The organism is Cohnella yongneupensis (genome assembly GCF_042655785.1).
GTDB classification, from domain to species: Bacteria; Bacillota; Bacilli; order Paenibacillales; family Paenibacillaceae; genus Cohnella; species Cohnella yongneupensis.
The window spans coordinates 1-115,343 of record NZ_JBHSNC010000038.1; the positions used below are offsets into that span (position 1 = coordinate 1).

112 protein-coding genes and 1 riboswitch (1 of these 113 running past the window's edge) are annotated in these 115,343 nt (G+C 53.2%); of the genes, 92 read left to right on the top strand and 20 right to left on the bottom strand.

Annotated elements, in window-relative coordinates; genetic code table 11:
* Positions 1-1,106: 1,106 nt before the first annotated feature.
* The 9 genes from ACFPQ4_RS12130 to ACFPQ4_RS12170 all read left to right on the top strand — a co-directional run bounded on the left by ACFPQ4_RS12130 (position 1,107) and on the right by ACFPQ4_RS12170 (position 10,999).
* On the top strand, positions 1,107-3,176 hold the full coding sequence (locus ACFPQ4_RS12130) for a bifunctional aldolase/short-chain dehydrogenase (RefSeq protein WP_378112114.1): 2,070 nt from the start codon (positions 1,107-1,109) through the stop codon (positions 3,174-3,176).
* A gap of 18 nt (positions 3,177-3,194) precedes the next feature.
* Positions 3,195-3,566, top strand: coding sequence for a sensory rhodopsin transducer (locus ACFPQ4_RS12135; protein WP_378112115.1), 372 nt, complete (start codon positions 3,195-3,197; stop codon positions 3,564-3,566).
* 23 nt (positions 3,567-3,589) lie between these two features.
* Entirely contained in the window at positions 3,590-4,858 is a 1,269-nt protein-coding gene (gene rhaA / locus ACFPQ4_RS12140) for an L-rhamnose isomerase (RefSeq protein ID WP_378112116.1), read from the top strand.
* 24 nt (positions 4,859-4,882) lie between these two features.
* A complete protein-coding gene (locus ACFPQ4_RS12145; RefSeq protein WP_378112117.1) occupies positions 4,883-6,358 on the top strand; it encodes a rhamnulokinase in 1,476 nt (491 codons plus the stop codon).
* Positions 6,359-6,400: 42 nt separating this feature from the next.
* Complete coding sequence (locus ACFPQ4_RS12150; protein ID WP_378112118.1) at positions 6,401-7,168, top strand: DeoR/GlpR family DNA-binding transcription regulator; 768 nt, start codon at positions 6,401-6,403, stop codon at positions 7,166-7,168.
* A 99-nt stretch (positions 7,169-7,267) separates the two neighbouring features.
* The gene (locus ACFPQ4_RS12155; protein ID WP_378112120.1) at positions 7,268-7,996 is read left to right on the top strand and encodes a (Fe-S)-binding protein; all 729 of its coding nucleotides are present in this window, start codon (positions 7,268-7,270) and stop codon (positions 7,994-7,996) included.
* Entirely contained in the window at positions 7,993-9,525 is a 1,533-nt protein-coding gene (locus ACFPQ4_RS12160) for a LutB/LldF family L-lactate oxidation iron-sulfur protein (protein ID WP_378112121.1), read from the top strand. Before ACFPQ4_RS12155 ends, ACFPQ4_RS12160 begins: the two co-directional genes overlap by 4 nt.
* Positions 9,518-10,258: a LutC/YkgG family protein gene (locus tag ACFPQ4_RS12165; RefSeq protein ID WP_378112123.1), complete on the top strand. Its 741-nt coding sequence runs from the start codon at positions 9,518-9,520 to the stop codon at positions 10,256-10,258. Before ACFPQ4_RS12160 ends, ACFPQ4_RS12165 begins: the two co-directional genes overlap by 8 nt.
* Positions 10,259-10,291: 33 nt before the next feature.
* Complete coding sequence (locus tag ACFPQ4_RS12170) at positions 10,292-10,999, top strand: FadR/GntR family transcriptional regulator (RefSeq protein ID WP_378112125.1); 708 nt, start codon at positions 10,292-10,294, stop codon at positions 10,997-10,999.
* Between the two features lie 16 nt (positions 11,000-11,015).
* On the opposite strand, the gene ACFPQ4_RS12175 is transcribed toward ACFPQ4_RS12170, so the two are convergent.
* Positions 11,016-11,201: a hypothetical protein gene (locus tag ACFPQ4_RS12175; protein WP_378112126.1), complete on the bottom strand. Its 186-nt coding sequence runs from the start codon at positions 11,199-11,201 to the stop codon at positions 11,016-11,018.
* A gap of 117 nt (positions 11,202-11,318) precedes the next feature.
* On the opposite strand from ACFPQ4_RS12175, the gene ACFPQ4_RS12180 reads away from it, so the two are divergent.
* From ACFPQ4_RS12180 to ACFPQ4_RS12225, 10 genes are all read left to right on the top strand, one after another.
* Positions 11,319-13,130 (top strand): ABC transporter substrate-binding protein, encoded by a 1,812-nt coding sequence (locus ACFPQ4_RS12180; RefSeq protein ID WP_378112127.1) that lies wholly within the window; start codon positions 11,319-11,321, stop codon positions 13,128-13,130.
* Positions 13,131-13,171: 41 nt separating this feature from the next.
* Entirely contained in the window at positions 13,172-15,394 is a 2,223-nt protein-coding gene (locus ACFPQ4_RS12185) for a preprotein translocase subunit SecA (RefSeq protein WP_378112128.1), read from the top strand.
* 34 nt (positions 15,395-15,428) lie between these two features.
* Complete coding sequence (locus tag ACFPQ4_RS12190; RefSeq protein WP_378112129.1) at positions 15,429-16,745, top strand: deoxyguanosinetriphosphate triphosphohydrolase family protein; 1,317 nt, start codon at positions 15,429-15,431, stop codon at positions 16,743-16,745.
* 71 nt (positions 16,746-16,816) lie between these two features.
* Entirely contained in the window at positions 16,817-17,182 is a 366-nt protein-coding gene (locus ACFPQ4_RS12195; protein WP_378112130.1) for a MerR family transcriptional regulator, read from the top strand.
* An 8-nt stretch (positions 17,183-17,190) separates the two neighbouring features.
* Positions 17,191-17,502 (top strand): thioredoxin family protein, encoded by a 312-nt coding sequence (locus ACFPQ4_RS12200; protein ID WP_378112131.1) that lies wholly within the window; start codon positions 17,191-17,193, stop codon positions 17,500-17,502.
* Positions 17,503-17,604: 102 nt separating this feature from the next.
* The gene (locus ACFPQ4_RS12205) at positions 17,605-17,952 is read left to right on the top strand and encodes a metal-sensitive transcriptional regulator (protein ID WP_378112132.1); all 348 of its coding nucleotides are present in this window, start codon (positions 17,605-17,607) and stop codon (positions 17,950-17,952) included.
* A gap of 17 nt (positions 17,953-17,969) precedes the next feature.
* On the top strand, positions 17,970-18,170 hold the full coding sequence (locus ACFPQ4_RS12210) for a copper ion binding protein (RefSeq protein ID WP_378112133.1): 201 nt from the start codon (positions 17,970-17,972) through the stop codon (positions 18,168-18,170).
* 72 nt (positions 18,171-18,242) lie between these two features.
* The gene (locus tag ACFPQ4_RS12215; RefSeq protein ID WP_378112244.1) at positions 18,243-20,486 is read left to right on the top strand and encodes a heavy metal translocating P-type ATPase; all 2,244 of its coding nucleotides are present in this window, start codon (positions 18,243-18,245) and stop codon (positions 20,484-20,486) included.
* Positions 20,487-20,582: 96 nt separating this feature from the next.
* Positions 20,583-21,344 carry an SDR family NAD(P)-dependent oxidoreductase gene (locus tag ACFPQ4_RS12220; RefSeq protein ID WP_378112245.1) on the top strand — a complete coding sequence of 254 codons (762 nt, stop codon included), beginning with the start codon at positions 20,583-20,585 and terminating at the stop codon, positions 21,342-21,344.
* 189 nt (positions 21,345-21,533) lie between these two features.
* Positions 21,534-23,090 (top strand): family 10 glycosylhydrolase, encoded by a 1,557-nt coding sequence (locus tag ACFPQ4_RS12225; RefSeq protein WP_378112134.1) that lies wholly within the window; start codon positions 21,534-21,536, stop codon positions 23,088-23,090.
* On the opposite strand, the gene ACFPQ4_RS12230 is transcribed toward ACFPQ4_RS12225, so the two are convergent.
* Positions 23,083-23,928 carry an alpha/beta hydrolase gene (locus ACFPQ4_RS12230; RefSeq protein ID WP_378112135.1) on the bottom strand — a complete coding sequence of 282 codons (846 nt, stop codon included), beginning with the start codon at positions 23,926-23,928 and terminating at the stop codon, positions 23,083-23,085. The two genes, ACFPQ4_RS12225 and ACFPQ4_RS12230, sit on opposite strands and share 8 nt — an antisense overlap.
* Positions 23,929-24,028: 100 nt before the next feature.
* Here ACFPQ4_RS12230 and msrB point away from each other — a divergent pair, with 100 nt between their 5' ends.
* Positions 24,029-25,003: a peptide-methionine (R)-S-oxide reductase MsrB gene (gene msrB, locus ACFPQ4_RS12235; RefSeq protein WP_378112136.1), complete on the top strand. Its 975-nt coding sequence runs from the start codon at positions 24,029-24,031 to the stop codon at positions 25,001-25,003.
* A gap of 1 nt (position 25,004) precedes the next feature.
* Here the strand turns inward: msrB and ACFPQ4_RS12240 are convergent, their stop codons facing one another.
* Entirely contained in the window at positions 25,005-25,907 is a 903-nt protein-coding gene (locus ACFPQ4_RS12240; protein ID WP_378112137.1) for a DNA-3-methyladenine glycosylase family protein, read from the bottom strand.
* 159 nt (positions 25,908-26,066) lie between these two features.
* Here ACFPQ4_RS12240 and ACFPQ4_RS12245 point away from each other — a divergent pair, with 159 nt between their 5' ends.
* The 6 genes from ACFPQ4_RS12245 to ACFPQ4_RS12270 all read left to right on the top strand — a co-directional run bounded on the left by ACFPQ4_RS12245 (position 26,067) and on the right by ACFPQ4_RS12270 (position 30,451).
* Positions 26,067-26,675 carry a bifunctional transcriptional activator/DNA repair enzyme AdaA gene (locus ACFPQ4_RS12245; RefSeq protein ID WP_378112138.1) on the top strand — a complete coding sequence of 203 codons (609 nt, stop codon included), beginning with the start codon at positions 26,067-26,069 and terminating at the stop codon, positions 26,673-26,675.
* The gene (locus ACFPQ4_RS12250) at positions 26,641-27,174 is read left to right on the top strand and encodes a methylated-DNA--[protein]-cysteine S-methyltransferase (RefSeq protein WP_378112139.1); all 534 of its coding nucleotides are present in this window, start codon (positions 26,641-26,643) and stop codon (positions 27,172-27,174) included. Before ACFPQ4_RS12245 ends, ACFPQ4_RS12250 begins: the two co-directional genes overlap by 35 nt.
* Positions 27,175-27,280: 106 nt before the next feature.
* Complete coding sequence (locus ACFPQ4_RS12255; RefSeq protein ID WP_378112140.1) at positions 27,281-28,213, top strand: manganese-dependent inorganic pyrophosphatase; 933 nt, start codon at positions 27,281-27,283, stop codon at positions 28,211-28,213.
* Positions 28,214-28,361: 148 nt separating this feature from the next.
* Positions 28,362-28,871, top strand: coding sequence for a metallophosphoesterase family protein (locus ACFPQ4_RS12260; protein WP_378112141.1), 510 nt, complete (start codon positions 28,362-28,364; stop codon positions 28,869-28,871).
* 58 nt (positions 28,872-28,929) lie between these two features.
* A complete protein-coding gene (locus tag ACFPQ4_RS12265; protein ID WP_378112142.1) occupies positions 28,930-29,808 on the top strand; it encodes a radical SAM/SPASM domain-containing protein in 879 nt (292 codons plus the stop codon).
* A gap of 67 nt (positions 29,809-29,875) precedes the next feature.
* Positions 29,876-30,451 carry a GNAT family N-acetyltransferase gene (locus ACFPQ4_RS12270; protein ID WP_378112143.1) on the top strand — a complete coding sequence of 192 codons (576 nt, stop codon included), beginning with the start codon at positions 29,876-29,878 and terminating at the stop codon, positions 30,449-30,451.
* On the opposite strand, the gene rsgA is transcribed toward ACFPQ4_RS12270, so the two are convergent.
* The gene (gene rsgA, locus ACFPQ4_RS12275) at positions 30,448-31,608 is read right to left on the bottom strand and encodes a ribosome small subunit-dependent GTPase A (protein ID WP_378112144.1); all 1,161 of its coding nucleotides are present in this window, start codon (positions 31,606-31,608) and stop codon (positions 30,448-30,450) included. The genes ACFPQ4_RS12270 and rsgA overlap by 4 nt on opposite strands.
* 293 nt (positions 31,609-31,901) lie before the next feature.
* Between rsgA and ACFPQ4_RS12280 the strand changes: the two genes are divergently transcribed.
* Both ACFPQ4_RS12280 and ACFPQ4_RS12285 read left to right on the top strand, forming a co-directional pair.
* The gene (locus ACFPQ4_RS12280) at positions 31,902-32,954 is read left to right on the top strand and encodes a M42 family metallopeptidase (RefSeq protein ID WP_378112145.1); all 1,053 of its coding nucleotides are present in this window, start codon (positions 31,902-31,904) and stop codon (positions 32,952-32,954) included.
* Between the two features lie 27 nt (positions 32,955-32,981).
* Complete coding sequence (locus ACFPQ4_RS12285; protein ID WP_378112146.1) at positions 32,982-34,220, top strand: DUF445 domain-containing protein; 1,239 nt, start codon at positions 32,982-32,984, stop codon at positions 34,218-34,220.
* Here ACFPQ4_RS12285 and ACFPQ4_RS12290 read toward each other — a convergent pair.
* A complete protein-coding gene (locus ACFPQ4_RS12290; RefSeq protein ID WP_378112147.1) occupies positions 34,211-36,223 on the bottom strand; it encodes a heavy metal translocating P-type ATPase in 2,013 nt (670 codons plus the stop codon). The two genes, ACFPQ4_RS12285 and ACFPQ4_RS12290, sit on opposite strands and share 10 nt — an antisense overlap.
* A 181-nt stretch (positions 36,224-36,404) precedes the next feature.
* On the opposite strand from ACFPQ4_RS12290, the gene ACFPQ4_RS12295 reads away from it, so the two are divergent.
* Positions 36,405-36,773 carry an ArsR/SmtB family transcription factor gene (locus ACFPQ4_RS12295; protein ID WP_378112148.1) on the top strand — a complete coding sequence of 123 codons (369 nt, stop codon included), beginning with the start codon at positions 36,405-36,407 and terminating at the stop codon, positions 36,771-36,773.
* Positions 36,774-36,831: 58 nt separating this feature from the next.
* On the opposite strand, the gene ACFPQ4_RS12300 is transcribed toward ACFPQ4_RS12295, so the two are convergent.
* Entirely contained in the window at positions 36,832-37,719 is an 888-nt protein-coding gene (locus ACFPQ4_RS12300) for a DMT family transporter (protein ID WP_378112150.1), read from the bottom strand.
* Positions 37,720-37,872: 153 nt separating this feature from the next.
* On the opposite strand from ACFPQ4_RS12300, the gene ACFPQ4_RS12305 reads away from it, so the two are divergent.
* From ACFPQ4_RS12305 to ACFPQ4_RS12405, 21 genes are all read left to right on the top strand, one after another.
* Positions 37,873-38,370, top strand: coding sequence for a DUF5946 family protein (locus ACFPQ4_RS12305; RefSeq protein WP_378112151.1), 498 nt, complete (start codon positions 37,873-37,875; stop codon positions 38,368-38,370).
* A gap of 52 nt (positions 38,371-38,422) precedes the next feature.
* Positions 38,423-40,195, top strand: a complete 1,773-nt coding sequence (locus ACFPQ4_RS12310; protein ID WP_378112152.1) for an ABC transporter ATP-binding protein — start codon at positions 38,423-38,425, stop codon at positions 40,193-40,195.
* A 118-nt stretch (positions 40,196-40,313) separates the two neighbouring features.
* Positions 40,314-41,555 carry an MFS transporter gene (locus ACFPQ4_RS12315; protein WP_378112246.1) on the top strand — a complete coding sequence of 414 codons (1,242 nt, stop codon included), beginning with the start codon at positions 40,314-40,316 and terminating at the stop codon, positions 41,553-41,555.
* Positions 41,556-41,624: 69 nt separating this feature from the next.
* Positions 41,625-46,022, top strand: coding sequence for a DEAD/DEAH box helicase (locus ACFPQ4_RS12320; protein WP_378112153.1), 4,398 nt, complete (start codon positions 41,625-41,627; stop codon positions 46,020-46,022).
* Between the two features lie 41 nt (positions 46,023-46,063).
* Positions 46,064-46,984: a glycerophosphodiester phosphodiesterase gene (locus ACFPQ4_RS12325; RefSeq protein ID WP_378112154.1), complete on the top strand. Its 921-nt coding sequence runs from the start codon at positions 46,064-46,066 to the stop codon at positions 46,982-46,984.
* A gap of 55 nt (positions 46,985-47,039) precedes the next feature.
* A complete protein-coding gene (locus tag ACFPQ4_RS12330; protein ID WP_378112155.1) occupies positions 47,040-47,312 on the top strand; it encodes a DUF3886 domain-containing protein in 273 nt (90 codons plus the stop codon).
* A 78-nt stretch (positions 47,313-47,390) separates the two neighbouring features.
* Complete coding sequence (locus tag ACFPQ4_RS12335) at positions 47,391-47,741, top strand: PH domain-containing protein (RefSeq protein ID WP_378112156.1); 351 nt, start codon at positions 47,391-47,393, stop codon at positions 47,739-47,741.
* Between the two features lie 189 nt (positions 47,742-47,930).
* The gene (locus tag ACFPQ4_RS12340; RefSeq protein ID WP_378112157.1) at positions 47,931-49,013 is read left to right on the top strand and encodes a glucosaminidase domain-containing protein; all 1,083 of its coding nucleotides are present in this window, start codon (positions 47,931-47,933) and stop codon (positions 49,011-49,013) included.
* Between the two features lie 40 nt (positions 49,014-49,053).
* Positions 49,054-49,941 carry a phosphotransferase family protein gene (locus ACFPQ4_RS12345; protein WP_378112158.1) on the top strand — a complete coding sequence of 296 codons (888 nt, stop codon included), beginning with the start codon at positions 49,054-49,056 and terminating at the stop codon, positions 49,939-49,941.
* 264 nt (positions 49,942-50,205) lie between these two features.
* On the top strand, positions 50,206-50,988 hold the full coding sequence (murI, locus tag ACFPQ4_RS12350) for a glutamate racemase (RefSeq protein ID WP_378112159.1): 783 nt from the start codon (positions 50,206-50,208) through the stop codon (positions 50,986-50,988).
* Between the two features lie 12 nt (positions 50,989-51,000).
* On the top strand, positions 51,001-51,195 hold the full coding sequence (locus ACFPQ4_RS12355) for a hypothetical protein (protein WP_378112160.1): 195 nt from the start codon (positions 51,001-51,003) through the stop codon (positions 51,193-51,195).
* A gap of 21 nt (positions 51,196-51,216) precedes the next feature.
* On the top strand, positions 51,217-51,627 hold the full coding sequence (locus ACFPQ4_RS12360; RefSeq protein ID WP_378112161.1) for a DUF2203 domain-containing protein: 411 nt from the start codon (positions 51,217-51,219) through the stop codon (positions 51,625-51,627).
* Between the two features lie 252 nt (positions 51,628-51,879).
* Positions 51,880-52,839, top strand: a complete 960-nt coding sequence (locus tag ACFPQ4_RS12365; RefSeq protein WP_378112162.1) for an EamA family transporter — start codon at positions 51,880-51,882, stop codon at positions 52,837-52,839.
* Positions 52,840-53,153: 314 nt separating this feature from the next.
* Positions 53,154-53,912 carry a sortase B protein-sorting domain-containing protein gene (locus ACFPQ4_RS12370; protein WP_378112163.1) on the top strand — a complete coding sequence of 253 codons (759 nt, stop codon included), beginning with the start codon at positions 53,154-53,156 and terminating at the stop codon, positions 53,910-53,912.
* Between the two features lie 96 nt (positions 53,913-54,008).
* The gene (gene srtB, locus ACFPQ4_RS12375) at positions 54,009-54,857 is read left to right on the top strand and encodes a class B sortase (protein ID WP_378112164.1); all 849 of its coding nucleotides are present in this window, start codon (positions 54,009-54,011) and stop codon (positions 54,855-54,857) included.
* A 119-nt stretch (positions 54,858-54,976) separates the two neighbouring features.
* On the top strand, positions 54,977-55,402 hold the full coding sequence (locus ACFPQ4_RS12380; RefSeq protein ID WP_378112165.1) for a helix-turn-helix domain-containing protein: 426 nt from the start codon (positions 54,977-54,979) through the stop codon (positions 55,400-55,402).
* Between the two features lie 15 nt (positions 55,403-55,417).
* Positions 55,418-56,662, top strand: a complete 1,245-nt coding sequence (locus tag ACFPQ4_RS12385; protein WP_378112166.1) for an MFS transporter — start codon at positions 55,418-55,420, stop codon at positions 56,660-56,662.
* Positions 56,663-56,885: 223 nt separating this feature from the next.
* Positions 56,886-57,929: a multicopper oxidase domain-containing protein gene (locus ACFPQ4_RS12390; RefSeq protein ID WP_378112167.1), complete on the top strand. Its 1,044-nt coding sequence runs from the start codon at positions 56,886-56,888 to the stop codon at positions 57,927-57,929.
* Positions 57,930-57,944: 15 nt separating this feature from the next.
* The gene (locus ACFPQ4_RS12395; protein WP_378112168.1) at positions 57,945-59,135 is read left to right on the top strand and encodes a ZIP family metal transporter; all 1,191 of its coding nucleotides are present in this window, start codon (positions 57,945-57,947) and stop codon (positions 59,133-59,135) included.
* 160 nt (positions 59,136-59,295) lie between these two features.
* Entirely contained in the window at positions 59,296-60,597 is a 1,302-nt protein-coding gene (locus ACFPQ4_RS12400) for an MFS transporter (protein ID WP_378112169.1), read from the top strand.
* Positions 60,598-60,664: 67 nt separating this feature from the next.
* Positions 60,665-61,324 (top strand): hypothetical protein, encoded by a 660-nt coding sequence (locus tag ACFPQ4_RS12405; RefSeq protein WP_378112170.1) that lies wholly within the window; start codon positions 60,665-60,667, stop codon positions 61,322-61,324.
* A gap of 31 nt (positions 61,325-61,355) precedes the next feature.
* Here ACFPQ4_RS12405 and ACFPQ4_RS12410 read toward each other — a convergent pair whose 3' ends face one another.
* A complete protein-coding gene (locus ACFPQ4_RS12410; RefSeq protein WP_378112171.1) occupies positions 61,356-62,942 on the bottom strand; it encodes a glutamate synthase-related protein in 1,587 nt (528 codons plus the stop codon).
* Between the two features lie 187 nt (positions 62,943-63,129).
* Between ACFPQ4_RS12410 and ACFPQ4_RS12415 the strand changes: the two genes are divergently transcribed.
* From ACFPQ4_RS12415 to rnz, 3 genes are all read left to right on the top strand, one after another.
* Positions 63,130-63,474, top strand: coding sequence for a YojF family protein (locus ACFPQ4_RS12415; protein ID WP_378112172.1), 345 nt, complete (start codon positions 63,130-63,132; stop codon positions 63,472-63,474).
* Positions 63,475-63,520: 46 nt separating this feature from the next.
* Entirely contained in the window at positions 63,521-64,177 is a 657-nt protein-coding gene (bshB2, locus tag ACFPQ4_RS12420) for a bacillithiol biosynthesis deacetylase BshB2 (RefSeq protein WP_378112173.1), read from the top strand.
* Between the two features lie 62 nt (positions 64,178-64,239).
* Entirely contained in the window at positions 64,240-65,166 is a 927-nt protein-coding gene (rnz, locus tag ACFPQ4_RS12425; protein WP_378112174.1) for a ribonuclease Z, read from the top strand.
* A 108-nt stretch (positions 65,167-65,274) separates the two neighbouring features.
* Here the strand turns inward: rnz and ACFPQ4_RS12430 are convergent, their stop codons facing one another.
* Positions 65,275-66,957: a ribonuclease J gene (locus ACFPQ4_RS12430; RefSeq protein ID WP_378112176.1), complete on the bottom strand. Its 1,683-nt coding sequence runs from the start codon at positions 66,955-66,957 to the stop codon at positions 65,275-65,277.
* 168 nt (positions 66,958-67,125) lie between these two features.
* On the opposite strand from ACFPQ4_RS12430, the gene ACFPQ4_RS12435 reads away from it, so the two are divergent.
* The 3 genes from ACFPQ4_RS12435 (at position 67,126) to ACFPQ4_RS12445 (ending at position 71,020) form a co-directional block, all read left to right on the top strand.
* A complete protein-coding gene (locus tag ACFPQ4_RS12435; protein ID WP_378112177.1) occupies positions 67,126-67,857 on the top strand; it encodes an MOSC domain-containing protein in 732 nt (243 codons plus the stop codon).
* 45 nt (positions 67,858-67,902) lie between these two features.
* Complete coding sequence (locus ACFPQ4_RS12440; protein WP_378112178.1) at positions 67,903-69,168, top strand: erythromycin esterase family protein; 1,266 nt, start codon at positions 67,903-67,905, stop codon at positions 69,166-69,168.
* Between the two features lie 111 nt (positions 69,169-69,279).
* A riboswitch (Lysine riboswitch) is annotated at positions 69,280-69,469 on the top strand.
* Positions 69,470-69,631: 162 nt separating this feature from the next.
* The gene (locus ACFPQ4_RS12445) at positions 69,632-71,020 is read left to right on the top strand and encodes an amino acid permease (RefSeq protein ID WP_378112247.1); all 1,389 of its coding nucleotides are present in this window, start codon (positions 69,632-69,634) and stop codon (positions 71,018-71,020) included.
* Between the two features lie 55 nt (positions 71,021-71,075).
* Here ACFPQ4_RS12445 and ACFPQ4_RS12450 read toward each other — a convergent pair whose 3' ends face one another.
* The 3 genes from ACFPQ4_RS12450 to ACFPQ4_RS12460 all read right to left on the bottom strand — a co-directional run bounded on the left by ACFPQ4_RS12450 (position 71,076) and on the right by ACFPQ4_RS12460 (position 73,073).
* Positions 71,076-71,501, bottom strand: coding sequence for a LysM peptidoglycan-binding domain-containing protein (locus ACFPQ4_RS12450; RefSeq protein ID WP_377110540.1), 426 nt, complete (start codon positions 71,499-71,501; stop codon positions 71,076-71,078).
* A 43-nt stretch (positions 71,502-71,544) separates the two neighbouring features.
* Positions 71,545-72,189 (bottom strand): DUF2238 domain-containing protein, encoded by a 645-nt coding sequence (locus tag ACFPQ4_RS12455; RefSeq protein ID WP_378112179.1) that lies wholly within the window; start codon positions 72,187-72,189, stop codon positions 71,545-71,547.
* A 104-nt stretch (positions 72,190-72,293) separates the two neighbouring features.
* Positions 72,294-73,073: a DUF6492 family protein gene (locus tag ACFPQ4_RS12460; RefSeq protein WP_378112180.1), complete on the bottom strand. Its 780-nt coding sequence runs from the start codon at positions 73,071-73,073 to the stop codon at positions 72,294-72,296.
* A gap of 167 nt (positions 73,074-73,240) precedes the next feature.
* On the opposite strand from ACFPQ4_RS12460, the gene ACFPQ4_RS12465 reads away from it, so the two are divergent.
* Both ACFPQ4_RS12465 and ACFPQ4_RS12470 read left to right on the top strand, forming a co-directional pair.
* Positions 73,241-73,861: a copper resistance CopC family protein gene (locus tag ACFPQ4_RS12465; RefSeq protein ID WP_378112181.1), complete on the top strand. Its 621-nt coding sequence runs from the start codon at positions 73,241-73,243 to the stop codon at positions 73,859-73,861.
* A gap of 41 nt (positions 73,862-73,902) precedes the next feature.
* Entirely contained in the window at positions 73,903-74,160 is a 258-nt protein-coding gene (locus tag ACFPQ4_RS12470) for a hypothetical protein (protein ID WP_378112182.1), read from the top strand.
* 21 nt (positions 74,161-74,181) lie between these two features.
* On the opposite strand, the gene ACFPQ4_RS12475 is transcribed toward ACFPQ4_RS12470, so the two are convergent.
* Complete coding sequence (locus ACFPQ4_RS12475; RefSeq protein WP_378112183.1) at positions 74,182-74,991, bottom strand: YheC/YheD family protein; 810 nt, start codon at positions 74,989-74,991, stop codon at positions 74,182-74,184.
* Between the two features lie 123 nt (positions 74,992-75,114).
* On the opposite strand from ACFPQ4_RS12475, the gene ACFPQ4_RS12480 reads away from it, so the two are divergent.
* On the top strand, positions 75,115-75,639 hold the full coding sequence (locus ACFPQ4_RS12480; protein ID WP_378112184.1) for a GNAT family N-acetyltransferase: 525 nt from the start codon (positions 75,115-75,117) through the stop codon (positions 75,637-75,639).
* A gap of 74 nt (positions 75,640-75,713) precedes the next feature.
* Positions 75,714-76,052 (top strand): hypothetical protein, encoded by a 339-nt coding sequence (locus ACFPQ4_RS12485; RefSeq protein WP_378112185.1) that lies wholly within the window; start codon positions 75,714-75,716, stop codon positions 76,050-76,052.
* A gap of 263 nt (positions 76,053-76,315) precedes the next feature.
* On the opposite strand, the gene ACFPQ4_RS12490 is transcribed toward ACFPQ4_RS12485, so the two are convergent.
* From ACFPQ4_RS12490 to ACFPQ4_RS12500, 3 genes are read right to left on the bottom strand one after another with little or no spacing between them, the layout of a single operon-like run.
* Positions 76,316-77,761, bottom strand: a complete 1,446-nt coding sequence (locus ACFPQ4_RS12490) for a hypothetical protein (RefSeq protein WP_378112186.1) — start codon at positions 77,759-77,761, stop codon at positions 76,316-76,318.
* Between the two features lie 53 nt (positions 77,762-77,814).
* A complete protein-coding gene (locus tag ACFPQ4_RS12495) occupies positions 77,815-78,393 on the bottom strand; it encodes an undecaprenyl-diphosphatase (RefSeq protein WP_378112187.1) in 579 nt (192 codons plus the stop codon).
* 51 nt (positions 78,394-78,444) lie between these two features.
* Positions 78,445-79,317, bottom strand: coding sequence for an alkaline phosphatase family protein (locus tag ACFPQ4_RS12500; RefSeq protein ID WP_378112188.1), 873 nt, complete (start codon positions 79,315-79,317; stop codon positions 78,445-78,447).
* A 197-nt stretch (positions 79,318-79,514) separates the two neighbouring features.
* On the opposite strand from ACFPQ4_RS12500, the gene ACFPQ4_RS12505 reads away from it, so the two are divergent.
* From ACFPQ4_RS12505 to efeB, 18 genes are all read left to right on the top strand, one after another.
* Positions 79,515-79,970: a divergent PAP2 family protein gene (locus ACFPQ4_RS12505; RefSeq protein ID WP_378112190.1), complete on the top strand. Its 456-nt coding sequence runs from the start codon at positions 79,515-79,517 to the stop codon at positions 79,968-79,970.
* A gap of 22 nt (positions 79,971-79,992) precedes the next feature.
* Positions 79,993-81,162 carry an MGDG synthase family glycosyltransferase gene (locus ACFPQ4_RS12510; protein ID WP_378112191.1) on the top strand — a complete coding sequence of 390 codons (1,170 nt, stop codon included), beginning with the start codon at positions 79,993-79,995 and terminating at the stop codon, positions 81,160-81,162.
* Complete coding sequence (locus ACFPQ4_RS12515) at positions 81,155-82,345, top strand: MFS transporter (RefSeq protein ID WP_378112192.1); 1,191 nt, start codon at positions 81,155-81,157, stop codon at positions 82,343-82,345. The genes ACFPQ4_RS12510 and ACFPQ4_RS12515 overlap by 8 nt, the downstream gene beginning before the upstream one ends.
* Before the next feature lie 18 nt (positions 82,346-82,363).
* Positions 82,364-83,833 (top strand): sensor histidine kinase, encoded by a 1,470-nt coding sequence (locus tag ACFPQ4_RS12520; protein WP_378112193.1) that lies wholly within the window; start codon positions 82,364-82,366, stop codon positions 83,831-83,833.
* On the top strand, positions 83,830-84,537 hold the full coding sequence (locus ACFPQ4_RS12525; protein WP_378112194.1) for a response regulator transcription factor: 708 nt from the start codon (positions 83,830-83,832) through the stop codon (positions 84,535-84,537). The genes ACFPQ4_RS12520 and ACFPQ4_RS12525 overlap by 4 nt, the downstream gene beginning before the upstream one ends.
* Positions 84,538-84,710: 173 nt before the next feature.
* The gene (locus ACFPQ4_RS12530; RefSeq protein WP_378112195.1) at positions 84,711-86,201 is read left to right on the top strand and encodes an FTR1 family iron permease; all 1,491 of its coding nucleotides are present in this window, start codon (positions 84,711-84,713) and stop codon (positions 86,199-86,201) included.
* A gap of 20 nt (positions 86,202-86,221) precedes the next feature.
* Positions 86,222-86,593 (top strand): hypothetical protein, encoded by a 372-nt coding sequence (locus ACFPQ4_RS12535; RefSeq protein ID WP_378112196.1) that lies wholly within the window; start codon positions 86,222-86,224, stop codon positions 86,591-86,593.
* Positions 86,594-86,762: 169 nt separating this feature from the next.
* A complete protein-coding gene (locus tag ACFPQ4_RS12540; RefSeq protein WP_378112248.1) occupies positions 86,763-87,491 on the top strand; it encodes a YheC/YheD family protein in 729 nt (242 codons plus the stop codon).
* A gap of 130 nt (positions 87,492-87,621) precedes the next feature.
* Complete coding sequence (locus tag ACFPQ4_RS12545) at positions 87,622-88,077, top strand: PepSY domain-containing protein (RefSeq protein WP_378112197.1); 456 nt, start codon at positions 87,622-87,624, stop codon at positions 88,075-88,077.
* 118 nt (positions 88,078-88,195) lie between these two features.
* Positions 88,196-88,894, top strand: a complete 699-nt coding sequence (locus ACFPQ4_RS12550) for a response regulator transcription factor (RefSeq protein WP_378112249.1) — start codon at positions 88,196-88,198, stop codon at positions 88,892-88,894.
* Positions 88,891-90,252, top strand: coding sequence for a HAMP domain-containing sensor histidine kinase (locus tag ACFPQ4_RS12555; protein WP_378112198.1), 1,362 nt, complete (start codon positions 88,891-88,893; stop codon positions 90,250-90,252). The genes ACFPQ4_RS12550 and ACFPQ4_RS12555 overlap by 4 nt, the downstream gene beginning before the upstream one ends.
* Positions 90,253-90,277: 25 nt before the next feature.
* Positions 90,278-90,958, top strand: a complete 681-nt coding sequence (locus ACFPQ4_RS12560; RefSeq protein ID WP_378112199.1) for a phosphatase PAP2 family protein — start codon at positions 90,278-90,280, stop codon at positions 90,956-90,958.
* A 101-nt stretch (positions 90,959-91,059) separates the two neighbouring features.
* Positions 91,060-91,680, top strand: coding sequence for a DedA family protein (locus tag ACFPQ4_RS12565; RefSeq protein ID WP_378112200.1), 621 nt, complete (start codon positions 91,060-91,062; stop codon positions 91,678-91,680).
* A 36-nt stretch (positions 91,681-91,716) separates the two neighbouring features.
* Positions 91,717-92,634 carry an ABC transporter ATP-binding protein gene (locus ACFPQ4_RS12570; RefSeq protein WP_378112201.1) on the top strand — a complete coding sequence of 306 codons (918 nt, stop codon included), beginning with the start codon at positions 91,717-91,719 and terminating at the stop codon, positions 92,632-92,634.
* A complete protein-coding gene (locus ACFPQ4_RS12575) occupies positions 92,631-93,845 on the top strand; it encodes an ABC transporter permease subunit (RefSeq protein ID WP_378112202.1) in 1,215 nt (404 codons plus the stop codon). Before ACFPQ4_RS12570 ends, ACFPQ4_RS12575 begins: the two co-directional genes overlap by 4 nt.
* A 236-nt stretch (positions 93,846-94,081) precedes the next feature.
* Positions 94,082-95,572: an FTR1 family iron permease gene (locus ACFPQ4_RS12580; RefSeq protein WP_378112203.1), complete on the top strand. Its 1,491-nt coding sequence runs from the start codon at positions 94,082-94,084 to the stop codon at positions 95,570-95,572.
* Between the two features lie 30 nt (positions 95,573-95,602).
* Positions 95,603-96,775, top strand: coding sequence for an iron uptake system protein EfeO (gene efeO / locus ACFPQ4_RS12585; protein WP_378112205.1), 1,173 nt, complete (start codon positions 95,603-95,605; stop codon positions 96,773-96,775).
* Positions 96,776-96,795: 20 nt separating this feature from the next.
* A complete protein-coding gene (efeB, locus tag ACFPQ4_RS12590) occupies positions 96,796-98,043 on the top strand; it encodes an iron uptake transporter deferrochelatase/peroxidase subunit (RefSeq protein ID WP_378112206.1) in 1,248 nt (415 codons plus the stop codon).
* Positions 98,044-98,128: 85 nt separating this feature from the next.
* Here efeB and arsC read toward each other — a convergent pair whose 3' ends face one another.
* Complete coding sequence (gene arsC, locus ACFPQ4_RS12595; protein WP_378112207.1) at positions 98,129-98,554, bottom strand: arsenate reductase (thioredoxin); 426 nt, start codon at positions 98,552-98,554, stop codon at positions 98,129-98,131.
* Between the two features lie 32 nt (positions 98,555-98,586).
* Positions 98,587-99,879: an arsenic transporter gene (locus tag ACFPQ4_RS12600; RefSeq protein WP_378112208.1), complete on the bottom strand. Its 1,293-nt coding sequence runs from the start codon at positions 99,877-99,879 to the stop codon at positions 98,587-98,589.
* Between the two features lie 102 nt (positions 99,880-99,981).
* Between ACFPQ4_RS12600 and ACFPQ4_RS12605 the strand changes: the two genes are divergently transcribed.
* On the top strand, positions 99,982-100,377 hold the full coding sequence (locus ACFPQ4_RS12605) for a MerR family transcriptional regulator (RefSeq protein WP_378112209.1): 396 nt from the start codon (positions 99,982-99,984) through the stop codon (positions 100,375-100,377).
* 101 nt (positions 100,378-100,478) lie between these two features.
* Here the strand turns inward: ACFPQ4_RS12605 and ACFPQ4_RS12610 are convergent, their stop codons facing one another.
* On the bottom strand, positions 100,479-100,952 hold the full coding sequence (locus tag ACFPQ4_RS12610; RefSeq protein ID WP_378112210.1) for a C40 family peptidase: 474 nt from the start codon (positions 100,950-100,952) through the stop codon (positions 100,479-100,481).
* A gap of 493 nt (positions 100,953-101,445) precedes the next feature.
* Between ACFPQ4_RS12610 and abc-f the strand changes: the two genes are divergently transcribed.
* On the top strand, positions 101,446-102,912 hold the full coding sequence (gene abc-f / locus ACFPQ4_RS12615; protein WP_378112211.1) for a ribosomal protection-like ABC-F family protein: 1,467 nt from the start codon (positions 101,446-101,448) through the stop codon (positions 102,910-102,912).
* Positions 102,913-102,959: 47 nt separating this feature from the next.
* On the opposite strand, the gene ACFPQ4_RS12620 is transcribed toward abc-f, so the two are convergent.
* Entirely contained in the window at positions 102,960-103,259 is a 300-nt protein-coding gene (locus ACFPQ4_RS12620) for a hypothetical protein (protein ID WP_378112212.1), read from the bottom strand.
* 188 nt (positions 103,260-103,447) lie between these two features.
* Between ACFPQ4_RS12620 and ACFPQ4_RS12625 the strand changes: the two genes are divergently transcribed.
* From ACFPQ4_RS12625 to ACFPQ4_RS12660, 8 genes are all read left to right on the top strand, one after another.
* Complete coding sequence (locus ACFPQ4_RS12625) at positions 103,448-104,830, top strand: WG repeat-containing protein (RefSeq protein WP_378112213.1); 1,383 nt, start codon at positions 103,448-103,450, stop codon at positions 104,828-104,830.
* A gap of 175 nt (positions 104,831-105,005) precedes the next feature.
* Positions 105,006-108,119, top strand: a complete 3,114-nt coding sequence (locus ACFPQ4_RS12630; protein ID WP_378112214.1) for an efflux RND transporter permease subunit — start codon at positions 105,006-105,008, stop codon at positions 108,117-108,119.
* A gap of 45 nt (positions 108,120-108,164) precedes the next feature.
* Positions 108,165-109,502, top strand: coding sequence for a bifunctional DedA family/phosphatase PAP2 family protein (locus ACFPQ4_RS12635; protein ID WP_378112215.1), 1,338 nt, complete (start codon positions 108,165-108,167; stop codon positions 109,500-109,502).
* A gap of 42 nt (positions 109,503-109,544) precedes the next feature.
* Entirely contained in the window at positions 109,545-110,087 is a 543-nt protein-coding gene (locus ACFPQ4_RS12640; RefSeq protein ID WP_378112216.1) for an RNA polymerase sigma factor, read from the top strand.
* Positions 110,084-110,599, top strand: a complete 516-nt coding sequence (locus tag ACFPQ4_RS12645; RefSeq protein ID WP_378112217.1) for an anti-sigma factor family protein — start codon at positions 110,084-110,086, stop codon at positions 110,597-110,599. Before ACFPQ4_RS12640 ends, ACFPQ4_RS12645 begins: the two co-directional genes overlap by 4 nt.
* On the top strand, positions 110,596-111,432 hold the full coding sequence (locus tag ACFPQ4_RS12650; protein ID WP_378112218.1) for a DUF8173 domain-containing protein: 837 nt from the start codon (positions 110,596-110,598) through the stop codon (positions 111,430-111,432). Before ACFPQ4_RS12645 ends, ACFPQ4_RS12650 begins: the two co-directional genes overlap by 4 nt.
* 56 nt (positions 111,433-111,488) lie before the next feature.
* A complete protein-coding gene (locus ACFPQ4_RS12655) occupies positions 111,489-111,905 on the top strand; it encodes an Rrf2 family transcriptional regulator (RefSeq protein ID WP_378112219.1) in 417 nt (138 codons plus the stop codon).
* 97 nt (positions 111,906-112,002) lie between these two features.
* A complete protein-coding gene (locus ACFPQ4_RS12660) occupies positions 112,003-112,872 on the top strand; it encodes an SDR family oxidoreductase (RefSeq protein WP_378112220.1) in 870 nt (289 codons plus the stop codon).
* Between the two features lie 100 nt (positions 112,873-112,972).
* On the opposite strand, the gene ACFPQ4_RS12665 is transcribed toward ACFPQ4_RS12660, so the two are convergent.
* Complete coding sequence (locus ACFPQ4_RS12665; protein ID WP_378112221.1) at positions 112,973-113,122, bottom strand: hypothetical protein; 150 nt, start codon at positions 113,120-113,122, stop codon at positions 112,973-112,975.
* A 360-nt stretch (positions 113,123-113,482) separates the two neighbouring features.
* On the opposite strand from ACFPQ4_RS12665, the gene ACFPQ4_RS12670 reads away from it, so the two are divergent.
* The 4 genes from ACFPQ4_RS12670 to ACFPQ4_RS12685 form a co-directional block, all read left to right on the top strand.
* Positions 113,483-113,824, top strand: a complete 342-nt coding sequence (locus ACFPQ4_RS12670; protein ID WP_378112222.1) for a DedA family protein — start codon at positions 113,483-113,485, stop codon at positions 113,822-113,824.
* Positions 113,821-114,105, top strand: coding sequence for a DedA family protein (locus tag ACFPQ4_RS12675; RefSeq protein ID WP_378112223.1), 285 nt, complete (start codon positions 113,821-113,823; stop codon positions 114,103-114,105). Before ACFPQ4_RS12670 ends, ACFPQ4_RS12675 begins: the two co-directional genes overlap by 4 nt.
* Before the next feature lie 79 nt (positions 114,106-114,184).
* Positions 114,185-114,664, top strand: coding sequence for a DinB family protein (locus ACFPQ4_RS12680; protein WP_378112224.1), 480 nt, complete (start codon positions 114,185-114,187; stop codon positions 114,662-114,664).
* A 143-nt stretch (positions 114,665-114,807) separates the two neighbouring features.
* Positions 114,808-115,343, top strand: the 5' portion of a protein-coding gene (locus tag ACFPQ4_RS12685; protein ID WP_378112225.1) for a TVP38/TMEM64 family protein. It continues 91 nt past the right edge of the window; 536 of the gene's 627 nt are visible here — the first part of the coding sequence; its start codon is at positions 114,808-114,810; the stop codon falls past the right edge of the window.

A 115,343-nucleotide genomic window follows, 5' to 3' on the forward strand; every position in this document is an offset into this window, starting at 1 on the left:
TGAGGGAAAACCTCACGTACGGTTTGATGAGGAGGGGCTGATAATCTCAGCCCTTTACTCTAGTGCGCCAATAGTGCCGCCAAGCCGATTACCTCGGAGTAACTCGATATTATCATGCTATTGCGTGCCGCAAAACTAATTTACTCTCAGTAACTCGATAATATCGTGCTATTTCGCATCGCCAAGCCGATTACCTCGCAGTAACTCGATAATATCGTGCTCTTGCATGCTGCCAAGCCAATTTACTCGCAGTAACTAGATATTATCGTGCTATTGCGTGCCGCCAAGCTAATTTACTCTCAGTAACTCGATAATATCGTGCTATTGCATGCTGCCAAGCCGATTTCTGAGCAGTAACTCGATATTATCGTGCTATTGCGTGCTGCCAAGCCAATTTACTCGCAGTAACTCGATATAAACGTGCTATAGTGTTCCGCTAAGCCAATTCCCTCGCAGTAACTCGATATTATCGTGCTATTGTGTTCCGCTAAGCCAATTCCCTCGCAGTAACTCGATATTATCGTGCTATTGTGTTCCGCTAAGCCTATTCCCTCGCACTAACTCGATATTATCGTGCTATAGCGTGCCGCCAAGCAAATTTACTCGCAGTAACTCGATATAAACGTGCTATTGTGTTCCGCTAAGCCAATTTACTCTCAGTAACTCGATATTATCGTGCTATTGCATGCTGCCAAGCCTAATTCTGAGCAGTAACTCGAAATTATCGTGCTATAGCGTGCCGCCAAGCTAATTTACTCTCAGTAACTCGATATTATCGTGCTATTGCGTGCTTCAAAGCCAATTACCTCGCAGTAACTCGACATTATCGTGCTATTGCGTGCTGCCAAGCTAATTTACTCGCAGTAACTCGATATTATCGTGCTATTGTGTGCCGCCAAGCAAATTTACTCGCAGTAACTCGATATTATCGTGCTATTGCGTGCCGCCACTCCGATCGCATCCCGCCGAATGTGGGATTACATTTGCAAATAAACAAAAATATCTTTGTTTATGTCCGAAATACATATATTCAAACATAAACAAATATGGTATTCTACAAACAATCAGATTCCAACAAAAACTAACATTCATTCGGAGGGATTATCGTGGTACAAAGCTTATGGGAACCAGCGAAAGCAGCAGCACAACAATCCGGTCTTGATCAATTGGTCTATCGTTCGAACATTATCGGCGCGGATCGCCGCGTCTGCAACTGGGGCGGCGGCAATACGTCGAGCAAAACGTTCGTGAAGGATTTCCGCGGTCGCGACGTCGAAGTCATGTACGTGAAAGGTAGCGGCTCCGATCTGGCGTCGATGAAAGCAAGCAATTTCACGGGCCTTCGCATGGACGATATTCGTCCGTTGTTCGAGAAACCCGAGATGTCCGACGAGGATATGGTCGCTTATCTCGCGAACTGCATGATCGACGCGAAGCACCCGCGCGCCTCGATCGAGACGTTGCTGCATGCGTTCCTGCCGTTCAAACACGTGGACCATACTCATCCGGACGCGATCATCAGCTTGTGCTGCGCGGATAACGGCAAAGCGCTGGCGCGCGAAATTTTCGGAGATCGGTTCGTATGGGTTCCTTACATTCGCCCAGGCTTCACGCTGTCGAAGATGATCGCGGAAGGCGTGCTGAGCAACCCGAAAGCCGAGCTCGTGCTCATGGAGAAACACGGTCTAGTAACGTGGGGCGAAACGTCCGAACAAGCGTACGCTCAGACGATCAAAATCATCAGCGAAGCCGAAGCTTTTATCGAAGCTCGCGTTAACGAAGCCAAGCTGTTCGGCGGACAGAAGCATGCGGCATTGCCTGCCGACGTTCGCAGAAGCATCGTCTCACAAGTGATGCCGACGCTCCGCGGCGCGGTTAGCGACGCCAAGAAAATGATCCTGTCGTTCGACGACGCGGACGACGTGCTGCAATTCGTAGGCGGTCAAAACTCCGCTAAGTTGTCCCAAGTCGGCGCAGCGTGCCCGGATCATCTCGTCCACACGAAAGTCGTTCCGTTGTTCATCGATTGGACGCCGAACGCGGACGACGTAGAAGGACTTAAAGCGAAGCTGAAAGAAGGCGTCGCAGCGTATAAAGAAAACTATAAAGCCTACTTCGAGCGCAACAAAAACGAAGGCGACGTCATGTTCGAAGCCGCGCCTCGCGTCATCTTGATTCCGGGCGTCGGTATGATCAACACGGGCAAGAGCTGGGCGATGTCCCAAGTTAGCGGCGCCCTGTACCACCGCGCGATCGCAGTAATGCGCGGCGCAACGGCGCTCGGCGAATTCGTCTCGCTTAGCGAGAACGAATCGTACAACGTCGAATACTGGCCGCTCGAGCTTTATAAGCTGTCGTTAGCTCCGGCCGAAGCCGAATTCAGCCGCAAAGTCGCTTTCATTACCGGCGGCGCCGGCGGCATCGGAAGCGAAACGGCACGCCGTCTCGTATCGGATGGCGCGCACGTCGTGCTGGCTGATCTCAACCTCGAAGGCGCTCAAAAAGTCGCCGACGAAATCAACGCCAAATACGGCGAAAACCGCGCGATTGCGGTGAAAATGGACGTAACGAGCGAAGAAGCCGTTCAAGCGGCTTATGCAGAAACGGCCGTTATCTACGGCGGCGTCGACATCATCATCAACAACGCAGGTCTTGCTACTTCTAGCCCGTTCGACGAAACGTCGCTGCGCGAATGGAACCTTAACATGAGCGTGCTCGGCACCGGTTACTTCCTCGTAGCCCGCGAAGCGTTCAAGCTGATGAAGGCGCAAGCGATCGGCGGCAACATGGTGTTCATTGGCTCCAAAAACTCGGTTTACGCCGGCAAGAACGCTTCCGCATACAGCGCGGCGAAAGCGATGGAAGCGCATCTGGCCCGCTGCATCGCGGCCGAAGGCGGCGAATACGGCATTCGCGTCAACACGGTGTTGCCGGACGCGATCCTGCAAGGCTCGGCGATCTGGAACGGAAGCTGGCGCAATGAGCGCGCGGCGGCGTACGGCATCGAGCCGGACCAATTGGAAGAATACTACCGCAAACGCACGACGTTGCTCGTTAATATTTTCCCAAGAGACATCGCGGAAGGTATTGCGTTCTTCGCCTCTTCGAAAGCTGACAAAACGACCGGCTGCATGATGACGATCGACGGCGGCGTACCGGCCGCGTTCACGCGCTAATAGGAGGGGACGGTCGCTATGCACAAACCTCGCGGACATAAGATCTGGTACATTCCGGACGGCTATATTCCGGCGACGAGCGCAGGTTCGCTCACGAGTCACGAATCGATCTGCGTGCTTAATTGCGGGGCGGAGGATGCGCTCTTGCGCATAACGATTTACTTCGAGGACCGCGAACCGCTAGAGGACATCATGGTCGTCGTGCAAGGCAGAAGAACGAAGCACATCCGCACGGCCTCGTTGCATAAGGAAGGCCAGTCGATTCCGGTCAACGTTCCGTACGCGATCGAAGTGCAAAGCGACGTACCCGTTATCATTCAATACAGCCGATTAGACGCGACGCAGGCGGAGAACGCCCTCATGTCCGTCATCGCTTATCCGATTCAGTAGACCGAACACGGGGGGTAAGTACAATGCCATACGAAGAGCAAGTTAAAGCGAATTATGAAGCGGCGAAAGCTCAATATGCGAAGCACGGCATCGATGTTGACCAAGCGCTGGCCAGGCTGGCGCAAGTTAAAATCTCGATGCATTGCTGGCAGGGCGACGACGTACGCGGATTTTTGAACCGGGGACAAGAATTGACCGGCGGCATTTCCGTCACCGGCAACTATCCAGGCGCGGCGCGTACGCCGGATGAGCTGAGAGCGGATTTGGAGAAGGCGTTCTCGCTCATCCCCGGCAGCCATAAAGTAAACCTTCACGCGATCTACGCCGATACGGACGAAGTCGTGGAAATCGATCGGCTCGAGCCGAAGCATTTCGACAGATGGGTGCAATGGGCGAAGGAGCAGGGACTCGGTCTCGACTTCAACCCGACGTGCTTCTCGCACGAGAAGTCCAAAGACGGATTAACGCTCAGCCATCCCGACGCCGAAATCCGCGACTTCTGGATCAAGCATTGCCAAGCGTCCCGCCGTATCGGCGCGTACTTTGGCGAGCAGCTCGGCCAGACGTGCGTGACGAACGTCTGGGTTCCCGACGGTTACAAAGACATTCCAGCGGATCGTCTAGGTCCAAGACAGCGTTTGAAAGCTTCGCTCGACGAAGTTTTTTCGGAACAGCTAAATCCTGCGCATAACCTGGACGCGGTCGAGAGTAAGCTGTTCGGAATCGGCTCGGAAGCATACGTCGTAGGTTCGCACGAGTTCTACATGGGCTACGGCCTCCAGAACGACAAGCTGATCTGCCTCGACGCCGGTCACTTCCATCCGACGGAAGTCATCTCGAACAAATTGTCCGCGCTATCGCTATTCACTAGCGGTATTCTGCTGCATGTCAGCCGCCCGATGCGTTGGGACAGCGACCACGTCGTCATTCTCGACGACGAGCTGCTCGAAATCGGCAAAGAGCTCGTGCGCGGAAATTTGCTGGACATTACGCACATCGGCCTTGATTTCTTCGACGCTAGCATTAACCGCGTAGCGGCATGGGTCATCGGTACTCGCAATACGATTAAGGCGCTGCTGCGCGCGATGCTGGAGCCGGTCGAAGCGCTTAAGCAAGCGGAGATTACGGGCGATTACACGACGCGACTCGCGCTTACCGAAGAATTCAAATCGTATCCTTTCGGCGCGGTATGGGACTATTATTGCGCATCGCAAGGCGTACCTGTCCGCGAGGAATGGCTGACCGAAGTGAAAGCCTACGAGCGGGACGTATTGGCGCTTCGCGGCAACTAACCAACAGGCTGGAGGGGGATGCACGTGTCGGGCATTATCGCATTCGACCTGGGGGCGAGCAGCGGCAGGGCGTTGCTCGGCCGCCTGAACGGCGGCAAGATCGAAGTCGAAGAACTCCATCGCTTCCCCAACGATCCCGTGCAGGTGGGCGACCGCCTGCATTGGGATATTTTGCGACTGTATCACGAAATCAAGCAGGGGCTGCTGAAGGCGAAGCATCTAGGCGTAACGCCGGCTAGCATAGGCATCGATTCATGGGCCGTCGATTTTGGCTTGATCGGCCGCAACGGCGAATTGATCGCCAATCCGTACCATTACCGGGATAGACATACCGAAGGCGCGATGGAGAGTTTGCTGGCGAAAGTGCCCGCGAGCGTTATTTTCGGACGGACCGGCATCCAGTTTTTATCCTTTAATACGATATTTCAGTTGTACGCGATGAAGGAAGCGCATGCGCCGCAGCTCAAAGAAGGAAGCCGGTTGCTCATGATCCCCGATCTGCTCCGCTACTTCTTGACCGGGCATATGCACAACGAATTCACGAACGCAACGACGACGCAGCTATACAATCCGATCGACGGACGGTGGGATCCGGAGCTGCTTAAGCAATTGGATTTACCGGCATCGTGGTTCGGAGACCCGCTGAAGCCCGGCGATCAAGCCGGCGTGTTGCGCGCTTCCGTCTGCGAGGAGCTCGGCATTCCGCCCATTCCCGTGTGCGCGGTAGCGGAGCATGATACGGGCTCGGCGGTCGTGGCCGTACCTGCAACGGATCGCGCGTTCGCGTACTTAAGCTGCGGCACTTGGTCCCTTATGGGCACGGAAGTAGACAAGCCGGTCATTAACGAGACGGCGCAAAAGCTTAATTTTACGAACGAAGGCGGCGCTTACGGCACTTACCGGCTGCTCAAAAACATTATGGGCTTGTGGATTTTGCAAGAGTGCAGACGGGAATGGGAACGGGAAGGCCACTCCTATTCGTTCGCGGAGCTCGTGAAGCTAGCCGAACAAGCGGAAGCTTTCGAGTCGTTCATCGAGCCGGATGACGCGACTTTCCTAGCGCCCGGGAACATGCCTTCGCGGATCGAGAACTATTGCAGAAGCACGGGGCAGCGACCTCCGACTACGCACGGACAAATTGTAAGGTGCATTATGGAAAGTCTCGCGTTAAAATATCGGTATGTGCTAGAAATGACGGAGCGTCTGTCGGGACACAAGTTCGGCGGGCTGCATATGGTTGGCGGAGGTATTCAAAACACGCTGCTATGCCAATGGACGGCGAACGCGATCGGCAAACCGGTATGGGCAGGACCCGCCGAAGGAAGCGCGATCGGCAACCTTGCGGTGCAATGGATCGCGCAGGGCGTTTTCTCGGATATTTGGGAAGCCCGCCGGGCGATCAGGGATTCTTTCCCGATCACGACGTACGAACCGGAAGAAGGGCAAGCTTGGAGCGAGGCGTACGGAAGATTTACCGTGCTTACTAAGCTGTCACAATAAATCGCGGCATCCCGTTATCGGCGTCGCGGAAAGAGGGAACAGATGCTAGTCGCCGAACGCTATGAGAGGATCGTCGGGTTGGTCAACGAGAGAGGCAGCATTCGAGTGTCCGAGCTGAGCGAGCTGTGCCAAGTGACGGAGGAGACGATCCGCCGCGACTTGGACCGGCTGGAGCAAGGCGGACGTCTTCGCCGATCCCATGGCGGGGCGGTTAGCATCAAGGACAGTCAGCACCAGCACGCGGAAATTCCGTATTCGGAACGGGAGATTACCCACGCGGAGGAGAAGCGTCGTATCGCCCAGGAAGCGATCAAGCGGATCGCTCCGAACGAGCGAATATTGCTCGACGCCAGTACGACCGCTTGGTATATGGCGGGAGACGTGCCAGACATACAGCTGACCGTGCTGACGAACTCGATCAAAGTAGCGACCGAGCTAAGCGGCAAGGAGAAGATCGAGGTTATCGCAACCGGCGGCATCGTCGCGCAGCGCTCGCTCTCGTTCGTCGGACCGCTGGCGGAGCGTTCGCTGGACGCTTATTACGTCGACAAAGTGTTCCTTTCTTGCAAAGGCGTACACTTGGAACGCGGAATCAGCGAATCGAACGAGCTGCAAGCCCGCATCAAGGAGAAAATGATCGGCCGCGCGGAAGAGGTCATCCTGCTCGCGGATTCCAGCAAGTTCGGCGTTCAAGCGTTCACGCACGTCGCCGATCTCGATAAGGTGGACGTCATCATCACCGACCGCAAAATTGCTAAAGAAACGGTAGAGCGACTCGAAGCGCGCGGCATTAAAGTCGTTATTGCTTAAAATAGGTATCCCCGTCTATTCGCAAACGACGGGGATATTGTACAATTAACTTGTCTGACAACCTGACAGAAAAAGATCAAGGTGAGGTGTGGCGTCCCTATGAAAGTGAGCTTATTCATTACTTGTCTGAGCGATGCGCTTTACCCGCGCGTCGGGGAAGCGATCGTCCGATTGCTAGCTAAGCATGGCGTTAAGGTCGAGTTTCCGCCTGTGCAGACGTGCTGCGGACAGCCCGCTTTCAACAGCGGATACTGGAACGAAGCGCGCGCTACCGCGAAAACGATCGTAGAAGCTTTCGAGGACAGCGACTTCGTTATTTCGCCGTCAGGCTCTTGTACCGGCATGATTCACCATTATCCGAAGCTGTTCGAGAACGATCCGGTCATGCACGCGAAGGCGATCGGACTGCAAAGAAAATCGTACGAATTTACGCAATTTCTCGTAAACGTGCTCGGCGTCACCGACGTAGGAGCGCATTTTCCGTATAAAGTTACTTACCATCCCTCCTGCCACGGAAGCCGGTTGCTCGGCGTGAAAAACGAGCCGCTCGCGTTAATGGAAAACGTGCAAGGACTCGAGTTCGTACCGCTTCCTTTCGCGGAAGATTGCTGCGGGTTCGGAGGTACGTTCGCGGTGAAGATGGCGGACATTTCCGGTGCTATGGTATCGGAGAAAGCCGACCACGTGAAGGAGACGGAAGCGCAAGTGCTCGTCGGGCTTGATTTGGCTTGCTTGATGAACATCGCGGGCAATTTGCGTTATCGTGGAGAGCCGGTACGGGTCATGCATCTGGCCGAACTGTTGTACGAAGGGGTGACGCAAGCGTGAGCGGACAAAATCATGGACACGGAGCATCTCCGGCAACGGTAAAAGAAAGAGCGGATTTGGCGCTTAACGACGAGTTTTTGCGCAAAGCCGTCAAGTTTACGACGGAACGCCTTCGCAACGGGAAAATAAACGCCGCGGCGGATCACGGCAACTGGGACGATTGGCGGGAACGCGGACGTCAAATCCGATTGCATACGATCGCCCATCTCGACTACTATTTGAACCTGTTCGCGGACAATGCCCGGGCGAACGGGGTACACGTGCATTTTGCCGACACGGCGGCGGAGGCGGTTAAGTTGTCTCTCGACATCGCCCAGCGGAGGCAAGCGAAGACGGTCGTGAAGTCGAAGTCGATGGTGACGGAAGAGCTCCATCTCAACCATGCGCTGTCGACGATCGGCGTCGAGGCGATCGAAACCGACCTCGGCGAATACATCATCCAATTGGCTAACGAGACGCCATCGCACATTATTATTCCGGCGATTCACAAGAATCGGTATCAGATCGCAGACTTGCTGTCGAAGGAAGCCGGAGAGACGCTCGCGCCGGATACGTCGATATTGGCGGGTTTCGTGCGCAAGAAGCTGCGCGAGAAGTTTTTGGAGGCGGACATCGGCATGACCGGTTGCAACTTCGCCATTGCGGAGACCGGCTCGATGGTGCTGTTCGAGAACGAAGGCAACGCGCGCATGGTAACGACCGTTCCGAAGACGCAAATTACGCTTATGGGCATGGAGCGGATAATTCCGTCATGGTCCGACCTCGAGGTTATGGCGACGCTATTGCCGCGTTCGGCGACGGGTCAGAAGCTGACCGTGTACATGTCCGGCATTACGGGACCTAAGCGGACGGAAGACGCGGACGGACCGGAAGAGATGCACATCATCATCGTCGATAACGGACGTTCGCTACAGCTTGGCGATCCGGAGTTCCAGGAGCTGCTGAACTGCATTCGCTGCGGCGCTTGCTTGAACGCTTGTCCGGTGTACCGTCATATCGGCGGACATGCGTACGGGGGCACGTACAGCGGCCCGATCGGCGCGGTGCTTACGCCTGCGCTTCAGAAAAACATCGCCGAGTGGGACGATATCGCGAACGCGTCGAGCTTATGCGGCGCCTGCTATGAGGCTTGTCCGGTTAAAATTCCGCTTCACGACATGCTCATCTATCTTCGCCGCCGCAAAGTCGAGCAAGGCCACGGGAACAAGCTCGAAGCGCTCGGCATGAAAGGCTTCGCGACGATCATGGCCAAGTCTGGCCGCTTCAAGACGGTGCTCAAGCTAGGAAAGCTCGGACAGAAGCTCGTTGCCCGCAACGGTGAAATCCGGCTGAAGGTCGGACCGTTGAAAGGCTGGAATTCGTACCGGATAACGCCAAGCTTGCCGAAGCAATCGTTCCGCGACAAGTGGAAGACGCTGGAGGCGGAAATTCGCGGCGGATTGGAAGAGCTGGATCCGTCCGCGAAAGCACGGATGGAGGCGCTCGTGAAAGAGCGCGAGCATGGTGGAGGAGGACACGGACATGGCTGATCACACGCAAACGCAGGCTCATAAGGACTGGCTCGCGCAGTTGGGGGAAGCCTCGCGGGCGAAGCAGAAGACGTTTATAGACGGCATCTCCGCCAAGCTGAGAAGACCGCGCGAGCTTTCTCCTCCGCAGCATCCGTATCGGGGCGCGCCGGATTTTTGGCGGGCGTTCGAGTGGACGGAGCAGGAGCGGATCGAGCATTTTACGGCCAACTTCAAGAGCGCGGGTGGTCACGTCCTAAGGCTAGCCGACATGGACGAAGCCAAACGGTTTATCGCCGATAAGGCGGCCGAGCTGAGCGCGAAATACGTCGTTCGGCAAAATCAGCCTGAACTAAACGCGCTGGATCTGGAAGGCGCGTTGCCGGAAGCGCAAGTATCCGTATGGAACAGCGACCCCGAGGAGCAATGGAAAGCGCGTGCCGCAGAAGCCGACTTCGGCGTCGTCGTCGCGGACTATGCCGCGGCGTACACCGGCTCGATTACCGTCCTGTCTTCTAAAGATAAAGGAAGATCCGTGAGCCTGCTTCCGACCGTATTGATGGCGATTATACCGCTTGAGCGGTTGAAGACGCGTCTAGGCGAAATCTTAATTCATTTCGACGAAGCCGGAAGAGAGCAGCTGCCTGCGGGCATCCATTTCATCTCCGGGCCAAGCCGGTCTGCGGATATCGAGAACGATTTGACGATCGGTGTTCACGGACCGGGCGTCGTCTATGCGCTTATCGTCGGTTAAGAGAAAGCTTGCGCGAAAGGGGCGATGGAGCCTATGGAAGTAACCCGCTTAACGAAAAAAAACCATTACGAGGAAATCGCCTCGCAGCTTCGGCGTCTTATCGCAGACGGCAAGCTCAACGTCGGCGATTCGCTTCCTTCCACGAAGGCGATGTCCGAGCAGTTCGGCGTCGGACGCTCGACGATGCGCGAAGCGCTAAGCGCGCTGAAAGCGATGGGGCTTATCGAAATCAGGCAGGGCGGCGGCTGCAAAGTGATACGAAGCACCCCCGATAGCACGGGGATACCCGAGCTGCAATCGCTGCGCATGAACCGAGAGACGTTGATCGAGCTGCTCGAAGCGAGGCAAGCGCTCGAGGTTGCGAACGCGTCGATCGCCGCTGCTAAGCGAACGGACGAGGATGTTGCGGCCTTTCAAGCGCTCATTGTCGAGATGGAGCGTTCGGTCGGCATCGAATCCGAAGGAGAGCGAACCGACGTCTTGTTCCACCGTCTGCTGGCGCAATCGACTCATAACGCGATCATGGTACAACTGTTCGAATCGATCGCCGGTCAGCTGGAGAGAGCGATCCGCGACGTGCGGCGCGTCGAAATTTATGCAAACCGTGCGGTATCGGGGCAGCTCCTGGGCGAGCATTCCGCGCTGTACGAGGCGATCGCCGCGGGCGACGCCGAACTCGCCGGCGCTCGCATGCGAGAGCATCTTCAACACGTCGAAAGTATTTTGATGAAATACGTTTAGAAGATCTAGCGCCGACTTACAGTCCGATTTTACGCAGCAGGCTTCTAATGTTTCCGAACGCAACGCTTGCCAATGGCTTGCGCTTGGCGTCAGTCGAGGAAGGGAGAGTATCCCTTCCTTTTTGATTTTCCTCCAACAGTGTTTCCACCTCGGCGCGACGGGTTTCTACCAACACTTCGTAATCTCTTGCGTTCGGCAACATACAACTTCCTCCTTGCGGCGATTAATGATTCCCATTATGCTTTTGGTAAAAGGGGAATAAAAGGGTATTTGTAAATGTTGGATCTTCCCCTTTTAGGATTCCCAGAGGGGGTTAGCCATGCTAGCGACGGCCGAAAGATATTTAGTGATATTAAATACATACGGGATCCATCATAGGAAAAGCGATACCATTGAGGTCACGATCGACCAGTTGGCGTCGGCTTGGTATTGTACGACTCGTAACGCGAAAATGATTGTGCGCAGGCTGATTGCCGAAGAAATGATCGAATGGCAGGCGGGAAGAGGGCGTGGTAACCGCTCGCATCTTGTGCTGCTCGCGGAACGAGACGACGTGCTGCTGGCGTGCGCACAAGAGTTCGCGGATCGCGGGGAATATAAAGCGGCGTTCGAATGGCTGGAACAATACGGCCAGCATAGCCCAGCCAAAGAGAAGTTCGTCGCATGGCTGAGCGAGCATTTTGGTTACGGGACCGAGCAAAAGGCTGGCGAACGGGAGACCGACGTGCTGAGATTTCCAGTGAACAGGTCGATCGTATCTCTCGACCCGGCCGATCTTCATCTTTCGTTCGACGCCCATATGATCCGCCAATTGTTCGATAGGCTCGTGCAATACGATACGGCCTCGGATAAAATCGTTCCTTGCTTGGCGCATGCATGGAAACGGAACGAGGACGCCACGGAATGGACGTTCCATCTGCGCAAGGGGATCCGATTCCATAACGGACGCGAGGTTGTTTCGGACGACGTGCGCTTTACGTTCGAGCGGCTTCGCGCAAGCAAGTCTCACGGGTGGCTTATGCGGGAGCTGAAGGAGATCGTCTGTGAAGGACCGCGATCGGTGCGGATCCGGCTGAACAAGCCCAATAAAATATTTTTACGATTTACCGGGTATGCCGCCGCATCGATATTGCCGCGCGAGCTCGTAGCAACGGACGAAGAACGATTTTGGAAGCAGCCTGTCGGCAGCGGGCCGTTTCGCTTCGTCAGCTGGACGGAAGATCGGTTCGAAATGATCGCGAATACCGATTATCATCTTGGCCGGGCACACTTAGACCGCGTCGTTATCGCCTTTTTGCCCGAGCGGGAAACGATGACGGCCGCGTTAAGCGCGGATTGGACCCAACAGCTTAACAGCTATACGCTGGACCCAAGACTGCCGCAATCGGGCTGGAAAGTCGTCGAGCGATTGTGCGGCGGTTGCATGCTGCTGACGTGGAACGCGGCAAAGTCGGGTCCGCAACGCTCCCAAGCTTTTCGCACCGCGATGGCGCGTATTATAGATCGCGCGTCGCTGGTACGTGAATTCGGGGAAAAAAGGTTCCACCCGGCCAGCGGCTTCCATTCCGAGAACAGTCCGGCGTTGGACGAGGCCGACGAATTGCCGGGAGTTGAAGAGAGGCTGCTTGCCGAAGCCCATTACGATGGGGAGCCGCTCACTTTGGCGACGTTCTCCAACAATGCGCATGAAGCGGAATGGATCCAGCGGAGATGCGAGCGATTCGGCGTAAGGGTCAACCTCAACTTCGTACGGCTGGAGGAAATCAAAGACGAACGCATGCACGCGAACGCCGATTGTATTCTATGCAACGTAACGATGGCGGAAGACGAAGTTTGCGAAATAGAAAATTATGAACAAGCGAACAATTTTTTGAAGGCGCATCTTCCCTTGGACGTACAGGAGTGGATCCACCAGCAAATCGACTCGTTGCTCGCTTGCGAGGATCATACGGCGAGAAGAGCGTACTTGGCGAACATCGAAATGCGCTTGCGGTTGGAGCAGCACGTGTTGTTCCTTTGGCACAAGAAAATCAGCACTTACGTGCATCCCGACGTCAAGGGCGCCCGGCTGAACGCGCTCGGTTGGATGGATTTCAAACAAATTTGGCTGAACGTCTCGGCTAGTCTATAATCTAACTATCATTCCTGCACGACGAGAGAGGACAATCCGCTATGAATATCGCGCTTAAATTCGTTCAGAAGGTCAAAGATAAGTTCTCTCTAAATAAACTTAAGCCTTATCAAGACAAGCTGGCGGACATCCGCCGCTTTAACGTCGCCGACTGGAGCGACGATAAGCTCAAAGCCAGATCCCAGCAGCTCCGACAACAAGCGAGCAACGACGTGGATCTCGAAACGCTGTTGGTCGAAGCTTTCGCGATCGCTTGCGAGGCGGCCTCGCGGACGCTCGGATTGAAGCCTTACGACGTACAGATTTTGGCGGGACTCGCCTTGCACGATAGACAATTGGTCGAGATGCAGACCGGCGAAGGGAAGACGCTTGCGGCTGTATTGCCGGCTTATTTGAACGCTTTGCAAGGACGCGGCGTGCATGTGTTGACGTTTAACGATTATTTGGCCGAGCGCGACGCCACGTGGATGGGTCCGATCTACGAGTATCTCGGGCTTACGGTCGGAGCGGTGACCGCCGGCATGAGCCTGGCGGACAAACAGCGCGCGTACGGCGCGGACATTACTTACGTGACCGCAAAGGAAGCCGGGTTCGACTACTTGCGGGACGCGATTCGCATGGATGCAAGCGAAATCGTACTGCGTCCGTTCCACTATACGATCGTGGACGAAGCGGATTCGCTCTTGATCGACGAAGCGAGAGTTCCGCTCGTTATCGCGGGAGCGATGCCGAGCAGCGGCAACGACGGCTCGCGCATGGCGGAGCTCGCCCGCAAGCTTAAGCATGGCGAGCATTACGACTTCGATGAGCATAAGCGCAACGTATACTTGACCGACGCAGGCGTTGCGGAAGCCGAAGCCGCGCTGCGCTGCGACAACTTGTACGACTCGCTGAACAGCGGATTATTAACGTCGTTAAATTGCGCGCTCCATGCCGAGGTTCTCGTCAAACGCGATGTTGATTACATCATTCGCGACGGTAAGCTCGAATTAATCGATCCGTTTACGGGACGCATCGCGGAAAACCGGCACTGGCCGGACGGCATACAAGACGCCGTCGAAGCGAAGGAAGGATTGCAGTCGAAGACGAGCGGCAAAATTCTCGGCACGATAACGCTGCAGCACTTGCTCAGCTTATATCCGAAAATAAGCGGCATGACCGCGACGGCTCAAGCTTCCGCGGACGAGTTCAAAGATACATACGAGCTTAGCGTCGTTACGATCCCGCCGAACCGTCCGTGCGTGCGAATCGATCATCCGTCGCTGTTGTTCACCGACAAAGATGCCAAGCTTCGCGCGCTCGTGAAAGATATCGTATCTGTGCATGCTACGGGCAGGCCGATCTTGATCGGCACGTCCAGTGTAGAGGAGTCCGACGCGCTAGCCGAAGCGTTGTCCGTGGCATCGGTGCCGTGCAACGTCTTGAACGCCAAGAACGACGCGGAAGAAGCGGCGATCATAGCGAAATCGGGCAGATTGAACGCGGTCACCGTCTCCACGAACATGGCGGGACGCGGCGTCGACATTCGTCTGGGCGGCGGCGATCCCGCGCAAGCGGAAGCGGTAGCCAAGCTCGGAGGTTTGTATGTCATCGGCACGCACATGAACGAAAGCTTACGGATCGACAATCAGCTTCGCGGAAGAGCGGGGCGTCAAGGCGATCCTGGCTCGTCGCGGTTTTACGTCAGCTTGGCGGACGAATTGATCGTGCGTTACGGGACGGAGAAGGCAATTCCGTCCTCATTCCGGGCGTCGAAACAAGACGAGCCTTTAGCGGAAACCGCGCTGCACAAAGGGCTCGATCATATCCAACGCATCGTCATGGGACAAAATTTCGACATCCGCAGAGAACTGAACCGTTACTCCGACATGGTCGAAGAGCAGCGGCAAATCATGTTCGCCGAGCGTACGTCGATCTTGAACGGCGAAATTCCGCTAAGTCCCGCGGAAAGAAGAGTTCGGTTATTTTACACCGATCGCGCTTGGGCCGACCATCTCGCTTACATTAGCTACATTCGCGAGGCGATCCATCTGGAAAGCTTGGCCAATCGCAGCCCGCTAGACGAGTTCCATATGCGGATCATCCAAGCGTTCGAGCAGCTGCCGGACAAGATCGAGAGGGAGACCTCGAATTTCCTCGCCAAGCTGGACAAGACGAAAGACGATCATGATTGGGAGAAGCTTGGCCTTCAGGGACCGGCTTCGACTTGGACGTATATTATGAACGATCAGTACATTCAGAAACAGGTCAACATTTTCGCCTAGTCCAGATTTCGCTCAGCAGGAAGGTTGCATGCCTATGAACGTTCGGAAAATGAGGCTGTACGACACCGAGAACATCCATTCGGGTGACGATCGCGACGAATACGAGAAGGATTACGCCCGGTTGATCCAGTCTCCGGCGTTCCGCAGGCTGCAAGGCAAATCGCAAGTGTTCGGCGCGGGCTCCGGAGATTATTACCGGACAAGGCTGACGCATTCGCTCGAAGTGTCGCAGATCGCGCGCGAGGTCGCCAGACGTCTGGGCAAAAGCTATCCTTTCATCGCTTTGCGGGAGCATCCGGGCTTATTGCTCGATCCGGAAGTCGTCGAGTGCGCTGCGCTCGCGCACGATTTGGGGCATCCGCCGTTCGGGCACAAGGGCGAAGAGGTGCTCAACGCGCTGTTGCAAAAAGAACACGGCCTCAAGTACGAAGGGAACGCGCAAAACTTCCGTATTCTTATGTTCCTTGAGAAACGAGCGGGCAGCGGCAGCGGTCTCGATCTGACGGCGGCCGTGCTGCTTGCCATTAACAAATATCCGTTTTGCATCGACGATCCGGGCAGGCTCAAGGGCGTCTATCGGATGGAATGGGAAGGCATCGACTTCCTCCGCCAGACGTGGGGAATGCCCGCCGGTTGCGCGACGCTCGAAGCCCAGCTCATGGACTTGTGCGATGACATCGCCTACTCCACGCACGACTTGGAGGACGGCATTCGCGCCGGCAAGCTTCAGATGCAACGGAGCTTCTTCGAAGACGATCGCGTCGTCGCCCACCTCATTATGCAGATCGAGGACGATCCGAGCTACGACGAGAAAAGCTGGGAGCAGATCGACAAAACCGCGCTAGTGAAGCAAGTGCTCGCGCACTACTTGGAGCAGTGGGAAAGCATCTACGCGGAATGCGACCGAGAGTCTTCTCGGACGAGGCGGGAGATGAAAGCCCGTTGGGTACGCCGGTTCGCCAACCAAGTCGGCATCATCGACGATCCGGTTACCGGTTGGAAGAAGGTAACGTTCGTCAAGGACGGGCAGCAGGACTGGAATTTGCTTCGCACGATGGAAATTTTGAAGAAGCTCGCGTGGGTGACGCTGATCAAAGATTTCCGCGTGCAACGGCTGCACAAGCGAAGCGAAATTATGCTTGAACGGCTGTGGGGCAGCTTCAGGAACTACGACACGGGCCGCGACATCATTCCCGCGGATTGGTTCGAGAATTACGAGCGGCACAAAGGCAGCTGGACGTGGGAGCGCCTGGTCGCCGACTACATCGCCGGAATGACGGACGCCTATGCGGAGAAAGTATACGCCGAGTTTTTCGCCAGCCGGTCCGGATCCATCTACGAGAGAGACTAAAATTCCACTTGACCCTGACATTAATGTCAGGGTTTATTGTTAATTCGTATCGATTCGGGGAGGGTATGAGCGTGAAAATCGGAGAGCTTTCCGCAGCTACGGGCGTCAGCGTGCGATCGCTACGGTATTACGAGGAGCAGAAGCTACTCGCTTCCATTCGGCAGCATAACGGTTATCGGGAATATTCCCCGCTGGCGGTTGAGCAGGTTCGCACGATCCAGCTTTATTTGGCGCTAGGCTTATCGACGGATCAGATTTCAAGCTTCCTTCATTGCGTGCTCGCGAACAAAGAAGCGTTCTGTTCCGAGGTGCTTCCGATCTACGAGCGCAAGCTAAAGGAGATCGACGATCAAATCGTCCAGTTAACGCAGCTCCGAGGGAATCTCGTCGACCGAATCCGATCGATACGGGAGGAAGAGGCTCAGCGAAAGGAGTAGATGCGTCTATGTTAGCGGTCAATAACGAGACTTTTGCAGCGAACGTTCGGCAGACGGGCGTTACGATGGTCGATTTCAACACGCAATGGTGTCCGCCGTGCAAAGTGTTGAAACCGATTTTGGAGGAATTGGATACGTCATACGGTGACAAGCTATCTGTGCTCGAGGTCAATTGCGACGAGTCGCCGGAGCTAGCGGGTCAATTCGGCGTAATGGCGAATCCGACCGTGATCGTCTTTCACAATGGCGAACCGGTAGAGAAGCTCGTAGGCCTGAGACCCAAATCCGTATACGAGAGTTTATTGTCGCGTTACGTGTGAGGCGTCGCCCCAAGCCGCTTGAGCGATCGTGCTCGGGCGGTTTTTTATTTGGCGTTGACAGATATACCTACTGGGGGTATATTCGAAAGAGGAGGTGTCACGATGAACGAGCATGAAATCGTAGAAGGCATAGGCAGCAAGGAAGATGTTTATTGCGCCCACGACACCGGCAAGCGCCAAAGTCATCACTCCGAGCAGACGAAGTCGACGCTCATATCGAGGTTGAATCGAATCGAAGGCCAAATTCGCGGCATTAAAGGGTTAATCGAGAAAGATACGTATTGCGACGACGTACTCAATCAGATCGCAGCCGCGCAATCCGCGCTTAATAGCGTAGGGAAGCTGCTACTCGAAGGCCACATGAAAACCTGTATCGTAGAACGCATTCAAGCCGGCGAACACGAAGTCATTGACGAATTGCTCGTAACGGTCAATAAACTCATGAAATGAATGGGAGAGGATCCACAATGGAAAAGGTAACGCTGCAAGTAGAAGGCATGTCGTGCAATCATTGCGTTAAGTCCGTAGAGAATGCCGTTAAAAACGTTGGTGCGACAGCAACCGTTGACCTGAGCGCGAAGTCGGTGTCCGTCGAGTATGATCAAGCGAAGACGTCATTGCTTGATATTAAGCAAGCGATCGAGGATCAAGGCTACGACGTCGTCTAAGAGCTTCGGCTCTCTTTTTTTTCAAAGAAATATACCCCGTGTGGGTATGCTAATGAGATCAGGAATTAGGTGATGAAAATGGAGAAGCAGTTACAGTCTACGGCCTCCGAATCGGTTGCCCAATTCGCGATATCGGGGATGACCTGCGCGGCGTGCGCGACGCGAATCGAGAAAGGCTTGAACAGACTCGAAGGCGTCTCGCAAGCGACGGTGAATCTGACGATGGAATCGGCCCGCGTCGCGTTCGCGCCGGATCGCGTATCCGTTACGGACATGATGAACAAAGTGGAGCAGCTAGGGTATAAAGCAACGCCGAAGGAGCAACGCGAAGAGACGGAAGCTAGACGCAAGCGCGAGCTGCAAAGGCATAAGCTGAAGCTGGTCGCGTCCGCGTTGCTAACGTTGCCGCTCCTATGGGCGATGGCCGCGCATTTCAGCTTTATGAGCTGGCTGTGGGTACCGGAGACGTTCATGAATCCGTGGTTCCAGCTGGCGCTCGCGACGCCGGTGCAGTTTCTCATCGGGTGGCCGTTCTATGCCGGAGCGTACAAAGCGCTGAAGAGCGGGAGCGCGAATATGGACGTCCTCGTGGCGCTCGGCACTTCCGCCGCGTACTTTTACAGTCTGTATTTGTCGATCGATTCGATCGGCTCGCACCATGAGGTCGAGCTGTATTACGAGACCGGAGCGCTGCTGATCACGTTGATCCTAACGGGAAAGCTGCTCGAAATGTTGGCCAAAGGACGTTCGTCGGACGCCATCAAAAAGTTGATGGTGCTGCAAGCGAAAACCGCTCTCGTCGATCGAGACGGCGAGCTAATCCGTCTGCCGATCGAAGCGGTCGTTCACGGAGACGTCGTCTTAGTTAAACCGGGGGAGAAAGTGCCGGTGGACGGCATCGTGCTGGAGGGAAGTTCGTCGATCGACGAGTCTATGCTGACGGGCGAGAGCGTTCCGGTTGAGAAATCGGCAGATTCTAACGTGTATGGAGCTACGATCAACCGTAACGGCGCGCTAAAAATTCGCGCTACCCACGTAGGACCGGACTCCGTACTGGCGCAAATCGTGCAAGCCGTAGAAGAGGCGCAAGGATCCAAGGCGCCGATCCAACGGGTCGCGGACGCGATCTCGGGCATTTTCGTTCCGATCGTGGTCGGAATCGCCGTGCTTACGTTTATCATCGCCTACTTCATTGTTAAGGCTGGAGATTTTTCGAGCGCGCTGGAGCTGACGATTGCCGTACTCGTCATTGCTTGTCCATGCGCGCTCGGTCTGGCGACGCCGACTTCGATTATGGCGGGCTCAGGCCGCGCGGCGGAATGGGGCATTCTGTTCAAAGGCGGACAATATTTGGAATCCGCTCATCGGATCGATACGGTCGTGCTCGACAAGACGGGAACGGTAACGAACGGCAAACCGGTGCTGACGAATATCGCGCTCGAGGATTCTGAGGATTGGACGCGCGAGCAACTGCTGGGCTGGGTCGTTTCCGCCGAGCGTCAATCGGAGCATCCGCTCGCGGAAGCGATCGTGTCGGGGATCGAGAAGATGGGCATCGGTGCCTCGAACGTCGCGGAAATGTTCGAAGCGATTCCGGGGCACGGCGTTCGCGCAACGGTAGACGGACGCCGCTTATTGGTCGGTACGCGCAAGCTGATGGCGGACAACGCCGTTTCGGTCGGCGATGCCGAGGAGGCGCTGCGCCGGTTGGAAGAGAGCGGTCAAACGGCGATGCTCATTGCCGTGGACAATCGGTACGCGGGCTCGGTCGCCGTAGCCGATACGATCAAGTCTACGTCGAAGCAGGCGATCGGGAGGCTTAAGCAACTAGGGTTGCGCGTTATCTTATTGACGGGGGACAATGCAAGAACCGCTCAAGCGATCGCATATGAGGCCGGAATCGAGGAAGTCGTCGCAGAGGTGCTGCCTAACGGCAAAGCCGATGCGATCAGACGTTTGCAAGCCGCCGGCAGCAGAACGGCAATGGTCGGCGACGGCATTAACGACGCGCCGGCGCTGGCGACCGCGGACATCGGCATGGCTATCGGGTCCGGCACCGACATTGCGATCGCGGCCGCAGACGTGACGTTGCTGCGAGGCGACTTGAACGCGATCGCCGACGCGATCTTCATTAGCCGCAAGACGATGCGTAACATTAAGCAGAACTTGTTCTGGGCGCTAGGCTACAACGTGATCGGCATTCCCGTCGCGGCAAGTGGATATTTGGCGCCTTGGCTCGCCGGGGCGGCAATGGCGCTTAGCTCGGTATCGGTTGTCTTGAACGCGTTGCGCCTGCAAAGGCTGCAGCGTCCATAATGGCGAATCCAATGGAATGAACGCGCGTTTATTGTTTTTGGCTCGCGTATTCTCTATGATAGGATAGAGGATTTACGAGAGGAGTCTGAGAGCATGATGAATCTAAACTTATCCAACCGTGTCGCCCTCGTAACTGGGGCAACCGGTCAATTGGGACGCGTGATGGCAAGAACGCTGGCGCAATGCGGCGCGGATATTGCGATCCATTACCGTAACAACGAGGCGCAAGCCATTAAGCTGCAGGACGAAATCAAAGCGATGGGCAGACGCGCCGCTATTGTTCATGGAGACATTACGAGTCTGGAAGCTATCTTAGGGATGAAAGAGACGATCGAACGGGAGTTAGGTTCGGTTAATATCGTCGTCGCCAACGCGGTAGCGCAGTACAAATGGACGACGATTCTCGAGCAGTCTCCGGAAGATTACGAGAGCCAATTCGAGTCCTGCGTCATGCAAAGCGTCTATTTGGCCAAAGCGTTCGCGCCGACTATGATCGAGGCGAAGTGGGGCAGATTCATCGGCATCAATACCGAATGCGCGATGCAAAACTTCCCTACTCAATCCGCATACGTAGCGGGCAAACGCGGCATGGACGGCGTTTATCGCATACTGGCCAAAGAAATTGGCGAACATCAGATCACGGTAAACCAAGTGGCTCCGGGTTGGACGATAAGCGATCAAGACCGCGAGAACAACACCGAGAGAAGCGAATCCTACGAGAGCACCGTCCCGCTTAAACGCAGAGGCACCGACCAAGAGATCGCCAACGCCGTCGCGTTCCTGGCTTCGGATTTGGCCAGCTTCATTACGGGAGCCTACATTCCCGTCAGCGGCGGCAACGTGATGCCGGCGATTTAATCGAGGTCATCGTTGAGACAATGTGTGTTGAAATGGTCTTTCGGTTGCAAACCGATCGCATAATCGATACAACGAAGGCGCTTTCCGCACGGATGCGGAAGGCGCTTTTTTTTGTTATCAACAGCAACCTCAGCCGACAAGCCAGCGTCTAATTAGTCAAAGCATGCTTGACCGATGGAGGTTCTACGAATGTTTCTAGTCAGAAAGTTAATGCCATTAATTTTAACCTTACTCTTCGTTTTTAACATGGGCGGAGCGGCTGTGGCCGCCGCAGCCTCGCAGCCGATCAGCATTTATTTGAACGGCGTTAAGATCAAGTCAGACGTCGCGCCGTATATCGTTCCGAAAGCGAACGTGACCATGGTTCCGCTTCGCGTCATCAGCGAGAGCTTGAAGGCGAAGGTCGGCTGGACGCAAAGCACGAACACGGCGACGATCAGCAAGGGCGAACTCAAGCTGATGATGAAGGTCGGGCAGAAGTTCGCGCTCGTCGGTAGCAAGAAGGTGCCGCTGGACGCCAGCGTCCAATTGAAAAACGGACGCGCGATGGTCCCGCTGCGGTTCGTCAGCGAGCAGTTGGGGCTTGTCGTTACATGGTACGGCTCTGTAAACACCATCAAGCTGGAATCCAAGGACGGCTCGAGTTCCTTGAAAGGCGCATGGATTTCTACCGTCTATAACCTGGATTGGCCGTCCGCCGCTTCCTACGGCAACGCGGAGCAACAGAAGCAGGAGTTTACGCAAATGCTCGACGAACTGCAGGGAATGGGCCTAAACGCTGTTTTCGTTCAGGTTCGTCCTTCCGCGGATGCGCTTTATTCATCCAAGCTTGTACCCTGGACGAAGTTTCTGACCGGCGTGCAAGGGCAAGATCCAGGCTACGACCCGCTAGCGTTCATGATCGCGGAAACGCACCGGAGAGGGATGGCTTTCCACGCCTGGTTTAATCCGTTCCGTGCGAACGTCGATGCCAAAACGGACGGATTAGCCCCGAATCACGTTATCAGTCAGCATCCCGACTGGATCGTGAACGCGAACGGAAAGCTCTACATCAATCCGGGCATTCCGGAAGCGCGTCAGCACATCATCGACGTCGTAATGGAAGTCGTCAAATCGTACGATATCGATGGCGTTCATTTGGATGATTACTTCTATCCAACGGACGGTAAATTCGACGATATGGCGACTTTCGCGCAAAATAATTCCAGCCAAATTGCCAATCTTGACGATTGGCGGCGAGATAACATCAATCAATTCGTGAAGCAACTGGGAGAGACGATTCATAAAGCGAAGCCGGCGATCAGCTACGGCATTAGCCCGTTCGGCGTATGGCGCAACAGCTCTACGGATCCGAGCGGTTCGGATACGAAGGCGGGAGTAGAAACTTACGACGACATGCACGCGGACGTCAGGACTTGGATTCAAGAGGGATGGATCGACTACGTCATGCCGCAAATCTATTGGAGCATGACGCTGTCGGCCGCACGATACGATAAACTGGTCGATTGGTGGACGAACGAGGTGCGGGGAACGAACGTAAGCCTGTACATCGGCCATGCCGCCTATAAGCTGGGCACGACCGAGACAGGCTGGAATACGGCGGATGAAATTATTAATCAGCTTAAATATAATGAGAAGTACCCGGAAATCGGCGGCGATGTCTACTTCAGCGCCCAGCAGCTACGTAAAAACATGCTCGGAATCGTTCCACTTCTGCAAAGCTACTACAAGGTCGGCGTTAATTAACGTCAAGCCGTCGCGCCAACCAATCGCGTACGACCGCGAATACTTCTTCGCGGCGCAATTCATTGAATAGCTCGTGTTGGAAGCCGTCCCAGCCGATCCATTCGCAGCTCGGACCGGCTCGTTCGGCGAATAGCTTGCTCGCGGCCGCGGAGGTAACTTTATCCGCGGTCGCATGCATGATGAGCGTCGGTACGTTGAGCTGACCGGCGTGCTCGATCGCCCAGCGGCCCGATCTTAACATCGAGAAGAAGAACTTGGCCGTTATCTGTCCGTGTCCGAGCGGATCGCTAACGTACCTGGCGATCATGTCCGGATCGGACGTTAAATTCGCCGCTTTTAGTGGTCGGTTGCTCGTATATTTCGGGTAAAAGCGCTCGATAACTCTCCCGAGCACCACTTGCAATGATGGCGGTTTGAAGGCGAGCTTGAGCCATGGTCCGGAGACGATCGCGCCCGCGATACGCGGTTGTTTGCGAAGCATGTAGTTAAGCGCGACGTTGCCGCCCATGCTATGTGCGAGCAGAAACACCGGAAGTCCGGGATAGGAGGCTTCGGCTTCCGCGAGCATGCGGTCTATTCCTTCGAACAGCGATTCGTAAGACGGCGTATGACCGCGCTTACCCGATGTGCGGCCATGTCCGCGTTGGTCGAAGCCGATGACCGCGTAACCGTCCGCGTTGAGCATTTCCGCTACATGGACGTAACGTCCCATATGCTCGCCCATACCGTGGACGAAGCCGACGACCGCCTTAGCCGACGTCCGTTGTTCCGGATGCCATGCGCATGCGTACATGTCCGTGCCGTCCGTGCATTTCCATGAGAGTTGCTGGAATGTCATTGACTGATCCTCCCGCGCGCTTCGCGATGTAAGTCTACGTTTATTTTATATGGAACGTGTATGTTATTATAGTCCTATACGAAAAAACGAGGTGTATACAATGAGTGAGCAGCAACAATCGAAGACGCAATTGGCGACTTTCGCGGGCGGGTGCTTCTGGTGCATGGTGACGCCGTTTGAAGAGCTTCCGGGCATTCATGGCATCGTATCCGGTTATACGGGCGGCCATACGGTAAACCCGACTTACGAGGAAGTATGCTCGGAGACGACGGGGCATGCAGAGGCGGTTCAGATCACGTTCGATCCCGACATTTTTCCTTATGCAAAGTTATTAGAGCTGTTCTGGAGATCCGTCGATCCGACGGATGCCGGCGGACAGTTCCACGATCGCGGCAGCTCTTATCGTCCGGCGATCTTCTATCACGACGAGCAACAGAAGAAGGAAGCGGAAGCCTCCAAGGCGGAGCTCGAAGCGAGCGGCCGATTCGATCGTCCGATCGCGGTTACGCTCGAGCCCGCGTCCGTCTTCTATCCGGCGGAAGAGTACCATCAAGGCTATCATCACAAAAATCCGCTTCGCTACAAGTATTATCGCAGCGGTTCGGGCAGGGACGCGTTCATCTCCCGGCATTGGAATACGGACAAAGACCGTGCCGAGCTTCGCAAGCGGTTGACGCCGATCCAGTATGAAGTGACCCAGAACAACGCGACCGAGCGACCGTTCACGGGCGAGTACCACGACCACGAAGAAGAGGGACTATACGTCGATATCGTCTCGGGAGAGCCGCTATTCAGCTCCAAGGACAAGTTCGACGCGGGCTGCGGTTGGCCGAGCTTCGCGAAGCCGCTCCATAAAGGCAACGTTCAAGAGCACGAGGACTTCACGCACGGCATGTTCCGGACGGAAGTCCGCAGCCGCGAAGCCGATTCGCATCTGGGACACGTGTTCAACGACGGTCCTCGCGAGCTCGGCGGACTGCGTTATTGCATCAATTCCGCTTCGCTTCGTTTTATCCCGAGAGACCGGCTGGAAGCGGAAGGCTACGGACGTTACGCGTCCCTTTTCCAAGACTGATTTAATACAGCACCCGCCACAAATAAAAAGTCGCGTAAGCTTCCCAGCCCGCCCATCCGGCGGATAGCCGGCGAATGTGCGCGATCGAAGGTTTGTCCGGCAAGCCTAACACGGATTTAATCGCGTTATGAAGGCCGACGTCGTCGATCGGGAATGCGGAGGCGAATTTGAGGCAGCGCATAAGCACGTAATTGGCCGTCCACGGGCCGATTCCGCGAATACCGACGAGCATTCGCTCGGCTTCCCGAACGTCCGTGGCCGCAAGAAGCTGAGCTTTGCTAATGACCCCGTCCGCGATTAATCGCGCGACTCCGATGAGATATTCGGATTTGCGTCCGGTTATTTGCAGCGGGGTTAGTTGTTCTATGGTTAGTTTAGCGACAACCGCAGGATCGGGGAACTTCCAGTGCCGCAAGCCATCGTGCTCGATAAAGTCGCCGAAATGCTCGACGAAACGCCGTTTCAGCGTATAAGCGAACGGGAGATTAATTTGTTGGCCGAGAATGCCCCAGCACATGGCTTCGAACAGGTCTGGAATGCCGAGTATGCGCAAGCCGCTAAACCGCGACACAACGTCGCGTAGTAAGTCGTCCTCCTGCGCCATCGCATAAAAGGGAGCCAAGTCGGTGTCCAAGTCGAACCATTCTCTGACGTAGTGGGTAATCGCCTGCGCTTGTTGATCGTCAAGTAGCGCCGAAGGATCGCATAGCCGTACGCGAATCGGTTCGTTGCCGCAACCGGATATCGCAATCAGCGGGTAGGATACGCCGTCCGGAATTCGTTTGTATAGCGTTCCGTCCACGATCGCGTGCATGCATTCGTTCGGAGAACGGGATAAGTAGGCGATATTTTTGTCGTAATCGAACGTCTCGGGAACGTCGATAATCCATTCTCTATTTGCCATCGCGGAATCCCTCCTTAATCGGCTTAGTCTTTGTATCGGCAGTTTAGTTATATCACACATCGATTCGCCCGATCTTCGTAAGGTTGCGGTTCCATTCGAATCCGCTAACGCTCGCGAATAACTCGCGCTATACTAAGCGATAGGAGGTGACCCTAACGCATGAACGAGGAACAATGGCAAGCGATCGTCAGTTGCGACGCGACTTACGACAGCAAGTTTTATTACGGGGTAGCGACGACGGGCATCTTTTGCCGGCCGTCCTGCAAGTCCAGAACGCCTGCGCGGCGGAACGCGAAGCTGTTCGGCGATGCCGACGAAGCGATCGCGAACGGCTTTCGTCCTTGCAAAAGATGCAAGCCGGAAGAGCTGATGCTGCCTAGCGAAGCGTGGGTCGCCAAGATCGCCACGCAAATCGAGGAGCGCTTGTCCGAGCCGTTCACGTTGGAAGCGTTAGCGGCACGGATGCACGGCAGCCCCTATCATTTGCAACGTACGTTCAAGCAAGTCCGCGGCGTAACGCCGGCGCAATACGCGCAAGTGCTGCGAATCGAACGGGCTAAGGCACTTTTAGAACAGACGGAAATGTCCGTCGCCGTTATCGCGGCGCAAGTGGGTTTATCTAACGCGGCGCATTTCGCCACCGTCTTTCAATCGAAAGTCGGCTTATCGCCGACGCGATATCGTCGCAACTATATAGCCGCGCTTGCGGAGAAAGAGGAGGGAGCACATCATTATGAGTCAGACGCAACCATCGCCACAAACGGTTAACGTATACTGGACGGAACTACGCTATGCCGAATGGCACCTCGTCGTCGCGGCGACGGAGGAGGGCCTCTGTTACGTAGGCTCTCAAGGCGGATCGCAACCGGAGTTTACGGCATGGGCGCAGGCGCGTTTTGGAGACCGTTGCGTTCTATCGCATGACGAAGGCAAGCTTGCCTCGTATGTCTCGCAGTTAACCGAATATTTGCAAGGCGTCCGCAAGACGTTCGACGTGCCTACCGATTTACGCGGAACCGAGTTCCAGCAGTCCGTCTGGTCCGCGATGAACGAAATCGCGTACGGTCAGACCGCGACGTATTCTCAAATTGCCGAACGAATTGGCAAGCCCGAAGCCGTAAGAGCCGTCGGAACAGCCATCGGTCGCAATCCCGCGCTCATCGCCTTGCCGTGTCATCGAATCGTGGGCAAAAACGGTACACTGACCGGGTATCGCGGGGGCTTGAAGATGAAAGAACGGTTGCTAGGCTTGGAAAGCCGTCGATAGCCGACGGTTTGCTTAATGTTAATCGGAATACCCGCTATTCTCTTGCTTGTCGCTAGCGTTATGCGGTATACTTTTCTCGCCAAAATAACATTTAAGGAGCAAGAGAATGAGCAAAGTTTTGATCTTCGGTCACAAAAATCCGGATACGGATACGATCTGTTCGGCGATTGCTTATGCCGATCTCAAAACGAAACTCGGCTTCGACGTAGAAGCGGTACGCCTCGGCAACGTAAGCGGCGAAACGCAATTCGCGCTCGATACGTTCGGCTTCCAAGCGCCTCGCCTCGTGGAAACGGTCGCCAACGAAACGAAGGAAGTTATCCTCGTTGACCATAACGAACGCCAACAAAGCGTATCCGATATCGATCAAGTGCGCGTTATTGAAGTCATCGACCACCACCGGATCGCTAACTTCGAGACGAGCGGCCCGTTGTACTTCCGCGCCGAGCCTGTCGGTTGCACGGCTACGATCTTGAAAAAGCTGTACAAAGAGAACGGCGTCGCTATCTCCAAAGAAGTCGCTGGCTTGATGCTTTCGGCTATCATCTCGGACTCCTTGCTCTTCAAATCTCCGACTTGCACGTCGGAAGACGTCGCGGCCGCTCGCGAATTGGCTGAAATCGCAGGCGTAGACGCGGACAAGTACGGTCTCGATATGCTGAAAGCCGGCGCGGACCTGAGCGACAAATCGATCGCTACGCTGATCTCCCTCGATGCGAAGGAATTCACGATGGGAAGCGCGAAAGTCGAAATCGCCCAAGTAAACGCGGTAGACGTGAACGACGTGCTGTCCCGCCAAGCCGAGCTTGAGGACGCATTGACGAACATCATCAATACGAAAGGCTTGGACCTGTTCCTGTTCGTCGTTACGGATATCCTTAACAACGACTCGATCGGCATCGCGCTAGGTAAGGCGGCAGACGCCGTCGAGCAAGCATACGGCGTGAAGCTGTCGAACAACCAAGCGGTATTGAAGGGCGTCGTATCCCGCAAATCGCAAATCGTTCCTGTTCTGACCGATACGTTCAACAAACGCTAATCGCATACGAAGCCCGCGAATTCATTCGCGGGCTTTTTTGCGTCAACGGCTTGCCAATCAACAAAATTAGGTCGTTGTTCCTTCAACGGACGATCCGCTGGATGGTATGCTGAACATATTTAGAATGGGAAGAATCGAGGTTATGCGCATGAAAATCGTCGTTATCTCCGATACCCACATGCCCAGGTCGAGCAGTAAGCTGCCGGAGCGGTTAATCGCGGAGCTTGCGAACGCGGATGCTATATTGCACGCGGGAGACTGGACAAGTATGGACGTCTATCCGATCGTCTCCGCCTACGCTCCAACTTACGGCGTGTCCGGCAATAACGACGGTCCGGACATCGTTAAGAAATTCGGTTTGAAAAAAATCGTGCAGCTCGGTTCCTGCCGGATCGGACTCATCCACGGACACGGCACGAATAAATCGATCGCTACCGAGACGAGGGCAATCGACGCTTTTAAAGGCAAACGTCTGGATGCTATCGTCTACGGTCACTCGCATACGCCCGTGTTGAAGCGGATAGCTGGAGGAACGATCGTGCTCAACCCCGGATCGCCGACGGACAAGCGAAGGCAACCACGGTATTCTTTTGCCATTATGCGAATAATCGAAGGAAAGCTCGTCGCGGAACTGATCCTATACGACGACAAGTCGTAATCTTTGCTATAATAGGAGTACCGCATAACGAGGTTTGCCCGATTGGAGAAGGTACGAGTTGAAAAGATTCAAAAAGTTTTACGTGGAAATCACGAGCGTCTGCAATCTCGCTTGCACGTTCTGTCCTCCGACGGAGCGCAAGTCGAATTTTATTAAAGTAGATGCTTTTACGCATATTTTAGACGAAATCAAGCCGTTTACCGACCATATCTACTTTCACGTCAAGGGCGAGCCGCTGCTGCATCCGAAAATCGATGAGCTGCTCGATATTAGCCACGACAAAGGGCTAAAGGTGAACCTGACGACGAACGGAACGCTGCTGCACAAAGCCAAGCATAAGATTCTCGGGAAACCCGCGCTTAGGCAAATCAATTTCTCGCTGCATAGCTTCGACGGCCATCCGGATTCCAAGGATAAGGAAGGTTACGTGCTTAGCGTGCTCCGCTTCGCGAAAGAAGCGGTCGCGCAGTCGGACGTCATTATTTCGCTTCGTCTGTGGAACTTGGCGGGCGACAACGATACGAACTTGGAGCGAGACCGGAATCGCGAAGTGCTCAGCATGATCGAAAAGGAATTCGAGCTCAACTTCAAGATCGACGATCATTTTACGCGGGGCAGCGGCATCAAAATCTCCGAACGGATTTACGTCAATCACGAGACCGAATTCGTCTGGCCGGCGCTGAAGGAAGAGGAAGACCGCAACAAAGGGTTCTGTCACGGGCTTCGCAACCAAGCCGGCATTTTGTCGGACGGTACGGTCATCCCGTGTTGTCTCGACGGGGAAGGGGTTATTAACCTCGGCAACGTGCACGACAAGCCGTTCTCCGAAATTATCGAGGGCGAACGCGCGACGCGCCTATACGACGGCTTCTCCAGACGGGAAGTCGTCGAGGAGCTATGTCGGAAGTGCGATTACCGCCGCCGGTTCGGAACCTAACCTAATACGCCTTCGGGCGTATTTTTTGTAACTTAACCGCCAGAACGAAGGGGATATCGCATACCCGATGAACGAAACCTATAACGAATACGAAGGCTTAGCGATCGTTACGATAGACAAGCTCGACGACCGGTTATGGCCGGAGGCGCTCGACATCTACCGTCAAGCGTTCCCCGAAGGCAAACCGGAACGAATTATCGTTGCGATGTTTCGCAAAAATATGGCTTATTTGCACGTTGCGTCCGACGAGCGCGGAGTGATGGCTATGGCGGTTACCGGTAAGGTAGCGCAAGGGAAGCTGTTGTTGATCGATTACTTGGCCGTCAGGTCAGACCGCCAGGGCGAAGGTATCGGTCAAGCGTTCCTGGCCGCGATCCGAGAATGGGCAACGAACGAGCTAAGAGCGGAAGGATTGCTCATCGAAGTCGAATACGGCGTCACGCAAGCGGACGAAAATCGTTTGCGGTTCTGGGAGCGCTGCGGGTTCACGCTAACCTCGTACATCCATAAGTATATTTGGGTGCCGGAGCCTTATCGGGCGATGATTCTCGCGTTAACTCCGAACGCGGAAATTCCGATGGACGGACGGAAGCTGTTCAAGTACATAGGCGATTTCCACGGCAAAGCGTTTCGCGAGCCTTAATCGAGGTCATCCGCGTAATAACGGGAAGGCTTGCTGGAGCGTGTAGACGACTTCGCGGCTTTGGCGGATTTGCTTGCTTGTTGCTTGCCCGCGGAGCGAGTCTCCTTGCGCGCTTGATGCGCCAGCTCGCGCCCCGTCTTCTTATAGTTGGCGAGCCTGCCGGCTTCGAGCTCGCCGCCGGAGATAGCCTCAAGTACGGCGCAGCCGGCTTCCGCTTCATGCCGGCAGTCGCGATAACGGCAATTTGCCGCCAACGCTTCGATATCCGCGAATGCGTGCTGCCAGCCCTCCTGGGAATCCCATAATTGGAGTTCCCGCATGCCCGGCGTATCCATGACGAGCGCGCCGCCGGGAAGCACGAACAACTCGCGGTGCGTCGTCGTATGGCGACCTCGCGCGTCGCTCTCGCGAATGCCCGACGTCGTCATGCGAGACTCACCGGCCAGCCAATTGAGCAGCGTCGACTTGCCGACGCCGGAGGAGCCCGTCACCGCGATCGTCGCGCCGGGGCGCATGTACGGAGACAGCTGTTCCATGCCTTGATCTAGCAAGGCGCTGACGAAGTGAACGGGAACGCCGGGAGCCGCATGCTCCACTTGCGCGCGCAGAGATTCCGGGTCTTCGCACAAGTCGGCTTTGGTCAACAGGACTACGGGCGTCGCGCCGCTTTCCCACGCCGCGATCAAGTAGCGTTCGATCCTGCGAACGTTAAAGTCCTGATTCAAAGCGGACGTGATGAACAAATAGTCGATGTTCGCCCCTATTACTTGTTCGACGTCGATATTGCCTGCCGCTCTTCGCAGCATCGCCGATCTGCGGGGGAGTAGCGCATGGATGACGGAGCGCGATTCGCCCGGCATCGGTTCGGTCAGAACCCAGTCGCCAACGGCTGGGAAATCGCTCGGATGCGCTGCGGTATAGGCGTATTTACCGGATACGGAAGCGGTATGCTCGCCCGACTCCGTCATTAGTTGATACGAATGGGAATGCTGAGCGATGACCCTGGCGGGGGACAACCCGCGGGCGTTATCGTCCGATGGAGGGAGCAGGGCCTCCCAATGGGCGTTCCAACCGTATTTCTTAATGTTCGTGCTAGCTTGTGGATTTGGATTTGGATTTGGTTTAGGATTTGGTTTAGGATTTGGATTTGGATTCAAATGGATATCTCCCTTAGTTTCGATTGGATTAGAAGGGTTGAAAACACAAAAAAGCCGACAGGAAAATCATTCCTGCGGCTAGGCAACAAAAAACCGCACGGAACCGGCCCGGTCCCATGCGGTAACGTTAATCGATGAACGATTAGCTAACGATCCGCCGAGGTCGGGTGTTATGCAATTGCGCTGCAAACGAAACAATCGATAGTGTCGTGCGCATTGTACATCGACCTCCTCAAGTAAGATGTGCTAATTATAGAGAGCCTTGGAGCTCATTGTCAATGGGGGAATCGTTAATGACGAATAATTTGGAGCCGGAATTGAACCGAGCGTATATGCTCGAAACGTTAAATTGGTTGCTGAACACGCCTAGCCCAACCGGATATTGCATGGCGATTATGGACCGCGTAAGGGCGGAAGCCGACAAGCTGGGCTACGAGATGCAAATGACGCCCAAAGGAAACGGCATAATAACGATCGTCGGCGCGAAGACGGACGAAGTCGCCGGCATTACGGCGCACGTCGATACGTTGGGCGCGATGGTCCGATCGATCAAACCGAACGGTATGCTCCGTATTACGCCGCTCGGCGGTTACGCGATGCAGACGGTAGAGGGAGAGTACTGCCTCGTGCATACGCGGGACGGTCGAACGTACGAAGGCACCGTGTTGTCCACGAAGCCGTCCGTTCACGTCTATTCGGACGCTCGGGACTGGAAGCGCGAGGAAGCGAACATGGAAATTCGGATCGACGAGCTAACTTCGTCCAAAGAAGATACCGAGAAGCTAGGCATAGCGGTCGGCGATATCGTCTCTTGGGATCCAAGGGCGCGCATGCTCGATAACGGCTGGATTAAGTCGCGTCACCTGGACGACAAGGCCAGCGTGGCCGCGCTGTTCGGAATGTTGGAATGGTTGAAACGCACGGGCGTGAAGCCGGTAAAGAGCTTGAAAATCATCATTTCGACGTACGAGGAAGTCGGTCACGGTACTTCCTATATTCCGCCGGATATTACCGAGCTGATCGCCGTCGACATGGGCGCGATCGGAGACGACTTATCGGCGACGGAACGCGACGTATCGATTTGCGCCAAAGACTCGACCGGGCCGTACGATTACGAGATGACGTCGAAGCTCATTGCTTTGGCTAAGCGAGCGAACATTCCGCATGCCGTGGACATCTATCCGCATTACGGTTCCGATGCGTCGGCCGCGCTTAGGGGCGGCAGCAACATTCGCGCCGCGCTGCTCGGGCCAGGCGTGCACGCTTCGCATGGCATGGAGCGAACGCACGTCGACGCGATCGCGAACACGGCGGCGTTACTGCTCGTATACGTAACGGAAATATAATAACGCGTCGCGAGAGGGGGCTATTCCATGAAATCTAAATTCGTTGCCGGCATCTCGCTTGCGATCATGGCTGCCGGATTCATCGCGACGTTGTTCATTCCGACAAGCACGGGACAGCTGATCGCGCAAGGCGGCTTCGAGGCCGGGCTGGTCGGGGGCATCGCCGATTGGTTCGCGGTGACGGCGCTATTCCGACATCCGCTCGGCATCCCGATACCTCACACGTCGCTGCTGCTGAAGAACAAAGATCGCATCGTCCAGTCACTCATTTCTTCTATGGAGAACGAACTGCTTAACAAGGACAGCATCAAAAACAAGTTAAAACAATGGCATCTTCTTCGCGCGGCGACGAAGGGACTGGCTAAACTGTTGCGTAAACGGAGCAACAGAATCGCGGTGTTAGACGCCGCCACGGAGCTTGTTCGCGGGTTGCCGATAGATAAAGTTGTTCCGTCCATTCGAAATGCACTGTCCGAATACGCTCGCGGGTTGAACGTGAAGCCGATCGCGCAGTCCGCGGTATCTTACGCGATGGACCGGAGAATGGACGAGAAAGCGCTAGATTACGCGTTAACGAAAGCATCGGATTGGGTAGAGCGTCCGGACACCGCGTATATGCTCGGCAAATTGGCGAGCGAGAAGCTGTCGTCGGTTAACGTTCGCGGGTTTATGGGCTTTGCCGTGCAAGCGATCTCCGGTTTCATGAGCGAAGAGAAGCTCGGCGCTATACTTCAAGGGATGATCGCGTCCGCTATTCACGATTTGCGAGATCCTAACAACGCGCACCGAGACAGCATCGTGAAGGAAATACGAGATCAGCTCGTGATGCTTGCTAATGACGACGAGAAGTTAACGAGGTTAAATACTGTCATCGAACAAGCGATCGCAAGCAACGAAGGCGAGCAGTGGATCGCTTCGATGGTTGATAAAGCGCGAACGTTGCTATTAACGAAGCTGGAAGCCGAAAAAGCGAGCGGAGGCCAAGCGGTATTCAGAGCGTATCGGGGAGCCGTGCGGTTAGCCGGCGGCAACGAAGAAGCGGTCGCTCGCTGGGAGGACCGCCTGTTGAACGGCGTGCTTCATGCCGTCGAATCGAACCATTACCGGATCGGCGGGCTCGTGAAGGAAAATCTAGACCGGATGGACGACAAGACGTTAATCGCCATGCTGGAAGACAAAGTGGGCAATGATCTGCAGTGGATTCGTGTGAACGGCGCGTTATGCGGCTTCGCGATAGGCATCGTTCTATCGCTCTTTCAACTTTGATCTTTGCCTGGAATTAAGAGCGTTAAGCTCACGAACGTAACGAATATCGTAGCGCCCATGTCGGATAAGATCGCTACCCACAACGTTAACCATCCCGGTATCGTGAGCAATAACGCAATCAGCTTCAGTCCGATGGCCACCGCAATGTTAAACCGGACGATGCGATTGACGCGTCTCGCGATCCGGATCGCGATCGGCAGCTTGCCGAGATGATCTTGCAACAGGACGATGTCGGCCGCTTCGATGGCGCTGTCCGCGCCTTTGCCCATCGCGATGCCAAGGTGCGCGGAAGCGAGCGCCGGCGTGTCGTTGATGCCGTCTCCGATCATGCCTACGACTCCGCGCCCTGCAAGCTCGTTCACGAACGCGACCTTATCTTCCGGCATTAAACCGCCATGCGTTTCCTTCACGCCTACGGCGGCGGCGACCTGTTGCGCGATCTGCGGATGATCGCCGGTCAGCATGACGGTGCGACGAATGCCGCTCCGATGCAGCTCGGAGATGACGCTTGCGCTTTCCTCGCGAAGCTCGTCGGCTATGCCGAACATGCCGAGTACGCGATTCTCGTCCGCGATCGCAACGATCGTTAATGCATCCTCTTTCAGTTGCGCAAGAGCGAACGCCACTTCATCCGGAAGCCGAACGTGCGCGATGCTGCGCTCGTTACCAAGCCAATACCTCCGCCCCGCGTAAATCGCCGTCATGCCTCGTCCCGCAACAGCTTGAATATCCTCGGCTTCGCTCGATTCAACTCCCAACTCATCCAACCGATGCACGATCGCCTTCGCGATCGGGTGCGTCGAAGCGCGTTCGACCGAGCTGGCGACCGCGTAGAATAGATCCTCGTCGTAGACGATCGTTCGAACGACGTGAGGCGCGCCTTTCGTCAGCGTGCCGGTCTTATCGAAAGCGATCGTATCCAGCTTGCCGAGCTGCTCAAGGTATGCGCCACCTTTCACGAGAACGCCTATTCGAGCGCTCCGCGTAATGCCTGCCAATATCGCGATCGGCGAAGATAAGATGAGCGCGCACGGGCAGCCTACGATTAATACGGCGAGCGCCTCGTACAACGCTTTTAGCCAATCGACGTCTAACGCGAGCGGAGGGAAGAGGAACACGATCGCAGCGATGATCATAATGATCGGCGTATACACTTTAGCGAACCGGTTAATGAACAGTTCCGTCGGCGTTCTCTGGCGCTGCGCGTCTTGCACCAGCTTCATGATGGTAGCAAGCGCGGATTGCGCGTAAGCTTTCGTTATGCGAACGCGCAGCACGCCTTCGTTGTTAAGGCTTCCGCCTAGCACCTTTTCGCCCTCGGTTTTGTCGACGGGAAGAGATTCGCCCGTGATGGCCGCTTCGTTCACCGAGCTCGCGCCGGAGATCACGATGCCGTCCGAAGGAATTTTGTCGCCCGGTTTAATGATGACGATATCGCCGGCGGTAAGCTGCGCGATCGGTACGACGACTTCTTGGCTGTCTTCGAGCTTCAACGCGTGAACGGGCGCTAAGGCAAGCAACTTGCCCATCGCGTTGCGCGCTTTGTCCATCCCGATGCCTTCGAGCCACTCGTTCAAGCCGAACAAAATCGCGACGAGCGACGCTTCTTTCCATTCGCCGATCGCGACGGCGCCGACTAGCGCAACCGTCATCAGCGTGTCGATGTTAAACCGCAGCCGTATCAAATTGCGCAAACCGCGCAAAAAAGTGCCGTAACCGCTGAGCACGATCGCCATAACGTATAGGGGGATCACGATGGCATCGTTAACGCTCCCATCTAAGCCAAGTGCCGTCAAATAGCCGATCGCGGATACGATTAACAGAACAAGGATGCGCATGCCGCTTCCGTGATCATGTTCGTGATCATGGTGTGCATGGTCGTGCTCAGAGTGTTCGTGGTCATGATCGTAGTCGTGATGCTCATGTGCACGTAAGTTATCGGATGGATCGCAACAAGCGTCATCGGAATGATCGTGCGAAGGATGCGAAACCACTTTTTTCACGGCGCTCACCTCAATAACATATGAATGTTTGTTCATATATTATTCCCGGTCACTCCATTTGTCAACAACAAATGAACAGTTATTCATATTTATTCGTTTACCTGCGTCCGTAGCCTTTGCGAGCATCCTACGAACGGCTATAATGGAGGACAAGAGAGCGTACGCAAGGTGGTGTCTGGCCATGGAAAAGCAAGCAGTCGAGCTATGCGAAGAAAGCTGCGCGGGTACGGAGACGGACTTAGCCGACGTCAAGCGCCGGATGGTGGACGATACTTCGGCAACGGACCTTGCCGAAATGTTCAAGGCGCTCGGGGATCCGACAAGAGTGAAGCTTATCGGAGCGCTGTTAATTAGCGAGCTGTGCGTTCACGATCTATGCGTGCTGCTCGATATGGGGCAGTCGGCCGTGTCCCATCAGCTTAGATATTTGCGTAATCTCACCATCGTCAAGCGGCGTAAAGCGGGGAAAACCGTCTATTATTCGCTAGACGACGCGCATATCGAACAAATTTTCTCTTTGACGCTCCAGCACCTTAAGCATGCCGATTGAAACGGCGAAAACCCGCGAAAGCGCGGGTTTTCATTCTTCATGTGTATGGAGGATCGCTTTATGCGGATTTTTGCTCGGATCGTAAATACAAGAGCAGTCCGACGATAACGAGCACGCCCCCGGCTAGCTGGAATCCGTTGATGAACTCGCCGAAGATGAACATGCCGAGAATGCTGGCGCCGACCGGTTCGGCGAGCACGGACATCGAGATCGTCGTCGTTTTCAAATATTGCAGCAGCCAATTGAAGATGAGATGGCCGAACACCGTCGGCACGATCGCGAGCAACAGGAAGACGAGCCATTCTTTCGCCGGATAGGTCGTTACCGATATGCCAGAAGCGATGTTGTACACCGTGAACAGAATGGCCGAGACCGCGAATACGATCAAGCTGTACAAGTACGACGAGACGCGCGTTAAGATTCGTTTGGCGATTAGCATATTAACGACGACCGCAAGCGTCCCGAAAAAGGACAGCAGATCGCCCGTGAAGGCGGTGTCCGACAAAACAAGGTCGCCGGAGCTGACGAAGCATGTGCCGACCAAGGCAACGAACAAGCCTAGCAGCGCTACTCGGCCAATGCGGTCCTTGAACAGGAAATATGCGCCGACCATGACGAACACGGGCTCCAGCGCTAAGATGATCGTGGAACTGGCGATCGAAGTATAGTCGAGCGAAGCCATCCATAAGAAGAAATGCAGCGCCAGGAAAATGCCCGCGAGAACGAGCAGCAACCAATCTTTCCTCGAAATCGAACCTATCGTCCGAAGTTGTTTCCTGCCGAAAGGCAGCATGAGAAGAACGGTGAACAACATCCGGTACATCCCTTGAACGGAGACGTCGGCGTCAGAGAACCGTACGAGAATCGGGGCGAAGGAAATCGCGATCATCCCGATCAACAGCGGAATAAGCGGCGGTATAGGCGGGGTTCTGTGTTCAGTCATCATAATGTAAGAAATGCTAGCCTCCTGCGAATATGTACATAAATGGGCACAACTTGTCTATTATAGCAAAGCGGACAGGTGTCGAACACTGTACATAACTTAGCAAATGATTACTAATGGTTAATGATCCGGCGCATAAAATAGGCGGTGAGAACGATGAAAGCGACGACTTGTCCGGGTTGCGGGGTAGCGCTGCCCGATCTGGGCTTGGAGGTTCCGGAACGATTCGAAGCGACTGGCGAATGCCGTGCGGCATACGATGCGTTAACGGCTTACCACCTAACGAGGGAAGACCCCGATTTCCATCACCAGATCGCGGTAGATTGTTATGGCGCTCAGCATGCGGGGGAGCGGTGCAAGCCGATCGGGATCGTTTTCTCATTGGTTGGCCTATGTTTGTTATTGGAGCATAGCTATACGGGAAGACGAATCCAGCTTGCGCATACGCAACTGTCGCACGAACGCATGCAATGGCCGACGCTAGCGCCGCTTGGACCGATTACGGGTATGACCGTGCAAGACGTTCTGTTGGAAGAGGCCGGAGTAGCAAGAGATTTGGCGCTTTACGACTGGGCGGCTAGCGTATGGGCTGGATGGCGTCATGAGCATGAGCGCGTACGGGACATTTGCTCGCGCTTATTAATACGAGATTAAAAGCGCATGGCTTTTCGATTTTAGGATCGGAAAGGGCGCGGAAGGGTCCTTCATGAAAAGCTTCAACGCGTATTATCGTTTCGTTAAACCTTATTGGAAGTTAATCGCGCTTACGCTCGTCATCGGCATGATCAAATTCGGGATTCCGCTTACGCTTCCGATCATAATGAAATACGTCGTGGACGATTTGCTTCTCGGCGATTTGCCGACCGACGTCAAAGTCGAACGGCTCGTCTACGTCATGCTCGGGGCCTTTGGCTTGTTCGTCATCGTCAGGGCGCCGATCGAATATTTGCGCCAGTACTTCGCCCAGCTTACGACGAGCCGGATTTTGTACGACTTGAGAAATTATTTGTACGCGCATATCCAGAAGCTGTCGCTTTCTTATTATCAGAACCGCAAGACGGGGGAGATCATCTCCCGCATGATCAACGACGCGGAGCAGACGAAGAGCATCGTCGAGACGGGACTTATGAACGTGTGGCTCGACTTGTTTACGCTGACGATCGCGCTCGGCTTCATGTTCTATATGGATCTAGAATTGACGCTCATCTCAATCATCGTGCTGCCATTCTACGCGTTAGCCGTCAAAAGGCTGTATAAGCGGTTAAAGGGACATTCGAAAGCTAGATCCCAAGCGCTGGCGGATATGCAAAGCTATCTCGTTGAACGGGTGAACGGAATCGCGGTAACGAAAAGCTTCACTCTCGAAGTCGAAGAAGCGTCGCGCTTCGCGGACAAAAACGCGAATTTCCTTCGCAAAGCGCTGGCGCTAACGAGGTGGAACGCAAGAACGAACGCCATTATCAACACGTTAACGGATATGGCGCCGCTTTTCGTGCTAACGTACGGCGGCTATCAAGTCATTCACCAGCACATTACGCTAGGGGCGTTCATGGCGTTCTTCGCTTACTTGGATCGACTATACGGTCCGTTGCGGAGGCTAGTTAACGCGTCAACCGAGTTGACCCAAGCTAGCGCTTCGCTCGAACGCGTCGTGGAGCTCATGAACGAACCTTACGATATTAAAGATGATCCGAGTGCCCAGCCGATCGATAACGTGCACGGAAAAATCGAATTCGACGACGTAAGCTTCAAATACGGAGATGCCTCGGGTTGGATACTGCATCGGATCCGGTTAACGATCGAGCCCGGCCAGACGGTCGCGCTAGTCGGCATGAGCGGAGGCGGCAAATCGTCGCTCATCAGCTTGTTACCGAGATTTTACGATATCCAGCAAGGGACGATTCGCTTGGACGGCATTCCGCTTCAGGATATCACGCTGAGAAGCTTGCGCGGACATATCGGCATGGTGCTGCAGGATAACATCTTGTTCAGCGGCAGCGTGCGGGACAACATCCTGTTCGGCAATCCGTCCGCGGACGAAGCCTCGATCGTGCAAGCGGCGATCGCCGCCAACGCCCACGACTTCATTTCCGGCCTGCCGAACGGGTACGATACCGAAATCGGGGAAAGAGGCGTCAAGCTGTCCGGCGGGCAGAAGCAACGCGTCGCGATCGCGCGCGTATTCCTGAAAAATCCGCGCATTCTAGTGCTCGACGAAGCGACGTCCGCGCTCGATCTCGAGTCCGAGCATTTGATCCAGGAATCGCTCGAGAAGCTAGCCAAAGACCGAACGACGCTCATCGTTGCCCACCGGCTGTCCACGATTACGCACGCGGACCAAATCGTGCTCATCGAGGATGGGGAAATCAAAGAAAAAGGTACGCATGAGCAATTGATGCGGCTTGGCGGCGGTTACGCGAGGCTGTTCAGCGTACAAAACCTGAAAGATTTGCATCCGGCCGTAACGAATCCGTATTAATGGCTGAAGCAGTCAGGAAAGGCATTAACGGGTCCGCGAGAAATCGCGGGCTTTTTTCATTATGTCGGGCAAATTGGCAACACTACTCCATGACTAGATTTGGGAGGCGAGGCTAATGATGCATACCCCGACCCTGTTACGGGAGCCGAAACAACGCAAGCTGCTCTTCAGCGCGGGCATCAGCTGGTTGTTCGACGCGATGGACGTCGGCATGATCTCGTTCATCGTCGCCGCGCTGGCCGTCGAATGGAAGCTCGCGCCGCATCAGATCGGCTTTCTCGCGGCGATCAATTCGGTCGGGATGGCCGCCGGGGCGCTTGCGGCGGGTTCGCTCGCGGACAAGCTCGGGCGCAAGTCCGTCTTGCTTTGGACGCTGCTTATTTTCTCCGCGGCAAGCGGATTATCGGCGTTAGCCGGCAGCTTCATCGTCCTATGCGCGCTTCGGTTCATGGCGGGCTTCGGCCTAGGCGGCGAGCTGCCGGTCGCTTCCACGCTCGTCTCCGAATCGGTTGCGCCTAAGGACAGAGGAAGGGCCGTCGTCTTGTTGGAAAGCTTCTGGGCGATCGGGTGGATCGCGTCCGCGCTGATCGCTTACTTCATCATCCCGGACTACGGCTGGCGCACCGCGTTCGTCATCGGAGCGCTCCCTTGCCTGTATGCTCTTATTCTAAGACGGACGATCGAGGATTCCCCGCGGTTTTTGGCCAAGCAACGTAAGGTGAAGCTTAGCTTCGGCCAGCGTGTCGCCGCCGTATGGTCATCCCCGCACCGCCGTTCGACCGTGATGCTGTGGGTGCTATGGTTTTGCGTTGTTTTCTCGTATTACGGCATGTTTCTATGGCTGCCGTCTGTCATGATGCTCAAAGGCTTCGGCCTAGTCAAAAGCTTCGAATACGTCCTAATCATTACGGTCGCTCAGTTGCCCGGGTACTTCACCGCGGCGTATTTAATCGAACGATTAGGCCGCAAATTCGTGCTCGCTGCTTATTTGCTCATGACGGGCGCGAGCGCCATCTGGTTCGGCAACGCCACGACGGAAGGCATGCTGATCGCCGCCGGCGTATGCTTGTCTTTCTTCAACCTCGGCGCATGGGGCGCGATGTATGCTTATACGCCCGAGCTATATCCGACCGCGGTACGCTCGACGGGCGTCGGTCTAGCCGCGTCGTTCGGGCGGATCGGCGGCGTCATCGGACCGTATCTCGTCGGCATGCTCATCTCCGGAGGAACGGCGGTGACCGCCGTATTCACCGTGTTTTTCGTCGCGATCGTCATCGGGGCGTTCGCGGTGCTCTTTCTCGGGAAAGAAACGAAGGGAGCGGACCCGGACTACATGGATTACGGATTAAAGCCGGCATAAGTAGGGAAAACGCGGTCGTCCACCGAATCCTTCTTAATGAACATTCATTAAAGTGAGGAGGCGATCCCGGTGGAGCATACGAATCCATTGGCGGCATTCCATCCCGTGATCTCCGATTGGTTCACCGAGAAGTTCGGCCAGCCAACCGACGTGCAGCTGGAAGCCTGGCAAGCGATCCAATCGGGTCGACATACGTTAATCGCCGCGCCGACCGGCTCGGGCAAGACGCTGGCGGCATTGTTGCCGTGTCTAGATCGGCTTGTTCGATATCCGCGCGCAGGAAACGCAGAGCGCGGCGTTCGCGTCGTCTATATTACGCCCTTAAAGGCGCTCAATAACGATATTCATCACCATGTCGTTCGATTCGTGGAACAATTGGATGCGCGCGCGGTCTCGTTGCAGTCGGATTGGCCAGGCATTCGTTGCGAGGTGCGAACCGGAGACACGACGCAAAGCAAGAGGGCCGCTATGCTTCGGAACCCCCCGGAGCTACTTATCACGACACCCGAATCGTTGTTTCTCTTGCTGGCCTCGGAAAAGGGCAGAATGATGCTGCGATCGGTGGAGCAAATTATCGTCGATGAAATCCACGATCTAGCGGCGGTTAAGCGCGGCGCCCATCTATCCTTGTCGCTCGAGCGATTAGCTCATCTGACCGGCGCCCAGCCCCAGCGCATCGGCGTGTCCGCGACGCAGAAGCCACTCGAGCGCGTCGCCGCGTTCCTAGGCGGATGGGAGGAGAGCGGCGATTCGCAGGGATCGCGCATATCTATGCTTCGTCCCGTCTCGATTATCGAAAGCGAAATGCGTAAAAGGATGCAAATCTCGGTTACGATGCCGGACATGAGCAAAGCCGCGGCGACACGCGAGGCGGTGTGGCAGCCGTTGCTGGATCGAATCATTCATGCGATGGACGGTTGTAGATCCGTCTTGTTGTTTGTGAACAGCAGGCGGCTATGCGAGCGGCTTTGCTTGCGGCTGAACGACCATGTCGGGTACGAAATGGCGCGTTCCCACCACGGCAGCATCTCCAAGGAACTTCGTCTCGAAGTGGAGCGGATGCTCAAGAATGGAGAACTGCGTTGCATCGTCGCCACCTCGTCACTTGAACTTGGCATCGACGTCGGGCATATCGATCTCGTCATTCAACTCGATTCTCCGATGGAAGCCGCCAGAGGCATTCAACGGGTCGGACGCGCCGGTCACGGCGTTGGGGAAGCTAGCCGAGGATTGTTAGTGGCCAGGCAAAAAACCGCGTTGCCGGAAATCGCCGTACTTAGCAAGCTGATCGCGAACCGGGAAATCGAAGACATCCGCATTCCGCGGCAACCGCTGGACGTGCTCTCGCAGCACATTGTCGCCGCCGTTGCGGCTAGCGATTGGCGCGTAGACGACTTGTATCGCCTCATTCGTAGGAGCGACAGTTACCATCAATATGCTCGCGACGAGCTTGGGCGCGTACTTGACGTTCTGTCCGGCTTTTATCCGTTCGCGAAACCGCTTATCGAATGGAATCGCGATAGCGACGTCCTCAGCAAACGCAGCAATACGTTGATGGCAGCCGTAACCGGAGCGGGGACGATTCCGCAAAGCAGCGCCTATCCGGTGCATCATCTCGAGAGTCGGGCGCATCTAGGCGAGTTGGACGAAACGTTTATCCATGAAAGCCGCGTAGGCGATGTCTTCTTGCTCGGAACGAGATCTTGGATGATTCGGGAAATCAGCAGCGATCGCGTATACGTATCCGAGGCGGGCAACCGGTTCAGCGAAGTCCCGTTTTGGCTCAACGAATCGGGTAGCCGCTCTTACGAGATGGGAGAGCGGATCGGCGGATTTATCCGCGAAGTGTCCGAGCGGTTGGGGTTATCCGACGAGCAACCGCCGGAAATCGAGCTTGGCATCGATGCGGCGCACCCTATTTACGAGTGGCTCGCCGAATCCTATGGACTAGACGGAACGTCGTCGGAAGCGCTCGTCTCCGTCATCCGCGCGCAGCACAAAGCGTGCGGACTGCCGACCGATCGAACGCTTGTCATCGAGCATTACCGAGACGTGATGAACCAGACCCATGTCATCCTGCACAATCATTGCGGACGCAAAGTAAACCGCGCGTGGCTGCTAGCCATCGAGCGGCAATTCGAGCAGTTGTTGCCTTATCGGGTGTATGGGAACGCCAAAGACAACGGCATCGAGTTCGTGTTGCCGGAGTGGGACGCTTCATGGATTCAAGCGCTCTATCAAGTGACGCCGTCCAACGTCGAACAGCTGCTGACCGAGGCGATTGCAGGTTCGCCGCTACTCGCGATCTCGTTCAGAAGAATCGCCGAAACTTCGTTGCTCTTATCCAGAAGCTTCACGCGTACTCCGATGTGGCAAAAGCGTCTGCGCGGCGAAGAATTGCTGCGAAATTCGCTGCCTTACGCGACTGAGTTTCCGTATTTGCGCGAAGCGATGGCGGAATGCTTGCACGAATACTTAGGGTTAACGGAGCTTAAGCAATTGTTAATGGCGTTAACTGAAGGTAAAGTACAATGGATCGTACGCGAGACGCCTTATCCGTCGCCGATGGCCGCGCAGTTTCTCGCCGATTACGTTAATATGCGGCTATACGAAGGCGACGGCGTCGACGAGTCGATCCAGCTTCAGCTAATGAACGTGAGTAAGGAGATGGCCGGGCAACTATTCGGCGCGGAAGCGCTGCAGGGGGCAATCAGCAAGGACGCGCTAGCGGAGCAATCGCGCAAGCTTGATGAGCCGCAGCGTAAGACTGGCAGCGCCGACGAGCTTGCCGACTTGCTGAAGCTTCGGGGCGACTTGACCACGAAGGAGCTCGAGAAGCTGGCGGGAGAGCGGACGCCTACTTGGCTTGCGGAGCTTCAGCGGAGCGGACGGGCGATGCCGGTCGACTTGACCGGAGACGGACAAACCCGTTGGATCCGGACCGACGAACGGGAAGTCTATGCGGCGTTTCCGGATGAACAATCGTCGGTAACGTTCGTACTGGGGCGTTATATCGAGCACGTACTTTCGTTTACGGAAGCGGAGCTGTGCAGCAGATACCCGGCGATGACGCTCGAGACGGCTAGAGTGAACGTCGATCGGATGCTGGAGCAAGGCTTGATCGAACGCGCGCCGCACGCCGCCAACGACGAGGAACGGATATGGTCGAGCGTGGGCGTCGCTTCGCGCATCGTCCGCCTGTCGATCAAGCATGCGCGGGATCGGGCCGAACCGGTCGATCCGGAGAGATGGTGCGGTCAGATCGCCTTCATGCAGCATGCGCTCCAAGGCGCGCAAAGGCAAGGCAGCGAAGGGCTTCGCGCCGTGATCGAAAAGCTGCAAGGGTTATATTTGCCGCTTAGCTTATGGGAAACGGTTGTTTTTCCCACGAGAATGAACGCCTATCGCAAAGAAGATTTGGATCTGCTATGCGCATCCGGCGAAGTGTTGTGGCTCGGCCGCAAAGACGCGGACGAAAAAGAAGGCAAGATCGCGTTTTTCTTAACGGAATCGAAGTCGCTGTATGGGCCTTTCCTTGAGCAATCTAAGCTAACGACGGACAAGCCGATCAAGCATTCGCGGTTGCTGCAATTGTTGGAGCAAGGTGGCGCGAGCTTCTTGACGAAGCTTAGCCGCGACATGGACAAGCCGCCTTCCGAGCTCCTTGAGGACTTGCTTGAGCTCGTATGGGAAGGAAGAGCATCGAACGATCAATTCGCACCTCTGCGGCTGCAAACTAACGCGAAGCAAGCGAACTGGGCAAGGACAGGGTCCGGTCTTGGCAGGTGGTATGCTACGCAGGCGCTAGCAGAGGCAACTTCGTCCGCGGAACAAGCTACGTCTCCGATTTTGTCCTGGGCTCATCATCTGCTAAAAGGTTACGGTTTAATTAATCGCGACCTTGTCGCCAAGACGGCGCCCTATGATTGGGATGAATTGTACCCGGCGCTTAAGCGGCTGGAAGAGTGGGGCGTATTAACGCGGGGGACGTTCATAAGCGGATTAACCAAGCTGCAATTCACGACGCGCGAAGTAAGCGAGGCGGTTAGGCAGCGGCTGCCCGAGCTTGAACAGCAAGCGACTACGGTACTGTGCTCGGCCGATCCGGCTAATCCGTTCGGTTGGATGATCGACTGGCCTAAGCAAGTCAAGCACGCGGCATTCTCCCGCAGCGCCGGCAATTATTTGCTGCTTCGCGGCGATCGATGGCTGTTTTGGATCGAAGGAAGAGGCAAGAAGGTATTCTCCTTGATCGAGGATCAGGATGGGACCGTACGGTTATCCATAGAACAGCAAGCGGATATGCTACTGAAGGCGTTTCGTTCGATCATTCGCAGACAGAAGCTAGTCAAGCTGACGATCGAACGATGGAACGCGCAACCGGTTACGGACACCGAAATGGGAAAGGCTTTAGTTCAATTAGGCGCGGAGAGGCAACAGCACAAACTCGTCGTTTGGTCCCAATAACGTACATCGTAGAACGGTTTACAGACAGCAGGAGGGACAGGATGAACAAGATCGAGCAGAAGCGATTCCGGTTGTACGGATTGCTTACATTCACGTTTGGACTTCTCTTATCGGCACCCACGATGCCGCAAGTATCCGGTAAGCAGCCGATTCCTGTCAGTCTAATGTCGCCCGGCGGTATCGCATTCACGACGATAGGCCATAGAGGAGCTTCGGGATACGCGCCGGAAAGCACGCTTGCCGCTTATTGGCTCGGCGTGGGGATGAACGTGGATTATTTGGAGCTCGATCTGCAAATGACGAAGGACGGGGAAATCGTCGTCATGCACGACCCGACGGTGAACCGGACGACGAACGGCAAAGGCGCCATCAGACGGATGACGCTTGCCGAAATCAAGGCGCTGGACGCCGGATCTTGGTTTAACGAGAAGTATCCGATGTTCGCGCGCGAGGAATTCAAATACGAGAAAGTACCCACGCTTCGCGAAGTGTTCGAGCAGATCGGCGACAGGACGATGTATATGCTGGAGACGAAGTCGCCGGACGATAATCCGGGGCTCGAGGAGAAAATGTGGGCGCTCGTGCAAGAGTTCAAGCTAACCGATCGCATAGCCGTTCAATCGTTCAGCAAGAAGAGCTTGAGGAAAATTCGCGAATGGAATTCGGATGTCAAGCTGTTCCAGTTGCTATGGTACAACCATCCTTCGACGATTTCTCGCGAGAAGATTAATGACATTAAACGATATGCGAACGGCATCGGCCCGAATTTCGGCAAAATCGACGAAGCTTACGTCCGCAAGGTGAAGAAGGCCGGACTGCTGATCTATCCGTATACGGTTAATTTCCATGGAAACATGGAGAAGGCGATGCGTTGGGGAGTGGACGGCATCCATACCGATTATCCGGAACGGTTCAGGGAGGTCGTCGAACGTTACGGCAAACCGTTCGGGACCTCCTCCTAGTGTTCGGACGGAGATTCCTCTACAATAGAACTAGATTAGCTTAAGGAGAATGCACATGGGCAACAAGAGAAAAAACAACCAGCATCAACAGCGGCAGACGTCCGAGAACGGGGCGGATAAGCCGGCGACCTTGCGCGACTTGCTCGGCGCGGATACGATCGCAAAGCTGAAGCAACAAGCGGAAGCGATGAAGCAAGCGGAAGCCGCGAAGCAAGAAGCAAAACGCGCGGAAGCGGAAGCGGCGCGACTGGCCGAACAGAAGCGGAACGAGAACGATTTCGCTTATTTGCTCGAGCATTCTAAGGTAAAAAGCACGAAGTATATTTGACAATTTTAGGATGTCCTCCCTTATGGATGTCGTGTACAATAGAGGGGTAATGATCCGTTTCCGAGGAGAGATGCCGCGATGTTGAACGAAGACGTTCTGTGGGAAGGCAAACCTTTTAATTATGGAATCCCGACTTTTACCCGCTATCAGCTGACGGACCGCCGATTGATCGTCGAGAGGGGCCTCTTCACGAAACGGCGCGAGGAAATTCAACTGTATCGGATCCGGGACATCTCGCTTAAGCGGAATTTGCTCGAGCGAATGATGAATTTCGGAGATATTACGATCTTATCGACGGACACGAGCTCGCCTACGTACACGCTCAAAAACATTCGCAATAGCGTCAAAATATCGGATTTACTTAGCCAGGCTGCAGAGAATTCACGGGTCAAAAACCGTGCGATGGAGCTTACCGAAGTGCAATCTTAGCTTCTAATCTTTCTAATCTGCGAAATCGACGACAAAACTGCACAATCTTTTTACGACCAATCCGCGCTCTGCGCGGGTTTTTTATTTGGTTACGACAAATTAACAGACAATCGCCTCAGACCGTTTGACACGCTTTTCAGCCGCTTATGGGTACAATCTTGGTAACCTTAAAGCGAAGAGGTGGTAAGATTGCACAGTGAACATCGTCAATGGCTCGCTTATCTCATAAGCGTCATATTGCTTTTGTGCCTGGCTTTTTACTTAGTGGCTTCGATCTTCGATCATGCGAACGCCGCGTCCGCTCCTGAGACGACTGCTTCTCCGCCATCCGTTAACGACGTCAACCAGACGCCCTCGCCGAGCCACGTTCAACCCCCGTCACCGCAAACGAAATCGCCCATGGCGTCCGCGCCGGTACTTCCTCTGCAGCCGGCAACGCTTATGAACGCGGTTCAAGCCTCCTCCTCCGGTTCGCCTCCCGAACCGCCTGTGCCTACGCCGGCGACGATAGTCGTAAGCGAGAAGGCGCCCGTACCGCCGGCTCCCAAAGAAGAGATCAAATGGCTTACATACGAAACGACGGCCTTTTACCTTAACGTACGAGAACAGCCGTATTCCAAAGCCAAAATCATTAACGTGCTCGAACAAGGCACGATCATCTACGTGCTGCTCACGACCGACAACGGATGGCTAAAGCTGAAGGATGGCGGCTATGTGCATGGCGGTTACGCTAAGCTTCTCAAAGACGATGTCGTTAGAATCGCTTCGCTCTCGGAACCGAACTCGGAACAGGGTTCAGATCAGATTTCGGAACCGATTGCGGACGACAGCGAACCGAATAAGCCATCCTCGAAAGTCATATCCGATTCCGGTCTAACCGAGTCCGATATCGGGGCTATACTCGAAGGTACCGATCTGGCCGATCAAGGGCTGGAAAAGGCGATTTTGGACGTAGAAGCGGAATACGGCATCAATGCCTATTTCACGATTGCGGTCATGAAGCTCGAGAGCGGTAACGGAGAGAGCCGTCTCGCGAAGAAGAAAAACAACTTGTTCGGTTTGAACGCGATCGCGGGCGACGCATACAACAAGGCGCTTAGCTTTGACTCCAAGGCGGACTGTATCGAGAAATTCGGACAACTTATCGCTGACAAATACGTAGATCAAGGCTATACGACCGTCGAGAAAGTCGCGAGCAAGTATTGTCCGGCAAATTCGAGATGGTCCAGCCATGTCAAGAACATCATGTCGAGCGACTATAAGCTGTTATGATACAATAATCGCATATCATGCGCCTTGAGGGGGACATGTCGTGCGATTGCCGCAAGGCTGGTTGGAGGAGTCCGTCTACGTCGCGATGGACGGAAGGAACGTTTCACGGATCCGCGCGCCCGACGGGCGTCGTTTCATCCGCAAACCCGTGCCGGCCGACTCCGCCGAGCGTTGGATTTACGAGAACGTGCTAAGCGGGTTGCCCGTGCACTACCCGCGACTTCTCGAGAGTCCCGTTGCAGGGGGAGAAGCGGTCGAGTCGCTGTGGTTTGAAGATTTAGGCGCGCTGACGCACAATTACGACTTGTCGTTGGCGCTACGAGTCGTGCGATACGTCGCGTATTGGCATAACTATGCTACGGAGCCAGGGCGGCTTGCTTCGCTATGCGGGCTTAAGCCGACGTACGATCAGATGGCTAATGAAGTGCTTGCAATGCAACGGTTGCTTACGGGGATGGCCGACAAACATGGCATAGATAGAAGCCGGCTTGCCAGGTTCTATCGCGAGATCGAGGAGACGCGATTAACGGACGCGCCCGTATTAAGCCATGGAGATTTGCACGTCGGCAATTACGCGTGCGTGAACGGGCAGACGTACGTACTCGATTGGGAGCATGCGCACCTTAACGTGCGTTACTGGGATCTGTTTCATCTCATCGATCTTACGCATCCGCTATATCCGAGATCCGTATCGCCTGAGTGGCGCGAAACGCTGCTTCGTGCTTATTATGACGAGTCGGAACGGCTTGGCTTGCCTGTAGATCGGATAACATTCGAGCTAGAATACAGGTTGTTCGCCGGCGTATTCTCCTTATGGATGCTCGGTTTGATCGAGCAGGATCTGTTGAATCCCGATTGCGTATGGCCCAAGTCGCGACTACAGACTCAAGCGAGCGAGACGGCCGACATTATCGGGCAGATTATATGAAGATCGACCAACCCGCTGCAGGTTGGTTTTTTGTCTTTTTATTATTTCTGCTTACCGCTTAAACCATTTCCTCCATGCGGATCTATGACGTATAATGGGGAAAATGGGTGCACCAATCGCATGTACGCAAAGTATTGTGGTAAAGTGCATCGGAGCTAGGGTGGTTCACGGCTGGCCTCTGGAAGCGGCAATCCTTGCTAGATTGACGTTGTTCGCGTTATGCTAGCGTTATCCCTCACTACTAACATTAAGGAATCGATAGCTATGACGATCGGGTTTTTCGACTCCGGCATCGGCGGACTTACGGTGCTGTCCGAGGCGCTGCGCAAGCTGCCGAACGAAGACTATATTTATATCGCGGATACGCTTCACGTTCCTTACGGAACGAAATCGAGCGAGGACGTGAAAACCTACATCTTCGAGTCGATCGAGATGTTGATGCAATATCATATCGATGCGCTTGTTATCGCTTGCAACACGGCGACGAGCATCGCCGTTAACGAGCTGCGCGATATGTACGCCATTCCGATCATCGGCATGGAGCCCGCCGTGAAGCCGGCTGTCGAGATGAATAGGGCGACCGGCAAGCGGGTGCTCGTGTTCGCGACGCAGCTTACGTTACAGCAAGAGAAGTATTACGCGCTCGTATCCAGAGTCGACGAGCAAGGCATCGTAGATTCGCTGCCGTTGCCCGAGCTCGTCGCCTATTGCGAAGCGCTCCAATTCGATAAACGCGTTATAACCGAATATTTCAAAGCGAAGCTTGCGCCGTACCGTCTTAGCGATTACGGCATCGTCGTGCTTGGCTGCACGCACTATCCGTTCTACGCCGATATTCTTCGGGAAGCTCTTCCGCCGCACATCGGCATCGTCGATGGAAGCGCGGGCACGGTCAGACGGTTAGCCGCGATGCTGCATCGTTACGGCATCGGAGAAGGCCAAGGCAACGGCAACGTCAAGCTGCTTAGCACGAGCGGAGACAAAGCCTACGAAGATAAGATGCGCACAGCGCTCGGGTTGCTTACCGGCAACGCCATTTTCACTTAGAGGATGAACGCCGTGAACGTGGACGAAGGCAGCCGTTGTCAAATTCGCAGAATAGGGACCGTCGTATCGATCGAACAGGATCTAGTGCGAATCGAGGTCGAAGGGAAGCCGCTTGGGGTACCTTCGGCTAAATGCGATTCGAGGCTCCGTCCGGGCGATGTTGTCGCATGGGACGGCGGACGCTGGATCGTAAGCGACCAACGATAATCGTAGCGGGAGGAACGACAAGTGAGCCATCGTTTATTCACGCCAAGCGAAGCGAACGCGTTATTGCCGCAGCTTCGGGAACAATTGGCCAAGCTTCGAGATACTGTCAACGAAATCGAGAAGCAGCAAGACGAATTGCAGCGCGTGAAGAGCGCGCATGCTGTTACGCCCTACAACATGCTAGACAATGATCCATTTTTCGTAATGGAAAGCCGGATCGATTTCATGCGCATGGAAGCGCAGCTGTTGATCGATAACTTCGCCCGCTCGGGTGTCCTGCTAAAAATGATCGATCCGGGCTTGCTCGATTTTCCGGCGGTCATCGACGGGGAAGACGCGCTTATTTGCTGGAAAGAAGGCGAAGAGAGCGTGACGCATTATCATGGCTGGCACGACGGATTGGCGGGCCGCAAACGTCTGCCGGAACAATAGGCAAGCGATTCAGGAGTTTGTATTTCCTATTGACAACTTCATTCGACTGGCGTAATATTGCTCCTGTTGCTTAACGAACCGAATATACTTTTAATCGTATAACCTCACGACTACAGGGTGGGGGTATCTACGGGAAGCCTTACTTCCTAACTACGAGACCTGAATCATCTCCGGATGAACAGGTGTCGCGGTTAGGAAGTTTTTTGTCGTTACGACAACATAGACATTCAGGTGAAGGAGAACTGCAGCGTTATGAAATATAATATAGCCGTATTGCTTGGGGCGATCAGTTACGGGATTTTATCTACGATCGTAGTCAAAGCATACGGTCGTGGCTATACGTTAGGTGAAGTCGTCGGCAGTCAGTTAATGATCGGATGCGTGCTCGCTTGGGCACTGGCCATCGGGATGAGAGGGATTAAACAGCGTCGCGAGTCGAACTCCAAAGCGGAGCGCCGCGTGAAGCAAGCGGGCGTGGTTGGTCGGCTTACCTGGAAGCAGCGCATAACGTTGTTGGCCGCAGGTACGCCTTCGGCGATTACGGGGTTGCTCTATTACGAATCGCTCCGTACGATTTCGAATTCACTCGCGATCGTGCTACTGTTCCAATTTACATGGATCGGAGTCGTGTTCCAAGCGATCGGAAGCCGCAAGAAGCCTAATCGGATTACGTTAATGACGCTTGTCGTCTTGTTCGGCGGAACGTTGCTAGCCGCCGGGGTCATGGAGCAGGGAGCTACGCATCTTGACGGACGAGGCGTTGCGCTCGCTCTCTTGTCGGCGGTTAGCTATTCGTTGTTCATTATGTTCAGCGGCAAAGCGGTACCGCATGCGGCGCCGGCTACGCGCAGCGCATGGATGATTACGGGTGGCATGCTGTTCGTGTTCTCGCTGTACCCGCCGCAATTTTTGTTCGACGGAACGATCATGGGGCAGCTTCTTCTGTTCGGATTGTTGCTCGGATTTTTCGGCGCGTTCATGCCGCCAGTATTGTTCACGTACGGCGTGCCGCACATCGGTGGCGCTATGGCCGGCATTCTAGGCGCGGCGGAGCTCCCCGTCGCCGTATTGCTATCTTCGGCCGTGCTGCACGAATACGTCAGCCCGCTGCAATGGTTCGGAATCGCGCTCGTGCTCGCCGGCGTCGCTATGCCTGAGTTGATCAACCGCATTCGCCATTCGCAGCCGAGCTATACGGCGCATTCCGCGTAACGCGTAAGCAAGCCCGCTCTTTGAGAGCGGGCTTTTTTTTTACGTTGCGGGGTTTTCGGAGCTGCATAGAATTACGCACGATTAACGTAAAAATGCAACTCTACATGTGACCGCTTAACATTTAGTATGAGGAGTGAGAATATTCCAATTTCACCAATCAAAACGCTAATATTCTCGACGTTGCAGGGGGTGGCGACAACTCGTTTTCAAGACAGGCATCATGAGCGACTAGAAGGGGACAGGTTAGGTTTATCCATAACCGAACGGCGTTAAGCATGTCCGATTGATACACTCATATTAGGAGGCCTTTATTCATGAAAACCGTTGTAAAACCACGCAAGTTACTCGCTTCGTTCGTCCTTGTATTCATGCTGGCGTTGGCTATGGGATTGTCCGCGATGGCTGCGGATGGCGACCTGGTGTACGATAACTACAACCGCACGGATCTGAAAGCTTTCGATGAAGGCTCAAAAGCCGCCTGGGCAGATGGCAATGGTGCGATCGACGGCAACGCGCTGAAGATCGCTTACGGTAGCGAAGGTTGGTTCGGCACGGGTGGCGGCATTGATGCCAGCACCTACAAATATTTGGTCTTCCGCATCAAAGGCGCAGCCGGCGGCGAAGGAGACGCGTTCAACCTCAACTATGCGGCCCCTTCAGGCGTAAAAAATACAAACAAATCGTTCTCTGATCTCGTAGGTCCGTCGGGAGACAAAATACCGGCGATCACGACAGAGTACCAGGACATTGTCATCGATCTGGCCGCCAGCGGCATCGATAGCGACATCCAAGGGTTCCACTTCAACTTCCATAAAGACGTTAGCGGTTCGCTCTGGATCGATACGATCACGTTCACGAATACGGCGCCAAACGCTCCAGCCGCAGAGGAGCCTGCGAAGGACGATGACGGCGGAGCGGCGGCAACCGATGATCAACCGGCGGCTGAACCGGCAGCTGAGCCTAACCCGCAAACCGGCGACACGTCTAACACATCGTTGTACGTAATGCTTGCCGCGGTATCCGGCGCTGCAGTCGTTATGCTCTCGATCAAAGCAAGAAAAGCAAACCGTTAATTCGTCGCATCGCACATAGAAATCCGCATAAACCTTACGGTCTATGCGGATTTTTGCGACGAAACGAGGGGATCGCGGCGGAGGAGGGGATACGCCATGTTTGTGAAAAAATACGGAGCTTGGGCCGGTAGCGTAATCGCGCTCGTTGTATTCGTGTTCTCGGTCGTGAAAATAGTCGAGTACTACTCGGAAACTCGATCGTCTAAGCAACAAATAAACGAAGCTAGGACATTATACGAAAACGCGACGACGTCTCCAGTAACGACTCCAAAGACGACGCAAGCAGCGGTTGACGCCGCACCCTCGATTCCGGTGACGATCGCGTCTCCGACAATGCCGGAAAGTCTCGTTCAACGAACGAATGCCACAGTAAAGCCTCCCATTCAGGAGAGATTCAAACCGTTGTTGGAGACGAACGACGATGTCGTCGGATGGCTGAAAATCGAGGACACGAGCATCGATTATCCGGTCGTGCAAGCGGATGACAACGCCTTTTATTTGAAAAAGGACTTTCATAAAACCAACAACGTTACCGGCAGCATTTTCATGGATTACCGTAACCGCATCGATGAAGCGCAGAAGCATTGGATCATCTACGGCCACTATATGAAGGACGAAATCATGTTCAAAGGCTTGCTGAAATACAAGGACGAAGCCTATTATCGGGAACATCCGCTAATTACGTTCGATACGCTGTACGGGGATCGCAAATGGCTTATTTTCTCCGCGTACTATACGACCGTTGACGATGACTATATTCGCACGGACTTTAAACGGAATGAGCAGTTCGCGTCGTTCGCGGCACAACTAAAAGCGAATTCCTTGTACGATACGCATATTTCGGTAGACGCCGACGATACGATATTGACGCTGTCTACTTGCTCCAAAACGGAAGAAGGCGGCAGATTTACCGTGCATGCCAAGCTGATTACGGACGCATACTAAGCGCAATTCTCGTTCACTTCGGAGTGGACGATCGAACAAAAGTTAACGTTGACGTTAACGTTCATTCGGAGTATGATAGTCCTCGTTGGTTCATCAGCGGAGGACGGAAGGAGGAGCCCATGGATAAATTCAAAATCGACGACGTGGCCAAGGAGAGCGGGGTTACGAAGCGGACGATTCGTTATTACGAGGAAATCGGCTTGCTTAGCCCGCCGGAAAGAAGCAACGGCGGCATGCGACTCTATACGCGAGAGGATATCGATCGGCTGAAGCAAATCGTTAACGCCCGCGACGTGCTTGGTTTCACGCTGCAGGAAATTATCGAGTACGTGAACATTCGCAAAGAGTTCGAGACCCTTCGCAAAGCGTACATGGAAGATCCGGACGCCAATCGCAAGCACGACAGACTGCTTGAAGTAAAGCAGTTGCTCGGCAAGCAGCTTGAGATGATCGACGTCAAAATCGAGAAGATGAACGAGATCCGCAGCGAGACAGATCGGGCCTATAAGAGGGTGTGCGATGCCATCGACAAATTTACAACTTAGAAGGAGCGCTATCATATGTCAATAAAAGCAGCAACATTACCAGCCTCTCCCTTACAGCCGGAAACGACGAGTATGTTCGATCAACCGAAAGCCGTATGGGCGATCGTGTTCGCTTGTATTATCGCCTTCATGGGCCTCGGTCTAGTCGACCCGATCCTGCCTGAGATCGCCAAGGAGTTTCACGCAACTGCCGCGGACGTTACGCTATTGTTCACGAGCTATAATGCCGTCATGGCTATCGCAATGCTCATTACCGGCGTTATCTCGACCCGCATTGGCGTAAAGAAGACGCTACTAACCGGTATCGTCATTATCGCCATCTTCTCCGCGTTGGGCGGCATGTCCGACGGCGTAACGGCTCTAGTGTTGCTTCGCGCAGGTTGGGGATTAGGGAATGCTTTGTTCGTAGCGACGGCTTTGTCGGCCATCGTATCGCTGTCTCGCACGGGCGTTGCGAAGTCGATTATATTGTTCGAAGTGGCCGTTGGACTCGGCATTTCCGTTGGCCCGCTGCTTGGCGGCGAGCTCGGATCGATTTCCTGGCGCGGACCGTTCTACGGTGTTGCGAGCCTAATGGTTGTGGCGTTCCTGCTCGTGACGACGCTGATGCCGTCCGCGAATAAAGCAGCCGGAAAATCGGCGCCGAAGAAAAAAGCTTCGTTGCTCGATCCGTTCCGCGCTTTGAAGCATCGCGCGCTTCGCGACTTCGGCATCGCGGCGTTCTTGTACAACTTCGGGTTCTTCACGTTGCTCGTATACGCGGCCTTGGTGCTAAGCCACTTGGGACTCGACACGCACGGTCTTGGCTACGTCTTCCTAGGCTGGGGACTGTTGCTGGCGTTCACGTCCGTCTTCATGGCGCCTAGGCTGCAAAAGCGTTCCGGCACGATCAAATCGATGTGCATTCAATTGACGTTGTTCGCGATTACATTGCTCGTCATGGCTAACTGGACGACGGACAAAAACGTAATCATCTGGTGCGTCATTATTTCCGGCGCGTTCCTCGGTAACAACAACACGCTGATCACGACCGCGGTCATGAACGCCGCGCCGGTCGAACGTCCGACAGCATCCGCGGCTTACAGCTTCCTTCGCTTTATCGGCGGTGCGATCGCGCCTTACATGGCAGGGAAATTGGCGGAATGGTTCAACCCGCATACGCCATTCGTCGTCGGCGGCGTCTGCGTATTGCTGTCCGTTCTGTTCTTGCTCATCGAACGCAAGCATTTGGTTCACGTCGACAAAGCGGAAGCGCACTAATCTTATTATCTAGCTTCGAAGCAATCGTAATCCCTATCATGTTCGATCGTGAAAAAGCCGCCAAGAGCGGCTTTTTTTCGCGTTTATTCGTTTTCATCCAAAAAAGGTGTGTTACAAAGTCGCATGCGGCGCATAGGGTAGTGGTAACCCGATTTTGCATCAGAGCAACAAAATTGAATGAAGGACACATCGTTTGCTAAGCACAAGAATGGCGGTGAGCCTATTGGCGGAAGACAAAAAGCTAGTCTCAAGAAGACAAGTGTTAAAGTGGGGAGCGGCAGGCGCTCTTGGCGTGTTCGGGAGCGGCATTCTGAAACCCGGCTCTTGGTTCTCGAAGACGGCCGATGCGTCGGATAAACACGAGCTGCACGCGGCCCTGCAAGAGCAAAGCAAGCACGCGAGCATGCATGGCTACGAACCGGGAACGGCTAAGACGGCGGGTTTGGAATCCGCCATTGAAGCATTAACGACGTTCGATTACGGCAAAATCAGCACGCGCGCGGACGGTAAGACGGTCCGCGAATACGAGCTTGTGGCCATGGACACGGAAGTCGAGATCGCGAAGGGCATTAAGTTTCCGGGGTGGACGTACAACGGAACGATTCCCGGACCGACGATCCGCTGTACGGAAGGCGATATCGTCCGCGTGAAATTTTGGAACGGCTCCGTGCATCCGCATTCCATCCATTTTCACGGCGTGCACCCTACCGGAATGGACGGACTCGAGCCTGTCGTCTCCGGCACGCAGTTCATCTACGAGTTCGAAGCGAAACCGGCGGGCATGCACGTGTACCATTGCCATATTCCACCGTTATCCAAGCACATCCATAAGGGCTTATATGGCAACTTCATCGTCGATCCGAAAACTCCGAGAGCCAAAGCGCGAGAGTTGAACATGGTCATGAACGGCTTCGATCTCGACATGGACGGCGAGAACGAAATTTATACGGTTAACGGATATGCGTTCGCCTATCAATCGTGGCCGATAAAAGTGAAAGTAGGGGAGCTCGTGCGCGTCTATTTGAGCAATATGACCGAGTTCGATCTTCTTAATTCTTTTCATCTGCACGCGAACATTTTCCGTTATTACGAGGTGGGGGCGGATCCCGACGCGAGGCCGATCATCACGGATACGGTCATGCAATGCCAAGGCCAACGCGGCCTATTGGAAATCGTGTTCCCGGAGCCCGGCAAATATATGTTTCATGCGCATCAGAGCGAATTCGCGGAGCTTGGCTGGATGGGCTTCTTCGACGCGAAACGGTGAGAGGGGGAATAAGCGATGCAGACGGAAGTCGTGGCTGCGCCGAAAAAGCGGATCATCCGTCTCGGCTGGTTATGGGGCGTTCTGCCGGTGTTGCTGTTAGCCGTGCTTATTTATTTGATCACTAGCATAGGCACGGGCATTAAGGAGAAGTCCGTCGTACCGATCGAGTCGCTCGAGGTGCAGAAGATCGTATTGACGCACGAGGGGTTCAGCATGAAGGTGCTCAATTCCGGTCCGGACAAAGCGACGATCGCCCAAGTGCTCGTGAACGATGCTTTCTGGAACGCGACCTTCGAGCCGAGCGCCACGATCGCAAGGTTAGGCCAGACGACGATCAACATCCCGTACGGGTGGGTCGAAGGCGATCCCTATGAGATTAAAATGATTACGGAGAACGGGCTTATCTTCTCCGGCGAAGTGCCCGTAGCCGCGCTGACGCCTGAGCCTAGCGCAGCCCGCATCGGCCAATATGCGCTTATCGGATTTTATGTCGGCGTTATCCCGGTCGGACTAGGGTTACTTTGGTTCCCGTTCATGCGCAAATTTTCGGAACGTGGCATACGCGCGATATTGGCGTTTACCGTCGGTTTGTTGTTTTTCCTCGTCGTGGACACGATCCAAGAGGGGCTCGAGCTTGGCGCGGAAGGACCGGGGATTTTCCATGGGACGGCATTAGTGTGGTTCGGAGCGTTGTTAAGCTTCCTGTTTCTGTTGGCGCTCGACCATGCGAACGCGCGCAAAGGGGACGGGACGGGCAAACAAGTCGCCTACAAAATATCCGCGGGCATCGGTCTTCACAATTTGGGGGAAGGACTAGCGATCGGAGCAGCCTTCGCAAGCGAGGAAGCGGCGCTCGGTACTTTCCTCATAGTCGGTTTCACGCTCCATAACATAACCGAAGGGGTCGGAATCGCCGCTCCGCTTTTGAAGGACCGACCGACATGGCGTACGTTTTTGCTACTGGCGCTGCTCGGCGGGGGACCTGCGATTATCGGAACGTGGATCGGGGGCTTCGTCTTTAACGCGACGCTCGGGGCTTTATTCTTCGGCATCGGAGCCGGGGCGATCGTTCAAGTCATCTATGTCATCGGCAAAATGATCGCGCGCGAGTCGGGCATCGCCCGTGCGCCCGCGGTTTCATGGCTTAACTTCGCCAGTCTGAGTATCGGCATTGGCGTCATGTACGTCACCGCGTTGTTCGTTTAGTATACGTAAGTATGATTATGTAAACTTAATGGGAGCCGCCGTGAACAACGTTCATGCGCGGTTTTCTTTGCATATCGACGCCCGAATATTTTCCTTCCCGAAACGTGCGAACTTATGGTAGGGTTATCCATAACCGTTTCACGGGATGAGGGGGATATACATGTCGGTAAAATTGGAATATGGGTCTAAAATTCAACATGCGGAACCTAGCGTACAACGATATATCGATTCACCGGAACTGCTTCGCCAGCTAAAACGACGGACTTTGTTGATCGTAATCCTATCGCAAATTTTCGGAGGCGCCGGGTTAGCCGCCGGCATTACGGTAGGCGCGCTGCTTGCGCAAGACATGCTCGGGACTGACGGTTACGCGGGCGTGCCGACGGCGTTGTTCACTTTAGGCTCGGCGGCGGCCGCGTTTCTCGTCGGAAGATTGTCGCAAAGGCTAGGCCGGCGGGTAGGATTGGCCGGCGGCTTCGCTACGGGCGGAGTAGGAGCGATCGGTATCGTGCTGTCCGCCGTCTGGGATAACGTGCCGATGCTGTTCTTGTCCTTGCTAGTGTACGGTGCGGGAACGGCTACGAACTTGCTGGCGCGTTATACCGGAGCCGACCTGGCAAAGCCGACCGAGAGAGCCAGAGACATCAGCATGATTATGGTGGCGACGACTTTCGGCGCCGTTACCGGTCCGAATCTCGTAGACGCGATGGGCCATTTCGCCAAGTCGATCGGCGTACCGCCGTTAGCCGGTCCGTTCCTATTGGCCGCGGCGGGTTACTTTATGGCCGGACTCGTGCTGTTCCTATTCCTCCGACCGGATCCTTATAAGGTAGCTAGAGCGATTGCCGAAGTGCAAACGGCGAATGCGGCATCGCAATCGGGTGCTCAAGTCGCAACGTCTCCGGCCGACAATCGCGGCATTATCGTTGGAACGACCGTAATGGTGCTTACGCAAATCGTAATGGTCGCGATCATGACGATGACGCCCGTCCATATGAAGCATCACGGGCACGGGCTTAGCGCGGTCGGACTCGTCATCAGCATTCATGTCTGCGCGATGTATTTGCCGTCATTGATTACCGGGATGCTCGTCGATAAAATCGGACGCACGGCAATGGCGTATGCTTCCGGAGCGACGCTGCTGGCGGCCGGCATTGTCGCCGCGATGGCGCCCGCCGATTCGATGCCGCTGCTGATCGTTGCGTTAGCACTGCTCGGTTTGGGCTGGAACTTCGGTTTGATAAGCGGAACCGCGCAAATCGTCGACGCCACTACCGTGGCTACGCGCGCCAAGACGCAAGGCACCATCGACGTTTTGATCGCTTTGTCTGGGGCATCCGGAGGCGTGCTATCCGGCGTCGTCGTAGCGAACTCAAGCTATGCTGCTTTATCTTTCGCAGGCAGCTTGCTCTCGCTGTTGCTTATTCCAGTCGTCGTCTGGACGCGAAAACGGTCGAAATAGGCCAGGCTTTCCTCGCCGAGGATGCGCATATACTTGTTGCGTAGACGAAGCGGGAGAGGTGAAGCGCATGGAGAGCTTGCCGCAGTCGTACGCGATACGCGTCGTAAGCTCGCTCTTATCGCCCGGGGAAGAGCTTGCGGGCTTGGAATATCCGCAACCCCATCCGGCGGTGCTGGTCGCCGATTTGGACGGAGACGGCATACCGGAAATCGCCGGTGCTTATCGATCGAAAGATAGAATGCACGCGCTGATCGCGAAGTTCGCGTACGGACGTTGGCACACCGTCATGCGCATGAGAGGTCCGGGCTACGGCGTCGTGAATATGATGGCCGCGCCGATCGTCGCCCCGGGAATGAACGCATTGCTCATCGGCTGGCAAATCGGCGACATTTGGGCGCAACTGGACATGTGGCAGGCGAACCACGGGATGTACGCTCACTTGACGCCGCGCGATATTTTTTACAGCAAGCTGGAAGTAGAGGATATGCCCGGGGCAAGAGGAATAGACGGATTGTGCGAAATCGCGCTATGGGTACACGATACGGGGGAAGCCTACGATATCGATATATGGCGGTGGGAGCGGGGGCTTGTGAAGGATGAAGGAGCGTATCCTTATTACTTCCGCAACAAAGTCGTTCCTTACTACGAGAAACTGGCGCACGAGTCGCCCGAATCGTCGCTCTACGAGCGTTGTTTGAAAGAAGCCGAGAAAAAGGCGATGCCCTAATGGCATCACCTTTTTCTCGTTATGCATCAACTCAGCTTGTTCGCTGAGCATCCTCGCCGTCCGGATAAGGAAATAGATCGACGATTCTAACGCTTTGACCGCTCTCGTTCGTAAATACGACATGCTCGCGACTTAGCTCGCGCGGACTTTTCAGCCCGCAAGCGGCAGCCAGGGAGAACAGGCCTTCGCGTAGCTGCAGGATGTAGTTCATTACGCGCCACTGCTTCTCTTCGGGAGCGAGCGCTTCTTGGTATTTGGCGTCGGTCGTCGTTATGCCGGTCGGGCATTTGCCCGTATGGCATTGCATCGCCATAATGCAGCCGTTCGCCATCATGAAGCCGCGCGCGGAATTGACGCAATCCGCGCCAAGCGCCAGCGCGATCGCCACCTTGTCCGGCGTGATCAGCTTGCCTGAAGCAAAAATCCGGAAGCGGTCGCGGACGCCGAACTTCCTCGCCGTATCGTCCAAAATGACCAGCGCGGCGAACAAGGGCAAGCCCATGCCGTCCGCCATCGCCTTGAAAGTAGCGCCGGAGCCGCCTTCCGAGCCGTCGACGGTAATGAAGTCCGGATATATAGCGAGATCCAGCATCGCTTGAAATAACGGTTCAAGCCGTTTCGGATCGCCGACGACAAGCTTGATGCCTACGGGCTTGCCGCCCGCTTCTTGCAAAGACGCGATGAAGCGCAGCGCTTCCTGCGGGCTAGTCAGAAACTCGAACCGGTTCGGCGAATTGACCGTCTTGCCGACGGGAACGAGGCGCGCTCTGGCCACCGGCTCGGTCACCTTAGCGCCTTCTAGATGCCCTCCGCGGATTTTGGCGCCTTGATGGAATTTCAATTCGAACGCCTTAATGTTAGGGATTGCCGCTTTGCGCTTGTATTCCTCAATTGAGAACTTGCCTGTGTCGTCCCTAAAACCGAATAGGCCGGGGCCGATCTGCGAAATAACGTCGACGCCCGTAGCGAGGTGCACGTCCGCGACGCCGCCTTCGCCGGTATTAATCCATGAACCGCCCGCCATGAATGCTCCGCTTCCGGTCGATTGGATGTAATGTTCCCCGACCGCCCCGAACGACGTCGCCGAGGCGCCGAACAAGCCTCTAATCCGCCAGGGCTGTTTTCTCCGATCGCCCACAACGATAGCGTCGTCCTCCGTCAGCAACCACGGTTTGACTTGCTCCTCGATGAACTTTTCCCGCCTGGTGAACAATCCTTCGTTCGTAATGACGTATTTTTTGCCGGGTACCGGCGTCTCGTTATCGACTTTGAGCTCGCTCGTCAGCTTCGGGAACATGGCGTTGGACAAATAATAGCCTGGCTTCTCGTAATCGCGCCTGCCGCCGAAGGAAATCAGATCGGTACGGTATTTCGCCGCGTAGACGATACCGACGAAATCCGCGCGGGAGAACGGTTTGCCTTCCGTATCGTTATCGAACCAGTATTGGCGGAACTCCGGGCCAAGCTTTTCGAGTATGTACCGAAGCCAGCCGAGGAAAGGGTGGGAGCGGATGATCGAATGCTTCGGGCGTTTGGATAAGACGTACAAATACCCGAAGAAGGAGACGAGCGGAACGATGATAAGGACAAGAATGAGGATAACTGCGATATGGATCATACGGTAAGCCTCCCAGATGATAAGATGATGACGAGCTAGCCTTATTTTACCATCAATATCGCCTGGAGATACGCCTGAGGATTCCGGTTTCCGTCAGCGTAGGTGGAACCTGCGGAGGAGTATGGTACACTAGAGGGCAAGAATAAAATCCGCATTGATTCTATATCGCGATAAAGGAGCGAATCACTTGAAACTCATCGACAAAACCGAAGTTCAGCAACTCATCGATCGCCTCAGCGATCAAGATCTTTATATCCATCTCGAAATGACGACGGGTGCGTACACCTCCCACTTCGATAGCTCCAAACATCCGGCGGCGACGTTTATCTCTAACGCGATCGTACGTTACGAGCACGGATCGATTACGGATAAAAGCCCGTACCGCGTCGGCTTGAAGCTTCCGCACGGTTGGGTGTATTCGGAAGGGCTCACTCATTACGATGAGACCGAGAAGGATCGGCTTATTTTGGCGGGGCATGACGGTCAAGGGAAACTAGTCGTCGCGCTGCAATTAGGAAAATCGCCGTTCTAAGCGATCAACGCCTATAAAAGTCATAAACAATAGGGAGATGTAACCGATGGAAAAACATATTCTCGTCGTATTGCCCCATCCTGACGATGAAGCGTTCGGATTGGCCGGCACGCTGGCGATGCAAATAGAACGCGGTACCCAGGTCACTTACGCATGCTTGACGCTTGGAGAGATGGCACGGAATATGGGGAATCCGCCATTCGCCAACAGAATAACGTTACCGAGCATCCGTAAGCAGGAGCTCGAGGAGTCTTGCAAGGCGATCGGCATTCAAGATTTAAGATTGCTCGGATTTCACGATAAAACGATCGAGTTCGAAGACCATGACGCGCTAGACGCCAAAATCGAAGCGATCATAAAAGAAGTTCAGCCTTCGTTAATCGTTACGTTCTATCCGGGCTTTGCGGTGCATCCCGATCACGACGCGACGGGAGCCGCCGTCGTTCGGACGGTCGGACGGATGGAGGCGAGCGTGAGGCCGCCCGTTCATTGCATTGCATTCGCAAACGGACATGAAGAGGCGCTCGGTAAACCGGATATCGTTAATGACGTTAAACGATACATGACGCAGAAGATGGCATCTATTAGCGCTCATCGTTCCCAGTTCCAGATCGTCAGCATGGTCGGCACGGAAGGCAATCGGGATGAGCAAATGCTCGAACGATTCGGAACGGAACGGTTCTATACGTATCGATTCGAATAGGCGGGGAAATCTACTCCTCATTGCGATCGAATGCGCATCTAGAACGGAGGCGGTGAACCGTCATGCAACTCACCTTCCTGGGCACGGGGGCGGGAAGACCTTCCAAAACCCGCAACGTCACATCCGTAGCGCTAGCTCTAGCCGAGCCGCATAACGGGTTTATGCTGTTCGACGTCGGAGAGGCTACCCAGCACCGCTTGCTCGGAAGCAAGCTGAAATTGAATAAGCTCGATCGCATCTTCATCACCCATATGCACGGCGACCATCTTTACGGCTTGCCGGGATTGCTTAGCAGCCGGACGTACTTCGAAGGCGCCAGCAAGCTCGGATTGTACGGACCGAAAGGACTTCGCTCGTACATCGAGGGCGTATTCGAACATAGCGGAGCGCATTTGAATTACGAGCTTGAAATTAACGAGATCGAAGCCGGGGTCATCTACGAAGATCACAGAGTTCGCATTGTAGCCGCCGAGCTGGAGCACCGCGTTCCTTGCTTCGGTTATCGGATCGTCGAACAGCCGCAGCCCGGTCCGCTCGATCTGGCCAAGCTGATCGCGTTAGGTGTGCCGCTCGGCCCGATGTACGGCAAGCTCAAGAGAGGAGAGGACGTCACGCTGCCGGACGGGCAGACGATCCGTTCTCTCGATGTCGTCGGGCCGTCGGCAACGGGTAGAGTCATCACGATCTTAGGCGATACGTGTCCGTGCGATAACGCCGTCTTGCTCGGACAAGACGCCGATTTGCTCGTCCACGAGGCGACTTTCGCCACGGGCATGGAGGAGAAGGCGGCGACGTACGGCCATTCGACCTTCTTGCAAGCTGCGCAAATCGCGGCGAAGGCGAACGCGAAGCGGCTTGTCGTCACGCACTTCAGCTCGCGCTACCATGAGGACGATATCGCGAAGCTTATCGAGGAAGTTCAGACGACGTTCGCTTCGATCGAAGCCGCATACGACGATAAAGTGCTCGAAATTTCCAAATCCCGCTAATCTATCTCATGCGAATAAGGAAGACCCGGAAATCGATGCCTAAGGCGGCAACGATCCGGGTCTTTTTTGGCGATGCATCGGAAGATACCCTCTGCAACGAGTTACACGCTACACCTGAATAATGATCGGCAAAATCATCGGTCTGCGCTTGGTCGTCGTGTAGACGAATTTGCCTACGGCTTCTTTGATCGTCTGCTTGTAAATGCCCCAGAGCCCGTTCGTACGGGTCTCGTCCTGCTGCAACTGTTCGACTTCCAGGCTCACGATACGATGGACTTCTTCCATCAAGCCTTCGGACTCTTTGACGAATACGAATCCCCGCGATACGATGTCCGGCCCCGATACGATCTTGTTGTCCGATTTGGCCAGCGTTAATACGATTATGAGGATGCCATCCTCCGACAGCACTTTGCGGTCGCGCAGGACGATGTTCCCGACGTCGCCGATGCCGAGACCGTCCACGAACGTATTGCCGCTTGCGACTTTCCGCTCCTGAAAAGCTTCCGAACCGATAATATCGACGACGTCTCCGTTGTTGACGATGAAAATATCGCTTGCTTTAACTCCGACGGCTTCGGCTAACAACCGATGCAGATGGAGCATCCGATACTCCCCGTGGATAGGAATGAAGTACTGCGGCTTCATCAAAGTGAGCATGAGCTTCAGTTCTTCTTGGCTCGCATGACCCGATACGTGCATGCCCGTTACCGTGCCCGATCCATAGATGACTTTAGCTTTTCTGACGAACAGGTTATCGACGATCCGAGCCACGTTGCGTTCGTTACCCGGAATAGGGGAGGAAGCGAAAATAACCGTGTCTCCCGGCAACACTTCGACTTGCCGGTGATTGCCGCTAGCGATGCGGCCTAGCGCGGCCATCGGTTCGCCTTGGCTTCCCGTGCACATAATGACGAGCTCGTGCCGTTTGTATTGGCCGATCTCGCCGATTTCGAGCTGCATGTTCGACGGAACGTTCAAGTAACCGAGGGATGAAGCGATGTCGATTACGTTAACCATGCTTCTTCCGAGTGCGACGATTTTACGGTTCGTTCTTCTGGCGGCATCGATAATTTGCTGAAGCCTATGTACGTTGGACGCGAACGTCGTTATGAAAATTTTGCCTTCGGCGTTAATGAACGCTTCTTGGATATGCTCGCCGACTAACCGTTCCGAAGGCGTAAAGCCCGGCCGTTCGGCGTTTGTGCTCTCGGATAGCAAAGCGAGTACGCCGTTTGCCCCGATCGCCGCCATTTTGTGAATATCCGCGAATTGATCGTTCACAGGCGTCAAATCGAACTTAAAATCGCCGGTATGCACGACGTTGCCTTGCGGAGTATGGAGGACGATGCCTAAGCAGTCGGGAATGCTGTGGTTCGTGCTGAAGAAGGTCAAAGGCACGGAGCCAAGCACGAGCCTCGATTCCGAATCGATCTGATGTAACGTCGTCGAGCCTAACAAGCCGTGCTCCTTGAGCTTCCCTTTTATTAAACCTAGCGTCAGGCGCGTAGCGTAAATAGGCATGTTCAATTGCCGGATAACATAGGGAATGCCGCCAATATGATCCTCGTGACCATGCGTAACGACCAAGCCTCGGACTTTGCTTTTATTTTCGAGCAAGTAGCTAATGTCTGGAATGATCAGATCGATGCCGAGCAAGCTCTCGTCGGGAAACTTCGAGCCGCAATCGATGACGATGAGATCGTCGTCGTACTGGACGACGTACATGTTTTTGCCGATTTCGTTAACGCCGCCGAGAGCGATAATCGACAACTTGTTTTTCACTTCGTTCATGCGTAACCTCCGCTTGGCAACCATTTCCTAGCCTTGTGTCTGTTATCTGTTTTCCCCTTTGCCGCGATCGATTATTCCGGAGCATTGGCGCGATAGGTTGAATCCGGTCCTATATCAGGTAAAATAAGGTCATGCATCGAAAGCGCAGACAGACGGAGGAGTTATGGCATGCAACAGGTAACCTTAGGCGAAATAAGCAAAATTAACCGATATCCGATCAAGTCGTTCGGCGGAGAAAGCTTGGAGGAGTGCGTGCTCGAACCGTATGGCATGCTGGGCGATCGATTCGCCACCTTTTACGACGAGTCCAAAGAAGGTTGGTGGAAGTATATCACCTGCAGAAATATCCCGAACATGCTAACCTATCAAGCGCGGTTCGAGGACGAGGATATTCACGTTACGGCGGCGGACGGACGGACGTTCGGCTGGGACGAGGAGTTACATAAGGAAATTCAAAGTCAGACTAAGACTCCGATTACGATGTCCGGGCTGAAGGATCCGCATCCTCAGCCTGAGCATCCGCAACTATTATCGGTGGATGGCTCGAGTATTTTGCTCGTCACGGATGCCACGATGCGCAAGTTAGAGGCGATGTGGGGCAAAGCGCTGGACCAGCGCCGGTTCCGCGGAAACTTCGTAGTAACGGTTAACGACGAAACGACCTTCGAAGGCGATTGGATCGGACGCAAGCTAGCGATCGGCGAAACGGAGCTGCAAGTCGATCAGTTCTGCGAACGTTGCGTCGTCATTACGATGGACCCCGATACGCTGGAGAAAGATCCTTCGCTGCTTCGCAAAGTGAACGAGGAGTTTAACTTGCATTTCGGCGTGTACGCGTCCGTTGTGAAGCCAGGACCGATACGACTAGGCGATAAAGTGAGTCTAATTTCACCGGAATAGGCGCACAATGTTACCGCTCTATGAAATTCGAGAGGGGTAACGGTTATGGATCAAAACGCGATAATGGACAACGTTCGGCAGCTTGTTAAGCCTTACAAGGATCGGGCAGACGAACAACTTCTCGTCGATCGAGCTAAAGCCGCTAATTACGTCTTGCTAGGCGAGGCCTCGCACGGAACGTCGGAATTTTATACGCATCGCGCCGCGTTGTCCAAACGCCTGATCGCCGAGCATGGCTTCAAATTTATAGCCGTGGAAGGCGATTGGCCGTCGTGTTACACGTTGAACCGATATGTAAAAGGGTATGTCGATACCGGCACTGACGCGCGAGAGGCGCTGCAGGATTTCAACCGTTGGCCGACTTGGATCTGGGCGAACCGAGAAATCGCCGAATTCGCCGAGTGGCTACGGGAATATAACGCAGGGCTCGCGGAGGACGAGAAGGTCGGCTTTTACGGTATCGACGTGTACAGTCTGTGGGAATCGATGAATGAAATTTTGCGGTATTTGGGTACGAAGGATGACGGGGATCTTGAAGCCGCCAAGCGTGCGTTCGAGTGCTTCGAGCCGTTCGGCGGCGACGAGCAACGGTACGGCATATCGGCTTCGTTCTATGGCGAATGCTGCGAGGATGAGGTCGTGGAGCTGCTTCGCAAGCTTCAGGATAAGTGGAAGGCAAGCGCGCCGGAAGATCGGGAGAACGCCCTCAGCGCCGAGCTGAACGCGATGGCGATCAAAGGAGCGGAAGCCTATTACCGTACGATGATTCGACATGACGCCGAGTCGTGGAATGTCCGGGATCGCCACATGGTCGAAGCGCTGGAGAAGCTGATGGCGTTTCACGGCGAAGGTGCTCGCGCGGTCGTATGGGAACACAACACCCATATCGGAGACGCTAGGGCGACGGATATGGCGGAAGACGGCATGCTGAATGTCGGTCAGTTGCTTCGCGAAAAGCATGGGGATAAAGTATACGCCGTCGGATTCGGTACGTACGAGGGCACCGTTATTGCCGCCAGAGCTTGGGGAGAACCGCTTAAGGAGATGAAAGTTCCGCCCGCGATTGCGAATAGCTGGGAAGAAATCCTTCACCGCATAGGGGCGGACGACAAACTGCTTCTGTTCGATAAAGACGAGACCTTGCTTGCCGATTACCTATTCGGCCATAGAGCGATCGGCGTCGTCTATCACCCTGAGCGCGAGCGGGGGAATTACGTGCCGAGCCGGATAGCGAAGCGTTACGATGCCTTCCTTTACATCGACCGAACGAAGGCGTTATCGCCGGTGGCCGTCGAAGTACTAGCTACTTAGCCACAGGTTCATACGGAAAGCGATCTGCCTCCAATTCCCATTGCGTAATTCCGTCTAACTAATTAATATAGTTAAAGTTATATCCAACTGAATACTAACCCTCATCCATCTAGATGAGGTAGAGGTCGCGATGTTGATTAGTACGTCGGAGGAAGTCCAGTAAAGACTGAGGATTCCGACGAAAAGGCACCATCGCCGAAGCCGACCGGTTTTACTGACCGCGATGGCTGGGGCCGTATCCGATAAGGAACGGAACTGTCATGCTGCTCTATCCAAGGCAGTATGTTGTGCTATCTTGATCCGGGATAAATGAGGGAGTCGAAGCTGCCTTGCTTATTATCAAGCTTAGGCGGCTTTTTTACGTTTTCAGGACGTATGCAACGCATATAGAGAAACGTTCACACAAGGGAGAGTCTTACAAGTGAAAGAGAATCAACTACGCAGAGGTTTGAAATCGCGCCACATGACGATGATTTCGCTCGGCGGATCGATCGGAACAGGGTTGTTCCTTGCCAGCGGAGGAGCGATTCACGACGCAGGGCCTGGCGGCGCGCTATTAGCTTACGCCGTTATCGGCATTATGGTGTATTTCCTCGTTACTAGTCTCGGAGAGATGGCGACCTACATGCCCGTATCCGGAACGTTCAGCACTTACGCGACGAAATTCGTAGATCCTTCCCTCGGCTTCGCGTTAGGGTGGAACTACTGGTATAACTGGGCTATCACGATCGCCGCCGAGCTGTCCGCGGCGACGCTCATTATCAAGTTCTGGTTGCCTGACAGTCCGTCGTACTTATGGAGCGCGTTATTCCTTGCTTTAATGGTCGGTCTGAACTTATTGTCGGTGAAAAGCTACGGCGAATCCGAATATTGGTTCGCCATGATCAAGATCGTAACCGTTATCGTATTCATCGGGATCGGCTTGCTTATGATCGTCGGAATTTGGAACGGAGACGCGGTCGGATTCCGGAATTTCACCGCAGGCGATGCACCGATTTCGGGCGGATGGCTTGCCGTACTCGGCGTATGCATGGCCGCGGGCTTCTCCTTCCAAGGCACGGAGCTTGTCGGTATCGCGGCGGGCGAGTCCGAGAACCCTCGGCAAAACGTTCCTCGCGCGATCCGCAGCGTATTCTGGAGAATTCTATTGTTTTACATCTTCGCCATCTTCGTCGTCGGGATGCTGATCCCGTTCACGACGGACACGCTAGCCAGCGATAGCGTTGCGGCTAGTCCGTTCACGATTATTTTCGAGAAGGCGGGCTTGAGCGTTGCCGCTTCCGTCATGAACGCCGTCATTCTGACTTCGGTTCTGTCCGCCGGCAACTCCGGGATGTACGCATCCACCCGTATGTTATGGGTGTTGGCGAAAGAAGGCAAAGCGCCGAAGCTTTTCGCGACATTGAATAAGAGAGGCATTCCCGTCAATGCTTTGCTCGCAACCGCGGCGGTAGGCATGTTCGCTTTCCTGGCATCCTTCTTCGGAGACGGTCAAGTGTACATCTGGCTGCTCAACGCATCGGGAATGTCCGGGTTCATCGCATGGCTAGGAATCGCGATCAGCCATTACCGTTTCCGAAAAGCCTACGTCGGGCAAGGAAGAAGACTGGAGGATCTCCCGTATCGCTCCAAGTGGTTCCCGGTAGGACCGATCCTGGCAGGCGTAATGTGCATGATCGTCATTATCGGTCAAAGCATTAGCGCGTTCTCGGACGGCCAGGTAGACTGGATGTTCTTATTCGCCTCATATGTCGGTATACCGTTCTTCCTCGTTTTATGGCTCGGATACAAGTGGAAATACAAGACGAAAGTATTAAAGCTCGAGCAGTGCGAGCTTGAAGCCTCAGAATAATAGAGCAACGTCAAAAGAGCAAAGGCAGCTCGGAGCGCCTTTGCTCTTTCGTTCTTCAATAAGCTCTGGGTTGAGCCATTTGCGCCGTCTGCGCCGCCGTAGCCGGCATTTCCGCATATGTTTTATTGCACATCATATTGGAAATGCGTGGGACGTTGACGATCTCTCCGGGCTTCAATTGGTTCGGGTTCGTTAGTTGGGGATTGGCTTCCTCCATTATCGCTTGCGGAATGTTGTAGGCATGGCACACGGAAGCTAACGTATCGCCAGGCTTCGCTTGGTGTTGCGCGAATAACATGTCGTTCCCGCTTTCGTCCCGGAAGAACGGAAAGAAGAACGGGGAGAAGAAAAACCCAGGAAATAAAAACCGGTTAGGGAAGAAAGGATGAGCGAACGGACGGAAGAAGGGGCGTCCGAAACCTCCTCCGAAACCCCCGCCATGTCCGCCAAAGCCGCCGCCAGGAAAAAATCCGCGATCCATTGTCTCGCCTCCACTCGAATGGTCATTCGTCTATAGGATATTGTCACGGGTCGGAATGGTTCCTTCTAAGCAGAAAATGGGCTAAAGACGCGACGATTCCGCCCGCGAGCGCTAGCTCCATGTCTTTTTGCGTATCGAAGATATCGCCTTGCATGCCGACGAAACGGGCTTCGCCTCCTTTACCGGCGACCGATGCGGCCAACATTTCGAGGATCTCGAACAATCCGCTAAGGCCCATAATGAAAACGACCGGCAACGCGTAGGACCAAAACACGTGAAGCTTCATTTTGCCGATCAAAAATTCGCGAAGCGGATAATAGGCGAGCAAGCCGAAGAACAGATGGACGACCCGGTCGTAGTAGCTTCTTTTCGTATGAAACGAGTGTTTTAACCAATGGTCGAACGGCGTGCCTTCATACGTAAAGTGCGCAGCGACGACGTGCAGGCTGAAAAAAACGAGCAGCATGAGGTAAGAAAGATTCGAAAAGCGATACCGCCTATACATGATCGTCAACACGACGATAATCGCCAACAGAGGAACACATTCCGCGAACCATTGCGACCGTTTCGTCGGCGAGATCGCCATAATCCAGAAATAGACGAAAAAGGCGATGCTCATAACGTGCAAGGCCGTGTTTTGCTTGAATGGAATGGTAACGCTTGTCCATCGTCTCCAGCGCGACTTCATTGGAATATCCCTCCAATAGGTAATTACAATAGGGTACCCCATTCGCGGCAAACCAATAAACCCGCTTGTGGGCGGGTTTAGGTTCAGAATCAGCTCGTTAGTCGTTATTTACTGACGCTCCGAACGTAAACTCTGCGTTTGTGGAAAGACAGCGAGCGGAATCTACGCGCCAGGTTTTGCCGTTTGGCGGGAGTGAGTTTCGAGGGACTCGAGTGCAGACTTTTGTTTTGGGCGCTTCTTAAGCTGACTTTGCCCGGACTGACCGAATACATATAGTTGCCGTACGTTTCGTATTCGGAAAACCCGTATTGCTTGGCGCGGTTGATGCTGCCGATGATCGCTTTGTACCATCTCGTTCCGTGCCTGGCTTCAATCGTCCGCTTTAGCGCGCTCAATCTCGTTTTGTCGAACATCATGTAGTGGGTAACGAAGGAGCGCGGCCGAATCGCCTTTTTCCCGAGCAGCTTGCGATAGGTGACGAAATACTCCGGCTGGCTCCAGCCGCGGCAGTAAAAGACGTATTTGCCATTTGCGAAAAAACGATGCGACCGAATAAGCACCGTATCGGCGTCGAGCACCAAATAATGCCGCTGACCGACGAAGGAACTGCTGGCGAGCTTGAGCAGCTGCTGGTATAACCAACCCGAACGTTCCCAGCGCTTGGAACGATATACGATCTGTTTCTTGCTCAGGGGGAGGACCGTCCGTTCATGGACGAACGTGCAGCCTTTGCGTTTGCAAAGCGCTTTGATCGCTTCGCTGCCCGGGGCTACGACATAAATGCGTCCGATCGGATGCGCTACGTGTTTCCTGACGCTGTCTATCGCATGGGGAAGCGTGCCCAGATCTTTGTCGATGGCCGGAATGACCACGTCGATTTTCATAGTCTTGCGTGCAGCTCCTTTCCGTCTAAAAATTAGGTATTTGTCTTAGAGCATATGCGCTTGCCAATGCCGCGGTAGCGGCTATAGCCTTTAATGGCTCGATAGAGTCATGCGGACGACCCGTAATTGTGTTATCGTAGTGGCTAATGGAAAGGACGAGTGTTGCGATGAATAAAAATATCCTTAAATCTTCTGTTATAATCGTGTGCCTAATGCTGTCGTTACTGTTAGCGCCAGCCGTATCCGCTCATTCGAAGCTCGTATCGACTACGCCCGGATCAAAGGTTGATACCGAGGTCGCAAGGTTAACGTTAACCTTCAACGAAGCGATAGAACCGGTAAGTCATGTTACGGTTACGAACGAAGCAGGAGAAGAACAGCCGATTCAAGAGACGACGGTTAAAGGCAAAACGATGACGGCCGTATTCGAAACCCCGCTTCAGAACGGGGCTTATACCGTCCGTTGGAAAATCATAAGCGCCGACGGTCACCCAGCTAGCGGAGACTATCCGCTGGAAGTCAAAATCCCGGATCCGTCTCCGACGCCATCCGCATCTCCGAGCGTTCAGCCGTCCGAGCAGTCTAGCAAGACGACGCCGACTCCGTCGGCACCGGTTGCTACCGCACAGACTGGGCAATCCGCGTCGGCTACTCCAGAGATCAGCACGCAGACGTCGGACGAAGAATCTTCAACAACCGATGTATCGCAATGGCTTCTAGCGGGCGCTGCGATCGTACTTGTTATCGCCGTAGTCGCTTCCATAGTAAAACGAAGAAAAACGAGTTAAAATAGGTAGGTTAGTAATAGAGCAGAGAGCTGAGGACTATCATGAGCAAATTTATAGAGCGATGGGAAAAGACGCGCCAGAGAGGCAAGCGGAGCTATATTTTAAAGTACGGCGTATTGTACATCGGGATGATCACCACGTTATTAATCACAATTCCCGAATTGATCCATAACGGCAAATTAACGATTACTTACTTCGTCGCAAGACTTCTTATTTTCCCTACGGTCGGAGCAATGATTGTCGGCCAGCGTTGGGATAGCAGGGAACAAAAATACGCCAAGCTAAAAGCAAACCCATAAAGAAGCGTAAAGCCCAACCTATTAACGGGCTTTACGCTTTTTAACTAAGGCTTTCGATTTCCTCAGCCTAGCCGGAGGAATTCTTCTTAAAGCTCTCGCGTAGCGCAATACTTTGCGCGAAATGCTTTTGTCCTTCAAATGCCTGAACAAATAGGGGTCCGGCATCGTGTTAAGTTCGATGATCCAAGGATGAAATGAGGCATCGAGGCCGATGTCGGCTCCCACCATATTGACTCCCGGGTAAGTACGGCTAAGCGCGTTGGCGGCATCCAATCCGGCCTTGGACAGCCGATACTCGATTTGGGATAGACTGTTGCCCGATACGTACGATTGCAACAATGTCCGAATAGCCGTCGGCTTGCCCCCGCTATGATAATTCGTAACGATTTTTTTCGGATGGGCGACTCTCCCGATGATGCCGGTCGTTTCCCAATTTCGCCGTGGATTGCGCTGAACCATGACCCGTATATCGAACCTTCGTCCTTTGTACTTTAACAACCGGATTCCTCTTTGAACTAAGTACGGCCTTTTACGTTTGTGAATCAGGATGGATCGATAGAGGGAGTCGTAGGCGCCGAACTTCCGTTTCGTTTCTCCCGATTGGTAAGCATACGAGCCGCCGGATTGTTCCACGCGCATAACGCCGTTCCCGTAAGTGCCGGACACCGGTTTGACGTAGACCATCCCATAACGATTAAGCATGGCGCGAAGAGTATTCCTGTCGAACCTGCGGGTTTCCGGAACTAGCCTGCGCACGTTCGAGTCTTTCCTAATCGCGATCGTCTTCAGCCATTTGCTTACAATGTGGACTCGCGCGGACTTTATGATCAACAACTCCTCGGTTCGGAAGAATAGGGGTTTGCCATAAATCATATGCGGAGAACGTTAAGCTTGAGGCGGCTATTGCCGGGACATCATAACGAAATAAAGCGGAAGTCGCGGGAGCATATCATCATGAAAAACAATTTATTCGATCAAGCGTACGCGATCATGAAAGCATCTTTTCCAGAGAGCGAGCGGAGAACCTACGACGGACAGAAGGCGTTACTGTCCGATCCGCATTACCGCCTCGAAGCGGAGACGGACTCTAACGACAGGTTGATCTCTTTTATTGCCGCTTGGGAATTTCCTTCGCTGCGGTTCGTGGAGCATTTGGCCGTCGACCCAGACATCAGGGGCGGCGGTATAGGCGGGAAGATGATGCGGGCATATATGGGGGAATGCTCAACGCCTGTCGTGCTGGAAGTAGAGCCGCCGGATACGCAAATAGCGATTAGAAGGGTGAGCTTTTATAAACGATTGGGATTTCATCTGAATCCATTCGATTATAGGCAACCTCCATTGCAGCAAGGGCATTCCGATTTGCCGCTTAAGCTGATGAGCTATCCTAGTCCGCTCAAAGAATTCGAGTTTGTCCGTTACAGAGAAATCTTATATAATCTAGTATATAAGGTAAAACCATTGAAGAAGGGGGAGTGACAAGATGAAAAGAATCGGTTGCTTCCATGCCCATTATACGAATATCGAACTTATCGCTAATGCGCTTAAAACCTATGAAGTCGAACTTGTTCGTATTTACGAATCCTAATACGGTAGAAGGTACGATGAACCAAGCGAGAAGGCTGTTCGAAAATAACGGCCGGACGCTCCAAGCGGAATCGATAGTATTGCCTGGAACGTTCGAATTGATCATGCAAGGCAAGAAGGAACAATATGTCGATGAGGTTAGTAACGGGTTAATTCGTATAGCTCGGGACAATCCAGGACATCGGATCGTGGCCGCGCAGTTATCCATGGTACCGGCCGCGCAAACGGCGGGAAACTCGGCGGGCGTGAAGATCGGTAATGCATTGGATTCGTTAACGTTAGATTTGGGGGATTTGCTTGTATAATTTCGGCACCCGACAAGCACAATATCGAGGACGGTGTAAGAGAGGTGTGGTTCCATTGGGCCATGTGGTGCAAGGGCTACAGGAGGATTATATCTAACGCTTAGCCTAGGAAGCGAGGGGTTGTGCTGCAGAGTATCTCTGAACACAGGATTTACCCGAGTGATCCATTGTCGCGAGGTGTGACGAGACTTCCACGATCAACCACCGTCGAAAGAAGAAGTCCGTAATGGGCTTCTTCTTTTTTGGTTTTGCTCTGCTTAAAGTTACTGCGAGGGTGAAATACGAAAAACGCTGCCGTACTTGCCTTTAAATACGGGAGCTCCGTATCGCTTAGCCCAGTCGTCAAGCAAAGTGCGCGATTCGGTGCTTCTCGCTAGGAGATAATCGGGTTTGTCGGCGCGTACGATGTCCGGCAATCGATCGGAGAAACCGTACATAGACCGCTCGAACGCCGTCCAACCCAATGCGCCGCGTGATGCGTCCGTAATGAACGGATCTTGCCTGCCGTCGGTTAACACATCGCCGCCTCTATACATGACATAACCGGAAGATCCGTAATGCGCCATCACCTTTGGACGATCGCCCGCGGGAGTTTGCTGGAGCACATAGGTCATTTCTTCCACAGGATACTTAACGGCATTAATCGTAGTGGGATGTATGGAAGCGTACGCCGTCAGTAAAATAAGCCCGCTTGCCGCGCATGCGAGAAAACTCCGTTGCCCGATTCGAAATTGCATTACCCGAAGCTTCGGAACGGCTTCAACCGCGGTAGCGGCGAAATAGGGGATGAATAACCAGAGGAACAAATTTTGTTTGTAATTGGAAACGCCAAGATAGAGCACGCCGAGCATGACAAACGTTCGGAACAGCTTCTTATGGATGGAATAGGGCAAGATCGCCGCGAAGAACAAAAGCGCGATTAGACGAGGCAAGTTGTCGAAGCTCGTGAATTGAATCGGCTTCCATTCGTTGATGAGCAAGTTGAAATGGTGCTGGGTCACGGTCAATATGTACAGGATGCTCCGCCAACCGCCGACGTTGAATAGCCCGGATACGCTGACGGCGACGAATGCGGCTAGGCGCTTCTTGGTCAGCCGTTTCTCGGCGATTTCCTCCAACGCGGCCATTCCTGTGAACACCGCCACAACAGGCCATACGCCGGCGTGAACGTTCGCGATAAGTACGGAGAGCAGAATGAGAAGCGCGACGGTTTTGACTTTGCCGCTCATGCGATATTCGCGCAAAAACACGAAAAACCATACGATTAAACCCGACGAAATCATCTGGGGCCTGCTGGTGAAATAGTAATAGTAAACGCAAATGGCGACCGCGATAACGATCGCGACGACGAGCGCCGGAGGCTCATCGTACCTTAGCTCTTTACGCGAAACGGCGGCGAGACGGTACAATCCCCAGATGAGGAAGTAGAGGGACGATGAGGTCAGTATAAAAATGCCCGGCCAGCCGAACGCGTTATAGAGCAAGGCGATTACGATTTGGAAGCCGAACTCGTGCGGAATATACGGGAGCGCGCTGCCTGCGTAGGTATGAATGGCGTGATGTAGTACCATATGATGCTGGAGCATATATCGGCCAAGCTCGATATGCCAAAACGTGTCAGGGTCATTATAGGAATTGTTCGGCACCATGCTGAGCATGGCCATGACGACTAACGCGCCGAATAGAAACGGAAGCTTGTTTGTACGCATAGAAACTCCTTACGCAAAAACGACCTTTCTTTGAGGAAAGGTCGTTTTGCGGTTTATTGGGCACGCGGCAAGAACGTGAGCTTATCCGCGATTTTCCGATAGATTCGAATGGGGATCATCGGAAGGAAATTAAGGATGCCGCTTAGTTTATGAACAAGGAAGCCGACGACGAACGAGAGCACGATCGCACCAGCGATATCCGCCGGATAATGGACGCCGACGTACACTCTCGCGATGCCCGTCAACACGGACAAAGCCAGTAGCGCGACGCCGAGCCTCCGATTCGTGAACCAAATAGCAAAAGCCAGCGAGAAAGCAAACGTCGCATGATCGCTCGGAAAGGAAGCGTCCGGCGCGTGCGCGATCAATTGGGTGACTTGGTGAGCCACGAACGGCCTTGGATGATCGACGGCGGGCGAAATGATCAAGCTGCCGATCAAGAGCGAGACGGCGGCGGTCAAGCAGGCGAAGAACGCCGATTTTTGAAAGCTTTCTTTGCCGGTGAGCCAGAGGCAGGCTATGACCGCGATCATGATCAGGACAATGTCCTGGGCGCAAAATTCCATGAAATCGTCGATCCAATCGTAATGACCGGCCATCCGATTCAGCAGTTGAAACAAGTTGTCGTTCAAATAGTATCAGTCACTTTCTCTTTTCTTTATACGTTATCATCCGTTTCTTAATTATTTATTAACAGGATTCCAAATTTGAAGGAACCGAGCTTCTTTGGCATGTCCGAGCGCCGGAAGGCCGTAAAGGTCTTCGATCGTGCGCAACACGTCGTAATGGTCGGACTGCTGTTTGTACTCGCCTTTTTTGACCATCGGTCCGACGAACGTCGTCGGAATTTTGTTTTTCTGGCTTCGGTCGTCCTCGTCCCAAGTGAGAATGAGCAGGCTATTATGCTTCTTGGCCCATTCCACGTAACCGGACAGATGCAGCTTGAGCCAGTCGTCCGCTTCTTTGATGGTGCCGTCGTGAATGTCGTGGTCCATGTTCGGAATGACGAACGAGACGGTCGGCAATTTACTGTAATCGCTCGGGAAGCTGGACAACGGCATATTCAACTTAGCCGGCACGTTCGTAAAATTCACCCATGGATTGTGTTTTCTCGCGTAGTTCGTTTTCAAGTCATACGGTCCCGTAAAGCCGACTTTGGGCAAGCCTTCGGAATATCCTCCGAACGTATAGTGCTTCTTAATGAGCTGAGCCGCCAAATTATCGGTTTTGAACGCGTGGCTCGGCTTATCGTCTTTGACGCCTTGATTCGAACCCGAGAACAAGCCCAAGTAATTGGGTTGGCTAGGATGCTCGATCGCGAAATGGTTCACGAGGTTGGCGCCGTCGTGCATGAGTCGGTTCATATAGGGCGCGTTCTTGTTGCCGAAAATTTCTTTGAGCGAGTGGTTCTCCTCGACGACGATAACGATGTGGTCTACCTTTGGCATAGTCGGCTTTGGGTTAACGGTTGCCGCGGCAGCGGAACCGTTCCAAGAGACAAGCGCAAGAGAAGAGAGACATGCAAGTTGTGTAAGGCAGCGTACCGGTCGGCGCATCGGATCGTATCCTTTCGATTTCCATAGAGTCATAGATCGATCTAAGTATAGGGGGGATACTGGAAGGCTGCAATGCATTCGGAGTAGTTCATAATCATTTAAGAATTGCTTCACTTTCTATTTACGATTGGGGCGTATCGTTACTTCATGCAGACGTTACGTATTCAATCCCGATTATGCGACAAAAGGAGTTCTCCATGACAGCCATCTTACCTAACTTCGCTCTAATCGCAGCTTTCACGTCGATCGTACTGGCCCAAGCCGTCAAAGTTCCTTTGCATTGGATCGTCAGCAAAAGCTGGAACGCCGAACGGGGCTTCAGCACCGGCGGCATGCCAAGCTCCCACTCGGCAGGCGTCGCTTCGCTCGCCGCGGCAATCGGCATGATGGACGGAGTAACATCGTCGGTCTTCGCGATCGCCGTCGTCGTCGGCGTCATTACGATGTACGACGCGGCGGGGATCCGCCGGCACGCGGGCATTCACGCAACGTTCATTAATCGGATTTTAAGATCCCATCCTGCCGAATTACAGCAAGGCAAAGAAGTTAACGTCCTTAAAGAAATGTTAGGCCATCGCCCGATAGAAGTCGTTGCCGGCGCCGTATTCGGCGTTCTGGTCAGCTTGCTGCTTCATTATGTCGTCTATCCGTAAGGCCATGGAAGGAGAGCGAATTATGATCCGAGATCCAAGCATTCTCATTGTTTATTCCACTTTCGGAGACGGTCACTTGCAAGTGGCCAACGCATTGAAACAACGTTTCGCCTCATTAGGCTATCATCGGGTTCATATGGTGGACCTGTTCGCGGAATCCCATCCGTTCTTGAACGCGATATCCCGCTTCGCTTACTTGAAGAGCACCGTCTATTATCCGAGGATGTACGGATTAAGCTATCATTGGATGAATAAGTCAAAGCCGGACGCGGCGATGTACGGCTGGCTTCATGGACTCGGCAAGCGTAAAATGCTCGAGCTCGCCGATCGGTTAAAGCCGGATGCCGTCATTCATACGTTCCCGTTTCTGGCCGTGTCCCAGTTGAATCAAGAGGCCAAGCTCAACGTTCCGACTTTTACCGTGCTTACCGATTACGTTCCGCATAACCGCTGGATGCATCCGGGAACCGATCGATACTTCGTAGCGACCGACGAAGTGAAAGCCATGATGATGCAAGAAGGAGTAAACGGAAGTCGGATTTCGGTGAGCGGCATTCCGATCAGGGAATCGTTCCGCAAACCTTTAAATAAATGCGAGATCGAACAAAAATACGGGCTGGAATCCGGCAAAAATTACGTGCTGCTGGTTGCCGGCGCTTATGGCGTATTGTCCAACCTTCGTCAATTGCTTCATACGGTGCTGAAGCAGTCCAATGCGGACGTATTGCTCGTGTGCGGCAAAAACCGCAAGCTGCAAGACCGGCTGATCCACGATTATCGCCAGGAAGGCCGAGTACGCGTGTTCGGCTACGTCAACGACATGGAGGAGCTTATGTCGGCGTCTTCGTGCCTGATCACGAAAGCCGGAGGCATTACGCTTACGGAAGCATCGGCGCTGGCGCTCCCCGTTATCGTGTATCGTCCGCTGCCTGGGCAGGAGGAAGGGAATGCGACATCGTTAGCCAAAAGCGGCGCTCTGCTTATCGCCCGTACGACGGACGAGTTGGCCGATCATCTGCACCGGCTGGAAGAAGACGCATATAGAACCCGGATGGGCAACGCGATTCGTCGACTGTGCGGGCTAGACGCGGGAGCTTCTGTCGTCACGGAAGTTTTGCAATTCGTAGAGCAGTTCAAGAACGTTCGGCAGCGTGCGTCATCTGCGGAAGAAAGACAGGTCGTTCATGGCTAACTTAAAGCAACTGCTAACTGGCAGGCGGATGTCGTTCCCAAGGAACGCGGTGTTGCTGTTTTTAATGGAATGGGTACGCGGAGCCTTCCTCATTTCGTTGCTTCCTACTTTCGCCGTAGATCGTTGGGGCATTTCGTTAACCGTAATCGGCACGGCCGTATCGGTCCATTATTTGACGGATAACCTGGTCAAAGGGATCGCCGGGTTGCTGCTGGACCGGTTCTCGGCCAAAATCGTACTTCACGTCGGGTTCGTGATCGCGCTGGCGGGGATCGTCCTTCTCGTCGCGTATCATTCTCCATGGATATTGTTAATTGCGTCCGGCTTGCTTGGCCTCGGCTTCTCCCCGGTATGGATAGTTTGCTTAAGCCAAATCAGCGAAGAGAAACGAGCGGAACAGATGGGTATGTTGTACGTGTTCTGGCTTGCGGGTCTCGGGCTAGGACCGCTCGTCGTCAACTTCATGCTCGATTACGGCTATCACGCGTCCAGCTTGCTATTCGCCGTCATGTTCGTCGGCGGTTGGCTGCTCGTCGGCAAAGGCCGCGAACCGGTAAGAACGGTAGCGTTGAACAACGTCCCGATCCGCAAGCAGCTCGAACAATTGTGGGACAGGCTTAAGCAATCGAAAGCGCTGCTGCCGGGAATGGTGCTGCAGACGATGGCGGCCGGCATGCTCGTTCCTTTCTTGACAACGTTTGCCGTCGATCGGCTAGGCTTATCCCATTCGCAGTTTTCCCTTGTTATTCTTACAGGCGGGTCATTCGCCGTCGCTTCCCTCGTCCCGATGGGCAAATGGTACGATCGCACGAACAGCAAGTGGTTTCTTGCGAGCGGCTTCGGAATATTCTCGTTAGCGCTGTTTGGGTTATTGTTCGCGCGTTCTTTCCTTTCCGTCGAAGTCGCCGCGATCATGATGGGCGTATCCTATGCGGGCTTACTGCCGGCTTGGAACGCGCTAATGGCGCAACATATTCCTAAGGAATCGCAGGGGACGGGATGGGGGATCTTCTCGACGGTAGAGGGGATGGGCATAGTGGTCGGTCCCTTGATCGGAAGCTGGCTGACCGGGATCGGCAGCATCGCGCTTCCTTTTGCGGCTAGTGCCGCCTTGTTCGGGGCGATCGGACTCTATTATTGTTTTTTTCGCATGGATCCATTATGTTTGATCGAAGAACGGTGAATGGGAGCGGTTTGTAAGATGTCGATTCGGATGAAGTTGCTCATTTCCTACGCGGCGATGCTGGTTATGCCGCTCGTGCTTATGCTCGTGACCGTGCTTTCTTTGCTGTTCGTTTTCCGGGGCGACTTGCAAAATTTGAGCAACCTTTACGAGACGCAGGTCGAAGGATTCGAGCACGCCGATTACCATTATTTGCTTAAAAATACGATCTCGCAAAATCCGGAGTTGCTTACCGATAACGCCTATTTGAACGACGTAAGCGAAGAATTGAAAGCTAGAAACAGCTACATTATCGTACGCTTAGACGACCAATTGAAGTACGTTCCGGATCAAGTGAAGGACAATCCGGCGTTACTCTCGGGCTTAATGCCATTCGAACGCAGCGGATACCGTCACGATCTGTCGACCCGCTCGTTCGGGAACGAGTTCTATTCGGTGTTCCAGTTCGACTTCCTGACCTCTGCGCAACAGCACGGCAGCTTGTTCTTGCTCAAAAAAGTCGATCCGCTCGTCTATTACGCGCGCAAATACGTGCCTAGCATGCTCGTCGTTCTGCTTGTCATCTTAATTATTACGCATACTCTCCTAACTTATCTGATGTCGAAGAGCATCATTCGTCCGCTGCGCAGGCTGCGCGCTGCCGCTAAGCAGATCAAAGAGGGGGATTTGGATTTTCAAGTGGAAATAGGCAGAAAAGACGAAATCGGTCAATTGGGCGTAGCCTTCGAGGAAATGCGTTACCAGCTTCAGCACTCTCTACGGCTGCAAACGCAATACGAAGCGAATCGCAAAGAGCTCGTCTCGAACATTTCGCACGATCTTAAGACGCCTATTACTGCGATCAAAGGGTACGTCGACGGTATCATGGAAGGGGTAGCGGATTCCCCGGAGAAAACCGAGAAATATATGCGCACGATCGCGGCCAAAGCCGAGGAGATGGATCGTCTGATCGACGAGTTGTTTCTTTACTCGAAGCTCGATTTGAAGCGCGTTCCGTTCGCGTTCGAGCACGTTCCGATTTTGGCGTTGCTGCAGGATTGGACGGAGGAGCTGCAATTCGAGTTGGAGAAACAAGGCGTTAAGTTGTTGACGGAGCTTAGGATTGGCACGGGGGGCATCGTTAACGTCGATCGCGACAAGCTGAAGCGAGTGCTCACGAACGTCATACAGAACAGCCTGAAATATATGCTTAACGAAGATAAGGTCATTCAAGTCCGGGCGAAGGACTCCGGAGATCAGCTGCGGCTGGAAATCCAAGACAATGGGCCCGGAATCGATGCGGAAGCGTTGCCTTTCGTGTTCGACCGGTTTTATCGCGCGGAGCAATCCCGGAACGCGGATACCGGCGGCAGCGGTCTCGGTCTGGCGATCGCGAAGCAGATCATGGAAGGCCACGGCGGCGATATTCGCGCGGAAAGCAAAGAAGGACAAGGCACGACGATCGTAGTCATCTTGCCGATTCAGAGAGAAGGAGCGCACAGCCAATGAAGACGATACTGATCGTGGAAGACGAGCCGAGCATTGCCGAGCTGCAGAGAGATTATTTGGAAATCAACGGCTATCGCGCGGATATCGCCGAGAACGGGGAGATCGGAGTGGAGAAGGCGCTGGCAGGCAATTACGACCTCGTCCTGCTCGATCTGATGCTTCCGAAGTTAAACGGGTTCGAAGTTTGCCGGCAAATCCGCGAGAAGCGCAACATCCCGATTCTGATGGTCACCGCCAAACGGGAAGATATCGATATGATTCGAGGACTTGGACTCGGAGCGGACGACTATATTATGAAGCCGTTCAAACCGGCCGAGCTCGTCGCGCGGGTCAAAGCCCATCTGACGCGCTACGAGCGCCTCATAGGTACCAAGCCAGTTACTAACGAGGTGCATATTCACGGCTTGCGGATCGACTCCGAATCGCGCCGGGTTTATTTGAACAACGAGGAAATCGCTCTTACGATGAAGGAGTTCGATCTGCTTCATTTTCTGGCGATCCACCCGAACCGCGTGTTCAGCAAAGACCAATTGTTCGAGCGCATATGGGGCATAGACGCGATGGGCGACACTCAGACGGTCACCGTCCATGTCCGTAAACTAAGGGAAAAGATCGAGGAGGATTCGGGCGACCCGCAATATATCGAAACCGTATGGGGAGCGGGCTATCGGTTCCGAAGCAAATCCGAGTTTATTAAAGGTTAAGTATCAAAATGGTCTCAACGATAGCTAATAACTAGACCCTGACGGCTTCGGAGACGAAGCCGTTTTTTATTATTGACAAGAATAACCGTACCCCCTATAATTCATTTGAACTGAACATGATAATCATTCTCAAATCATTAGAATGATTCCAATCTAGAGGTGTCTCCTTGATCATGATAAAAAAAAGTATAGCGCTCACGCTCGCCTTGTTTCTAGTCATTAGCGTGTCTGCCGCCTTTGCAGCAGGGCAAACCGCCGAAGAGAATGTGACCCAGGCGAACGCACTGGTGGAGCAAGCTGTCTCGCGCCTAGACGGACAGGATGTCGCCGGGGCGAAGGGCAAATACGATGAATTCAAAACCCTATGGTTTGATATCGAAGAAGGAGTCAAAGACAAGTCCCGTTCGACGTACAAGGATATCGAAACCACCATGGGTCAAATCGAATTCGCTTTCTTGCAAGATCCCGTCCAGACGGCTAATGCCGTCAACGCACTGAAACAGCTGTCCGAAGTCAATGCTCGGTTTATCGCAGGCGACTACGCCTTAGACGAACCGGCAACGAAGAACACGAAAGCTAGCGTCGCCTCCTTGATCGTACTGCTCCAAGAAGCAATGCAAGCGCTGAACGCGGAGGATAACGTCAAAGCCAAAGACAAGGTCGAGCAATTCCGCGATTCTTGGCTCGATATCGAAGGCATCGTCTTGTCCCAATCCGCGTCCGCTTATGGAGATGCCGAGAGGGATATGGTTCTAACGTATGCTTACGTAACGAACGATCCGCCGAAGACGGAGAAAGCCAAGCAGACGATCGATACGATGATCGGCTACTTGGAGCCTCTCGCCGCCAAAACCGGCTACAACATGCTCGATGCGGTTACGATTCTGCTCCGCGAAGGCCTTGAAGCGCTTCTCGTCGTCGTGGCGCTGCTAGCGTACTTGAAGAAATCGGGACACGAGGATAAACGCAAATGGATATGGTCGGGCGTCGGTACCGGAATCGGCATCAGCCTCATTCTCGGAGTCATCGTCCAAGTGTTATTCTCCTCCGGCGCGTTCGGATCGAACAACTTCATGATTGCGGGCTTCACCGGGGTTTTCGCAGCGGTCATGCTGCTCTATATGACGTATTGGCTCCATAGCAACGCCAATATTTCGCATTGGAATCATTACATCAAGTCCAAGAGCTCAAGCGCCTTAGCGACCGGAAGCTTGTGGTCGCTTGCGATTCTGGCGTTCTTGGCTGTGTTCCGCGAAGGCACCGAAACGGTGTTGTTCCTGATCGGGATGGCCTCGTCGATCTCGTTGTTCGACTTGCTGGCCGGCATCGGCATCGCGGTACTCATCCTGGTTGCAGTCGCTTACGTCATGTTAAAGTACGGCGTTAAAATTCCTATTCGACCGTTCTTCCTCGTGTCGAGCGTACTCGTGTTCTACCTATGCTTCAAGTTCGCGGGCATGGGCGTGCACGGCCTGCAGCTTGCCGGCTTGCTTCCGGCCACGCAAGCGGAAGGCATACAGTCGATCGACTTTCTAGCGGTATATCCGACTTGGGAAGGACTAGCGCCGCAGTTGTTCCTTCTGGTCGCGGCCGTCGGCATCGTCATCTGGAATCGTATTAAGGATCTCAGATTGCAACAGAAATTAAAGATAGATAACGTATAAAATAAAAAAGGGGATTTATCATGTCGAATTTAAAAATGAAGCTTGGAATCGCAATGATGCTTATCGCAGTACTCGTATTATCGGCTTGCGGTAAAAATAACGGCAACACCATAGCCGACGGCGTAACCAGCATGAAGGCGGTGCTGACAGAAGTTCAAAAGGCCGTTGACGAGGGCGACGCAGCTAAAGCGAAGACTGAAGCTGCCAACCTGGAGGACGCTTGGGCGAAGTTCGAGGACGACGTCAAAGACAAGTCCAAGGATCTATATGAGAAAGTGGAAACTCCGCTGCACGCCATCGAAGCAGGTGCCGGCGTAGATCCATTGGACAAGGAAGTGCTTACGAAGTCCGTTACCGAATTGAATCAAGTGCTTGACGAACTCAACAAGTAATTCCATAGCTTCCGCATGACCGACGATTGCCCTACTAGCTGCCCATCCGGCAGCTGATAGGGCAATTTTCTTATGCTAATTACTCCTGAATTTGTCTCTCATAGACGACTATGCACATAATCTATTCGCAGATAGTTAAATTTAGGGAGGGACTGAATTGCCTCGGACCGTGAGCAGCAAATGGAAAAAAACAGAGGCTCTATTACGAAATCCATCTATCCGAAACCTTATCCCCAAAACCGTCCGTTTCAATAAAGCGCAATTAAAGAAGATGTTGGACAACTATCGCATGGTATACGCGAAACCGGATACCGGCTCCTATGGGAACGGCGTCATGCGCATCCATCAAAAAAACGGACGGTTCGGTTACCAACACGGAGAACGCATGAAGTCGTTCGCTAGTCTAGATGCCCTATACGAAGCCCTGCGACAAGAAACAAAACATAGAAGTTACCTTATTCAAAAAGGCATCCATCTCTTGAAATACAAAGGCAGTCGATTCGACCTGCGGGTCATGGTGCAACTGAATCCGAACAAAGCTTGGGAAACGACCGGCATGATCGGAAGAGTGGCGGCGCGCCGGAAAATCGTCACCAACTTTCATAACGGCGGAACGCCGATGCCGGTATCGCGGTTATTAAGCGTCCATTTGAGCAAAAGTAAAGCAGCCCGTAAAGTCAAAGCGCTTGAAAAGCTTGGCGTTAGAACGGGAATAACGTTGCGCAGCAAATTCCCTGGCCTTCGCGTGATAGGTCTAGACGTCGGCTTAGACCATTCGCTGACGCCGTGGATTCTCGAAGTGAATACGAGCCCGGACCCTTATATTTTCCGCAGACTTCCCGATAAATCGGTATTTCGCAAGATTATGCGGTATGCGAGAGCCCACCGAAGCAAATAATCGATTGTCATCCAGACCCCTGCTTCAGGAGTCTATTGTTTTCTCATCGTTTTCTAATCTTGTTCACCCAATATTCTCAGGAACTTGGACTACAATAACTTCTGTACTCAAAACAAGAGGAGGAATTACGTTGAACAAAAAATTAATGGTAGGCGCGCTGGCGGTCGCTCTAATCGGCGGAGGAATTACGGGAGCGGCTCTGTTGCCTTCTACTAACGCGGCTAGCGACACGACGGACGCGAATACGCCTGCGACAATCCAACAAGACCAACCGGCTGTAGATAACGACCAAGAAGTGAACGATGACGGCGACAAAGAAGTAAACGACGATAACGACCAAGAAACGAACGACGACGGCGACAACGACCAAGAAGTGAACGACGATGGTCAGCCATCGGCTATCATCACGAAAGAACAAAGCACCGCGGTTGCCTTGAAGGAAACGCCGGGAGAAGTATTGAGCGTCGAACTCGAGACAGAAAACGGCGTTGCCGCTTATACGGTAACGATCAAAGACAAGAAGGGGCAACAACAAGAAGTTACCGTGGATGCGAATTCCGGTAAAATCATACCGGAAAACGATTAAGTTATACTGCATTGAGGGTCTAAGCTCCTGCTTAGACCTTTTTGCCGCATAACGGCCGAATACCGTCTACCCGGCGCCTATTTTACGAATAATACAAAATGGACAAGGAGGGCTCCCGCTGACTAACAAAGTATTGATCGTAGAGGACGAAGACAGAATCGCCCGTCTGCTCCAATTGGAACTGACTCACGAGGGCTATACGGTTTCGGTAGCCGATAACGGCAAGGACGGGCTGGATCAAGCGCTTTCGGAACCTTGGGGACTTATTATCTTGGACATCATGCTTCCCGAATTAAACGGAATCGAAGTGTTGCGAAGGATCAGGAAAGTCGATCCCTTTACGCCGATTATCGTGTTGACCGCGCGCAACACGACGCCGGATATTATATCCGGACTCGATCAAGGCGCGAACGACTACATAACCAAACCTTTTGAAATCGAAGAGCTGTTGGCCAGGATGAGAGTCGCGCAGCGCTCGCGAACGCTGGAGGCGGCACCTAAAGAGCAATCGGGATTGCTGCAAGTCGCCGATCTCTCCGTGAATAAAGGTTCAAGGGAAATCGTCCGCGGCGGCAAGAGGATCGAACTCACGCCTAAGGAGTACGATCTGTTGCTGTTTCTGCTGGAAAACAAAAACCTTGTCATGAATAGGGAGCAGATCCTTAACCATGTCTGGGGATACGATTTCCTCGGGGACACGAACGTCGTCGACGTCTATATTCGGTACCTACGCAAAAAAATCGACTATGATCACGAGGTTACGCTCATCCATACGATACGCGGCGTCGGCTACTGCATAAGGGAGGAGGAAAGTTGAAGCTAAGAGCGAAATTCACGTTGCTCAATTCGGCGCTCGTTATCCTCATCCTGCTGTGCGTAGATCTTGTCGTCTATTTATTGTTCATCCAGCTGGCAACCCGCAACGAAATCGATCAGCTCCGCAACAAGTCCGAGCAAATCATCGAAAAGATCGGTCCTCGAGCACTTATGGACTCCAGTCATAGCAACCAGGTCATCAGCTATCTTCCGGAGGATTCGACCATTCGAATTTTGACTCCGGATTTCAAGCCCGTCCAAACTTTCCAGGAAGAGCAAGATTTCGACGTTACCCGAATTCGACTTTCGGCCGGGCGCGATTCCCAATTGCTTCATATCGACGATCAGAAAATATTAGTCGTTCGGGTACCTATCCAAGCGGATAACGAAGTGATCGGCCTATTCGAAATCGCCGAATCAATGGAATCTTTGGAAGCGAACATGAACTTGCTCGTCATGATCTTGCTTTTCTCGACGGCGGGAGCCGTGCTTCTTATTCTTATCGGCGCGTCATTCTTGTCCAAAACATTATTGAAACCGATCTCGGACAGCATAGCGACGATGCGCGAAATCGAGAGCAGCCTCGCGTTCAAAAAAATCCCTTCGAGCGGCCGATCGAACGACGAGCTTTATCAGATGACCGAAACCTTTAATCGGATGATGGTTCGATTGGAGGAAAACTTCCTGCTGCAGCAACAATTCGTCTCTGATGCCTCGCACGAGTTGAACACGACTCTTACGATCGTTGAAGGGTATGCCAATATGCTTCGTCGATGGGGAACAACCGATCAAAGCATACAGAAGGAATCGATTGAAGCGATCTACGAAGAATCCAAGCATATGCGGAAAATGACGCGTCAGCTGCTTGACTTGGCGTCGTCGCAAAAACACGGAAGTCTGTTGCTGGAGCCGTTCGATCTTGTGGCGATTTGCAGACAAACGTGTTCGCTCGCCAAACAGTTGCACGCGCAGCGCATAGATATACACGCTAATCCTAACGAAATCAAATTGGTCGCCGACATTACGAAGATTAAGCAGCTCATGCTGATCCTTATAGATAACGCGTTGAAATACAGCGACCGTGCCATTGAAGTCCATTTATCCTCGGATAGCACGCATGCGTTATTACGGGTCAAGGATTACGGAGTCGGCATCGCGCCAGATCAGATCGAACAAGTATTCGAACGTTTTTACCGCGTTGATAGTTCGAGAAATCGCAAAACCGGAGGGAGCGGCCTCGGCCTGCCGATCGCTCGTTCGATCGTCAACGAACACCGCGGCAGCATTCATCTCGAGAGTAAAGAGGATGTTGGAACCGAGGTCTTCGTTAAACTGCCACTAGGCTTATTGCCGAAATAAAAGAAAATAAACGGGGGACATTCGATTGAAGGCTATCTCCGGACAAAATAAAGTTTTGCTGCGCTCATTCGTCATTACCCTGATTGTCGTAGGTTTGTTTACTTGGGTCGCGCTCTTAATCGGCCAACATCGGATAGAGGCGTTCGATAACCGAATTACGGACGCGATCCAAGGCTTGCGCTCGGATACGTTGACGGCATGGATGAAGCGTTTTACGGCGATTGGCGCGGGTACGCCCGTAATCATCATCATCGCGTTATTCGCGGCGGGGCTTGCCGTTATCGGCTATCGGAGAGAGCTGTTGTTCTATTTGGGCATAATCGGCTTATCAGGTTTACTGAACGTATTATTGAAGCAGATCTTCCATCGTGCAAGACCGGATATCAGCCGGATCATCGAGGCGTCCGGCTTCAGCTTTCCAAGCGGACATTCGATGTCCGCCTTTACTTTATACGGGATCACGATTTACTTCGTATGGAAGCATCTGCGGTATGCTTGGCTTAGGTTAACGGTAATTATACTTGGGAGCTTCCTCATCCTCATGATCGGGGCGAGCCGCATTTATCTGGGCGTTCATTATCCTAGCGACGTGATCGGTGGGTATTTGATCAGCGGTGCTTGGTTATCGATCAGCATCGGATTGTACGAGCGATTCCTTGAACGGCGGTGGAGGTCGCGCAAGCTTCGGGCTCGCGCAACCGGCTAAAGTTAAGAATTATTTAATAATAGGTTTATCGCGTGTTTAGATCCATTGCTTATGTTGAGTAGGAAGCATAATTTCTCGGCATAGGAGGCAGTGGACGACCGTTGCATCAATTAATCGATTGGATCTCAAATATGGCGGTTCAACTCATTGAAACGTTTGGCGTGTTCGGAATATTGGTCGGCATGATTTTGGAGAGCGCGTGCATTCCGATTCCTAGCGAAGTCATCCTGTTATGCGGGGGAGCGGCCGTGGCGAACGAAACGATGTCGTTCGCGGAGGTAGTCATAGCGGGCGTAGTCGGCAACTTAATCGGTTCCGTTATCGCGTACTTCGTCGGGCTGCTAGGAGGCAGGTCGCTGCTTGAACGGTACGGCAAATACGTTCTTTTCAGACCTTCCCATCTAAAGCAATCTCAGCGTTGGTTCGATCGATACGGCGAAGGCACCGTATTTTTCACGAGAAATTTACCGTTCATTCGTACGTTTATTTCGCTGCCGGCCGGCATCGCGGGAATGAACTTCCGCAAATTCGTCCTATTCACCGCTTTAGGCTGCATTCCATGGACGATCGCGCTGACTTACGCGGGCTACAAATTAGGATCGGACGCGAAAGCCGTGGAGCAATACGTTCGTCCCGTCAGTTACGCAATCGCCGGCCTTGCTTGCGTGTTGCTTGTGTACTGGTTATTACGGAAAAAGAGCAAAAAGCCGAGCGTAAGCTAAACGGATTTACGAGATTTGGATAGGGAGGCATGGACAATGTCCGATGTATTGACGGTTAGCCATTTGACTAAAAAGATCGACGGTCGAACGATCGTGGACGGAATTTCTTTCACCGTAAAACAAGGTGAAATTTTCGGTCTGCTCGGACCGAACGGAGCAGGGAAAACAACGACGATTCGCATGCTGGTCGGATTGGCCAGACCGACTGAAGGTACGGTTCAGTTGTGCGGATACGATATTCACGGCGAACGCCGCGAAGCAATGCGGCATATCGGAACGATCGTCGAAAATCCCGAGTTATATCCCTATTTATCGGGATACGAGAACTTGCTTCAGTTCGCGAGGCTTTCGGGAAACGTTAGCGCGGACAAGCTCCAAGCGACGATCCGTCTTGTCGGACTGGAAGATCGGATACACGACAAAGTACGTCGTTATTCGCTTGGAATGAGACAGCGGCTTGGACTAGCTCAAGCGTTGCTGCACAGTCCGTCGTTGCTCATTCTCGACGAACCGACGAACGGACTCGATCCGAGCGGTATCCGGGAGTTCCGAGAGCTGCTGCTTCAGTTGGCGGGGCAAGGGACAAGCATTCTGATCTCGAGCCATATGCTAGCCGAACTAGAGATGATTTGCGATAGGGTAGGGGTAATCGATCACGGCAAATGGATCACGACGGCATCGCTCGAGGAGCTTCGGACGATGTCTACGAATAACCGATTGGCGCTCGAAGTGAATGACCCGCAAGCCGCGCTCGATTGTTTGACGTTCGAGCACATGACGTTGCAGGTTCAGCTTGGCGAAGGCAACGTAATCGAGATTAGCGGGCATGAAGGACAACTGAATCCTGTATTGGATACGTTACTAAGGAATCATATTCAAGTATTTAACCTAGAACGCAAACAACAGACGCTCGAGGACGTCTTCTTGCAAATGACGGGAGGGACCCCGGCATGATGGAATTCGGTAATATCGTCAAAAACGAATGGATCAAGCTCATACGCCGCAGAAGATTTTTGGTCGTGTTGCTTCTAGGTATCGTGCTAGTCTCGATATATGCTTACGCCCAGCATTTGCAAGCCAACCATATTAAGCACGATGCGGATCCGGCCGTTCAAAAGCAAGAGATAACAGATCGGATCGAACGGCTGGAATCCCGATTGAACACGGACGCGGGACTGACGGCGGCGGATAAAGCCAATATCGCGGACCGAATCAAGTCGTTGAACCAAAGCGTCGATCAGCTCAATCAACCGCAGCCGGATCTAACCGTGTTCGACGCGGCAACGACGCAAAAAACGATCGATGATCTGAATAAGCAAATCCAAGCGATGTCTCCGGATAAGGAAGTCGAGATTGGCGAGCTGCAATTGGAAGTTCAATTACAGCAGTATACGCTCGACCATCACATTCCAATGGTCGTCAATCACGATCCTCCGATCACGGCATGGAGCGCCATTCGCGATCTGCTCGATATCGGCAGCCAACTGTTTATCCCGCTGCTGTGCGTGCTCCTTGCCGCGGACATGGTGTCCGGGGAGCAATCCGGCGGCACCATCAAGCTGTTGTTAACGAGACCGGCCTCGCGGGGCAAAATATTGTTCGCCAAATATATTACGACGGTAACCGCTTCGGTCTCCGTTATCGCCATCATTTTAGCGGTATTAACGGGTTTATTGCTGCTAGTCTTCGGTCCCGGCGGAGCTCATGCGCCGATCGCAGTCGACGTGAAGTACCATTCCGTAACGGAGATGATTCACGGCTCGATGACGCACACGGTGGCAGCCGATCCGTCGACGCTCTCGATCGTTACGGCGTCTCATTTCAGCCTTAATGCGATCCTACTGACATTGGTCGCAACCGTAGCCATGTGCACGCTCGGATTTTTCTGTTCCATTCTCGTGCGTTCCGCCGCGGTTAGCACGGGCGTAGCCATCGCGACGATTATTATCGGAACGATCGTCGTTCATATTATATCCGGCGCCAAGTGGATGCAGTATTTCATAACCGCCAACTTCGGACTGCCTTCTTCGTGGACGGGGGACTTGTCGCAACAATTCGGTTTCCCCGTCACGCTGACAAGCAGCATCGTTATTTTGCTCGTTTGGACGGTCGTCATGTACGGCGCCGGACACACGATATTCAAGAGACGCGATATTTTGGGATAATCCCGTAAGCTAGAAAAAGTTCTCTCGGAATCCGCCTGCGAAGCTTTCGCGCGGGCGATTCGTGAGAGAACTTTTTTATGAAGAGATCAAGCGGAATGTATCCCAAAATCATTGACAATCATTCTCATTGAAACTATAATAAGTGCTTGGGTTGAGAACTATTATCATTATCACTGAGTTAAATACGTACGTGTAAAGGGGCTGTCGTGATGAATAACGCATACCGGTGGAAGGTCATGTTACCATTCGCTGCGATCCGCGTTATTTTACTGATCGGCGCTCTTTTTATTTGGAGCGGCGGAACGATTGCCGCGGCGGCAACCGCAACTACCAGTAACGATACGATCGGCACGGTAATCGCGAATGCCGAACGGATGGTTGCCCAGCTCGACGCGGGAAACCTCGATACGGCTTCCGACAGTTTTGCTCTCGTGAAGCAATGGTGGAAGACGAACAAAGCCGGGGTTAAGCAACAATCGCTGACCATGTCGCTCGAAATCGATAACCAAATCGCCGGACTTTCCTTGGCTTTCCTCAACAAGGACGCTGCGAAAGCATCGGATCTAGCCGGAACGCTGCGCTTCTCGCTGCGCAACTATTCGGACGGCGCGTTTACTGACAATTCGGGCAAGAGCGAGATGACGCTGGACACTTACGTCATGAAGCTTCAGCATGCCGCCGACCTGATGAGGAAACAAGCTTGGGCGGATGCGCTGGACGAAGTGAAACTGCTGCAAAGGCAATGGCTTTCCATAGAAGGGGACGTCGTTAGCCAGTCGCAGACCAAATACAATAACGCGGAGCGCGATTTGGTGCTCATGGATGCTTACTTGTCCAGCTCGGATAAGCAAGCGCAAGCTCTTCCGGTTGCAATCAGACTGAATGAATCGCTGACGACGCTGATCGGCGCGCAATACTCCTGGTGGGATGCGGCGTTAATTCCGCTTCGCGAAGGGCTCGAAGGCTTGCTAGTCGTCGGCACCTTGCTCATGTACGCGAAAAAATCGGGCTCCGCGGCAGCGAAGCGCTGGGTAATCGGCGGCTCGTCGATCGCCGTGTTAGTATGCCTAGTCGTCGGATTCATAGTCGCCGTTTTGTTATCGTCAAGCGCGTTCGGTCATAACAATTCGCTGATCAACGGCTGGACCGGCGTATGCGCCAGCGTATTGCTTCTGTACGTCAGCTACTGGCTACATCGCAATTCCGACGTGAAGCGTTGGAACAAGTTGCTGCAGATGAAAAGCAGCGAGGCGATTACAAGCGGCCGAATGATTTCCCTTGCGTTGCTCGCGTTTTTCGCGATCGTGCGGGAAGGGCTGGAGACGGTCATTTTCCTCGTCGGAATGGGCGGTAAAATGCCGGGAACGGAGCTGGCTGCCGGAATAGCGGCGGGCTTCGGCATTCTTGCCGTATGCGCGGTCGTTTTGATAAAAATGGGAACGCGACTACCCGTTAAGCCGGTGTTCCTCGTGTCTAGCGTCATCGTATTTTACTTGTGCTTCAAGTTCATGGGTTCTGGCATTCACAGCTTGCAAATGGCGGGAGTCATTCCTTCCACGGTCGAAGATTACTTGCCCGAGCGCATGACGTTCAGTATATATCCATCATGGTACAGCACTTTACCGCAATTAACGTTTGTCGTCATCGCTGTCGCCGTCGTCTCGTTCCAAAAACTATCCGGCTACCGAGCCGGGAAGAGATTAAACATTTTAACGTCGACCAAGTAAATCAACGGTCTAACAGTGGGGGAAATCAAAGTGAACAAACCGATCAAAGTAGCAGGACTCTTCCTAGCTTCCGCTCTCGTCTTCACCGCATGCGGCAACAACAATAACGAACCGGCCGCCGCAAACACGGCGCAACAAAGCGCATCTCCGGCCGCCGACGTTGGTAATAGCGCCATCAAAGAAGGAACCGTCAAACTGCAAGACTTGACGAAACAGCTTCAAGACGCCATCGACAAGCAAGACGCCGAACAATTCAAAACGATCGCGAAATCGATCAACGAAGCTTGGTTAGCCTACGAGAGCACGGTGCGCCAGACGTTCCCGCTCGAGTACACGGACGTCGAAAAATACGAAATGCCGATCTTCTCGGCATCGGCATACGATAAAGTCGATTTCGCCGTTCTGAAGGATACGGCAGCCGGTCTGCAAAATGCACTGACGACGCTGCTGAATGCCAAAGAAACGACGGGAAGCACTTCGGAGCTGCTACTTAAGGGCGTAGCGAACTATAAATCCTACGTCGAGGAGCAAACGGACAAGTTGACGGCCCAGACGAAAGTATTCGCGGACGCGGTGAAAGCGGGCGACGCCGAACAAGCGAAGCTCGAATACGCGAAAGCGCGCGTGTTCTATGAAGCGATCGAACCGATCGCCGAAAGCTTTGGAGATCTCGATCCTAAGATCGATGCCCGTATCGGCGATATCGAGGATCCGGCAACTTGGTCGGGCTTCCATAGAATCGAGAAGGCGCTGTGGGTCGATAATTCCCTTGCCGGCATGGATGTTATCGCGGACCAATTGGTCAAGGACACAGAGGATCTGCAAGCGCAAGCGAAAACCTACGAGCTGGATGCGAAGACGGTCGTGGCCGGCGCGATGGAGTTGCTGAACGAAGCGGCGACTTCGAAAATTACCGGTGAAGAAGAAGTATACTCCCACCTCGATTTAGTCGATTTCGCGGCGAACGTGGACGGCTCCAAGACGGTTTACCTCTCGATCATCCCTGCACTCAACGAGAAAAAGCCGGAGCTGGCCGACCAGCTGGATCAAGCGTTCCAACAGCTCGAGGAAACGTTGCGCACGCACCAAACCAATGGACTATACATCACTTACGATAAACTTACGACCGACGAAATTCGCGTAATCAGCGATCAACTAAGCCAACTTTCCAACCTAATGTCCCAAACAGCCGGTATTTTGTAGACAACGAGGAGGAATAAGGCATGAGCTCGAGACCCAATGAACCGAAGAACGAAGGCTTATCCCGGCGCGAGTTTCTGAAAATATCGGCGTCCGTCGGCGTCGGCTTGGCGATCGGCGCAACGGGAATGGCCGCATTCGAGAAAGTGATCGCGCCGGCGACGACTTCGGCCGCCGAGAGCAATCCGTTGGACGAGCGCATACCGATGTACGGCGATCATCAAGCAGGCATTCTGACGCCCCAGCAAACCTACATGTATTTCGCCAGTTTTCGAATTACGGCACGCAATAAGGCGGACGTCATCCGATTGTTTAAAGATTGGACGAAGTTTAGCGACCTAAGCACTTCCGGCGGTACGATGCGAACGGGAGACAATCCGTTGCTGCCGCCTACCGATACGGGAGAGACGCTCGACCTGCCCGCATCGAAGCTGACGATTACGTACGGCTTCGGTCCGTCGTTTTTCAGCCAAGACGGGAAGGACCGATTCGGAATCGCGAGCAAGAAGCCGTTATATCTCAAGGACATTCCTCGAATGCCTAAAGATAAACTGGATCCGACGATGTCCGGCGGAGACGTGTGCGTGCAAGTATGCGCCGAAGACCAGCAAGTCGCCTTCCACGCTGTCCGTAACTTCATCCGGTTGTCGACGGGGTTAGCTTCGTTAAACTGGATGCAAGAGGGCTTCATAAGCGGGAAGTCGGGGCATACGCCGCGGAACCTGTTCGGCTTCAAGGACGGCACCGCGAACCAGATTCACGCCAATCCGGAAGGGTACGACAACGTCGTCTGGGCAGGATCCGATGAACCGGCTTGGATGAAAGGCGGCAGCTACTTGGGCTACCGTAAAGTCCAGATGCACTTGGAAGTATGGGATCGCTCGTCTTTGTCCGATCAAGAAGCGACGTTCGGCAGGCATAAGGAATCTGGCGCGGCATTCGGCAAGTCGGGCGAATTCGATACCGTCGATCCGTCGCAAATGCCCGTGGACGCTCACGTACGACTCGCCAAGCAATCGAAGCAGCTTATTCATCGCCGAGGGTACTCCTATACGGATGCCGTCGATCCGAGAACGGGCAACGTTAACGCGGGGCTGTTATTCATCGGCTACACGCGCAATCCCGATGAGCAGCTTATTCCGATGCTCAAGCTTATGCAAAGCCAGGATAAGCTTAACGAGTACACTTCCCACATCGCCAGTGGTATGTTCGCCTGTCCGGGCGGATTACGAGAAGGGCAATACATGGGTCAGAGCTTATTGGAATCCTAATATCAAATATCCTATTATCAAATTATCGAAGCATAACAAACAAGGCAGCTCCTCATGGGGCTGCCTTGTCTTTGTATTGGCATAGTTACTCGCCGTCTCGAAGGAATTGTTCAATGCGCAACTTGATCTGCTCTCGTACATGCCGGAATTGCGCCATCACTTCGTCTTCCGTCCCGGTTGCTTTCGCGGGATCGTCGAAGCCCCAATGCCATTTGACGATGTTCGGATTCGAGATGACCGGGCAATGCTCGTCCGCATGACCGCATAGCGTTATGACGTAAGTAGCCCGATTTAATATATCCGGATCTATTGCGTTCGAGGAGTTATTGCTTATGTCGACTCCGGCTTCATGCATGACTTTGACTGCGCGCGGATTTAAACCATGCGCTTCCAAGCCCGCGCTTTTCACCTCGTAACGATCGCCTCCGAGCGCGGATAAGAAGCCGTCCGCCATCTGGCTTCGGCATGAGTTCCCTGTACATAGAAAATAGACTAGCGGTTTGTTATGCATGAATATTTACCCCTTATGATGATGTATTGTCGTTATCCGACGATTTGAAGCCAAACAAATAATCCTACTAACGTTAAGAAGAGGACAGGAACGGTAAGAAGGATACCCGTTCTGAAATACGCTCCCCAAGTAATCTTGACACCTTTGGTCGAGAGCACATGCAGCCAGAGCAGCGTGGCCAATGATCCGATCGGCGTTATTTTCGGACCGAGGTCCGAGCCGATCACGTTCGCATAGACTAGCGCTTCGCGAATAATGCCAACAGGATGCGTTCCGTCGATATCGATCGCGTTAATCATCACGGTTGGCATATTGTTCATAATGGAGGAGAGGATGGCCGCGACGAATCCGGCTCCAATTGATGCCGCGAACAAACCTTGATCTCCGAGCCAATGGAAGATCGTGCCGAGTTTATCCGTGAGTCCGACGTTCCTAAGTCCATATACGACTACATACATCCCGATGGAGAAAGTTACGACTGCCCATGGCGCCCCTTTGACGAGCTTCCAAGCTTGAATTTCTTTGCTTTTCCTGGCGATTATTAAGAACGCGATCGCGGCGATTCCGGCAATCAGAGAAACCGGCACTTGGAATACTTCGCTGAACAAGTATGCGATCAACAGGACGGAGAGGATGATCCAGGAGATTTTAAACAACCGAACGTCCTTGATCGCTTCTCTCGGCGCCTTAAGCACATCTAAGTTTACTTGCTTCGGAATGCTGCGTCTATAATACGCGAAGAGCACGATCAGGCTCGCCAAAATCGAAAATAGGGTAGGAACGATCATGCGGCTCGCATACTCGACAAACCCGATTCCGAAGTAGTCCGATGATACGATGTTGACCAGATTGCTTACGATAAGTGGCAAGGAAGCCGTGTCCGAGATAAAACCGCTCGCCATGATGAACGGAATAATCATGCGCTCGTCCAGCCTCAGCGCACGAACCATCGCAAGCACGATCGGCGTCAAGATCAGCGCGGCCCCGTCGTTCGCGAACAGAGCCGCGACCGCCGCTCCGAGCAAGATGACATAGACGAACATCAAACGGCCGTTCCCTCGTGCGAATCGCGCCATATGGAGGGCAGCCCACTCGAATAGGCCGATTTCGTCCAGAATGAGGCTGATTAGAATAATCGCAACGAACGCTAGCGTGGCGTTCCATACGATCTGCGTCACGTCCCACACGTCATGGAAATCGACTACGCCGCAGACGAGCGCGACGATCGCTCCGCCGCACGCGGACCATCCGATATTAAGCCCTTTGGGTTGCCAGATGACAAAAATAAGCGTAACTATGAAAATAATTGAGCCAATCGCAAGCATAGTACCTCCATAACAGTAGTTATCAATTGCCGCGCGCTTGAAGGCGAGCTATAATCTGATCATAAAACTTAAAGTTAACTTGAAGTCAAGGGGGTGTCGACAATGGCACGACTTAGTATCGGTCAATTAGCGAGCCGATCAGACGTGAACGCCTCGACGCTTCGCTATTACGAATCCGTAGGCTTGCTCCCCGTACCGGAACGGACTAACGGACAACGCCGTTATGACGAAGGCTTGGTCGATCGAATAAGCTTCATTAAGGTCGCCCAGCAGACCGGGTTCACGATACAAGAAATCGCGATCTTGTTAGAGGGCTTCCAATCCAACGACTCGATCAACGACCAGTGGGAACAGATGGCTAAGCAGAAACGATTCGAACTAATACAAAGGCAAAACCAAATTCATTCGATGATTCAGATTCTGGATAACGGTTTGAACTGTAAATGCCTGACATGGTCCGAGTGTTTGGAAGAGATCCAAACGAATGGTAAATGTTAATTAGTTATGCGGGACTTTGTCTATTAAAATCAAAAAGGAACGCTTGCCATTGAGGCATGCGTTCCTTTTTACGTCAATTATAAAAATCAATTCAACTTGATTTACATCACTCTGCGCGCCGTCGCATAATGGGAGCTCCACCAACCGGAATTCATGTTGGAAATCGTCACGCCCGGTTTGCCGTAAGTGTGCAATACTTGACCGTTGCCGATATAGATTCCGACGTGATGAATCGGCGAGTAGAAAAACACAAGATCGCCCGGCTGCAATTGATTGCGCGGCACGAACGAACCGACCTTGGATTGTTGCTTGGCCGAACGGGGAAGATGGATGCCGTTCTGCGCAAAGACGTATTGAGTGAACGAAGAGCAATCGAAACGATTCGTTTTGCCGGAAGGAGCGCCGAACTTATAAGGAACGCCCATGTACCGCTCGCCGGTGGCAATGACGCCGCCGGAGGATGCCGCATGCGCTTGAGATATACCTAACCCAGCAAAACCTCCGATTGAAATGAACAGGGCAAGCATTAAGGCGACGATTGTTTTGGTTTTACCGTTACGAATGTGTGTGTTCATCCTATATGACCTCCGTTATGAATAGCGTAGTGCGTTCGAAAGTTCCGATCCGCCTGTCCACACTATAGCACGGAGAATTTGCCCTATTTTTAACCAATGATAAGCGTTTTCGCCGCCCAACGGGCTTATTCGGCGATCGTTAGAATGAGATGAAGAACCTTTCATACGTTCTCATCGAATTCACAGAGAAGGCGCAATAGGTTGAAATTAGGCTTCTTGTCATGTTAAGATACGTTTAATTTAAGGATTGGAGCGATGAGATACATGTGGATTTCTTGCTAATCGTGAAGAACTATAAAACGATCGAAGCGAAGACCTATTTCGCGCGCGTTTTATTCTTTATGGGCAAGAAAGTTACTGTATCTTTTCGCTCGATGAATAGATCCGTCCCGATCTAACCCCGTTGCGGGTTCGATTCGATGTATTTATTGGAGCTACAAGAAGGTAACTTTCTTGTGGCTCTTTATATTTTCATCAACGGGAGAGATGTTTTATGTCATTAATTAATGTTACGAACTTAACGTATGCCTATGAGGGCAGCTACGATAACCTATTCGAGAACGTCAGCTTTCAAATCGACACCGATTGGAAACTCGGATTTACGGGAAGGAACGGCAGGGGAAAGACCACGTTTCTTAACTTGTTGCTTGGCAAATACGAATATTCCGGGCACATCTCGGCTAAAGTCGACTTCGACTATTTTCCTTTTCCCGTAGAGAACAAGGACAGAAATACGATCGATGTAATCGAAAGCATCGTGCCGGACTACGTGCATTGGGAATTGGTGCGCGAGCTGAATTTGTTGAAGGTTACCGAGGATGCGCTATATCGGCCGTTCGAGTCCTTATCGAACGGAGAACAGACGAAAGTATTGTTGGCCGCGTTATTCCTTAAGGAAAATAACTTTCTGTTAATCGACGAGCCGACCAATCATCTGGACAGACATGCGCGCAAGCTGGTCAGCGATTATTTAAGCGCAAAGAGCGGCTTTATTCTGGTGTCTCACGACAGAGCTTTCCTCGATCGGTCCGTCGACCACATTTTGTCCATCAACAAAACCGATATCAACGTACAGAAGGGTAACTTCTCGAGCTGGTGGGACAACAAGCAAAGACAAGACAACTACGAGATTGCGGAAAACGACCGATTGCAGAAGGATATCAAACGTTTGTCGGATGCGGCCAAACGAACGAACGATTGGTCGCACGAGACGGAGAAGTCGAAGTACGGCAACGGACCCGTGGATCGAGGCTATATCGGCCACAAGGCCGCCAAAATGATGAAGCGCTCCAAAGCGATCGAGCAAAGGCAGCAATCCGCGATCGATGAAAGATCCAAGCTGCTCAAAAACATCGACAGCGCGGAAAACTTAAAGATTTCCCAACTCGCCTACCATAAGAACCAACTCGTCGAGCTTAATAACGTATCTATTTCTTACGGGGAGAAGAACGTGTGCGAGGACATCAGCATTACGATCGAGCAGGGGGATCGAATCGCGCTTTCCGGAAGTAACGGTTCCGGTAAATCCAGCATTATCAAACTCATCATCGGCGAGGATATTAGCTATACGGGCACCTTCAGACGAGGGAGCCAGCTCCAAATTTCCTACGTATCGCAGGACACCTCGCACTTGCGCGGCAACTTAACGGACTATGCGCATGACCACGGCATCAACGAAAGCCTGTTCAAAGCGATCTTAAGAAAGTTGGATTTCTCGCGGGTTCAATTCGAGAAGGACATGGCGGCATTCAGCGGCGGCCAGAAGAAGAAGGTGTTGATCGCCAAAAGCCTATGCGAGAAAGCCCACCTGCTCGTATGGGATGAACCGCTTAATTTCATCGACGTCATCTCGCGCATGCAAATCGAGGAGCTGTTGCTCGAATATGGTCCGACTATCCTGTTCGTGGAGCATGACAGCGAGTTTTGCAACCATATCGCGACTAAAGCCGTCGAATTATAAGGTCCGAACGAAAGAAAGCCGACAGCGAATGTTCTGTCGGCTTTTATCTATTCTATGCCGTCCTTGAAGTTTTTTTCGTGATGTTTGTGCCCTTCGTGGATGAGGTCGTCCAATGTTTTCTCGAGCGTCTGTACGATAAGTTCCCTGACCTCGTCGAGCGTATCTGAGAACATCACTTCTTCGCTTCCGACGACTTTGTAACCGTGGATCCCGTATTTCGCCGTAACGACGCGATGTTTCTCTTCCAGCTCGGTGATCGCCTGCAGCGTATGCTTCATTTGGAGAAACAGATCTTTGTGATCTTCTTCGATCAACCGTTGCTCTAATTGATTCAATCGTTCGTTCATCGTATCGTGCTCCTCATCGTGGATTAACTATGTATGCCAAGTATCGAAGTTATTGTCCATCGCCAAGTGGAATTTTAATCATCTGAGATTCGGAGGACACCCATGAGATCTAATCTTCTATGACTAGTCATGAACTCAATCTGATAGTAAAATCATGGAATACTGCTTATTCATCGAGGTGACCGGTTTTGCGCGTAAAACGTTATACCCAATTGATTATTCTGATTCTACTATGCAGCGCTTTCGTTGTATCGAATGCCGTCTTCGCGGCATCCAAGCCCGAACTGCTTTTTCCGTTCGTGCAGAACGACAAAGTAGGATATATCAATAAAAACGGAAAAATCATAATTCCCGCTAAATTCGATACGAGCAAGTACAGCTATGAAGTGCTCGCCCCTGAATCCAATTTGATTCCTCAACCGATCGGTAAGTACGAGGACGCGAAATGGGGTTATATCGACCGCACCGGAAAGTTCGTTATTCAACCGCAATACGATTATGCGAGCAAGTTCGAGAACGGCGTAGCGAAAGTCGGCACGGCGCGCGGAGAAGCATGGATTAATGAAGCGGGTGATACCGTCATTTCCGGCCATTACGCGATGACCGATTTCGGAGCGGAAGGATACGCGATCGCCGCGGATCTCGTCGGGTACGATGAAAAGGGCAACGAAATCCATACGTTCAACTTCATTGATAGGAACGGCGAAAATTTAAGCGACCGATTATTCGCTGGCGTATTAGGTTTCTCGGAAGGCTTAGCGGCGGTAAATATCGGAGGCAAAAGCAACATTTGGGGCTTTCCGTCGGGCGGCAAATGGGGATATCTCGATACGAAAGGCCAGATGGCGATTGAAGCGAAGTTCGAGTTCGCTTTTTCTTTCGTGAACGGACTGGCGGGTTTTAACGTCGGCGGTAAAACCACAACACAAGGACCTGTCGGAGGGATCGGAATCCCTGAAGGCGGCAAATGGGGATACATAGATAAATCCGGTGCCGTCGTCATTAAACCGCAATTTCAAGACATAGGATCGTTCTCGGACGGCGTTGCCCCCGCAATGCTGAAAGATAAGTGGGGGATTATCGACACGAAGGGCAAGTTCGTCGCTAAACCTGTTTATTGGAGGATGGATCCGATAGGAAACGGCCTGTTCATTGTTGCGAACGACGCCGATTACAGTTCTTACGGCGTACTATCGAAAACAGGCAAAATCATCGGCAATCACTTCACGGAGATCGGAAGCAAGTTCTCGGATGGCTTGCTGCACGTGTTCTGGGGGGATACAGGCGCATTTATGGATCCGAACGGGAAAATGATTCTGAAGCGCAAAGGAGTCCGATATGGCGATTTCCGAAACGGACTATCCACGTACTCGTACACGTCGGACAAAAAACATCTGCGCGGATTGATGGATCGTCAGGGTACATACCTTACGAAACCGATATTTTCTAACATTAACGATTTCTATTACGGTTTGGCGCTCGTTTCGATTCCGGATGCGAAAGGCAACTCTTACGATGCTTACATCGATGCCAAAGGCAAAATCGTTTGGAAAAGCAAAATTCCCAGGTAAGTGCGTTCTAAAAACGGCTCTATTCGCAACTTCTGCGATAGAGCCGTTTTTATTAACTACATATGTAGCTTTTTGGGGTCCTTATTTTCCATTCCACAAATTCTCAATCTCATAGGCGAACAATTAGAGCTCAGATGAAGTCCTTTAGTATATTCGAACCGAAAGGGGCTTTATCGTGAAAAAAATTATCGAATCCGTCATGCAAAGATCCGCTATCATTCTTATATTCGTCGCGCTTATTATCGCCTGGGGAGGCGTAGCGGCGCTTCAAATGCAACGCGATTATATGCCCGGCATAAACAATACGACGCTAATGGTCTCCTTGCGGGCATCCTCGTACCATGCGAACCAGGTTCAAAGAGACATCGCTCCTAAGATCGGCGACGCGATCCGAGCCGTAGACGGATTGACTAACGTTGAGTCGAATTCGTACGACGGCGGCTTGTTGATGAACCTATCGTTCCCGATGGACTACGACATGAAGAGAGCGGAGACGGAGATCAAGCAAGCGTTAAGCAGTGCTTCGTTACCTGACGGCGTTAATCCGCCAGTGGTCACGCGACTTACGACGAGTACGTTTCCCATTCTAAGCTATAGTCTGACGGCCAAAGGCGGGAAGGTCGACGAATTGACGCTCCGTTCCGCCGTCCAGACGGATATCGTCAAACAGCTTAAATCCGTTCCCGGCGTTGCGGAAGTTAAGACGGTCGGCGGAGCCAATCAAGGATACGTCATCACGGTTAGAATGAAAGATCTAATGGATAACGGATTGACGATAGACGACTTTAATCAATCGGTTACGGCTTCGCTTCCGAACTGGTCGCAAGGCAATATCGCAAACGTTAAAGCATCGATTCCAACCCGAATTCAAAGCTGGGATTACAGCGACGATGAGCTCGGCAATCTGACGCTCAAGAACAAGAAAGGCGACGTCGCAGTTCCGCTCTCGGCGGTTGCAGACATCTCTCATGCGCTCACCGACGTGAAAACCGTATCGAGATCGAACGGACAAGCCAGCGTGTTGATCGATGTCGTCAAGACGCCTTCGTCGAACATCATCGAGGTCGCCAAGCAAGTTAAAGAACGCGCAGCGCAAATCGAAGCCGTTACCAAAGGCGATGTATCGCTCGACCTTGTACTCGATCGCGCTAACGATTTGAACACATCTTTACTAGGGTTGCTCAGAGAAGGGCTGCTCGGCTGTTTGTTCTCGATGTTGTTCGTACTGATCTTTTTCAGAAACGTTCGATCTACCTTGCTCATCGCCATAGCGCTTCCGGTTTCATTGCTCGCGACGACCGCTATTCTTAAGTCGATGGGCATTACGCTAAATATATTGACGGTATCCGGATTGATCGTGGCGATGGGTCGAATCGTCGACGATGCTATCGTCATTTTGGACAACATGTACAGAAGAACGCAGGAGAAGAAAGACGTATCTGCGATTCGCGTGCTTTCGTCGGCTGTCGTCGAGATGCTGCCTGCCATTTTTGCTTCGACGGCGACTACGATCGCGGTCTACGTACCGATCGCCATGGTCGGCGGAATCGTCGGGGCATCTTACTCCGGCTTTGCTTGGTCGGTTGTTATCGCGCTTGTTGTCTCTTTCTTCGTAGCAATGCTTGCGATCCCATCTTTGGCTTATATGGGATGGAAGGGACCGAGCGTCAAATCCGTTACCCTTGAGCCCGTAATGCGACCGCTCTTACGGTATGCTTTGGGACATAAGAAGATCGTAATCGGAATTTCGTTAGCTCTATTCGTTACGGCGGCGGCGCTGGCCACGCAAATCTCTTTCAATTTGTTGCCGAGCGCCAAGACCGGACAAGTCGCCATTAAGATAGAACTGCCAAAGGGAAGCACGCTGGCGGAAGTGGATGAGCAAGTGAAACGCGTAGAAGATGCGCTGAAGAGCAATTCGAATGTGGCGACCTATTCTGCGAACTTCGGCTCTACGTTTACGCCTCAAGCGGACGACGTATTCGACCAAGGCGGAGGATTCATTCAGCAGCCGAACGTGGCTAACTTATCCCTTACGCTTAAGGATAAGAAGCATCTCAATGCTTACATTGAGACGTTGCAGAGCACGCTCGATCCGATCGCGGATAAATCGATTATTACCGTAACGAATCAGAATATCGCGGGCGACGACTCATTGATGAAAATCAGTCTATCGGGAGCCGATCAACAAACGCTAGAGGACACGGCGCAGCTTATTCGAAGTCGACTAACTTCAATTGACGGCTTGGCGGTGGACGGTAAAGCCGATCTAACGAATGGAGCACCGAAGTATTCCGTTGCGTTCGACAAAGACAAGGTCACCAAAGCCGGCGTTAAAATGGAGGACATCAACAAAGTCGTGGCCAGATATATGGCGAAGGGAAAAGACTTCGACATTCCGACATCCCACGGCCCGATCCCCGTCGATGTCTATCTAGATCCCCTAGCGACAGGCCAAGAGGCGAGCGGAGCCAAGGACACGAAGGACGTATTGGCTGCGCTAGCTGCCGAGACATTCGCAACTCAAGACGGCAGCACGGTTAGATTGGATCTATTAGGTACGATCGAGGTCAATAAGGACGCTTCTTCCATTCAGGAACGGGATGGCAGACCGCTCGCCATCGTTACCGCGCAGATCGTGTCCAGCGACATGAGCAAAGTGACTAACCAGGTGAACAAGGCGCTTGATGATATTCAATTGCCGGAAGGGGTAACATACTCCTTAGGCGGAATTTCGCAGCAGATTCGGCAAATGATCGTCGAAATGTCCATTGCCGTTGCAGTATCGATCCTTCTTGTCTTGTTCATTATCAGCTTTGTCTTCAAAGGACTTAAAGCGCCGCTGGCTGTCCTCGTGAGCATTCCGCTGGCATTAATCGGAGTCGTTCTCGCTCTTAAGCTTATCCACGGACAATGGGATTTGGCCGCGCTCGTAGGCGTTCTAATGCTTATCGGAATCGTCGTGACCAACGGCATCGTTCTAATCGATAAGATCGAGCGCAATCGCAAGGAAGGTTTGAGCGTAAGAGAAGCGGTCGTGCAAGGCAGCTTGTCCCGCGTCCGCCCGATCTTCATGACGGCCGGCACGACGGTCCTTACGCTAGTTCCTTTGGCGTTGTCGGGAAGCGGGGATACGGTCGTCTCGCAAACGCTTGGCATCGTCGTAATCGGAGGGATGATTACTTCGACGTTGAACAGCTTCCTAGTCATTCCGATACTTTATGAATGGATGCAAGGCAACAATAGCAACCGATCAGTTAACCATGATCAAACGATTACGTTGAAATAATCCACGCGGGAAGTCCCCTCTGCGAACCGCAGGGGGACTTCGTTATTGCGTGAGGGACGGGAGAAGCGCATGAGCTTTTTGAGCGACATGATCACTCGGTTGTTGGAGCATTACGGATACGTCATCCTATTCGGTTCGCTGTTACTGGAAATGCTCGCGCTTCCGTTGCCCGGAGAAATCATAATGACTTACGCCGGCCTGATCGTTCATGAAGGAAAACTGAACTGGCTACTGAGCATTTTGACCGGAGGTGCCGGAGCAACGATAGGAATGACGATCGCTTACTGGATCGGATATCGGCTCGGCAATCCATTTTTCGAAAAGTACGGTTCGCGGGTTCACTTCGGTCCGGAAAAGTTAAGTAGCCTATCGCGGTGGTTCGGTCGTTACGGCAATAAAATGCTGTTCATAGCGTATTTCATCCCTGGCGTCCGTCATCTTACGGGTTACTTTTCCGGCACGACGCGACTGTCATTCCGCAAATACGCGTTGTTCGCCTACTCGGGCGCATTTTTCTGGGTGAGCCTGTTCATTACGCTCGGAAAGCTGCTAGGTCCAAAATGGGAGCAGTATCATCATGCCATCAATCGGTACATGCTCATAGCCGGTTTGCTTTCGGCTAGCGCGTATTTACTCTACGTCTTCTACAAAAAGCATAAGCAACGTATTCGCGAGCGATTAGATAAATGGTTGGACAAGAGCATACGGCAGTACCATTCGATCGGAAAAGTTAAGTTCATTATTATTGCAGCGGCCGCAACGTTCATTGCGCTCTTTACCTTCATGATCGGTTTGATCGAAGACTTCATGGCCGATGAATTTACCCGCTTCGATGAGATCGGCAATCTGATCATCCGGCAAACGTTCGGCGACGGGTGGGTGCAAACGATGAATCATTGGAATTCATTCGGCTCCAATCCGAGCCTGTTGGTTTTATGTGCGCTAACGATCATCTGGATCTGGATCAAAGGAAAAGACCGCTTATTCACGATAGCTTTCTATGTAGCTGTCGTCGTCGGAGGAGAGGCATTGGATGAAGGCTTGAGACGACTATTTCATAGGATAGGCCCAACCGGCGATATCGCAACTTTTCCTAGCGAACATGCGCTAATGGCGCTGACGGTATTTGGATTTACGGGATATTTGCTTGTTCGCCGGCACGAAAATGCGAAAAGTCGTATAATCGTTGTAATGATGATTTCCTTAATATGCCTTATGACGGGCATTAGCGGGATCTATCTTGGCAGTGAATATGCTAGCGATGTTGTTGTGGGGTACGTATTCGGAGGACTTTGGATTAGCTTGAACGTGGTGTTAATAGAAATCTTCCGAATGATGAGGAGAAGCAATCATGGTTGGCGTAACACCAAAATGGCCACTTAATCCTTGTAGAAATTTGTGTCGCTATGTAGGGGCTGATAAGGCGTGGACGAAGAGCTTCACCGAACCATTCGCGAGGCGATAAACGGGAGCAAAGACGCATTCGCAACGCTCGTTCGCCGATTTAAGGATCATGTCTACCGTTACGCTTACGGTATGTTGGGAGACCCGATGGAAGCGGAAGATGCCTCTCAGGAAGCATTCATTAAATGCTATTATGCGCTGTCCCGTCTAGAGAACGAGTTTTCATTTTCCTCTTGGCTAAATCGCATCATCTCGAACGTATGCGTAGACCGCTTGAAGAAGCGGCAGAAGGAATTCTCGAGCGCGAAGGGAACATTGGGGACATTCGAATACGAAGACGCCCAAGATCGAAGACGGACCGAACATTTGAAAATAACGATCGAGGATGCCATGACGCAATTAAGTCCGGAGCATAGGCAAGTAATAGTATTGCACGATGTTCAAGGCTATCGGTACGAAGAAATCACGGAATTGCTCGGAATACCGTTGGGTACGGTAAAATCGCGCTTAAATGCCGCCAGGCTAGTCCTTAGAATCGAAATGAAAAAAGGTGAGCTCCAATGAACACGATCGATCATCCGTTGGATCAATTATCAGCATACGTAGATCATGAGCTTGACGAAAGCGAGCACGAGCGAGTGGATTTCCACTTGGATGAGTGCGAGTCGTGTAGAGCGCTTACCGCCGAACTGACCGAGATGCGTTCTCTCATAGCCAACGCTTATCAGTCCATCGAAGCGCCCGTTCGAATGGAACAACACGTAATGTCCATTATCGAGCAAAGATCATCGGATCCGATGATCGCAAGTTTCGGTTTAACCGCCGTTCCGATCGCAGGCTTGCTACTCTTGTTCCTCGTCCTTTACTTATACGGCTCTGTCGCCCTTAACTTTCTGTCCATTACGTTCAGCTTCATTGTTACCTCCGCTCATGTATTCTCGCATATCGCTTCTTCGACTCCGGTTATGTGGGGAGCGATATTCCTGATCGCCATATTCGTCTTCTTGTTATCCGGTCTATCCTTGCGACGAATCCTTCGCGGAACGATGACAAGAGAAGGAGGCGAGTTGATTTGAAGCACATACGACTATTATGGCTGCCAATTCTATTAGGCTTGCTTCTGTTTCCGACGAATACCTTTGCCAAAGGTTTATTCGAGCACCAGAATACGAATATTCTCTCGAACGAAACGGTAGACGACGTGGTAGTAATCGGCGGAGACGCTTCGATCGCCGGGACGGTGGAGGATTCCGTCGTCGTCATTAACGGGGACGTGCATCTGCTGCCTGGAGCGCATATCGATGGCATTATCATCGTCATCGGGGGCAACCTGCAACAGGACGACGGGGCGGTCGTCACCAATGAAGTTATCGCTATTTCATTCGACAACGCTACGGTGAATAGTCTTATTATCGGCGCGGGACTTATTATCGGCATCGGCGTACTGCAGCTAGCAGGGAGCTTGCTTATGCTGATCTTGCCGGTACTCATGGTTGCAATCGGCAAGCGTCACGCCGCCGCGTTCGTTAACCGGTTCAGGAAGTTTCCACGGGGAAAGCTGCTATCAATGGGGTTCTTCGCCTGGTTGTTGCTGCTGGCCGTTACGATGTTGCTCGTACTTACGATCGTCGGTATCCCTTTTATATTGTTAATCGCATTAATTATCTTTGTCGCGGTCGCATTCGGACTAACTGTTATGAGTCAACTGTTAGGGGAGCAGTTACAGGGAATGGTCGGAAAGCCGGAATGGATGCGCACGGGAGCCGGTGCTTTCATCTTGGCAGCCTCGGTTAATATCCCGTTTATAGGCTTGCTGATTTTGTTCGTCATCATCTTGTTTTCATTGGGAATTACGACGTCTTGGACAGCTTCTAAGCTGTTCGATCGGACAAAACGCATATCGAAATGAAAAACTTGACTTAATCCTAAGTTATAACTATAATAGTTACAACGGTGGTGATAATCTTGAAGCAACTAAGCACGCGCTTTTCGATGGCTGTTCATATTCTGTCTCTGATCGCGGTTACTCCGAACGAATTGACGGGAGACTTCATCGCGGGTAGCGTAAATACGAATCCGGTCGTCGTCCGAAGAATTATGGGGTTGCTTAAAAAGGCAGGCTTAGTGGATGTCCGTCCGGGCGTAGGAGGAGCCTCGCTGCTCAAATCGACTGAGGACATAACGCTTCTTGATGTTTATCGCGCCGTTAACCTGATCGAAGAGAACCAATTATTCCGCGTCCACGAAGACTCGAATATTCGTTGTCTTGTCGGGAGGAACATCGAGTCGGCGCTCCAAGCCGAATTGAACGAAGCTCAATTCGCCATGGAAAGCAGGCTAGCGCAAACAACGCTTAGCCAACTCACAGCAAGGTTCAAGTAAATGAGAGCTCCCAATAAGAGCTTTTATTTTATGCGAAAGTTGTAACTATTTTAGTTATAACGTCGAATGTTACAACAAACAAATTGGAGGGAACAAAATGAAAGTATTAGTTACAGGAGCAACAGGCAAATTAGGAACGAAGGTCGTAGAGGCATTATTGAAATCGGTACCTGCAGGGCAAATCGCGGTTAGCGTTCGCCATCCGGAGAAAGCGGAAGGGCTAAAAGCTCTGGGAGTCGATGTTCGGCATGGGGATTTCGAACGTCCGGAAACGTTGGATTCGGCGTTCGCGGGCATTGACCGTTTATTGATCATTTCGACAGACGGAGATAACGAGACGAGAATCCGTCAACATACGAATGCAGTACAAGCGGCGCAACGCGCTAAAGTCGGATTCATTGCCTATACGAGCGCATCAAACGCGAGAGAGAGCACGTTGTTCCTGGCCGAAGTACACCGCAAAACGGAAGAAGCTATCTTGCAGACAGGCATTCCTTATTCCTTCTTGCGTAACAATTGGTACCTGGAAAATGAGATCGGGTCGATCCAAGGCGCGATGGCAGGTGCGCCATGGTTAACGTCCGCCGGAGAAGGCAAGGTAGGCTGGGCTTTAAGACAAGAATACGCAGAGGCAGCTGCTGTAGTACTGGCAGGAGAAGGCCATGAAAATACGATTTACGAGCTTACGGGTAAGCTGTTGACGCAACAACAACTCGTATCCGTTATCGGTTCGGTATTAGGCAAAGAGATACCCCTGCAACAAGTTGACGATGCCACGTACGGCGAAGTCATGAAGAGCATAGGCTTACCCGACTTCGTCATTCCGATCGTCGTAGGGATCCAGCAAGGCATCCGGGAACATGCGCTGGAAATCGAGAGCAACGATCTGGAACGGCTGCTTGGCCGTCCTGTAACGCCGATTCAAGATGCACTGACGCAGATCGTTAACGAAATCGCTAAAGGGTAACGAAATTTCACGCAACAAGTCGCGGATTATTAAAGGATGGATCCGCTAGCCACTCAACATTTCAAAAGGGTGCATGTCCCATTGGGACATGCACCCTTTATCATGCCGCGCGATAGAAGACGCCGTTCGCGTTCAGCTCCATCACGGTTCCTTTGCGCGATTCGGTCCAAGAACCGACTAGTTGGCCGACGATGTCCGCGCTTGACGAAACGGCAGGGGAGAGAACCAGATCGTAATCGGTCGCCGTCAAATGGTTAACGATCGCCTTATAGCTCGCGTAATCCGCGGTACCCGCTCCGAACGTGCCCGTTCCTGACCGGGCACGTTTCCGAAATCCACGTCATCGATTTGCGTTATTATAACGGCAGCATAGATAGTTACATGGAGCAAAACGACATCAAAAATGTGCTGATGTTATATAACGCAACGACGTTCGTCCAGAACGGCGTCGATATGCTGAAGCTGAAATAGGGGACGTTTGTTTGGAGGGAAGGTTGTCGAGAAATCGACGGCCTTTTTCTCATTTTTAACCGCAAGTTCACATAGACGTCAAACAGGAACGTTATACTCCTTGCATACATAGAGAGAAAAGGGGGGAGGAACTAACAGCATGGATCATTGGATAACGGAACTGATGAGCTCCTACGGCTATGTCGGCATCTTCGCGTTAATCGTCTTGGAAAACTTCGTTCTCCTCATTCCGTCCGTGTTCGTTCTCACCGTTGGCGGCTTTATGACGACGTCGACGGAGTTGACGATCGTTGGCGTCATACTAGCTGCGACTGCCGGATCGCTAGTCGGTGCAATCATACAATACGGTATCGGAAGGCTGGTGCCTCTGGAACGATTGGATCGATTCTTATCGCGTAACGGAAGATTTCTTCGTCTGAAGCCGGGGATGTGGGTCGAGCATGTGTCTGGTTCGAGAAATACGGGATATGGGTCGTTTTGATTGCACGTCTAACCCCCATCGTTCGCAGCCTCGTCTCGATCCCTTCCGGAAGCGCCTCCGTAAAATTTGTCCCTTTCGTGCTGTTCACGACGATCGGTTCTTTGATATGGAATTCGGTACTCGTTGAATTAGGAGCCACGGCGTTCTCCTACTGGAACAACATCGTAAACTCGCATACGTATTCGAGCATCGCATGGCTGGCATTCGTCGCTCTGGCTATATTCGTCATTTTCGGTCGCAAACGAATTCGGAAGAAAAAGCAGCCTTTATCAGACGGGTAAAACCTATTTAACCGTTAATGTCGTATGCTATTATCATAAATGATTTACATAACGTTTATGATCACGGGAGGCTGCGACAATGCTCAAACTATTCGAATATAACTGGCAAGTTCGCCAAGACTGGTTTGACTGGTGCGAGACGGTGAGCGAGGAAGAGTTGCTGAAAAGACGGACAGGCGGCATAGGCTATATCCTTCCCACGCTGTATCACATAGTGGCCGTCGAATATGGCTGGATTTGCGGTGGATTACAAGAAAAAGCGATTGTAATTCCGCCATTCGAGGAAGTGGCCAGCTTGCAGCAAATCAAAGACTTTTCCGCCTTTTGTCATGCAGGACTAGCTCCATTCGTCTATGACTGGAATGACAGCCTGGAAGACCGCATTATGATTGATATTACGGATACAGGGGAAGAGGAAGCCCACAAATACGGCGAAGTGATGCGGCACGTGATCGCCCATGAGATCCACCACGTCGGTCAATTGTCTATATGGTCGCGAGAACTCGGAAAAAAGCCGGTTTCCGCGAACCTGATCGGCAGAGGATTATATGATAGTTAAAAGACCGCGAATGGTTGGAAACGGAAATTTTGCCCCAATCATTGAAAAACGTTATATTGGCAACAGTTTATAGCAAGCTAACGGTGCAGGTGCATGTGGTACGGGGGCCATGACAGAGTAACAGAAGGGGGAGTAGATTTTGTTTGACGCGTAGAACCCTGATATTCATCCTATATCTCGCGCTTGCGGCGCTACTGTTCGTCTACCGGTCGTCGATCGTGAATTGGATGAGATCCGAGTCGGTCTGGTACTTGGATATCGCGGTCCTATTGACGGGATTTCTTATTGCGGTCATTCCTGCCATTCCTTTCGGTTTATTCGCTCCGATCATGGGGGCGAAGTACGGGATGATTGCAGGGTTCGCAATTAACCTCACGGTATCGTTGCTCGGCGCTATGACTTTGTTCTCAATCGTTCGGGCTTCGTTCACGCAAGAAGATAGACGGGCGTTTACGCAAAAGAGGGGCCTCTCGTATTTGAACAGGCTAGCGGAACGCAATGCATTCATGGCGATTCTAATCGCGCGTCTGCTTCCGTTCATACCCGCCCAAGCGACTAATGTCGTCGCCGCGCTTACGCGGATGGGGTGGAAGCCGTTCTTCTTAGCGACGCTGATCGGAAAAATCCCGTTCTTCATGCTCGTCTCGATCGTCGGAGATCAATGGATGAGTGGGTTGAA

Coding starts and splice junctions, on each gene's coding strand:
- ACFPQ4_RS12135 (WP_378112115.1), top strand. CDS start 3,195: ATGCACAAACCTCGCGGACATAAGATCTGGTACATTCCGGACGGCTAT.
- rhaA (WP_378112116.1), top strand. CDS start 3,590: ATGCCATACGAAGAGCAAGTTAAAGCGAATTATGAAGCGGCGAAAGCT.
- ACFPQ4_RS12150 (WP_378112118.1), top strand. CDS start 6,401: ATGCTAGTCGCCGAACGCTATGAGAGGATCGTCGGGTTGGTCAACGAG.
- ACFPQ4_RS12155 (WP_378112120.1), top strand. CDS start 7,268: ATGAAAGTGAGCTTATTCATTACTTGTCTGAGCGATGCGCTTTACCCG.
- ACFPQ4_RS12165 (WP_378112123.1), top strand. CDS start 9,518: ATGGCTGATCACACGCAAACGCAGGCTCATAAGGACTGGCTCGCGCAG.
- ACFPQ4_RS12170 (WP_378112125.1), top strand. CDS start 10,292: ATGGAAGTAACCCGCTTAACGAAAAAAAACCATTACGAGGAAATCGCC.
- ACFPQ4_RS12175 (WP_378112126.1), bottom strand. CDS start 11,201: ATGTTGCCGAACGCAAGAGATTACGAAGTGTTGGTAGAAACCCGTCGC.
- ACFPQ4_RS12180 (WP_378112127.1), top strand. CDS start 11,319: ATGCTAGCGACGGCCGAAAGATATTTAGTGATATTAAATACATACGGG.
- ACFPQ4_RS12185 (WP_378112128.1), top strand. CDS start 13,172: ATGAATATCGCGCTTAAATTCGTTCAGAAGGTCAAAGATAAGTTCTCT.
- ACFPQ4_RS12190 (WP_378112129.1), top strand. CDS start 15,429: ATGAACGTTCGGAAAATGAGGCTGTACGACACCGAGAACATCCATTCG.
- ACFPQ4_RS12200 (WP_378112131.1), top strand. CDS start 17,191: ATGTTAGCGGTCAATAACGAGACTTTTGCAGCGAACGTTCGGCAGACG.
- ACFPQ4_RS12205 (WP_378112132.1), top strand. CDS start 17,605: ATGAACGAGCATGAAATCGTAGAAGGCATAGGCAGCAAGGAAGATGTT.
- ACFPQ4_RS12210 (WP_378112133.1), top strand. CDS start 17,970: ATGGAAAAGGTAACGCTGCAAGTAGAAGGCATGTCGTGCAATCATTGC.
- ACFPQ4_RS12215 (WP_378112244.1), top strand. CDS start 18,243: ATGAAAATGGAGAAGCAGTTACAGTCTACGGCCTCCGAATCGGTTGCC.
- ACFPQ4_RS12220 (WP_378112245.1), top strand. CDS start 20,583: ATGAATCTAAACTTATCCAACCGTGTCGCCCTCGTAACTGGGGCAACC.
- ACFPQ4_RS12225 (WP_378112134.1), top strand. CDS start 21,534: ATGTTTCTAGTCAGAAAGTTAATGCCATTAATTTTAACCTTACTCTTC.
- ACFPQ4_RS12230 (WP_378112135.1), bottom strand. CDS start 23,928: ATGACATTCCAGCAACTCTCATGGAAATGCACGGACGGCACGGACATG.
- msrB (WP_378112136.1), top strand. CDS start 24,029: ATGAGTGAGCAGCAACAATCGAAGACGCAATTGGCGACTTTCGCGGGC.
- ACFPQ4_RS12240 (WP_378112137.1), bottom strand. CDS start 25,907: ATGGCAAATAGAGAATGGATTATCGACGTTCCCGAGACGTTCGATTAC.
- ACFPQ4_RS12245 (WP_378112138.1), top strand. CDS start 26,067: ATGAACGAGGAACAATGGCAAGCGATCGTCAGTTGCGACGCGACTTAC.
- ACFPQ4_RS12250 (WP_378112139.1), top strand. CDS start 26,641: ATGAGTCAGACGCAACCATCGCCACAAACGGTTAACGTATACTGGACG.
- ACFPQ4_RS12255 (WP_378112140.1), top strand. CDS start 27,281: ATGAGCAAAGTTTTGATCTTCGGTCACAAAAATCCGGATACGGATACG.
- ACFPQ4_RS12260 (WP_378112141.1), top strand. CDS start 28,362: ATGAAAATCGTCGTTATCTCCGATACCCACATGCCCAGGTCGAGCAGT.
- ACFPQ4_RS12270 (WP_378112143.1), top strand. CDS start 29,876: ATGAACGAAACCTATAACGAATACGAAGGCTTAGCGATCGTTACGATA.
- ACFPQ4_RS12280 (WP_378112145.1), top strand. CDS start 31,902: ATGACGAATAATTTGGAGCCGGAATTGAACCGAGCGTATATGCTCGAA.
- ACFPQ4_RS12285 (WP_378112146.1), top strand. CDS start 32,982: ATGAAATCTAAATTCGTTGCCGGCATCTCGCTTGCGATCATGGCTGCC.
- ACFPQ4_RS12295 (WP_378112148.1), top strand. CDS start 36,405: ATGGAAAAGCAAGCAGTCGAGCTATGCGAAGAAAGCTGCGCGGGTACG.
- ACFPQ4_RS12300 (WP_378112150.1), bottom strand. CDS start 37,719: ATGATGACTGAACACAGAACCCCGCCTATACCGCCGCTTATTCCGCTG.
- ACFPQ4_RS12305 (WP_378112151.1), top strand. CDS start 37,873: ATGAAAGCGACGACTTGTCCGGGTTGCGGGGTAGCGCTGCCCGATCTG.
- ACFPQ4_RS12310 (WP_378112152.1), top strand. CDS start 38,423: ATGAAAAGCTTCAACGCGTATTATCGTTTCGTTAAACCTTATTGGAAG.
- ACFPQ4_RS12315 (WP_378112246.1), top strand. CDS start 40,314: ATGCATACCCCGACCCTGTTACGGGAGCCGAAACAACGCAAGCTGCTC.
- ACFPQ4_RS12325 (WP_378112154.1), top strand. CDS start 46,064: ATGAACAAGATCGAGCAGAAGCGATTCCGGTTGTACGGATTGCTTACA.
- ACFPQ4_RS12330 (WP_378112155.1), top strand. CDS start 47,040: ATGGGCAACAAGAGAAAAAACAACCAGCATCAACAGCGGCAGACGTCC.
- ACFPQ4_RS12335 (WP_378112156.1), top strand. CDS start 47,391: ATGTTGAACGAAGACGTTCTGTGGGAAGGCAAACCTTTTAATTATGGA.
- murI (WP_378112159.1), top strand. CDS start 50,206: ATGACGATCGGGTTTTTCGACTCCGGCATCGGCGGACTTACGGTGCTG.
- ACFPQ4_RS12365 (WP_378112162.1), top strand. CDS start 51,880: ATGAAATATAATATAGCCGTATTGCTTGGGGCGATCAGTTACGGGATT.
- ACFPQ4_RS12370 (WP_378112163.1), top strand. CDS start 53,154: ATGAAAACCGTTGTAAAACCACGCAAGTTACTCGCTTCGTTCGTCCTT.
- srtB (WP_378112164.1), top strand. CDS start 54,009: ATGTTTGTGAAAAAATACGGAGCTTGGGCCGGTAGCGTAATCGCGCTC.
- ACFPQ4_RS12380 (WP_378112165.1), top strand. CDS start 54,977: ATGGATAAATTCAAAATCGACGACGTGGCCAAGGAGAGCGGGGTTACG.
- ACFPQ4_RS12385 (WP_378112166.1), top strand. CDS start 55,418: ATGTCAATAAAAGCAGCAACATTACCAGCCTCTCCCTTACAGCCGGAA.
- ACFPQ4_RS12395 (WP_378112168.1), top strand. CDS start 57,945: ATGCAGACGGAAGTCGTGGCTGCGCCGAAAAAGCGGATCATCCGTCTC.
- ACFPQ4_RS12400 (WP_378112169.1), top strand. CDS start 59,296: ATGTCGGTAAAATTGGAATATGGGTCTAAAATTCAACATGCGGAACCT.
- ACFPQ4_RS12405 (WP_378112170.1), top strand. CDS start 60,665: ATGGAGAGCTTGCCGCAGTCGTACGCGATACGCGTCGTAAGCTCGCTC.
- ACFPQ4_RS12410 (WP_378112171.1), bottom strand. CDS start 62,942: ATGATCCATATCGCAGTTATCCTCATTCTTGTCCTTATCATCGTTCCG.
- bshB2 (WP_378112173.1), top strand. CDS start 63,521: ATGGAAAAACATATTCTCGTCGTATTGCCCCATCCTGACGATGAAGCG.
- rnz (WP_378112174.1), top strand. CDS start 64,240: ATGCAACTCACCTTCCTGGGCACGGGGGCGGGAAGACCTTCCAAAACC.
- ACFPQ4_RS12430 (WP_378112176.1), bottom strand. CDS start 66,957: ATGAACGAAGTGAAAAACAAGTTGTCGATTATCGCTCTCGGCGGCGTT.
- ACFPQ4_RS12435 (WP_378112177.1), top strand. CDS start 67,126: ATGCAACAGGTAACCTTAGGCGAAATAAGCAAAATTAACCGATATCCG.
- ACFPQ4_RS12440 (WP_378112178.1), top strand. CDS start 67,903: ATGGATCAAAACGCGATAATGGACAACGTTCGGCAGCTTGTTAAGCCT.
- ACFPQ4_RS12445 (WP_378112247.1), top strand. CDS start 69,632: ATGACGATGATTTCGCTCGGCGGATCGATCGGAACAGGGTTGTTCCTT.
- ACFPQ4_RS12450 (WP_377110540.1), bottom strand. CDS start 71,501: ATGGATCGCGGATTTTTTCCTGGCGGCGGCTTTGGCGGACATGGCGGG.
- ACFPQ4_RS12455 (WP_378112179.1), bottom strand. CDS start 72,189: ATGAAGTCGCGCTGGAGACGATGGACAAGCGTTACCATTCCATTCAAG.
- ACFPQ4_RS12460 (WP_378112180.1), bottom strand. CDS start 73,073: ATGAAAATCGACGTGGTCATTCCGGCCATCGACAAAGATCTGGGCACG.
- ACFPQ4_RS12465 (WP_378112181.1), top strand. CDS start 73,241: ATGAATAAAAATATCCTTAAATCTTCTGTTATAATCGTGTGCCTAATG.
- ACFPQ4_RS12470 (WP_378112182.1), top strand. CDS start 73,903: ATGAGCAAATTTATAGAGCGATGGGAAAAGACGCGCCAGAGAGGCAAG.
- ACFPQ4_RS12480 (WP_378112184.1), top strand. CDS start 75,115: ATGAAAAACAATTTATTCGATCAAGCGTACGCGATCATGAAAGCATCT.
- ACFPQ4_RS12485 (WP_378112185.1), top strand. CDS start 75,714: ATGAAGTCGAACTTGTTCGTATTTACGAATCCTAATACGGTAGAAGGT.
- ACFPQ4_RS12490 (WP_378112186.1), bottom strand. CDS start 77,761: ATGCGTACAAACAAGCTTCCGTTTCTATTCGGCGCGTTAGTCGTCATG.
- ACFPQ4_RS12500 (WP_378112188.1), bottom strand. CDS start 79,317: ATGCGCCGACCGGTACGCTGCCTTACACAACTTGCATGTCTCTCTTCT.
- ACFPQ4_RS12505 (WP_378112190.1), top strand. CDS start 79,515: ATGACAGCCATCTTACCTAACTTCGCTCTAATCGCAGCTTTCACGTCG.
- ACFPQ4_RS12510 (WP_378112191.1), top strand. CDS start 79,993: ATGATCCGAGATCCAAGCATTCTCATTGTTTATTCCACTTTCGGAGAC.
- ACFPQ4_RS12515 (WP_378112192.1), top strand. CDS start 81,155: ATGGCTAACTTAAAGCAACTGCTAACTGGCAGGCGGATGTCGTTCCCA.
- ACFPQ4_RS12520 (WP_378112193.1), top strand. CDS start 82,364: ATGTCGATTCGGATGAAGTTGCTCATTTCCTACGCGGCGATGCTGGTT.
- ACFPQ4_RS12525 (WP_378112194.1), top strand. CDS start 83,830: ATGAAGACGATACTGATCGTGGAAGACGAGCCGAGCATTGCCGAGCTG.
- ACFPQ4_RS12530 (WP_378112195.1), top strand. CDS start 84,711: ATGATAAAAAAAAGTATAGCGCTCACGCTCGCCTTGTTTCTAGTCATT.
- ACFPQ4_RS12535 (WP_378112196.1), top strand. CDS start 86,222: ATGTCGAATTTAAAAATGAAGCTTGGAATCGCAATGATGCTTATCGCA.
- ACFPQ4_RS12570 (WP_378112201.1), top strand. CDS start 91,717: ATGTCCGATGTATTGACGGTTAGCCATTTGACTAAAAAGATCGACGGT.
- ACFPQ4_RS12575 (WP_378112202.1), top strand. CDS start 92,631: ATGATGGAATTCGGTAATATCGTCAAAAACGAATGGATCAAGCTCATA.
- ACFPQ4_RS12580 (WP_378112203.1), top strand. CDS start 94,082: ATGTTACCATTCGCTGCGATCCGCGTTATTTTACTGATCGGCGCTCTT.
- efeB (WP_378112206.1), top strand. CDS start 96,796: ATGAGCTCGAGACCCAATGAACCGAAGAACGAAGGCTTATCCCGGCGC.
- arsC (WP_378112207.1), bottom strand. CDS start 98,554: ATGCATAACAAACCGCTAGTCTATTTTCTATGTACAGGGAACTCATGC.
- ACFPQ4_RS12600 (WP_378112208.1), bottom strand. CDS start 99,879: ATGCTTGCGATTGGCTCAATTATTTTCATAGTTACGCTTATTTTTGTC.
- ACFPQ4_RS12605 (WP_378112209.1), top strand. CDS start 99,982: ATGGCACGACTTAGTATCGGTCAATTAGCGAGCCGATCAGACGTGAAC.
- ACFPQ4_RS12610 (WP_378112210.1), bottom strand. CDS start 100,952: ATGAACACACACATTCGTAACGGTAAAACCAAAACAATCGTCGCCTTA.
- abc-f (WP_378112211.1), top strand. CDS start 101,446: ATGTCATTAATTAATGTTACGAACTTAACGTATGCCTATGAGGGCAGC.
- ACFPQ4_RS12620 (WP_378112212.1), bottom strand. CDS start 103,259: ATGAACGAACGATTGAATCAATTAGAGCAACGGTTGATCGAAGAAGAT.
- ACFPQ4_RS12645 (WP_378112217.1), top strand. CDS start 110,084: ATGAACACGATCGATCATCCGTTGGATCAATTATCAGCATACGTAGAT.
- ACFPQ4_RS12660 (WP_378112220.1), top strand. CDS start 112,003: ATGAAAGTATTAGTTACAGGAGCAACAGGCAAATTAGGAACGAAGGTC.
- ACFPQ4_RS12670 (WP_378112222.1), top strand. CDS start 113,483: ATGGATCATTGGATAACGGAACTGATGAGCTCCTACGGCTATGTCGGC.
- ACFPQ4_RS12680 (WP_378112224.1), top strand. CDS start 114,185: ATGCTCAAACTATTCGAATATAACTGGCAAGTTCGCCAAGACTGGTTT.